Source organism: Pseudomonas sp. GW821-FHT10C09 (assembly GCF_059415465.1).
The window spans coordinates 1-111,792 of sequence record NZ_JBWKNG010000017.1; the positions used below are offsets into that span (position 1 = coordinate 1).

Annotated in this window: 108 protein-coding genes and 3 pseudogenes (1 of these 111 only partly in view); 48 read left to right on the top strand and 63 right to left on the bottom strand. The window is 59.9% G+C overall.

Features of this window, described 5'->3' with window-relative positions:
* Window positions 1–175 precede the first annotated feature (175 nt).
* From AC07N8_RS18510 to AC07N8_RS18530, 5 genes are all read right to left on the bottom strand, one after another.
* Window positions 176–1,120, bottom strand: coding sequence for a phosphatidate cytidylyltransferase (locus tag AC07N8_RS18510; RefSeq protein ID WP_493145647.1), 945 nt, complete (start codon window positions 1,118–1,120; stop codon window positions 176–178).
* Window positions 1,117–1,716, bottom strand: a complete 600-nt coding sequence (locus tag AC07N8_RS18515) for a lysophospholipid acyltransferase family protein (protein WP_483839887.1) — start codon at window positions 1,714–1,716, stop codon at window positions 1,117–1,119. Before AC07N8_RS18515 ends, AC07N8_RS18510 begins: the two co-directional genes overlap by 4 nt.
* Window positions 1,703–2,335 carry a CDP-alcohol phosphatidyltransferase family protein gene (locus tag AC07N8_RS18520; protein ID WP_483839886.1) on the bottom strand — a complete coding sequence of 211 codons (633 nt, stop codon included), beginning with the start codon at window positions 2,333–2,335 and terminating at the stop codon, window positions 1,703–1,705. The genes AC07N8_RS18515 and AC07N8_RS18520 overlap by 14 nt, the downstream gene beginning before the upstream one ends.
* A gap of 94 nt (window positions 2,336–2,429) precedes the next feature.
* Window positions 2,430–3,740, bottom strand: coding sequence for an ATP-binding protein (locus AC07N8_RS18525; RefSeq protein WP_493145646.1), 1,311 nt, complete (start codon window positions 3,738–3,740; stop codon window positions 2,430–2,432).
* Window positions 3,737–4,477 carry a response regulator gene (locus AC07N8_RS18530; protein WP_027925241.1) on the bottom strand — a complete coding sequence of 247 codons (741 nt, stop codon included), beginning with the start codon at window positions 4,475–4,477 and terminating at the stop codon, window positions 3,737–3,739. The genes AC07N8_RS18525 and AC07N8_RS18530 overlap by 4 nt, the downstream gene beginning before the upstream one ends.
* Before the next feature lie 307 nt (window positions 4,478–4,784).
* On the opposite strand from AC07N8_RS18530, the gene AC07N8_RS18535 reads away from it, so the two are divergent.
* From AC07N8_RS18535 to AC07N8_RS18545, 3 genes are all read left to right on the top strand, one after another.
* Complete coding sequence (locus tag AC07N8_RS18535; protein ID WP_483839884.1) at window positions 4,785–5,048, top strand: DUF2790 domain-containing protein; 264 nt, start codon at window positions 4,785–4,787, stop codon at window positions 5,046–5,048.
* 47 nt (window positions 5,049–5,095) lie between these two features.
* Window positions 5,096–5,350 carry a hypothetical protein gene (locus AC07N8_RS18540; protein ID WP_483839883.1) on the top strand — a complete coding sequence of 85 codons (255 nt, stop codon included), beginning with the start codon at window positions 5,096–5,098 and terminating at the stop codon, window positions 5,348–5,350.
* A gap of 188 nt (window positions 5,351–5,538) precedes the next feature.
* Window positions 5,539–6,747, top strand: coding sequence for a cytochrome c biogenesis protein DipZ (locus AC07N8_RS18545; RefSeq protein WP_493145645.1), 1,209 nt, complete (start codon window positions 5,539–5,541; stop codon window positions 6,745–6,747).
* A 9-nt stretch (window positions 6,748–6,756) separates the two neighbouring features.
* Here the strand turns inward: AC07N8_RS18545 and AC07N8_RS18550 are convergent, their stop codons facing one another.
* Window positions 6,757–7,749, bottom strand: a complete 993-nt coding sequence (locus AC07N8_RS18550; protein ID WP_493145644.1) for an AraC family transcriptional regulator — start codon at window positions 7,747–7,749, stop codon at window positions 6,757–6,759.
* A gap of 181 nt (window positions 7,750–7,930) precedes the next feature.
* Between AC07N8_RS18550 and AC07N8_RS18555 the strand changes: the two genes are divergently transcribed.
* The gene (locus AC07N8_RS18555; protein ID WP_123436123.1) at window positions 7,931–8,200 is read left to right on the top strand and encodes a DUF4242 domain-containing protein; all 270 of its coding nucleotides are present in this window, start codon (window positions 7,931–7,933) and stop codon (window positions 8,198–8,200) included.
* Between the two features lie 36 nt (window positions 8,201–8,236).
* The gene (locus tag AC07N8_RS18560) at window positions 8,237–9,049 is read left to right on the top strand and encodes a class I SAM-dependent methyltransferase (RefSeq protein ID WP_493145643.1); all 813 of its coding nucleotides are present in this window, start codon (window positions 8,237–8,239) and stop codon (window positions 9,047–9,049) included.
* Window positions 9,050–9,228: 179 nt separating this feature from the next.
* Here the strand turns inward: AC07N8_RS18560 and AC07N8_RS18565 are convergent.
* Both AC07N8_RS18565 and pcsA read right to left on the bottom strand, forming a co-directional pair.
* Window positions 9,229–9,372 (bottom strand): annotated as a pseudogene (locus tag AC07N8_RS18565) (DUF488 family protein, N3 subclade); the annotation flags it as partial.
* Window positions 9,373–9,378: 6 nt separating this feature from the next.
* A pseudogene (gene pcsA / locus AC07N8_RS18570) lies at window positions 9,379–10,101 on the bottom strand (phosphatidylcholine synthase).
* Between the two features lie 260 nt (window positions 10,102–10,361).
* On the opposite strand from pcsA, the gene AC07N8_RS18575 reads away from it, so the two are divergent.
* Complete coding sequence (locus AC07N8_RS18575; RefSeq protein ID WP_493145642.1) at window positions 10,362–11,087, top strand: tellurite resistance TerB family protein; 726 nt, start codon at window positions 10,362–10,364, stop codon at window positions 11,085–11,087.
* A 114-nt stretch (window positions 11,088–11,201) separates the two neighbouring features.
* Here AC07N8_RS18575 and AC07N8_RS18580 read toward each other — a convergent pair.
* Window positions 11,202–11,291 (bottom strand): annotated as a pseudogene (locus AC07N8_RS18580) (cupin domain-containing protein); the annotation flags it as partial.
* A 140-nt stretch (window positions 11,292–11,431) separates the two neighbouring features.
* Here AC07N8_RS18580 and AC07N8_RS18585 point away from each other — a divergent pair.
* From AC07N8_RS18585 to ligD, 3 genes are read left to right on the top strand one after another with little or no spacing between them, the layout of a single operon-like run.
* Window positions 11,432–12,808: an iron-containing redox enzyme family protein gene (locus AC07N8_RS18585; protein WP_493145641.1), complete on the top strand. Its 1,377-nt coding sequence runs from the start codon at window positions 11,432–11,434 to the stop codon at window positions 12,806–12,808.
* Window positions 12,809–12,818: 10 nt separating this feature from the next.
* On the top strand, window positions 12,819–13,814 hold the full coding sequence (locus AC07N8_RS18590; protein WP_493145640.1) for a methyltransferase: 996 nt from the start codon (window positions 12,819–12,821) through the stop codon (window positions 13,812–13,814).
* Window positions 13,811–16,390, top strand: a complete 2,580-nt coding sequence (gene ligD, locus AC07N8_RS18595; RefSeq protein WP_493145639.1) for a DNA ligase D — start codon at window positions 13,811–13,813, stop codon at window positions 16,388–16,390. Before AC07N8_RS18590 ends, ligD begins: the two co-directional genes overlap by 4 nt.
* Before the next feature lie 155 nt (window positions 16,391–16,545).
* On the opposite strand, the gene AC07N8_RS18600 is transcribed toward ligD, so the two are convergent.
* The 5 genes from AC07N8_RS18600 to AC07N8_RS18620 all read right to left on the bottom strand — a co-directional run bounded on the left by AC07N8_RS18600 (window position 16,546) and on the right by AC07N8_RS18620 (window position 21,628).
* Window positions 16,546–17,226 (bottom strand): DUF3313 domain-containing protein, encoded by a 681-nt coding sequence (locus AC07N8_RS18600; RefSeq protein WP_483839874.1) that lies wholly within the window; start codon window positions 17,224–17,226, stop codon window positions 16,546–16,548.
* Between the two features lie 49 nt (window positions 17,227–17,275).
* On the bottom strand, window positions 17,276–18,544 hold the full coding sequence (locus AC07N8_RS18605) for an OmpP1/FadL family transporter (RefSeq protein ID WP_493145638.1): 1,269 nt from the start codon (window positions 18,542–18,544) through the stop codon (window positions 17,276–17,278).
* Between the two features lie 69 nt (window positions 18,545–18,613).
* On the bottom strand, window positions 18,614–20,227 hold the full coding sequence (locus AC07N8_RS18610) for an arylsulfatase (RefSeq protein ID WP_483839872.1): 1,614 nt from the start codon (window positions 20,225–20,227) through the stop codon (window positions 18,614–18,616).
* 226 nt (window positions 20,228–20,453) lie between these two features.
* Window positions 20,454–20,912 (bottom strand): glycine zipper 2TM domain-containing protein, encoded by a 459-nt coding sequence (locus tag AC07N8_RS18615; RefSeq protein WP_493145637.1) that lies wholly within the window; start codon window positions 20,910–20,912, stop codon window positions 20,454–20,456.
* Window positions 20,913–20,950: 38 nt separating this feature from the next.
* On the bottom strand, window positions 20,951–21,628 hold the full coding sequence (locus tag AC07N8_RS18620) for a DUF3313 domain-containing protein (protein ID WP_483839870.1): 678 nt from the start codon (window positions 21,626–21,628) through the stop codon (window positions 20,951–20,953).
* A gap of 275 nt (window positions 21,629–21,903) precedes the next feature.
* Here AC07N8_RS18620 and AC07N8_RS18625 point away from each other — a divergent pair, with 275 nt between their 5' ends.
* Together AC07N8_RS18625 and AC07N8_RS18630 are read left to right on the top strand one after the other, a co-directional pair.
* Complete coding sequence (locus AC07N8_RS18625; protein WP_493145636.1) at window positions 21,904–22,722, top strand: DUF2092 domain-containing protein; 819 nt, start codon at window positions 21,904–21,906, stop codon at window positions 22,720–22,722.
* A gap of 16 nt (window positions 22,723–22,738) precedes the next feature.
* Window positions 22,739–23,524 carry a hypothetical protein gene (locus AC07N8_RS18630; RefSeq protein ID WP_493145635.1) on the top strand — a complete coding sequence of 262 codons (786 nt, stop codon included), beginning with the start codon at window positions 22,739–22,741 and terminating at the stop codon, window positions 23,522–23,524.
* Window positions 23,525–23,583: 59 nt separating this feature from the next.
* On the opposite strand, the gene AC07N8_RS18635 is transcribed toward AC07N8_RS18630, so the two are convergent.
* From AC07N8_RS18635 to AC07N8_RS18655, 5 genes are all read right to left on the bottom strand, one after another.
* Window positions 23,584–25,170, bottom strand: a complete 1,587-nt coding sequence (locus AC07N8_RS18635; RefSeq protein WP_493145634.1) for a class I adenylate-forming enzyme family protein — start codon at window positions 25,168–25,170, stop codon at window positions 23,584–23,586.
* Window positions 25,171–25,210: 40 nt separating this feature from the next.
* Entirely contained in the window at window positions 25,211–25,987 is a 777-nt protein-coding gene (locus AC07N8_RS18640; RefSeq protein WP_483839866.1) for an SDR family NAD(P)-dependent oxidoreductase, read from the bottom strand.
* 72 nt (window positions 25,988–26,059) lie between these two features.
* Window positions 26,060–27,217, bottom strand: coding sequence for an acyl-CoA dehydrogenase family protein (locus tag AC07N8_RS18645; protein WP_493145633.1), 1,158 nt, complete (start codon window positions 27,215–27,217; stop codon window positions 26,060–26,062).
* Between the two features lie 9 nt (window positions 27,218–27,226).
* A complete protein-coding gene (locus tag AC07N8_RS18650) occupies window positions 27,227–28,474 on the bottom strand; it encodes a thiolase family protein (protein ID WP_493145632.1) in 1,248 nt (415 codons plus the stop codon).
* A gap of 33 nt (window positions 28,475–28,507) precedes the next feature.
* Entirely contained in the window at window positions 28,508–29,293 is a 786-nt protein-coding gene (locus AC07N8_RS18655; protein ID WP_493145631.1) for an enoyl-CoA hydratase/isomerase family protein, read from the bottom strand.
* 393 nt (window positions 29,294–29,686) lie between these two features.
* On the opposite strand from AC07N8_RS18655, the gene AC07N8_RS18660 reads away from it, so the two are divergent.
* The 4 genes from AC07N8_RS18660 to AC07N8_RS18675 all read left to right on the top strand — a co-directional run bounded on the left by AC07N8_RS18660 (window position 29,687) and on the right by AC07N8_RS18675 (window position 35,610).
* Window positions 29,687–31,738, top strand: coding sequence for an alkyl/aryl-sulfatase (locus AC07N8_RS18660; protein WP_493145630.1), 2,052 nt, complete (start codon window positions 29,687–29,689; stop codon window positions 31,736–31,738).
* A gap of 10 nt (window positions 31,739–31,748) precedes the next feature.
* Window positions 31,749–33,203: a coniferyl aldehyde dehydrogenase gene (locus tag AC07N8_RS18665; RefSeq protein ID WP_493145629.1), complete on the top strand. Its 1,455-nt coding sequence runs from the start codon at window positions 31,749–31,751 to the stop codon at window positions 33,201–33,203.
* 77 nt (window positions 33,204–33,280) lie between these two features.
* Window positions 33,281–35,056 carry an arylsulfatase gene (locus AC07N8_RS18670; RefSeq protein ID WP_493145628.1) on the top strand — a complete coding sequence of 592 codons (1,776 nt, stop codon included), beginning with the start codon at window positions 33,281–33,283 and terminating at the stop codon, window positions 35,054–35,056.
* A gap of 2 nt (window positions 35,057–35,058) precedes the next feature.
* Window positions 35,059–35,610, top strand: coding sequence for a DUF2889 domain-containing protein (locus tag AC07N8_RS18675; protein ID WP_493145627.1), 552 nt, complete (start codon window positions 35,059–35,061; stop codon window positions 35,608–35,610).
* 160 nt (window positions 35,611–35,770) lie between these two features.
* On the opposite strand, the gene AC07N8_RS18680 is transcribed toward AC07N8_RS18675, so the two are convergent.
* The 3 genes from AC07N8_RS18680 to AC07N8_RS18690 are packed head-to-tail and all read right to left on the bottom strand — an operon-like array spanning window position 35,771 to window position 38,913.
* Window positions 35,771–36,889, bottom strand: a complete 1,119-nt coding sequence (locus AC07N8_RS18680) for a CaiB/BaiF CoA transferase family protein (protein ID WP_493145626.1) — start codon at window positions 36,887–36,889, stop codon at window positions 35,771–35,773.
* A 37-nt stretch (window positions 36,890–36,926) separates the two neighbouring features.
* Window positions 36,927–37,283: a hypothetical protein gene (locus AC07N8_RS18685; RefSeq protein WP_493145625.1), complete on the bottom strand. Its 357-nt coding sequence runs from the start codon at window positions 37,281–37,283 to the stop codon at window positions 36,927–36,929.
* Window positions 37,252–38,913 carry a GMC family oxidoreductase gene (locus tag AC07N8_RS18690; RefSeq protein ID WP_493145624.1) on the bottom strand — a complete coding sequence of 554 codons (1,662 nt, stop codon included), beginning with the start codon at window positions 38,911–38,913 and terminating at the stop codon, window positions 37,252–37,254. The genes AC07N8_RS18685 and AC07N8_RS18690 overlap by 32 nt, the downstream gene beginning before the upstream one ends.
* A gap of 212 nt (window positions 38,914–39,125) precedes the next feature.
* Here AC07N8_RS18690 and AC07N8_RS18695 point away from each other — a divergent pair, with 212 nt between their 5' ends.
* The 5 genes from AC07N8_RS18695 (at window position 39,126) to AC07N8_RS18715 (ending at window position 47,408) form a co-directional block, all read left to right on the top strand.
* A complete protein-coding gene (locus AC07N8_RS18695; RefSeq protein WP_483839856.1) occupies window positions 39,126–40,175 on the top strand; it encodes an AraC family transcriptional regulator in 1,050 nt (349 codons plus the stop codon).
* A 338-nt stretch (window positions 40,176–40,513) separates the two neighbouring features.
* Window positions 40,514–42,343, top strand: coding sequence for a DUF1302 domain-containing protein (locus tag AC07N8_RS18700; protein WP_483839855.1), 1,830 nt, complete (start codon window positions 40,514–40,516; stop codon window positions 42,341–42,343).
* A gap of 32 nt (window positions 42,344–42,375) precedes the next feature.
* Complete coding sequence (locus tag AC07N8_RS18705; RefSeq protein ID WP_483839854.1) at window positions 42,376–43,740, top strand: DUF1329 domain-containing protein; 1,365 nt, start codon at window positions 42,376–42,378, stop codon at window positions 43,738–43,740.
* 134 nt (window positions 43,741–43,874) lie between these two features.
* Complete coding sequence (locus AC07N8_RS18710) at window positions 43,875–44,951, top strand: WD40/YVTN/BNR-like repeat-containing protein (RefSeq protein ID WP_493145623.1); 1,077 nt, start codon at window positions 43,875–43,877, stop codon at window positions 44,949–44,951.
* Between the two features lie 27 nt (window positions 44,952–44,978).
* Window positions 44,979–47,408, top strand: coding sequence for an efflux RND transporter permease subunit (locus tag AC07N8_RS18715; protein WP_493145650.1), 2,430 nt, complete (start codon window positions 44,979–44,981; stop codon window positions 47,406–47,408).
* Window positions 47,409–47,420: 12 nt separating this feature from the next.
* On the opposite strand, the gene AC07N8_RS18720 is transcribed toward AC07N8_RS18715, so the two are convergent.
* Together AC07N8_RS18720 and AC07N8_RS18725 are read right to left on the bottom strand one after the other, a co-directional pair.
* The gene (locus tag AC07N8_RS18720) at window positions 47,421–47,822 is read right to left on the bottom strand and encodes a hypothetical protein (protein WP_493145622.1); all 402 of its coding nucleotides are present in this window, start codon (window positions 47,820–47,822) and stop codon (window positions 47,421–47,423) included.
* A gap of 49 nt (window positions 47,823–47,871) precedes the next feature.
* On the bottom strand, window positions 47,872–48,441 hold the full coding sequence (locus AC07N8_RS18725; RefSeq protein ID WP_493145621.1) for an RrF2 family transcriptional regulator: 570 nt from the start codon (window positions 48,439–48,441) through the stop codon (window positions 47,872–47,874).
* A gap of 247 nt (window positions 48,442–48,688) precedes the next feature.
* On the opposite strand from AC07N8_RS18725, the gene AC07N8_RS18730 reads away from it, so the two are divergent.
* A complete protein-coding gene (locus tag AC07N8_RS18730; protein WP_493145620.1) occupies window positions 48,689–49,891 on the top strand; it encodes an NAD(P)/FAD-dependent oxidoreductase in 1,203 nt (400 codons plus the stop codon).
* A 65-nt stretch (window positions 49,892–49,956) separates the two neighbouring features.
* On the opposite strand, the gene AC07N8_RS18735 is transcribed toward AC07N8_RS18730, so the two are convergent.
* The 3 genes from AC07N8_RS18735 to AC07N8_RS18745 all read right to left on the bottom strand — a co-directional run bounded on the left by AC07N8_RS18735 (window position 49,957) and on the right by AC07N8_RS18745 (window position 51,304).
* Window positions 49,957–50,388 (bottom strand): nuclear transport factor 2 family protein, encoded by a 432-nt coding sequence (locus AC07N8_RS18735; protein ID WP_493145619.1) that lies wholly within the window; start codon window positions 50,386–50,388, stop codon window positions 49,957–49,959.
* A 115-nt stretch (window positions 50,389–50,503) separates the two neighbouring features.
* The gene (grxC, locus tag AC07N8_RS18740) at window positions 50,504–50,755 is read right to left on the bottom strand and encodes a glutaredoxin 3 (RefSeq protein WP_493145618.1); all 252 of its coding nucleotides are present in this window, start codon (window positions 50,753–50,755) and stop codon (window positions 50,504–50,506) included.
* A 30-nt stretch (window positions 50,756–50,785) separates the two neighbouring features.
* Complete coding sequence (locus tag AC07N8_RS18745; RefSeq protein ID WP_493145617.1) at window positions 50,786–51,304, bottom strand: carboxymuconolactone decarboxylase family protein; 519 nt, start codon at window positions 51,302–51,304, stop codon at window positions 50,786–50,788.
* Window positions 51,305–51,439: 135 nt separating this feature from the next.
* Here AC07N8_RS18745 and AC07N8_RS18750 point away from each other — a divergent pair, with 135 nt between their 5' ends.
* The 3 genes from AC07N8_RS18750 (at window position 51,440) to AC07N8_RS18760 (ending at window position 54,308) form a co-directional block, all read left to right on the top strand.
* Window positions 51,440–52,270 carry an AraC family transcriptional regulator gene (locus AC07N8_RS18750; RefSeq protein WP_493145616.1) on the top strand — a complete coding sequence of 277 codons (831 nt, stop codon included), beginning with the start codon at window positions 51,440–51,442 and terminating at the stop codon, window positions 52,268–52,270.
* A gap of 151 nt (window positions 52,271–52,421) precedes the next feature.
* A complete protein-coding gene (locus AC07N8_RS18755) occupies window positions 52,422–53,633 on the top strand; it encodes a helix-turn-helix domain-containing protein (protein ID WP_493145615.1) in 1,212 nt (403 codons plus the stop codon).
* A gap of 36 nt (window positions 53,634–53,669) precedes the next feature.
* Window positions 53,670–54,308, top strand: a complete 639-nt coding sequence (locus AC07N8_RS18760) for a Vgb family protein (RefSeq protein ID WP_493145614.1) — start codon at window positions 53,670–53,672, stop codon at window positions 54,306–54,308.
* On the opposite strand, the gene AC07N8_RS18765 is transcribed toward AC07N8_RS18760, so the two are convergent.
* Window positions 54,305–54,574: a hypothetical protein gene (locus tag AC07N8_RS18765; RefSeq protein ID WP_140668964.1), complete on the bottom strand. Its 270-nt coding sequence runs from the start codon at window positions 54,572–54,574 to the stop codon at window positions 54,305–54,307. The two genes, AC07N8_RS18760 and AC07N8_RS18765, sit on opposite strands and share 4 nt — an antisense overlap.
* A 422-nt stretch (window positions 54,575–54,996) precedes the next feature.
* Here AC07N8_RS18765 and AC07N8_RS18770 point away from each other — a divergent pair, with 422 nt between their 5' ends.
* A complete protein-coding gene (locus AC07N8_RS18770) occupies window positions 54,997–56,082 on the top strand; it encodes a hypothetical protein (protein ID WP_493145613.1) in 1,086 nt (361 codons plus the stop codon).
* Window positions 56,083–56,084: 2 nt separating this feature from the next.
* Entirely contained in the window at window positions 56,085–56,438 is a 354-nt protein-coding gene (locus tag AC07N8_RS18775; protein ID WP_493145612.1) for a DUF1428 domain-containing protein, read from the top strand.
* 14 nt (window positions 56,439–56,452) lie between these two features.
* Here AC07N8_RS18775 and AC07N8_RS18780 read toward each other — a convergent pair whose 3' ends face one another.
* Window positions 56,453–56,647, bottom strand: a complete 195-nt coding sequence (locus AC07N8_RS18780) for a hypothetical protein (protein WP_007946346.1) — start codon at window positions 56,645–56,647, stop codon at window positions 56,453–56,455.
* Between the two features lie 60 nt (window positions 56,648–56,707).
* On the opposite strand from AC07N8_RS18780, the gene thpR reads away from it, so the two are divergent.
* Window positions 56,708–57,247 (top strand): RNA 2',3'-cyclic phosphodiesterase, encoded by a 540-nt coding sequence (gene thpR / locus AC07N8_RS18785; protein WP_493145611.1) that lies wholly within the window; start codon window positions 56,708–56,710, stop codon window positions 57,245–57,247.
* Between the two features lie 254 nt (window positions 57,248–57,501).
* Here the strand turns inward: thpR and AC07N8_RS18790 are convergent, their stop codons facing one another.
* The 5 genes from AC07N8_RS18790 to AC07N8_RS18810 form a co-directional block, all read right to left on the bottom strand.
* Entirely contained in the window at window positions 57,502–58,599 is a 1,098-nt protein-coding gene (locus AC07N8_RS18790) for a polyamine ABC transporter substrate-binding protein (RefSeq protein WP_493145610.1), read from the bottom strand.
* A 133-nt stretch (window positions 58,600–58,732) separates the two neighbouring features.
* Window positions 58,733–59,617: an ABC transporter permease subunit gene (locus AC07N8_RS18795; protein ID WP_483839839.1), complete on the bottom strand. Its 885-nt coding sequence runs from the start codon at window positions 59,615–59,617 to the stop codon at window positions 58,733–58,735.
* Window positions 59,614–60,495, bottom strand: coding sequence for an ABC transporter permease subunit (locus AC07N8_RS18800; RefSeq protein WP_170219144.1), 882 nt, complete (start codon window positions 60,493–60,495; stop codon window positions 59,614–59,616). Before AC07N8_RS18800 ends, AC07N8_RS18795 begins: the two co-directional genes overlap by 4 nt.
* Before the next feature lie 29 nt (window positions 60,496–60,524).
* The gene (potA, locus tag AC07N8_RS18805; RefSeq protein WP_140668971.1) at window positions 60,525–61,667 is read right to left on the bottom strand and encodes a polyamine ABC transporter ATP-binding protein; all 1,143 of its coding nucleotides are present in this window, start codon (window positions 61,665–61,667) and stop codon (window positions 60,525–60,527) included.
* Window positions 61,668–62,033: 366 nt separating this feature from the next.
* Window positions 62,034–62,795 carry a gamma-glutamyl-gamma-aminobutyrate hydrolase family protein gene (locus AC07N8_RS18810; RefSeq protein ID WP_493145609.1) on the bottom strand — a complete coding sequence of 254 codons (762 nt, stop codon included), beginning with the start codon at window positions 62,793–62,795 and terminating at the stop codon, window positions 62,034–62,036.
* A 284-nt stretch (window positions 62,796–63,079) separates the two neighbouring features.
* On the opposite strand from AC07N8_RS18810, the gene AC07N8_RS18815 reads away from it, so the two are divergent.
* The 7 genes from AC07N8_RS18815 to AC07N8_RS18845 all read left to right on the top strand — a co-directional run bounded on the left by AC07N8_RS18815 (window position 63,080) and on the right by AC07N8_RS18845 (window position 70,236).
* Window positions 63,080–64,456: a glutamine synthetase family protein gene (locus AC07N8_RS18815; RefSeq protein WP_483839836.1), complete on the top strand. Its 1,377-nt coding sequence runs from the start codon at window positions 63,080–63,082 to the stop codon at window positions 64,454–64,456.
* Between the two features lie 173 nt (window positions 64,457–64,629).
* On the top strand, window positions 64,630–66,120 hold the full coding sequence (locus tag AC07N8_RS18820; protein WP_493145608.1) for an aldehyde dehydrogenase: 1,491 nt from the start codon (window positions 64,630–64,632) through the stop codon (window positions 66,118–66,120).
* A 57-nt stretch (window positions 66,121–66,177) separates the two neighbouring features.
* Window positions 66,178–67,476: an NAD(P)/FAD-dependent oxidoreductase gene (locus AC07N8_RS18825; protein WP_493145607.1), complete on the top strand. Its 1,299-nt coding sequence runs from the start codon at window positions 66,178–66,180 to the stop codon at window positions 67,474–67,476.
* Between the two features lie 395 nt (window positions 67,477–67,871).
* The gene (locus AC07N8_RS18830) at window positions 67,872–68,420 is read left to right on the top strand and encodes a cupin domain-containing protein (RefSeq protein WP_007946335.1); all 549 of its coding nucleotides are present in this window, start codon (window positions 67,872–67,874) and stop codon (window positions 68,418–68,420) included.
* A 172-nt stretch (window positions 68,421–68,592) separates the two neighbouring features.
* Window positions 68,593–68,877, top strand: a complete 285-nt coding sequence (locus AC07N8_RS18835) for a hypothetical protein (protein WP_493145606.1) — start codon at window positions 68,593–68,595, stop codon at window positions 68,875–68,877.
* A gap of 77 nt (window positions 68,878–68,954) precedes the next feature.
* Entirely contained in the window at window positions 68,955–69,614 is a 660-nt protein-coding gene (locus AC07N8_RS18840; protein ID WP_493145605.1) for an ATPase, read from the top strand.
* Between the two features lie 175 nt (window positions 69,615–69,789).
* Entirely contained in the window at window positions 69,790–70,236 is a 447-nt protein-coding gene (locus AC07N8_RS18845; RefSeq protein WP_493145604.1) for an NUDIX hydrolase, read from the top strand.
* A 127-nt stretch (window positions 70,237–70,363) separates the two neighbouring features.
* Here the strand turns inward: AC07N8_RS18845 and AC07N8_RS18850 are convergent, their stop codons facing one another.
* From AC07N8_RS18850 to AC07N8_RS18895, 10 genes are all read right to left on the bottom strand, one after another.
* A complete protein-coding gene (locus AC07N8_RS18850; RefSeq protein WP_493145603.1) occupies window positions 70,364–70,738 on the bottom strand; it encodes a hypothetical protein in 375 nt (124 codons plus the stop codon).
* A 270-nt stretch (window positions 70,739–71,008) separates the two neighbouring features.
* Window positions 71,009–71,302: a fructose-bisphosphate aldolase gene (locus AC07N8_RS18855; protein ID WP_493145602.1), complete on the bottom strand. Its 294-nt coding sequence runs from the start codon at window positions 71,300–71,302 to the stop codon at window positions 71,009–71,011.
* Between the two features lie 454 nt (window positions 71,303–71,756).
* Entirely contained in the window at window positions 71,757–71,975 is a 219-nt protein-coding gene (locus AC07N8_RS18860) for a PLD nuclease N-terminal domain-containing protein (RefSeq protein ID WP_027925286.1), read from the bottom strand.
* A gap of 169 nt (window positions 71,976–72,144) precedes the next feature.
* Window positions 72,145–73,560 (bottom strand): purine-cytosine permease family protein, encoded by a 1,416-nt coding sequence (locus AC07N8_RS18865; protein ID WP_483839831.1) that lies wholly within the window; start codon window positions 73,558–73,560, stop codon window positions 72,145–72,147.
* 404 nt (window positions 73,561–73,964) lie between these two features.
* Window positions 73,965–75,113: an acetylornithine deacetylase gene (gene argE / locus AC07N8_RS18870; RefSeq protein ID WP_493145601.1), complete on the bottom strand. Its 1,149-nt coding sequence runs from the start codon at window positions 75,111–75,113 to the stop codon at window positions 73,965–73,967.
* Window positions 75,110–75,787, bottom strand: a complete 678-nt coding sequence (locus AC07N8_RS18875) for a DUF1028 domain-containing protein (protein ID WP_493145600.1) — start codon at window positions 75,785–75,787, stop codon at window positions 75,110–75,112. Before AC07N8_RS18875 ends, argE begins: the two co-directional genes overlap by 4 nt.
* Before the next feature lie 141 nt (window positions 75,788–75,928).
* Entirely contained in the window at window positions 75,929–76,345 is a 417-nt protein-coding gene (locus AC07N8_RS18880) for a RidA family protein (RefSeq protein WP_027925290.1), read from the bottom strand.
* Between the two features lie 21 nt (window positions 76,346–76,366).
* Window positions 76,367–77,713, bottom strand: a complete 1,347-nt coding sequence (locus AC07N8_RS18885; protein WP_493145649.1) for a flavin-containing monooxygenase — start codon at window positions 77,711–77,713, stop codon at window positions 76,367–76,369.
* 178 nt (window positions 77,714–77,891) lie between these two features.
* The gene (locus AC07N8_RS18890) at window positions 77,892–78,365 is read right to left on the bottom strand and encodes a copper chaperone PCu(A)C (RefSeq protein WP_483839828.1); all 474 of its coding nucleotides are present in this window, start codon (window positions 78,363–78,365) and stop codon (window positions 77,892–77,894) included.
* Window positions 78,365–78,970, bottom strand: a complete 606-nt coding sequence (locus tag AC07N8_RS18895; protein WP_027925294.1) for an SCO family protein — start codon at window positions 78,968–78,970, stop codon at window positions 78,365–78,367. The genes AC07N8_RS18890 and AC07N8_RS18895 overlap by 1 nt, the downstream gene beginning before the upstream one ends.
* A gap of 346 nt (window positions 78,971–79,316) precedes the next feature.
* On the opposite strand from AC07N8_RS18895, the gene AC07N8_RS18900 reads away from it, so the two are divergent.
* A complete protein-coding gene (locus tag AC07N8_RS18900) occupies window positions 79,317–80,120 on the top strand; it encodes a hypothetical protein (protein ID WP_493145599.1) in 804 nt (267 codons plus the stop codon).
* Between the two features lie 39 nt (window positions 80,121–80,159).
* On the opposite strand, the gene AC07N8_RS18905 is transcribed toward AC07N8_RS18900, so the two are convergent.
* From AC07N8_RS18905 to AC07N8_RS18920, 4 genes are all read right to left on the bottom strand, one after another.
* On the bottom strand, window positions 80,160–80,900 hold the full coding sequence (locus AC07N8_RS18905) for a hypothetical protein (protein ID WP_493145598.1): 741 nt from the start codon (window positions 80,898–80,900) through the stop codon (window positions 80,160–80,162).
* A 221-nt stretch (window positions 80,901–81,121) separates the two neighbouring features.
* Complete coding sequence (locus AC07N8_RS18910; RefSeq protein WP_123436051.1) at window positions 81,122–81,370, bottom strand: hypothetical protein; 249 nt, start codon at window positions 81,368–81,370, stop codon at window positions 81,122–81,124.
* A 183-nt stretch (window positions 81,371–81,553) separates the two neighbouring features.
* Entirely contained in the window at window positions 81,554–82,462 is a 909-nt protein-coding gene (locus tag AC07N8_RS18915) for an alpha/beta fold hydrolase (protein WP_493145597.1), read from the bottom strand.
* A gap of 58 nt (window positions 82,463–82,520) precedes the next feature.
* Entirely contained in the window at window positions 82,521–82,997 is a 477-nt protein-coding gene (locus tag AC07N8_RS18920) for a DUF2059 domain-containing protein (protein ID WP_493145596.1), read from the bottom strand.
* 172 nt (window positions 82,998–83,169) lie between these two features.
* Here AC07N8_RS18920 and AC07N8_RS18925 point away from each other — a divergent pair, with 172 nt between their 5' ends.
* Entirely contained in the window at window positions 83,170–83,838 is a 669-nt protein-coding gene (locus tag AC07N8_RS18925; protein ID WP_493145595.1) for an ATPase, read from the top strand.
* Window positions 83,839–83,872: 34 nt separating this feature from the next.
* Here AC07N8_RS18925 and AC07N8_RS18930 read toward each other — a convergent pair whose 3' ends face one another.
* On the bottom strand, window positions 83,873–84,754 hold the full coding sequence (locus AC07N8_RS18930) for a serine hydrolase domain-containing protein (protein WP_493145594.1): 882 nt from the start codon (window positions 84,752–84,754) through the stop codon (window positions 83,873–83,875).
* Window positions 84,755–84,880: 126 nt separating this feature from the next.
* Between AC07N8_RS18930 and AC07N8_RS18935 the strand changes: the two genes are divergently transcribed.
* Window positions 84,881–85,669: a DeoR/GlpR family DNA-binding transcription regulator gene (locus AC07N8_RS18935; protein WP_493145593.1), complete on the top strand. Its 789-nt coding sequence runs from the start codon at window positions 84,881–84,883 to the stop codon at window positions 85,667–85,669.
* Window positions 85,670–85,841: 172 nt separating this feature from the next.
* Here AC07N8_RS18935 and yghX read toward each other — a convergent pair whose 3' ends face one another.
* Both yghX and AC07N8_RS18945 read right to left on the bottom strand, forming a co-directional pair.
* Window positions 85,842–86,729, bottom strand: a complete 888-nt coding sequence (yghX, locus tag AC07N8_RS18940) for a YghX family hydrolase (RefSeq protein WP_483839819.1) — start codon at window positions 86,727–86,729, stop codon at window positions 85,842–85,844.
* A 102-nt stretch (window positions 86,730–86,831) separates the two neighbouring features.
* Window positions 86,832–88,595: an L-lactate permease gene (locus AC07N8_RS18945; RefSeq protein WP_483839816.1), complete on the bottom strand. Its 1,764-nt coding sequence runs from the start codon at window positions 88,593–88,595 to the stop codon at window positions 86,832–86,834.
* Between the two features lie 200 nt (window positions 88,596–88,795).
* Here AC07N8_RS18945 and AC07N8_RS18950 point away from each other — a divergent pair, with 200 nt between their 5' ends.
* Entirely contained in the window at window positions 88,796–89,029 is a 234-nt protein-coding gene (locus AC07N8_RS18950; RefSeq protein WP_493145592.1) for a hypothetical protein, read from the top strand.
* Between the two features lie 31 nt (window positions 89,030–89,060).
* Here the strand turns inward: AC07N8_RS18950 and AC07N8_RS18955 are convergent, their stop codons facing one another.
* A complete protein-coding gene (locus tag AC07N8_RS18955) occupies window positions 89,061–89,912 on the bottom strand; it encodes a CAP domain-containing protein (protein ID WP_493145591.1) in 852 nt (283 codons plus the stop codon).
* A gap of 139 nt (window positions 89,913–90,051) precedes the next feature.
* Here AC07N8_RS18955 and AC07N8_RS18960 point away from each other — a divergent pair, with 139 nt between their 5' ends.
* Window positions 90,052–90,672 carry a cell wall hydrolase gene (locus AC07N8_RS18960; RefSeq protein WP_493145589.1) on the top strand — a complete coding sequence of 207 codons (621 nt, stop codon included), beginning with the start codon at window positions 90,052–90,054 and terminating at the stop codon, window positions 90,670–90,672.
* Between the two features lie 27 nt (window positions 90,673–90,699).
* On the opposite strand, the gene AC07N8_RS18965 is transcribed toward AC07N8_RS18960, so the two are convergent.
* Window positions 90,700–91,194, bottom strand: a complete 495-nt coding sequence (locus AC07N8_RS18965; protein ID WP_493145586.1) for a PaaI family thioesterase — start codon at window positions 91,192–91,194, stop codon at window positions 90,700–90,702.
* Window positions 91,195–91,515: 321 nt separating this feature from the next.
* Between AC07N8_RS18965 and AC07N8_RS18970 the strand changes: the two genes are divergently transcribed.
* Genes AC07N8_RS18970 through AC07N8_RS18980 form a run of 3 tightly spaced genes read left to right on the top strand, consistent with a single transcriptional unit; the run spans window position 91,516 to window position 94,624 of the window.
* Complete coding sequence (locus AC07N8_RS18970; RefSeq protein WP_493145648.1) at window positions 91,516–92,556, top strand: isopenicillin N synthase family dioxygenase; 1,041 nt, start codon at window positions 91,516–91,518, stop codon at window positions 92,554–92,556.
* A 1-nt stretch (window position 92,557) separates the two neighbouring features.
* Window positions 92,558–93,505 carry a hypothetical protein gene (locus AC07N8_RS18975; RefSeq protein ID WP_493145584.1) on the top strand — a complete coding sequence of 316 codons (948 nt, stop codon included), beginning with the start codon at window positions 92,558–92,560 and terminating at the stop codon, window positions 93,503–93,505.
* Window positions 93,506–93,544: 39 nt separating this feature from the next.
* Window positions 93,545–94,624, top strand: a complete 1,080-nt coding sequence (locus AC07N8_RS18980) for a putative urea ABC transporter substrate-binding protein (RefSeq protein WP_493145582.1) — start codon at window positions 93,545–93,547, stop codon at window positions 94,622–94,624.
* A 39-nt stretch (window positions 94,625–94,663) separates the two neighbouring features.
* On the opposite strand, the gene AC07N8_RS18985 is transcribed toward AC07N8_RS18980, so the two are convergent.
* Window positions 94,664–98,197, bottom strand: coding sequence for a hypothetical protein (locus tag AC07N8_RS18985; protein ID WP_493145580.1), 3,534 nt, complete (start codon window positions 98,195–98,197; stop codon window positions 94,664–94,666).
* Between the two features lie 523 nt (window positions 98,198–98,720).
* On the opposite strand from AC07N8_RS18985, the gene AC07N8_RS18990 reads away from it, so the two are divergent.
* Window positions 98,721–99,659: a GlxA family transcriptional regulator gene (locus AC07N8_RS18990; protein WP_483839809.1), complete on the top strand. Its 939-nt coding sequence runs from the start codon at window positions 98,721–98,723 to the stop codon at window positions 99,657–99,659.
* An 86-nt stretch (window positions 99,660–99,745) separates the two neighbouring features.
* On the top strand, window positions 99,746–100,714 hold the full coding sequence (locus tag AC07N8_RS18995) for a nitrilase-related carbon-nitrogen hydrolase (protein ID WP_483839808.1): 969 nt from the start codon (window positions 99,746–99,748) through the stop codon (window positions 100,712–100,714).
* A gap of 72 nt (window positions 100,715–100,786) precedes the next feature.
* Here the strand turns inward: AC07N8_RS18995 and AC07N8_RS19000 are convergent, their stop codons facing one another.
* From AC07N8_RS19000 to AC07N8_RS19010, 3 genes are read right to left on the bottom strand one after another with little or no spacing between them, the layout of a single operon-like run.
* On the bottom strand, window positions 100,787–101,485 hold the full coding sequence (locus AC07N8_RS19000) for a dienelactone hydrolase family protein (RefSeq protein WP_483839807.1): 699 nt from the start codon (window positions 101,483–101,485) through the stop codon (window positions 100,787–100,789).
* 55 nt (window positions 101,486–101,540) lie between these two features.
* Entirely contained in the window at window positions 101,541–102,056 is a 516-nt protein-coding gene (locus AC07N8_RS19005) for an HvfX family Cu-binding RiPP maturation protein (RefSeq protein WP_493145577.1), read from the bottom strand.
* Window positions 102,057–102,113: 57 nt separating this feature from the next.
* Complete coding sequence (locus tag AC07N8_RS19010; protein WP_483839805.1) at window positions 102,114–102,317, bottom strand: HvfA family oxazolone/thioamide-modified RiPP metallophore; 204 nt, start codon at window positions 102,315–102,317, stop codon at window positions 102,114–102,116.
* A 273-nt stretch (window positions 102,318–102,590) separates the two neighbouring features.
* On the opposite strand from AC07N8_RS19010, the gene glsB reads away from it, so the two are divergent.
* From glsB to AC07N8_RS19025, 3 genes are all read left to right on the top strand, one after another.
* Window positions 102,591–103,499 (top strand): glutaminase B, encoded by a 909-nt coding sequence (gene glsB, locus AC07N8_RS19015; RefSeq protein WP_493145575.1) that lies wholly within the window; start codon window positions 102,591–102,593, stop codon window positions 103,497–103,499.
* A gap of 74 nt (window positions 103,500–103,573) precedes the next feature.
* Window positions 103,574–105,076 (top strand): aldehyde dehydrogenase family protein, encoded by a 1,503-nt coding sequence (locus AC07N8_RS19020; RefSeq protein WP_493145573.1) that lies wholly within the window; start codon window positions 103,574–103,576, stop codon window positions 105,074–105,076.
* 75 nt (window positions 105,077–105,151) lie between these two features.
* Window positions 105,152–105,493, top strand: coding sequence for a BON domain-containing protein (locus AC07N8_RS19025; RefSeq protein ID WP_493145571.1), 342 nt, complete (start codon window positions 105,152–105,154; stop codon window positions 105,491–105,493).
* A 50-nt stretch (window positions 105,494–105,543) separates the two neighbouring features.
* Here AC07N8_RS19025 and AC07N8_RS19030 read toward each other — a convergent pair whose 3' ends face one another.
* Together AC07N8_RS19030 and cynS are read right to left on the bottom strand one after the other, a co-directional pair.
* Window positions 105,544–106,203 (bottom strand): carbonic anhydrase, encoded by a 660-nt coding sequence (locus AC07N8_RS19030; RefSeq protein ID WP_123435851.1) that lies wholly within the window; start codon window positions 106,201–106,203, stop codon window positions 105,544–105,546.
* Between the two features lie 59 nt (window positions 106,204–106,262).
* A complete protein-coding gene (gene cynS / locus AC07N8_RS19035; RefSeq protein ID WP_027925323.1) occupies window positions 106,263–106,730 on the bottom strand; it encodes a cyanase in 468 nt (155 codons plus the stop codon).
* Between the two features lie 121 nt (window positions 106,731–106,851).
* Here cynS and cynR point away from each other — a divergent pair, with 121 nt between their 5' ends.
* A complete protein-coding gene (cynR, locus tag AC07N8_RS19040; RefSeq protein WP_483839800.1) occupies window positions 106,852–107,724 on the top strand; it encodes a transcriptional regulator CynR in 873 nt (290 codons plus the stop codon).
* 70 nt (window positions 107,725–107,794) lie between these two features.
* Here the strand turns inward: cynR and AC07N8_RS19045 are convergent, their stop codons facing one another.
* The 4 genes from AC07N8_RS19045 to AC07N8_RS19060 form a co-directional block, all read right to left on the bottom strand.
* Window positions 107,795–108,124 (bottom strand): hypothetical protein, encoded by a 330-nt coding sequence (locus AC07N8_RS19045; protein ID WP_007946256.1) that lies wholly within the window; start codon window positions 108,122–108,124, stop codon window positions 107,795–107,797.
* 519 nt (window positions 108,125–108,643) lie between these two features.
* Window positions 108,644–109,147 (bottom strand): GNAT family N-acetyltransferase, encoded by a 504-nt coding sequence (locus tag AC07N8_RS19050; RefSeq protein WP_493145568.1) that lies wholly within the window; start codon window positions 109,145–109,147, stop codon window positions 108,644–108,646.
* 50 nt (window positions 109,148–109,197) lie between these two features.
* A complete protein-coding gene (locus AC07N8_RS19055) occupies window positions 109,198–109,827 on the bottom strand; it encodes a glutathione S-transferase family protein (protein ID WP_493145566.1) in 630 nt (209 codons plus the stop codon).
* 113 nt (window positions 109,828–109,940) lie between these two features.
* Window positions 109,941–111,792 carry the 3' portion of a DNA topoisomerase III gene (locus tag AC07N8_RS19060; RefSeq protein WP_493145564.1) on the bottom strand. It continues 98 nt past the right edge of the window, so the window shows 1,852 of its 1,950 coding nt (coding positions 99–1,950); its start codon lies off the right edge, out of view; the stop codon is at window positions 109,941–109,943.

Below are 111,792 nucleotides of genomic sequence, written 5' to 3' on the forward strand. Positions count from 1 at the left end.
TGCGTCAACAGTCAGAATCGAGCCTAGTCCCTCCTCCTCCCTTCAAGTCCTACCATACAAGCGAGCCTGCTCGCGAAGGCGGTGCGTCAGCCAACATAATTATCGACTGATACTGCGCCTTCGCGAGCAGGCTCGCTCCCACAGTAGTTTGTCCACTCCAGATCAGCTGCGTGGTTCAAACGGAGAAAAAATACCGAGTCAGGTGAAAGAAGATCGGTGCCGCAAAGCAGATTGAATCCATCCGGTCGAGCATGCCGCCATGCCCTTTGATCATGGTGCCCCAATCCTTGGCGCTCAGGCTGCGCTTGATCGCTGACATGACCAGCCCACCGAGAAACCCCATCACCACAATCACCAGCGACATCAGCAACGACTGCCAGAAATTGAACGGCGTCATCCAGAACATGCACCCGCCCATCAGCGTGGCCGACAAGCCGCCACCCACCAAACCTTCAACGGTTTTCGACGGGCTCACCAGCGGCGCGACTTTGTGTTTGCCAAAGAGCTTGCCGAACACGTACTGCAACACGTCACTCAACTGAACGACAAACACCAGATAGAACAGCAACAACGCGTTCTGCCCGGTGAACCCTTGCAGGTCCAGCAACAACAGGGCCGGGGCGTGGCTGATGCAATAGATGCAAATCATCACCCCCCATTGAATCTTGGCCGCGCGCTCCAGAAAGCTGTCGGTGTCCTGGCTCAGCACCGCTATCGCCGGCAGCAGCAGGAAGGCGTACACCGGAATCAGCAGGGTGAACAGCGAATACCAGTGCGTGCCGATCAGCACGTATTGCAGCGGGATCAGGATGAAAAACGCCGAGAACAGCGCGTTATGGTCGCCGGGGCGGGTGGGCGTCAGGGTGATGAATTCCCGGAGGGCGAACAGCGAAATGAAGCCGAACAGAATGACCGTCGCATTCCCGCCCAGCAGGTAGGAGACGAAGAAGATGATCACCATCCCCCACCAGGCATTCACGCGCTGATTGAGGTTTTCGATGGTCGAGATCGAGCCCTCGGTTTTCGCCCGTTTGGCCAGCACGCGGCCAATAATCGAAGCCACCGCCAGCAGGCAGGCGATGGCGCCAAAGAACCACAAAAACTTTTGTTCGAGCGTCATGCCGACAACCTCACGATGGCGTCACGCGCCCGTTGCAGAAACACCTGTTTTTCCTCATCGGCAATCCGTGGCATCGGGTTGCCGATACGGATGGTGCAGATGATGGGCAGCGGCACGTGTTTGCCCTTGGGCATGGAGCGGTGCAGGTTTTCCAGGTAGATGGGCACCAAATCAACTTCTGGGAACGCCTCGGCCAATCGGTACAAGCCGGATTTGAATTCCCCGGGCAAGGCCTGGCTGGAGCGCGTGCCTTCCGGAAAGATGATGATCGAATGGCCGGCGCGCACCACATCGAAAATCGGCTCCAGCACATTGGCACCCGGCGTCGGGTTGCGGTCGATGAGCACGGCATTCAGGCCTTTCTGCGAGATGTAGCGCAGAAAGCGGTTCTTGCCCCAGTAGTCGGCGGCGGCCACCGGTTTCACGTTGACCCGGGCTTCGGGGGGCAGGGCGGCGATGATTGCCAGCGTGTCCATGTGGCTGGTGTGATTGGCAAAGTAGATGCGCTGGCGGGTCAGGTCCGGCGGGCTTTCCCAGCGGGCGGTGACACCGATCAGGAAACGCAGCACTGAAATCAGCGCATTACTGATCCACATGGAGATTCCCCTTGAGCTGACGCGAGATAGCCAGGGTGCGCGTGACGCAGGTCGCGGCGGCCCCGGCGGCGATGATCACCAGCGCGATCAACAGTGCGTAGTGCGTGCCATACATCGTGGCTTCGAACGCGTTCAGCAGCAGCCCGGCGGTCATCACCGCCATTCGGTGCTGCTTGGCCATGGGGCCGATGAAGGTCTGCTTGAGGCCCAGCGAACCGCCAAACACGCGAACATACGCCGTCAGCGCCGCGGCCAATGCGGCAAACCAGCCGAGGTCGATGTGCCCGATGGCATAGCCGAGCCCGATGATCAGCAGGCTGTCGGCAATGCGGTCGGGGAATTCGTTGTAGAGGCTGCCGATGTCGGACTTCTTGCCGCCCTCGATGGCCACCATGCCGTCGAACAGGTTGCACAGCAGGCGCAGCTGAATGCCGATGGCGCAGAGGATCGAGCCGACGAGGCCGTTATCGATATTCAGGGCCGCCGCCCCGGCGAGCGCGAAAGCGATGCTGGCGACGGAGATCTGGTTGGGGGAAATGTCGCGTTTCACCAAGCGGTCGGTGATGCGTTTTGCCCAGCCCGCCGACCGTGTCTTGATGGGCCTTCTGTTGTCATCCATTTACCGATATCCCTATTCATGATGATGCGCCGCAAGGGCAAATCGCCCGGCAGCGCCCCACAATATAGAGGCTTTCCTGCGCCCCTGCGTCTGTTTACTGACTGGCAGGTCGAATCGGCAACTTCAACTCTGCACACAAACCACCGCCTTCACGATTACTCAAGATCAACGACCCGCCGATGGCCAACGCCAGTTGCTGGGCAATCGCCAGCCCAAGTCCGGTGCCGCCGGTACTGCGGTTGCGCGAGTTTTCCACCCGGTAGAACGGCTCCATTACCTGTGCCAGCTCTTCCTCGGCAATGCCCGGCCCGCGGTCCATGACTTTCACCGACAGGCTGCCGTTTTTGCTTTCCACCTTGAGTTCGGCTGCGCCCGCGAACTTCAAGGCATTGTCGGTCAGGTTCACCAACACCCGCCGCAACGCATGGGGTCGAGTGTTGATGACGGCTTCACTTTTGCCGCCCAGTTGCACGTCTTTGCCCATGTCCTGATAGTCGAACACCAGGCTGTCGAGGAATGAGTCCATGTCGGTACGCCGGCTTTCTTCGGTCGAACCGTGAATGCTGCGCGCGTACGCCACGCCTTCGCGTACCAGGTGTTCCATCTCGCCGAGGTCGTTCCACAGTTTGTCTTTTTCGACCGAGTCGTCCATGAATTCCGCACGCAGTTTCATGCGGGTGATCGGGGTTTGCAGGTCGTGGGAAATCGCTGCCAGCAGTTGCATGCGTTCCTTGAGGTACGCGGCAATGCGCGCCTGCATGGCATTGAACGCCTTGGCCGCGTGGGCGACTTCGGTCGGGCCTTTTTCGTCCAGGTGCACCGCGTGGGTATTGGGGTCGAGGGTTTCCACGGCTTGGGCGAGGCGTGTCAGCGGGCGGATGGCAATGCGCACGGCCAGCCAGGTGCAGGCGATCAGCAACGCCAATTGACCGAGCAACACGAACGGCAGCCATGGCGACAACGGCACCATCGATGGACGCACGTCGATGGTCACCGGGCTGCCATCGGCCAGTTTCAGGTGGACCTGGAAGTGTTTGATCGGGCCGGGAATGTCGGTCACGGTCATCGGGTAGTCCTTGCCGATGGCGTCCTTGATCGACGTCACGGCAATCGGCGTGTCGCGCATGGCCGTGCCCGGCGAACCTTCATCCAGCAAGTAGCGGTAATTTCGCCGTTCCAGTTGCTGCAGCCAGCTCGCCCGTTCTGTGGCCGGCAAGCGGTCGAGGATGGCGATGGAGGTCGAGACGTCGGTCTCGAGGTTGCCGAGCATGGTGTTTTTCGCGGTTTCGTAACGCTCGTAATACTGCGCGCCGAAGGACAGCGCCTGGGCCAGGATCAAGCCGACCAGGAAGATCAGCGACAGCCGCGAGGCGAGGGTGCGGGGCCAGCGGATCGCAAGGTTCATGAGGGCGCACCGATAACTTCCACTGCCAGGGAAAACACATAGCCTTCACTGCGCACGGTTTTGATGTAGGCCGGTTCGCGGGCGTCGTCGAGCAAACGCTGACGCAAACGGCTGACCAGCAAGTCGATGGAACGGTCGAACAGGTCGGCGTCGCGGCCCTGGGTCAGGTTCAGCAATTGATCGCGATTGAGCACCCGCTGCGGGTGATCGAGGAAGACCCGCAGCAAACGATATTCGGCGCCGCTGAGCGCCACCATGGTGCCGTCCTCGTCCAGCAGGTGCCGGGCCGAAGTGTCCAGGCGCCAGCGACCGAAGGCCAGCAGCCGGCCGCTTTCGGTCACCACCAGGTTCGGCGGCAACATGCGCGTGCGGCGTAGCACGGCGTTGATGCGGGCGAGCAGCTCGCGGGCGGCGAACGGTTTGACCAGGTAATCATCGGCGCCCATTTCCAGGCCAATGATGCGGTCGGTTTCGTCGTTGCGTGCGGTGAGCATCAACACCGGCGTGGCCTTGTGTTTACCGGCGCGCAATTCGCGGCAGAGCATCAGGCCGTCGTCGCCGGGCATCATGATGTCGAGCACGATCAGGTCCACCGGCGTGGTTTCAAGGAAGGCGCGCATCTGCCGGCCGTCGGCGACGACGGTGGTGCGCAGGCCGTTCTTCTTCAGGTAATTGCCTACCAGTTCCCGGATCTCGCGGTCATCGTCGACGATGAGAATGTGATCGACGTGTTCCATGGGGGCCTTGCCTCTGTAAGTGGGGGATGCCACGCAGTCTATCGAGCCTTGGCCCGCTTGCCCGCCGCCCTTTGTATTGCAGTGTATCTGGCTTGGCGGCGGATACACGCAGACGCAAAAACACGGTTTTTCAGGGGTTTTGTATCGCTGTGTATCAGGGGGCGGCTTTGATACGTACCGATTTATACGCGTCTGTTCTCGACACAGACCAGATACCTCGCGGGCTTCTAATAGGTTCCATCGAGGCAAACCAGACCGCCTCGGCTCAATTGAACGACCTACCCATTGAAGCCTTGAGGAAACCGCCATGAACACCAAAGCCATCTACGCCGCTTGCCTGTTTGCTGCCCTGAACATCTGCACCTTGTCGGCCCGTGCCGAAGCAGACGTTACACCGAAAACCTACACCTACGGCACCCATCTGGACATCAAGAAGGTCGTGTCGCTGAAACAGGACGCAACCCCGGTCTGCGGCGTGGTCGATGCGCAACTGACTTACCTGGATTCGCAGAACAAAACCCAGGTCCTGGACTACCGCAAAGTGGCTGACAACTGCAATTCGGACAACTGATTGCTGCGCTCACCCATTGCCCACCCCTTTGAAACAGGAAGACCCTCATGAACAACGTAAGCCGCTACCTGACCGCCATTGCCTTCTCCGTCGCCGGCGCCGCCGCCCATGCCAATGCCGCTGTTGAACAGAACAGTTGCGGCAGTGCCACCTGCTTCCAGCTGACGCCGGTGGCGCACAAGGATTCCAACGCATTGCTGGCCGAGGATGGTTATAGCCGTACGCCGCAGGGGCAGATGGTTGCAGAGAACGGCGGAAGCCGGACTCCCCAGGGGCAGCAACTGGATAACCAGACTGCCTGATGCCAGACACAACTTATCCAACCACCACCATTCCACTGTGGGAGCGGGCTTGCTCGCGAAGAGGCCAGTACATTCAACATTGATGTCGACTGACACTCCGCCTTCGCGAGCAAGTCGAATCGTCGCACCGCCGCTCCCACATTTGATCTGTGTGATTTGTCGCCCTTCATTTATTTCAAGGTGATCCCATGTTTCTCATCGCTTTCCTGGGCGGCATATTGACCGTCCTCAGTCCCTGCATCCTGCCGGTGGTTCCGTTCCTGTTCGCCGGGGTCAAACGTACCCGTTCCTCCATCCTGCTGACCCTCGGCGGCATGGTCCTGACGTTCGCCCTGATCTCCAGTCTGGCCGTGGTCAGCAGTGAGTGGGTGGTGCAAGCCAACAACACCGGTCGCCATGTCGCGCTGTTCGTGATGGTGCTGTTTGCCCTGTCGCTGATTTCGGCCCGGGTCGGTGACTGGATGGCCCGTCCGTTCGTGGCACTGGGCAATCGCCTTGATCCGGACACCCGCAAAATGTCCGGCCCGTTGAGTTCGGTGATGATCGGTGTCGCCACCGGTCTGCTCTGGGCGCCGTGCGCCGGGCCGATCCTCGGGGTGATCCTCACCGGCGCCATGCTGCAAGGCGCCAATGCGCAGACCAGCCTGTTGCTGCTGGCGTACGGCCTGGGCAGCGCGCTGTCCCTGGGGACTTTGATCTTCGCCGGTCGCGGCTTGGTCAATCGCTTGAAAGCGTCGATTCCGGTCACCGGTTGGCTGCGCAAGGGTGCAGGTGTTGCGGTGCTGGCGGCTGCGGCGGTGATTTCCACCGGTGCTGACAAAACCCTGTTGGCCGGCACCTCGTCTGAAGGCGTAAGCAGCCTCGAAAAAGGCGTGCTGGAAAACGTGCCGAAAGTCGTCGATTACTTCGTCAGCAAAGTGAAGGCCGATACGATGGACAACGCCCAGGGCGTCATGCCGTCGCTGAACGGCGCCGTCGAATGGATCAACTCGCCAGCCCTGACCAACGAATCGCTGAAAGGCAAAGTGGTGCTGGTGGATTTCTGGACCTTTGACTGCATCAACTGCCAGCACACGCTGCCGTATGTGAAGGACTGGGCGAAGAAGTACGAGAAGGACGGTCTGGTAGTGATCGGTGTGCACACCCCGGAATACGGTTTCGAACGCATCATCGACAACGTCAAGGATCAGGTGAAAAAGCTTGGCATCACCTACCCGGTGGCCATCGACAACAACTATGCGATCTGGCGCAACTTCGATAACCAGTACTGGCCCGCTCACTACCTGATCGACGCCAAGGGCCAAGTGCGTTACACCCACTTCGGCGAAGGCAGCTACGAGACGCAGGAGAAGATGATCCAGCAACTGCTGGAAGAGGCGAAAGCCCCGGCAGCGTAAGCGATCAAATCAATGGCCCACAGGCGCCGCGCCGTGGGCCATTGGCTTTTTCACCTGACTGCGCCGCCACGCGGCCGGCGGTGCACCGAACTCGCGACGGAAGGCTCGACTGAATGCGGTATCAGTCTGGTAACCCACCTCTTCGGCGATGCGCATCAATGAGCTGTTACTGCTGCGCAACAGGTTGGCCGCCAACAACATCCGCCATTGCGTCAGGTACTGCATCGGCGAACTTCCCACCAATTGTTGAAAGCGTTCGGCCAACACCGATCGTGAGGCACCGGCCGTACGTGCCAGCTCATCCAGGGTCCAGGCGTGACAGGGTTGGTTGTGCAGTGCGTTCAACGCAGCACCGACAATCCGGTCACCGACCCCGGCCAGCCAGCCGGTCCGCCCTTCGCCCTGTTCGTTCATGTGCAGGCGCAGTACTTCGATGAACAACACCTCGGCCAGTTTCGCCAGCACGCCTTCGCCACCGGGCCTCGGTGAGCGGGCTTCCGCCAGGGCATAACGCACCGAAGATTCCAGCCACATGCCGGCATTCGAGCCGCGCACATTGACACGGACCACCGCTGGCAGCCCGGTCAGCAACATGCCGGCCAAGCGTGTGTCGCACGCCAGATAACCGCACACCAACCGCGTGACCGCACCGCCTCCGCCATAGCTCAATTGCCGGGGACGCCGCGCCAGCACCACGTCCAGCCGCGCACCTTTGGCGGGCGGGAGTCCCGGTCTGGAAGTCATGCGATGGGCATCACCTTGCGGAAACACCACCACATCGCCCGCCGTCAGCAGCAGCGGAGGATCATCCCCGAGTTCGACGTAACACTCGCCCTCGGTGATCAGGTGAAAGATCACCACGCGTTCAGCGCCGGGTTCCAGAAACGGCGCCGCCGTGTCGGCGCTGGGCGACTGGTAGCACCAGGGCGCGGTAAACCGCGCGTTGATGAAAATCGCGCCGACCAGGCGTACGACCCGCAAGGTTTGGGACAGGGCGTCCATGGAGGTTTTCCGGTGTAGGGATCGCATTGATTGTGAGCCTGTCGTCGCCGGGCGGCCAACCTCCGGACGATCGGACAAGGTTGGCCGACGATCGGGCAGGACGCCGGCGTGCGCCGGGGTGATAGTTGGCTCACAGGGCCACCACCGACCCTGTCATCAATAACAAGAATGAGAGGTTGCCATGCCTAAGTTCGTCATAGAACGCGAGATCCCCGGCGCTGGAACACTGTCAGAACGGGATTTGAAAGCTGCCGCGCTGAAGTCCTGCAACGTATTGCGCGAATTGCCAGAGGTGCAGTGGCTTCAGAGTTACGTCACCGGTGACAAACTTTACTGCGTGTACATTTCACCCAGCGAAGCGCTCATCAAAGAACACGCGACCCGTAGTGGTTTCCCGGCCAGTCGTATTTCCCAAGTGGCAAGCATTATCGATCCCACCACGGCGGAATAGGCCGCGGTCGGTTGCTATCCGTACGGAGCAGACTTCATGAGTACACCGATTGATCTCACTGCCCTGAAAAACCGCCAGATGGCCTCTTGGGCCAGCGGCGACTACGCCATTATCGGCACCACGTTGCAGATTGTCGGCGAGCAACTTGCCGAAGCCTGCGACCTGCTCTGTGACGAGCGGGTGCTGGACGTGGCCGCCGGCAACGGCAACGCGACACTCGCCGCCGCACGCCGGGGTTGTAACGTGACCTCGACTGACTACGTGGCCGCCTTGCTGGAACGTGGCGAAGACCGGGCCAGGGCAGAACGACTGGAAGTGACCTTCCAGGTGGCCGACGCTGAGGCGTTGCCGTTCGAGGACGCCAGCTTCGATGCCGTGCTGTCGACCTTCGGCGTGATGTTCACGCCTGACCAGCCCAAAGCGGCCGCCGAACTGGCGCGAGTCTGCCGCCCCGGTGGGCGGATCGGCCTGGCCAACTGGACGCCGGAAGGCTTTGTCGGGCAGGTATTCAAGACCCTGGGCCGGCACATGCCACCACCGGCGGGGGCACAGCCGCCGTCCAATTGGGGCACGGAAGCCTGGTTGCATTCACACTTCGACGAACGCAACTTCCAGGTCCAGGTGACGCGCCGCACCTTCAACTTCCGCTATCGCTCGGCGGCGCACTTCATCGACATCTTCCGCAACTGGTACGGGCCGGTCCACAAAGCCTTCGCCGCGCTGCCGCCCGAGGGTGCCAAAGCGTTCGAACAGGACCTGACCGAACTGCTGAACCGGATGAACCGGGCGGGAGAGAAGTCGCTGGTGGTGCCGAGTGAATACCTTGAGGTAGTCATCACAAGGCGCTGATATGGCGCAGATCCAAATGTGGGAGCGAGCCTGCTCGCGAAGAGGGCGTGTCAGTCAACCATGATGGTGTCTGATACACCGCTTTCGCGAGCAGGCTCGCTCCCACAGGGGATTTGGGTGTTTGTCGGGTCTACACGAGGCTGGCGCCTCGGGCTGTCAGGAGTTCGCGCAATACCGAACAGCAGCGGCTGCCACACATCATAAAAATCACGACTGGCAAACTCGGCCTTCGGTACGCCACGGGGCGGGCGGCGGACCGTGCCCAGGCGCAGGCCTTCATCGGGCGTGCGCGGTGAGCCGAGTCGAACGATATGAATGGCCATGGCGGGTTACGAGTGACGCGAGCCGTCAAACCACTCCAGTGCCGTGCGCCAGATGCAAATCCCCAAAAAATACGCCGACATCAGCAACCACAGCCCCATCACCATCGGGTTGATGACCGGATGATTGATCACCAGCGACAAACTGCACAGCAGCCAGATGGCCGTCACCGCGATGTTGATCGGCATGAACCGGCGCACGCGAAACGGGTGCAGGAACTTCATCCGGGTCACGGTCAACAAGGCCAGGCCGATGACGGTGAGCAAGGTGATCCAGGGTGATGGGGCGATGATGTACAGGCACAGCGCAACCACATTCCACGCGGCCGGGAAGCCCTGGAAGTAATTGTCTTTGCTTTTCATGTTGACGTTGCAGAAGCAAAACAGCGACGACACCAGGATCAGCGACACGGTCAGCAGCAGCGTGTAGTCCGGCAGCGGGATGTAGCGATAGATGAACAGCGCCGGGATAAACACATAGGTCAGTTAGTCGATCACCAGGTCCAGGATCGAGCCATCGAAACTGGGCAGCACCGACTGTACATTGACCTTTCGCGCGAGAGCGCCGTCCAGCCCGTCGACGATCAGCGCGACGCCCAGCCACAGCAGGCAGTGGGTCGGTTGGTTTTCCAGCAGTGCCAGGGTGGCGAGGAAGGCGGTCACCACACCGGTGGCGGTAAAACCATGGGCGCCCCATGCTTTGAGCCTGGCAATGTGTAAGGTCGAAATCACGGGGGCGTTCTCCAAAAAGTGAAGCAAGCCTGTTATCACCCCTTCAAGTGGGGGTGTCGGCAAACCGGGTCGGGTGCAGGTATCGACCGGAAATTCGGGCATAAGGTTCACCATCAGTAAATCTTAGCCAATACCCCGGAAAAAACCGTGGTTTTCATTGGGGCGAGCAGGTTTGACGTCAGCCCAACGGTGGTGGCGCATTTGCGGGCGAGGACTATCGTTGCCTGACTGGGTCACTTTCGTTTGATGAGGACGTCGTCATGAACACCAGCGATTTGCTCGAACAGTTACTGCGGGCCGGCCAGGGCTCGATGACGCAACAGGGCGGCGGTGGTGCGTCGTCGCAAGACCCGCTCGGCGGACTGGGTGGATTGCTGGGCGGTCTGATGGGCGGCGGCGCGGGTTCCAGCAGTGGCGGTGGCGGGTTGGGCGGATTGCTCGGTGGTTTGCTCGGCGGCGGTTCACCGATGGGTGGCTCGACCCAGACGCGCTCCGGTGGCGGCACCAACTATGCTGCCCTGGCGTCGCTGGGGATGATGGCTTTTCAGGCGTATCAGGCCTGGCAGCGCAGTCAGGCCTCGGCCCCGCAACAGGCGCCGCGCACGGTCGATCTGTTGTCCGGTCCGGAAGTCGAGGATCACAGCCATGCGGTGCTGCGCGCATTGATTGCGGCGGCGAAGGCCGATGGCCGGATTGATGAGGCCGAGAAGGGAATGATCAGCGCGGAAATCGGCAAACACACCAATGACCCGGACCTTCAGCAATGGCTGGATGAAGAGGTCGCCCGGCCGCTGGATGCCTACGATGTGGCGGTGTCGGCGACCGATCCGGCGATTGCGGCGGAGATGTATCTGGCGAGTGTGATGCTGGTGAATGATCAGGGGGAGGCTGAGCGTAACTATCTGGATGAATTGGCTGGGGCGTTGAAGATAGATCCTGAGTTGCAGGTGCATCTGGAGCAGCAGGCCAAGAGTGGTGCTGCCTGACACAAAAGCTGTGTAGTTCATTAGATTGCTTTCGCGAGCAGGCTCGCTCCCACAGTTGATCTTCGGTGTACCCAAGATCCAATGTGGGAGCGAGCCTGCTCGCGAATCTGACTCAACCAAAAACCTGACGCCATACGCTTCGGCAATCTCCAGTATCCGCGGCAAATCCTCCGGCACCCGCAACCGATCCACCGCCGCAAAAAACCATCGGAGCTGCGCCACAGGCCCGTCTGTCCGGGCAATTTCAACGCCGATTGAATTTTTCTCCAGCGTCGTCGCTCTGCTGATGTAGAGACGTGTTGCTTGAACGTCCTGCCACTGGCCATAGACCGAGAGATGCGCCCATGACTGCCCTGACACGACTCCACTCCCGGCCTGCCCATGAGCAGGCAATGACTGCCGCTGGCAGCCTGAAACAAACTTACGAGCAGTTGCTGCTGAGCGAAGATGCGCAGCCGCTTGCGCAGACATTTCTGCACGCACAACTCCAGCAGGCGCAGAACCTGCCGCAGGCGATGCCCCAAGACCTCGCGGCCCTGCAAGACTTCGTCGAACAGCACTTTGCCGAAGTGGCCCGCCAGTACGCCGACTACCTCAAGGCCCGCAAGGCAGGCGGCGGGCGGCAGTTCTTCAGCAACAAGGCCCACGCCCTGTTTTTCCTGCAAGCGGTTGCCCCGACCAAACTGGTCGACGGCGCCTGGCTGTCCGGGTTGCTGCAACACTGGCGCGATCCGCGTTTCGACGGGCTGATCTGTACGTATCTGGAAGAACTGGGCGACGGCAACCCGGCGCAGAATCATGTGGTGATTTATCGCCGGCTGTTGGCCGAATTGGGCTTGCAGGACAGCGGCGTCATCGCCGACGAGCATTATCTGCAAGGCGCGATTCAGCTGGCGTTAGGTGAGTGCGCTGACGAATGCCTGCCCGAGGTAATCGGCTACAACCTGGGCTATGAACAACTGCCGCTGCATCTGTTGATCAGCGCCTATGAACTGACCGAACTGGGTATCGATCCGTATTACTTCACGCTGCACGTGACCATCGACAACGCCAGCACCGGCCACGCACACAAAGCCGTGCAGGCGGTAGCGCAACTGATGCCGCTGGAAGCTGATCGCGAGGAGTTTCTGCGGCGGGTTGCGTTGGGCTATCGGCTGAATGATCTGGGGCAGGGCAGTCAGGCGATCATTGAGTCATTCGACCTCTATGGCGAAGTGCTGAACATGCTCGAACGCAAACGACCGTTCGGCCAGCACATGCATTCCGACTACTGCCGGTTTGAAGGCAAGACCGTCAACCAATGGTTATCGGCACCCGAGCAGTTGCCCGGTTTCCTCACTGCCCTGGAAAACAAAGGCTGGATCAAGCGTCACCAGGACCCGCAAGCCAGCCGTTTCTGGCAGTTGATCGAGGGTGACGGCGCGGCCATGTTCGGGGTGTTCAGCCCCTATGAAAAACAGCTGTTGCACGACTGGATTGCCGGCGACTGGACACCCGAGTGCCCGCCGCCGGCCTATCGCCGCAGCCAACACGACGACATCGAACCTGAGTTGCCGGCCAGCGATCCGGATGTCCAGAGCCTGCAATCCGCGCTAGAGGGACTTCCCGCCGGCGAACAAATGCAGGTGCTGATCCCGTGGCTGTCGGCACGGCGGCATGCCGATCCCGCCGGCCTGCTGGCCACACGTCGCTTCATCGAGCTCAAGTCCAGCCTTCGCTAAGGAGCCTTACATGAATCAGGAAGAACACCTGAGCGCTGCCGACCTGGCGTTACTGCAACTGGGGCGCCGCTTGCAGGCCGACGGTTATCGATTCATCACGCCGACACCGCTGACGCACCAGCGCGTCCTCGACCGCGCCTTCGGGCGACAGGCCCAGACCCTGCGCGACGTGTTCGGTTGGTCGCGGCCGTTCGAGCCCGGGCTGTTGTCGGCGGATGAGCAGCTGCAATTGCAACGGGCTGGCGTGCTCGAGGAAGGCAATGGCCACCTGAAAAGCCGGGTGCGCTGGTCGAGCCTGGATGACCTGCTGTTTGTGCATTCCGCGTTTCCCACCGATGCGGCGGACGCGGTGTTCTTCGGGCCGGACACCTACCGCTTTGCGCAATTGATCCATGCCCATCTGCAACAGAATTTCGCCCCGATCCGGCGCGCCGTCGACATTGGTTGTGGTGCCGGGGTCGGCGCGATTGTGATTGCCCGCGCGCGCCGTGAGGCCGACGTGCTGGCCGTGGACATCAACCCGGCGGCGCTGCGCCTGACCACGATCAATGCTGCGCTCGCGGAAGTGGCCAATGTCAGCGTTGAGACCAGCGACGTGCTGCAGGACGTTGACGGACAGTTCGACCTGATCGTCGCCAACCCGCCCTACATGGCCGACCCGGCCGAGCGGGCATACCGACATGGTGGCGGGGCGTTCGGTGAGCAACTGTCGCTGCGTATCGTCGAGCAAGCCTTGAATCGACTGGCACCCGGTGGTTCGCTGGTGCTTTACACCGGGGTGGCGATGATCGATGGCCACGATCCTTTCCTGCAAGCGCTGAAGCCGCACCTTGAGTCGCCGATGTTCAGCTGGACCTACCGCGAACTCGATCCCGACGTCTTTGGCGAAGAGTTGCTGACCGCTGGATATCAACGGGTGGAACGGATTGCGGTGGTGGCGCTCACCGTTACACGAGCCGGCCCCGGTATCGGAGGGATTGTTGAGTCAGCAGCGGGTGCGCCATGAACAAGAACCTCGACGACTACAACCGCATGCGCGATTTTTCGGCGACCTCTGAACCCGCTGCAAACAAGCGCCAAGGTAAAAAAGCCGGGAAAGACCACGCGCTGCAGTTCTGCATTCAGAAGCACGATGCCTCACACCTGCATTACGACTTTCGCCTGGAACTCGATGGCGCCCTGAAAAGCTGGGCGGTGCCCAAAGGCCCGTCGCTCGACCCCAAGGTCAAGCGCCTGGCGGTCCACGTCGAGGACCATCCGCTGGACTACGCCACGTTCGAGGGCAGCATTCCCGAAGGGCATTACGGCGCCGGCGACGTGATTGTCTGGGACCGTGGCGTGTGGATTCCACAAGAGGATCCGGCCAAGGCCTACGCCAAGGGCAAGCTCAAGTTCGAGCTGCAAGGCGAGAAGCTGGGCGGCCTGTGGAACCTGGTGCGCACGCACATGCCAGGCAAGCAGGAGCAATGGTTTCTGATCAAGCACCAGGACAGCGCGGCCAAACCCGAGAGCGATTACGACGTGGTCGCGGCTGAGCCCGACAGTGTGTTGAGTGACCGGACCATCGTCGCCAAAAAACCGAAGTCGACGGCCAAACCCAAACCCGTCAAGCAGCCCGCGCGCAAGGCCGTGCCCAAAGAAAAAGCCACGCCACTCACCGGCGCCCATAAAGCCCCACTGCCAGACCAGCTCAAACCCGAATTGGCAACGCTGGTGGAGAAGGCGCCGGACGGGCAGTGGAGTTATGAGATCAAGTTCGACGGCTACCGGATCATGGCCCGGATCGATCACGACGAAGTCAGACTGTTCACCCGCAACGGCCACGACTGGACCCACAAATTGCCCCGGCAAGCCGAAGCCTTGGCGGCGCTGGGGCTCGAATCGGCCTGGCTCGACGGTGAAATGGTGGTAGCCAACGAGCAGGGCGTGCCGGACTTTCAGGCGCTGCAAAATGCCTTCGACGCCGGTGCCAGCGCCAACATCCTGTACTACCTGTTCGACCTGCCTTACCTCAACGGCGTGGACTTGCGCGAGGTGCCGGTCGAAGAGCGCAGGGTCGCACTGGCGACCGTGCTCAATGCCAATCACGACCCGTTGCTGCGCTTCTCGGATTCGTTTGGCGAAGCGCCGGACGCCTTGCTCACCAGTGCTTGCCAGATGCAGATGGAAGGGCTGATCGGCAAGCGACTGGGTTCGCCTTATGTGTCCCGGCGCAGCAGCGACTGGATCAAGCTCAAGTGCAAACACCGACAGGAATTCGTGGTGGTCGGCTACACCGATCCGAAAGGTTCGCGCAATGCGTTTGGCGCGTTGCTGCTCGGCTTGCATGACCGTGACAGCGGCAAGTTGCGTTACGCCGGCAAGGTCGGCACCGGGTTCAACGAGACGACCCTCAAGCGCATCTACGCGCAGCTGAAACCGTTGCTGGCGAAGAAGCCGTCGGTGGTCAATCCGCCGACCGGTTTCGAGGCCAAGGGTGTGCACTGGCTCAAACCCACGCTATTGGCGGAAGTGGCCTTCGCCGAGATGACCAAGGACGGCTCGGTGCGCCATGCGGTGTTCCATGGCCTGCGCGATGACAAACCCGCCGAGAGCATCACTGAGGAGCGCCCGAACGTGGTGAAAACCCCAGAGAAAAAAACCGCCGCTGCGGCAAAAAAGAAAACCGAGCCACCCGCGCCGTCGCAAATCGGTTTGGGCGAGGGCAAGGTGCGCATCACTCATCCTGACCGGGTGATCGATGCCTCCAGCGGCACCACCAAAGTGCAACTGGCCGAGTATTACGCCCGTGTTGCCGAGTGGATTTTGCCCGAACTCAAGGACCGTCCCGTGGCACTGGTGCGCGCGCCGGATGGGATCGCCGGCGAACTGTTTTTCCAGAAGAACGCCGAGCGCCTGGCCATTCCGGGCATCACCACGCTGGACAAGGAACTGACCGGCCAACCGGTGATGATCATCAACAATGCCGAAGCGCTGATCGGCGCCGTGCAAATGAGCACCGTGGAGCTGCACACCTGGAATGCCACCGCTGACAACCTCGACCGGCCCGACCGCTTTGTGCTCGACCTCGACCCTGATCCGGCGCTGCCTTGGAAAAGCATGGTCGAGGCGACTCAGTTGACGCTGTCGGTGCTCGATGAGTTGGGCTTGAAAGCGTTTCTCAAAACCAGTGGCGGCAAGGGTATCCACCTGGTGGTGCCGTTGACCCGCAAGCTCGGCTGGGACGAAGTGAAGGACTTCAGCCATGCGATTGTCAGCCATATGGCCAAGCTATTGCCGGAGCGTTTTTCCGCGGTGTCAGGACCGAAGAATCGGGTAGGGCGGATCTTCATCGATTACCTGCGCAATGGTCTGGGCGCCACCACCATTTGCGCGTACGCGGTGCGCACCCGTGAGGGGTTGCCGGTGTCAGTGCCGATCTTTCGTGAGGAGGTAGCCGAGCTCAAGGGCGGCAATCAATGGAACGTGCACAACGTGCATGAGCGCCTGGCCGAGGTGGGTGACGAGCCGTGGGCGAATCTGAAGAAAACCCGGCAGACGATTACGGCCGAGATGCGACGGCGGGTGGGGATGAAAAAGTGATAGAGGGCACGCTGATTACCTGTGGCGAGGGAGCTTGCTCCCGCTGGACTGCGTAGCAGGCCCATTTTTGGGGCCACTTCGCGGCCCAGCGGGAGCAAGCTCCCTCGCCACAGGTTCAGTGTTACGGCTACTGACATGTGTTAGCCGGCAAGGACTTATTTTTTATTGATGAACGCCCACAAGTCGGCGTTCAGCTTGTCGATGGCGACTTTGAAATCCTTGGCAGTGACATTCTGGCTTTCGTTTTCCAGGGTGGTGCCAAAGACCTTGCGCACGACTCTGCCCACGGTCTGGTTGGTGTTGGCATCGACGAATTCAGCCTCGATATACAATTCGGTGTCCTGGTCGCGGTGACCGGTGGCTGCTTGTGTCGCGCCGACAACGGCCGCAATAGGCACCACTTCATACCACTTCATGCCTTCGTTCGACGCGCTGACTCCGGTGATTGCTGCGCGCAGGACCAAGGTCCTGGAGCCGGCCGGTGCTGTCGTCGAGTTGGTTATAACCCGGTATTTGCTGCCCAGCGTGGCTTTGGCTTTGCTGGTCATGTAGTTCTGAATATCAGTCAGCGTCTGCTGATTCACCCGCTCATTGGGTTTCGGCGCCGGGTAGAACTCCAGCTTGTTGAACGCCACGGTGTCATACGCACTTGGGTTCCACGACGGGCTCACCCAGCGCATCGCCGTGCCACCGCTTGGCGTTTCGACTTCTTGCAGGTTGTTGTAACTGGTCAGGTAGCCGGAGTACTGCTCCTTCTCTGTGACTTTCGAGGTACAACCGCTCAGCAAGACGCCGGTCAATGCAGCACCGATGAACAGGTTTCGGGACAGATTCATAGTGGTGTTTACTCCATGGTTTGATTCATTTTTTTTCATTAACTACACATCAAAAACGCCAAGTCATGTTCCCGGTCAGCGCTTGTATCCAGGCGTTGTCGAATTGACCGGAAATTCGATCGCCTGACACGGACTTGGTCTGGTCGTCGGGCATATCGCCGAGCCAAACCATGGCCCAACTGACATTCACGTCGGTGTCCTTGTTCAGAGCATAGGTGGCTCCTGTGGCAATGCGCCAGGATTCGTTCATCGGCAAGATAACGGAGCGATTTCCGTCCGATACGGCACTGCTGTCGTAGGCCACGCCGACGTTCCACAGCCATTGCTCGGTGGCCTGGTATTGCGCGCCCAGCGAGAGGTGCCAGGTGTCCTTGAACCCGGCGTCGATCGTTTTCGATTGAGCACCCAACGCGGTGGTATCGACCTCCACGCCGATTTCGCCGAACTCCGACCAGTCCTGCCAGTTCGCCGAGGCCAGCAAGGCCCATTGCCGGTCCAGTTGCTGGAACAGGCTCAAGGTCACGGTCTGCGGCACTGTGGTGTCGATTTTAGTGTTGGTGTTGTTGATGCGATCCAGCAGGCGACCATCGCCTTTCACATCCAGCCGGTCCTCGAAGTCCAGATCGACTTTGCTGGTGTAGGTCAGGCCGATGCGCGTGCCGGGTTGCGGGGCATAGATCACCCCCACGTTGGCGCCGTAGCCCCAGGTGCCGTCCTTGTACTTGAACTGGCCATCCGCGCGGTCGGTGAAGCCAAAGGGCGAGCGGTCGATGGCGGTATCTGCCTGCAACATGCCGTACATGGCCTTCACGCCTACGCCCACGGACCATTGCTCGTTGAAGCGGTAAGCCACGCTCGGCACCAGGGATAAACCGAGCAGGGAGGCGTTCTGTGCGAAGTAGCGCCCGGACCAATCGTTGTCGTAATTGAGCGCCAGCCCGAAGTCGCCGTACTGGCCGAAACCGACGCTCCAGTGATCGTCGAGCTCATGGGTGATGAAGAAGCTGCCGCCAGGGATGGGGTCGAGGGCATTGCCACTGCCACTGCCAGGGGTATTGGTGCCGGAATCGCGATCAAAGGACAGGTCACCGTAAAGCACTTGCAAACCGCCGGTGATTTGCGTGCCCGGCAGGTAACTCATGCCCGCCGGGTTGCTGGCGATGGTCGAGGGGCCTTGAGCGCGGGCAGCAGCACCGGCGTTGGCCAGTCCGGCGTTATCGGTGCCGATTTCGTAGAGCATGATGCCGCCGGCCCAGGCTTGCTGGCAGCACATCGTAAGGAGTGTGAAAGCGGGTAGGGCAACTGTTCTTGTTCGCATGATTTTCCCCCCAGAAAATGTCCCTTCGAACAAGGGTAGCTGGCGCCAGCCACCCTTGGATTCGGCTGCTTACTTGCCCATGGCTGCCCGGGCTGCCTCGATCTTGGCCTTGACCGAGTCGAGGTTGAAACTCGCGCCTTTTTGCATCGGCGGGAACTCAATGGCGGTCTCAGCCAGTTTGGCCACCTGTTGCTGCACGAACACAAAACGCCAGAACTGAAACTTGAACCAGTCAAAGTATTGTGTCGAACCTTCCGCAGCCCCATTGTTCGCCCAGCCCATGCGCTCGAACGGGTCGAGGCGCAGGTTGGTCAGGAACGGCACGTCCACCTGAACTTTTGCGCCCAGCCATGCACTTGGCTGGTCAATGAAACGATATTTGTAGTCATCGATGCGCACTGCACCGAGGGTGCTCTCTCCAAAGTAGAAGATTTCATGCCGGTTGGACGGGCCTTTGCCGGTAATCATCGGCGTCTGGTCGTAACCGTCGAGGTGCACCTTGTAGGTGGTATCGCCCAGTTGTTTGCCCTTCAGCAGCTCGGCAGTGATGTTCGTGTTGCCCGCCGCAGCCACCAGGGTCGGGAACCAGTCCATGCCCGAGATGATGCCGTTGGCGACCTGGTTGGCCGGTACTTTGCCCGGCCAGCGAATAATCGCCGGTGCCCGGAAGCCGCCTTCCATCACGGTGCCTTTACCCATCGCAAACGGGGTCGTGCCACCGTCCGGCCAGGTGAAGTTTTCCGCACCATTGTCGGTGGTGAAAATGACGATTGTGTTGTCATCCAGTCCGTCTTTTTTCAGCTTGGCCATGACATCGCCGACGACGTCATCAAGCTGAGCCATGCCGGCTTCCTGTTCCGACCAGCCGTTTTCTGCATTGCGCATGCCTTCGTACTTGTCGGAAAGGTGGGTAACGATGTGCATGCGGGTCGGGTTCAGCCAGACGAAAAACGGTTTATTGTCCTGCTTGGCCTTGTCGATGAAGCTGAAGGTTTTGTCACGAATCTCGTCGTCGACGGTTTTCATCCGCTCCGGATACAGCGTGCCGGCGTCTTCGATTTTCTGTTTACCGACCTTGCCCCAGCGCGGCATGACGGTGGTGTCATCGGTGGTGGTGGCCCAACTGTGGACCATGTTGCGTGGGCCGACCTTGTCCAGCAGATCCTGCGGATAGTTGGGGTGCGCCGGGTCTTCCATGGCGTCGAGGTGATAGAGGTAACCGAAGAACTCGTCGAAACCATGGACGGTCGGCAGGAATTCGTTCAGGTCGCCCAAGTGGTTCTTGCCGAACTGGCCGGTGGCATACCCCATGGCTTTCAGGGTGGTGGCAATGGTCACGGCTTCGGCGGGAATACCAATCGGCGAACCGGCCTGGCCAACGGTGGTCATGCCGGTACGGATCGGCAATTCGCCGGTGATGAAGTTGGCGCGTCCGGCCGTGCAACTGGCCTCGGCGTAATAGTCGGTAAAACGCATACCCTCATTGGCGAGCTGGTCGAGATGGGGCGTACGACCGGCCATCATCCCTTGGTTGTAGACGCCGATGTTGGACCAACCGATGTCGTCGCCCATGATCACCAGGATGTTGGGAGGCTTATCGGCGGCGTGAGACATGCCGGCCATAGACATCGCAGACAACAGTAGAGGCACGGCGAGTACGGAGGATAATTTTTTCCGGTTCATATCGAGTTCCTGTGCAGAGCGTTAGCACTCGGAGAGAAGCCCCCCGGCCTCACTGAAATATTGGATCCCCCCGCGAACAGCGTAGGTAAATATCGTGGAATATCCAGAAACGGACATGCGAAAAGCGGCCAGGCCGGCTCAAAAATGCGATTTGCCGAGCAATTGAATGTCGTGCGTCATCACACAGCACTTTCGACGCCAGCCTGTTCATGTTCATCCGCGAGCGTTAACCGCCTTGTGGTACCACCCGGGCATCGTTCCCTGAGCCTTCGATGTAAACGTTCATGCCCTTACCCAGGGAGGGATTGATCGGCTGGGTCACCGATACCAGCACGCCACTTTTGACCCGCACGATGATCTGCTGCGCCTCAACCGGTTGGTCGTACTTTTTCTTCTCGGCGTAGTTACCGCCTACCGCACCGGCGAGCGCGCCGGCAACCATGGCGACATCGCGCCCGGTGCCATGCCCGATCAGGCTGCCGATGCCGAGCCCACCCAGGCCACCGAGCACAGCGCCGACACCACTGTCGTGGTTGGTTTGCATCTGTGTGAGGGTTATCTGCTCGATCTTTCCTGAGCGAATCTCCATCTCACCGGCACCACCACCGCTTGAGCCCACGGCGGCACAGGCACTGATCAACACCATCGCTAACGTGACAGTCATCCAGGACAGGACAGTTTTCATACTTTGACCTCTTTATCAGGAGTGGGTTGGAACAGGACTCAACTGCTAATGAACGCCCGCAGATCGGCAATCAGTTTGTCGATCGCGTCTTTAAAGTCCTTGGTGGTGATTTTCTGACTCTCGTTTTCCAGTTGACTGCCGAATACCTTGCGCACCACTTTGACCATCGACTGATGGGTTCTTGCATCAACGAACTCGGCTTCGATGAACAGATTGGTGTCTTGATCCCGGTGGCCGGTGGCTGCCTGTGTCGCGCCGATAACGGCCGCGATCGGCATCACCTCATACCACTTCATGCCTTCGTTCGAAGCGCTGACGCCGGTGATCGCTGCACGCAGGGTCAGCGGATGTGACCCGGCCGGTGCGGCGGCCGCACTGGACGCCCTGCGGTACTTCTGGCCCAGCACGCTTTTGGCTTTGCTGGACATGTAGTTCTGCAAGTCGGCCAGGGTTTTCTGATTGACCTGCTCATTGGGTTTCGGCGCGGGATAAAACTCCAGCGTCCTGAACGCGATGGTGTCGTACGCATCCGGGTTCCACGACGGGCTCACCCAGCGCATCGCCGTTCCACCGCTGGGCGTCTGGACTTCCTGCAGGTTGTTGTAGTTCGACAGGTAGCCGGAGTACTGCGTCGTCTCGGTGACCTTCGAGGTGCAACCGCCGAGCAGGAGCCCGGCCAATGCGGTGCCGAGGAGCAGGTTGCGGGACAGGTTCATGGTGATGCGTGCTCCATCGATCAAGCCCAATGGTTCATTCGTGATACAGCCGGTCAGCGCCCACCGGCTCTCGATATCCAGATACCGCTGCGGAGAGCGTAGGTAGCAATTGCGAAATATCCAGCAATTGCTGTCTTCGCTGATCATTTGCGTTGCGTTGGGCCCGCTATTTTGTCGTTGGAATGGCGGATGCCATAAAACTGGGCTTTGCTGAAGTGCGACGTCACATCCGTCGCCAGGCGTTTAGCGCCTGACCTCTCTGCGGAGAACAGCCGATGCCCACCTTCCAACAACCTGTTCGCTGGCTCTCTCTCAGCGTTGTCATCGCTGTGTTCGCGACCCCGTTGTATGCCGCCCAGGCGCCAGCCGTCGATGCACCGACGACGCAATTGGAGCCCAAGGCGCTGGATGTTCTCAAGGCCATGAGCGCCCGGCTGACCAGCACTCAGGGCCTGAGCTTCAAAGCCGTGACCACCTACGAGAAGCCCAGCCGGCTGGGGCCACCCCTGGCCTATAGCACGGTGGCGCTGGTCAATGAGCAGCGCCCGGATCGTCTGCGTGTCTTGACCTCGGGCGATGGCCCGGCCACCGAATTTTATTACGACGGCAAGCAGGCCTATGCCTATGAGCGAAAAGGCAACTTGCTTGCACAAGCCGATGCGCCGCCCACCATCGATGCGACGCTGGAGGCTGCGTACAAGCGCGCCGCCATTTATTTTCCGTTTACCGACGTGATCGTGGCTGATCCGTATAAAGACTTGTCCAGGGACATGCGTGTGGCGTTTTACGTCGGCCAGTCCACGGTGGTCGGCGATACCACCACCGATGTGGTTGCCTACACCAGCGACACCGTGTTCGTCCAAGCCTGGATCGGTACCGAGGACAAGCTTCCGCGTCGGTTGCGCGCCGTGTTTCTCGATGACCCGAGCCGATCCCGGCATCAAGTCGATTTCAGTGACTGGAAGCTCAGTTCAGCGATGCCTGCGGCGTTCTTCAAACCCGACCAGATCGAATCGTCGCACCGGATTAAATTTGCCCCGCCTCCTGCCCTTCGTGCCCCGCAAGGCGTTAAAGACCCGGTCACAAAACCCTGAACGAGGAGGGTGAATCATGCACAGATCTACCTTGAAGTTCGCGGGCCTGTTAATCGCCGCGCTGATGTGTAACGAGGCGGCAGCCTGGTCGCACGCCGGCGGTTTTGGGCGTTCATACGGCGGTGGCGGTTCATGGAATCGTTCCGGCGAATTCGGCTCGGCGTCGGGCGGCGATGGTAGCTGGAGTGGCGAAACCGATCGCGGCGGCTCGGCCTCCGGCGGCGACGGCAGTTGGAGCGGTTCAGGCTATCGCGGCGGTTCGGCGTCCGGTGGCGATGGGTCTTGGGCAGGCACGGGTGCCGAAGGTGGAACAGCTTCCGGTGGGGAGGGTGCCTGGCATGCACAAGGTGAAAATGGCGCCGCTGCTGCTGGCTACCACGCGGACGGTTATGGCACGACGGCTTACCGGGGACCTGCTTATGGGGGAGGCGCTTACCAGTCCGTCCCCTACGGGACGGCTTACTACCATCCGCCCGCCGCTGTGATTGCCAGCAGCGGCTGTTATTACTGCGGCGGAGTCAATCCGGTTGCCGCCGCTGCGACGGGCGTGGCGGTGGGCTCGGCTGTCGGGTCGATGGTCGACGAGAACGCCGACGCCGACGATTTCAGCGCTGGCTATAACGCCGGGATGGTGGCTTCAGGACCGCCGACATTGCCCTTGGGCCAGACTTACGCCAGCCTGCCTCCCGGATGTAATTTGCAGACTTTCTCCCAGAACACGTACTACCAATGCGGCAATGCCTGGTTGCAACCGGCCTATGGCGCCAACGGGGTGTATTACACCGTGGTGACACCGCCGTGATCGCCCCAATTCCTGTGGGAGCGAGCTCGCTCCCACATTGGAGCTTCGTTGGCTTAGCTTCAGCTGACGTTGCGCAACGATCCCTTCCAGTACTTTTCCCGCACTTGTCGGCGCAGCACCTTGCCGACCACTGAAAGCGGTAGTTCATCGACGAACACCAGCGTTTTTGGCGCCTTGTAGCCGCCCAGTCGCGTGCGGGTCTGTGCGATCAACTCTTCGCAAGTCACGGTTTCACCCTGACGCAGGATGACTTCGGCATGCACGGCCTCACCCCATTCTGCATGCGGGATGCCGACCACGGCCGCCATCAGTACCGACGGATGCGCCGCCAGCGCTGCTTCGACTTCCACGGCGTAGACGTTGAAACCGCCGCTGATGATCATGTCCTTGAGCCGGTCGACGATGTACAGGAAACCGTCGCGGTCGATGTAACCCAGGTCGCCGGACTTCCACGCACCGTCGTCGAACTCGGCGGCCGTTGCTTCCGGGTTCTCGTAGTAACCCTTGATCACCGCTTTGCAGCGAATGCGGATCTCACCGGTTTCGCCAATCGGCAACGGCGTGCCGTCGGTATCGGCGATAAATATTTCGACACCGGGGGTCGGACGACCGGCCGACGACAAGCGTTGCAACGCGGTGGCGTCGCCGGGCTGGTGCGAGGCCTTGTCGAGCGCGGCGATGATCATCGGTGCTTCGGTGGCGGCGTAGCCCTGGACAAAAATCTGCCCGAAGCATTCCACCAGTTCACCCAGCTTGTCCGGGCTCATCGGCGCAGCACCGTAGATCAAGGTACTCAGCGAGGAGAAATCCTTGGGCGCGGCGCGTTGCATTTCCAGCAAGCGATACAGCACGGTCGGTACCAGGAACGAGTGGGTCACGCGCTCCTTTTCCACCTGCTGACGCCAGGCTTCCATGTCCAGCTGGTTCATGGTCAGGTTGGTGCCGCCGCCGTAGAACGTCGGGAAAAACAGCATGATCGTGCCGTGGGACAGCGGCGACACATGTAACAGCCGAGTTGCGCAATTCAAGCCCAGATCGGTGTTGATAAACGCCGCGTCACGGCAGGCCATCCAGTTGTCGATCGAGTACATTGCGCACTTGCCTTTGCCGGTGGTGCCACCGGTGAAGCGCAACATGCAGAGGTGCTGGTCGGTATCGAGGCTCACATCGTTATCGAGGTCGGACGCAGCGTCCACCAGCGACCAGAAGCTGTGAACCCCTGGCAGGCTGGCTTGCTCGGCTGTGGGCGGGTCCATCACCACGATCTCGCAACCACGGTGGCGCAACATGCCGTAGTAGCTGTCCAGCAAGCGGGTTTCGAGAAACACCACCCGGGGTTTGACCAGCTCGACCTGCCGCGCATGCTCTTCAAGCGGATCGCGCAGGTTGGTCATGACCACCGTGCCTTCCTGCTTGAACGTGCTGGGAAACATCATCAGGCTGAGGTTGTCGTTTTCCAGGATCAGCATGAAGCGTTCGCCCGCGCGCACGTTCAGCATCGAGCGCAGGACATCGGCGATACGGTTGGTCAGCAGATGGTACTGCTCGTAGGTGTAGCGCCGATTACGCTCGATGTTGACGATGGCTTCCTGGTCGCGATGACGCAACGCGAGCAAGCGCATGACCCGGCTAAAGTTCATTTTCATGGTGGACCGCTCCAATAGCTCCAGAAGACCGCAGCGCGAGTTATCGGGCACGCATGCGCGAGGCGGCATCCAGGCGGATGGTCTCGCCGTTGACGTAGGCGTTTTCGATCAGGAACGCGCAGCAATGTGCGAACTCACGCATGTCACCCAGGCGTTTCGGCGATTCCATCTGCTCTTTCAGCGAGTTGAGAATCTTCTCGTCGAGACCGGCGACCATGGTGGTCAGGAACAGGCCCGGCGCGATGGCGTTGACGCGCACACCAATCTCGCCCAGTTCACGGGCAGCCGGCATGTTCATGCCGATCACGCCAGCCTTGGTGGCCGCGTAGGCGCACTGACCGACCTGGCCTTCATAGGCCGCGCCGGACGACACGTTGATCACCACACCGCGTTCTTCGCCGGCTTCGGCTTCGTTGTTGGCCATCTGCTCGGCGCATTTGGACATGACGTTGAACACGCCGTTGAGGTTGATCGCGGTGGCCTGGGCGAAGCGGGCCAGCGGGGCAGCCTTGCCTTCGCGGCCCAGTACTTTGAAACCGGTGGGTACGGCGGCGCCGTTGATGCACACATGGAGGGCGCCGAATTTTGCGACCACTGCGTTGACGGCGTTTTGCACCGAGGCTTCGTCGCTGACGTCGGTTTGCACGAACATCGCGCGATCGCCGCCAATGCTGGCCACGGCTTTCTCGCCGGCTTCGATGTTCAGGTCGAAAATTGCCACGCGGGCGCCTTTTTCACCGGCCATGTAGTGCGCAGTGGCCAGGCCCAGGCCCGAAGCGCCGCCGGTGATCACGATCACTTTGTCTTGAATACGCATGAGTGTGTCCTTGTTCGCTGCCCGGCCCAAACGGACCGGGTTGTTATTGTTAGAAGTGGAACGAGCGGTTGATCAGAACGCGTTGACCCCGGTCAGGGCGCGGCCAATGATCAGTTGCTGGATCTGCGTGGTGCCTTCCGGAATCGGCACGATGATGGCTTCGCGGGCGAGTTTCTCGACCAGGAAGTCGGTGGTCACACCGGCACCGCCGTGAATCTGCACGGCTTGGCGGGCGATGGTGACCGCCGCTTCGCACGCGAAGTACTTGGCCATCGCCGCTTCCATTTCGGCCGGGATGCCGGCACCGATCATCTCGGCGGCGCGGTAAGTCAGCAGGCGGGCGGCGTCGACGTTGGTGGCCATTTCCGCGAGCATGGCGCTGATCAACTGGTGGCCAGCGATCACTTTGCCGTGCTGCTTGCGTTCCTTGGCGTAACGCACGGCTTCTTCCAGTGCGCGACGGCCGATGCCCAGGCCTTGAGCCGCCACGAACACGCGGGAGCGTTCGAAGAACGACAGGGTGTTTTTCAGTGCCTGGCCTTCGCCGCCGATGATGTTGCTGGCCGGAACGCGCACGTCGTTGAGGAAGATCTGCGCGGTGGACTGGCTGTTCCAGGCCATCTTGTGGATGTTCTGCACTTCATACGGATGTTCTTTGCGGTCGAGCAGGAAGTGCGTCAGGCCCTTGCGCGGGTCTTCGCCGGTGCGGCAGGTGCAGATCAGGAAGTCCGAGTACGAACCGTTGCTGATCCAGGTTTTTTCGCCGGTGATGATGTAGTCGTCACCGTCGCGACGGGCGCGGGTCTTGATTTCCAGCACATTGGAGCCGACATCCGGCTCCGAGATGCCGACGCTGACGAACGAATCGCCGCTGATCAGGCCCGGCAGGTAACGTTCGCGCAGGTGGTCCGGGGCGAGCTTCTCGAGCATTTGTGCGCCGAAGGAGTTGATGACCACCGGCGTCGACAGGTCGACCGAGCAGGCGGCGACCTCTTCGAACAACATAGTCATGGTCGGCCAGTCCAGACCGAGACCACCATGGGCCTCGCTGACGGCGCCACTGACCATGCCGAACTCGGAGAGCTGGCGCATCATCTCGGCCATTTTCTCTTTCGGCATGAACTTGTCGCGGTATTCCTTGTTGAACACCGGGTCGATCTTGTCGGCCAGGAAACGACGGAAACTCTCGACGGCTTCGAGTTGTTCCGGGGTGCGCATGACGTGTCCCATGGGGGCTCCTTAATTATTCTTGTTGGCGAGGATGTTGACGGCGACCACGGCTTCTTCGATGCCGAACAGGCCACCACCGTTTTCCTGAATGGCAATGCGTGCGCCTTCGACCTGGCGCTTGCCGGCTTCGCCGCGCAGTTGCGTGACCAGCTCATGGATTTGCCCAAGGCCCGTGGCGCCAATCGGGTGGCCCTTGGATTCCAGGCCTCCGGACGGGTTGATCGGCATGCGTCCGCCAACGGTGAAATCACCGCGCTCGGCAGCCGGGCCGCCTTCGCCGAACGGCACCAGCATCAGCGATTCGGCGTTGAGGATTTCGCCGATGGCAGAGGCGTCGTGGACTTCCGCGACGTCGACGTCGGACGGATTCACACCGGCCAGGGCGTAGGCTTTCTTCGCGGCGAGATGGGCGATGATTTTTTCCGGCTCGTCCAGGCCACGGTTGCTGCCGGTCTGCACCACGCTGGCGAGGACACGAACCGCGCGCTCGCCGGCACTTTTCAGGCGCTTGAGGCCGTCGGCGTTGCACAGCAGCACTGCGGCAGCGCCGTCACTGATCGGCGAACACATCAAGGTGGTCAGCGGGTAGCAGATCGCGGGCGACCCCAGCACTTCGTCGATACTGAAGGCTTGCTGGAACTGCGAGAGCGGGTTGTGCACCGAATGCTGGTGGTTCTTGGCGGCGACTGCGGCAATTTGCCGTTGCGTGGTGCCGTAGCGCAGCATGTGATTGCGGGCAATGGAGGCATAGACGTCCATAAATACGCTGTAAGGACGCTCGGAAACGGTGCCCGGCGGCGGCACGATGCCTTCGCCCATGGCCAATAAAGTCTGCTTGTTCTGCTCGACGGTGGACACGTCCCAGCCGCCATCGAACACGGCGAACATCTTGGATTTGTCCGGGACATTCATCTTCTCTGCGCCGACGGCGAGGGCGATGTCGCACTGTCCGGCACGCAAGGCCAGGGTGGCGAGGTTGAACGCCGAAGAGCCGGAGGCGCAGGCGTTCTCGACGGAGAACACGGGTACGCCTTCGATGCCGATGCGGCGCATGGCAATTGGGCCGGGAATCCCGGTCTGACCCTGCAACATGCCGTTGGTCATGGTGCTGTAATACACCGAACCAACGTCGGCGGTGGTGGCGCCGGCATCTTTCAGCGCCAGGCCCACGGCTTCGTCGACCATGTCGTAGACGCTGCGGTCAAGCAATCGGCCAAACGGCGTCATGCCAACGCCCACTACATAAATATCGTTCATTGTCTGTTCCTGCGGGGGTGGGGGCGTGGTGGCCTAGCGGCCCTTGAAGTTCGGTGCGCGTTTTTCGCCGAAGGCTTGCAGGCCTTCCTGGAAATCGGCGGTGCGCAGGTGCTGACGCAGCATCACTTGCTCGTGCAGCAAGGCGTCGTCGCGGGATTTGTCAGCCGAGGCGCGGGCCACTTCTTTCATGCGGCACAGGGCGATCGGGCTCTTTTTGGCGATTTGCGTGGCCAGCTTCACGGCGGCGTCGGCGAGCTCGTCGTCGGCGTGGACTTCGCATACCAGGCCGTAGCCTTGCATTTCAGCAGCCGAGAGGGATTTGCCGGTCATCAGCAAGTACATCGCGATGTTCAGCGGGATCAGGCGCGGCAGCACGGCGGCGCCGCCAGCGCCAGGAAAGACACCGAAATTGGCATGGGCGTCGGCCAGGGTCGCGCTTTGTGCGGCGACCACGATGTCGGCGCACATCGCCAGTTCCAGACCCCCGGCCATGGTCACGCCGTTAAGGGCGGCGATCACTGGTTTAGGGAAATTACGCAGCTGACCGAAGACTTGATTGGCGCGGTCGAGGAAATCGGCTTCGCCAGCGGGCAGGCTGCTGCCGGCCAACACTTCTTTCAGGTCGGCACCGGCGCAGAAGGCCGGACCGTTGCCGGTGAGGATCACCGCCCGCAGATCATCGTTGAGCGCGATGTCGTTGAGGCAGCGTTCCAGCTCGGCGAGCGTCGCCAGGTTCAACGCGTTCATGGCTCGTGGGCGATTGAGCGTCAAACGCGCCACCGGGCCGACGATTTCATACAGCAGCACATCATCACTCATGACAACTCCCCTTATTGTTTGCGCTCTATTGGCGTTGTTGATGGGCCGATAGTAGGAACGCAAGCGGGGCCGTCGCAGGTCATTGCAACGAAAGCGGTTGTCCGCAGGGGAGGGCTATCCGTCAGTTCGGATGCTGACCTGTGGCGAGGGGGCTTGCCCCCGTTGGACTGCGCAGCAGTCCCTATCTTTATTACGGGCGAAGGGGGCCGCTGCGCAGCCCAGCGGGGGCAAGCCCCCTCGCCACAGGTAATCACTCACCACAGGTTATTCATTGCCCGGTCTATCTGTACGGTCTGTGAAGACAGATGAATTGATTGAGAAGACCAGCAACCCGGGCGCCTTGCTTGCACCATCGGAACGGTATTCGAACAACAATTAGAGAGAGACCGTGCGATGAAGAAAGTCCGTGTAGTGCTGACGGTGTCAGTGTTGGCCGCCAGCATTGTCGGTGGGCTGCAATGGTCGCGAGGTCAAAGCGGCCTGCATCTGCAAGCAGTCGACAACAGCGCCGGGCAGGGTGGCCAGAAAGCCGCGACCGAGTCGACTATCGCCGCCAACGCGAACACCGCGCACAGCATGCCGGCCGTTGATCCGCTGGTAGAAGCGGACATCCAGCACGGTTTCATCGCCAGCCTGCCCGACGCCGAAACCATCGCCGCCGACGGTCACGTGGTGTACAGCCTCAAGGGCTATGAATTCCTCGGTGCCGCCGACGCGCCGGCCACGGTCAACCCGAGCCTGTGGCAGCAGGCGCGCAAAAGCATGGCCAACGGGCTGTTCAAGGTCACGGATGGTTTTTATCAGGTGCGCGGTCTCGACCTGACCAACATGACCATCATCGAAGGCAAGACAGGCCTGATCATCATTGACTGCAACCTCGCGACTGAGGTGGCGCACGCCTCGCTGGAACTCTATTACCAGCACCGCCCGCGCAAACCGGTGGTCGCGGTGTTCTACAACCACAGCCACGTCGATCACTTCGCGGGTATTCGCGGCATCGTCGATGAAGCGGACGTGAAATCGGGCAAGGTGCAGATCATTGCGCCGAAAGGCTTCATGGAGACAGCGGTCGCCGAAAACGTGATGGCCGGTAATGCCATGAGCCGTCGCGCCGAGTACCAGTTTGGCACCACGTTGCCGCGCAGCCCCCAGGGCCAGATTGACCTAGGCGGCGCCAAGGCCTTGTCCAACGGCACCATCACCCTGATCCCGCCGACCCTGGAACTCGACCAGCCGGTGCAAACCCTCACAATCGATGGCGTCGAAATCGTCAACATGCTCGCACCCGGCACCGAAGCCCCCGCTGAGTTCATCCACTACTTCCCGCAGTTCAAAGTGCTGGATACCGGTGAACTGGCGCTGCCGACCCAACATCAATTGCTTACGTTGCGCGGGGCAACCATTCGCGATGGTCTGGCCTGGTCCAAATACCTGAACCAAGCGTTGCATCAATTCGCACCTGGCGCCGACATTCTGGTGGGGCAGCACGGCTGGCCGGTGTTTGGTCAGGAGCGCGTGGTCAACTATCTGTCCAAGCAACGGGACATGTACAAGTGGCTGCACGACCAGTCGTTGCGCCTGATCAACAAGGGCTACAAACCAGTCGAGATCGCCGAATACATGCGCAGCCACGTGCCGGCGAGCCTGGCCAGCGAAACCTTTACCCATGGTTTTTACGGTTCGGTACAACGCAACTCCAAAGCGGTGTATCAGCAATACATGGGCTGGTATGACGCCAACCCGGCCAACATGGATGCGTTGTCCGATGGCGATTACGGCAAGAAATTCGTCGAATATGGCGGCGGTGCCGACGCCGTGCTGGCCCACGCGCGCACTGACTTTGCCAACGGTCAGTACCGCTGGGTGGCGCAAGCCATGAGCCATTTGATCTACGCCGAACCGGACAACAAGGCGGCGCGAGAGTTGTCCGCCGATGCTCTCGAGCAACTGGGTTATCAGGCCGAGTCCGCAGTGGAGCGCAACAGCTACCTGGCCGCGGCCATGGAACAACGCAGTGGCGGGAAGAAACTCGCTTCGCCATTGCGCACCGCCAGTCCCGACATGCTGCGTTCGCTGACCATCGACAACATTTTCGATTACCTGGGTGTGCGCCTGAAGGCGCCGGATGTCGAGGGCAAGCACATTGTCCTCAACTGGAACTTCACGGATGTCGGGCCTGACGGCAAGCGCTACATGCTCAATCTGGAAAACTCGGCGTTGACCTACGTCGCCGACTACAACGCCGACAAGGCCGACGCCACGCTGTCCCTGACTCGCGAAACGCTGAATGCCATCCTGGCGGAAAAGCTCTCGCCGATTGAGGCGGTGATCAAGGGTGAGCTGAAAATCGACGGCAGCAAGATCGCGGTCTATGACGTATTGGGATCGCTGGACAAATTCTCGCCGGACTTCGAACTGATCGGCCCTAATGCGCCTGCACAATAGGATGACGACCATGAACTCGCCTCTTGCTGATGATGCGCACAGTCTGTTTGTTCCTGCCTCGACACGGGTCGCGGCGGTGCTCGCCCGTCAACAGGCCGCTTCCTTGGCCGAGGGGCCGCCGTCCGCCGAGCTGCGCATTGAGCGGATCAACCGGGTGATCAAGCTGTTGCTGGACAACCAGCAGGCACTTTGCGACGCCTTGGCCAAGGACTTCACCTGGCGCAGTCATGATCAGTCGCTGCTGGCGGATGTGTTGCTTCCGGTGCAGGGCCTGAAATATGCGCGCGATCGCGTGCGCCAATGGATGCGTCCGCAGCGCCGCAAAGCCGAACTGGGCAGCGGTTGGCTGGGTGCCCGGGCTGAAATCCGTTTTCAGCCGCTGGGAACGATCGGCATCATCTCGCCGTGGAATTTCCCGATTGCCATCGCGCTGGGGCCATTGGCCGAAGCGCTGGCGGCGGGCAATCGGGCGATTCTGCTGTTTTCCGATCAGTCGCCCGCCACGGCCAGCCTGCTGATCGAACTGCTGACCAGGCAGTTCGACGACACCGAAGTGGCAGGCTTCATCGGCGGTGCCGAGTTCGGCGCGGCGTTTTCCGCGTTGCCGCTGGATCACCTGGTGTTTACCGGCAGTCCACGGGTCGGGCGGCTGGTGATGCGCGCCGCCGCAGAAAACCTGACACCGTTGACCCTGGAACTGGGCGGCAAGTCGCCGACCATCATCGGTCGCGGCGCCGATCTGAAAAACGCCGCCAAGCGTATCTGGGGCGGGAAGGGCGTCAGCGCCGGGCAGGCCTGTATCGCCCCGGATTATGTGTTTGTGCACGAGGATGACCTCGAACGCTTGTTGACCTTCATGCAGGTCGAAATGCAGCGCCTGTTCCCGACGCTGCTGAACAATCCGGACTACACGGCCATGGCGACGCCCGGGCAATACCAGCGGATGCAAGCCTGTCTGCAAGACGCCCGTGAGCATTGCGTCAGGGTGATCGAGGTCAATCCGGGTAACGAGGATTTGAGCGCTTCACGCAAGATCGCACCGACCCTGGTAGTTGATCCGCCAGACTCGACGCGGGTGATGCAAGAGGAAGTGTTTGGCCCGTTGCTGCCGATTCGCGGTTATCGCGATATCAACGAAGTGCTTGCTTACATCAATGCGCATCCAAGGCCTCTGGCGCTGTATTACTTCGGTGACAACCGCGCTGAAGCCAAGCACGTGCTGGAACGCACCCATTCGGGGGGCGCGTGTATTAATGAAGTCATGCAGCACCTGTTCCAGACTGACTTGCCCTTTGGCGGCTGTGGACACTCAGGTTTTGGTCGTTACCGGGGCGGATACGGGTTCAAGGCATTCAGCCTGGAACGTTCGGTGTTCACACCGCCGCGTTGGGACGTCATGGGTCTTTTACGCCCGCCCTACGGCCGGCTGTTTCGCCGGGTCGTTGGTGCTCTATTGAAACCCTGACCCGAGCCCAACACCCATCAACTGTGGGAGCCATGTGAAACAGATTTTATGACAGGCAAAAACAAAGGAAACCCTGGATGACTCCGTTGAAGCCACTAGCCCTGGCAATGTGTTGCCTGGCGTTCGCCAGCCAAAGTTTCGCCGCCCCCAAACAGCCGAACATCGTGGTGCTGGTCGCGGACGACTGGGGCTACAGCGATGTCGGTTCTTTCGGCAGTGAAATCGCCACGCCGAACATCGACACCCTGGCTCGCGAAGGTGTGCGCTTTTCCGACTTCCATGTCACCGCCTCCTGCTCGCCGACGCGTTCGATGCTGCTGACCGGCGTCGACAACCATCGCAACGGTGTCGGCAACATGCCGGAAACCATGCCCGAGGAACACTTGGGCAAACCCGGTTACAGCGGTGTACTCAACGACAATGCAATCACCGTCGCCCGCCGCCTCAAGGAGGGCGGTTACCGCACCTACATCACCGGTAAATGGCACTTGGGCAAAACCCCGGACACCTTGCCAAACAACCGTGGCTTCGACCGCTCGTTCATCCAGGCCGACAGCGGCTCGGATAACTGGGAAGAACGCCCTTACGCGCCGCTGTACGACAAGGCCGCCTGGTTCGAGAACGGCCAGCCGGCGCATCTGCCGAAGGACTATTACTCCTCGACCTTCATCGTCGACAAGGCGCTGGAGTACATCGAGAACGACCGGCAGGACGGCAAGCCGTTTTTCGCCTACCTGGGTTTTCAGGCCAACCACGTTCCGGTCCAGGCGCCCAAGGCGAACATCGACAAGTACAAGGGACGCTATGACGCTGGCTGGACCGCGTTGCGCAATGAGCGACGCGACCGGGCGGTGGAACTGGGCCTGATCCCGGCCGGTGTCGGTATGCAGACCATGGCCAGTACCGCCGACTGGAACGCGCTGGATGAGCATGAAAAACGCTACGAAGCGCGGCGCATGGAAGTCTATGCCGGCATGGCGGAAACCATGGACCAGGAAATCGGCCGCTTGATCCAGCACCTGAAAGACACCGGCGAGTACGACAACACCGTGTTCGTGTTCCTGTCCGATAACGGCAGCGAACCCACCGACCCGTATGCCATCCCCGCCGTGCGGCTGTGGCTGGAAATGAACTACACCCGCCAGCTCGATCGCCTGGGCAGCAAGGGTGCCTTCACCAGCATCGGCCCGAGCTGGGCCAGTGCCGCCGCGTCGCCATTGAGCGGCTACAAGTTCTTTGCCGGCGAGGGCGGTTTGCGCACGCCGTTGATCGTTTCAGGCGTGCCAGGCATTCAGGCCAATCACATCGCCAAAGCCTTTACCCACGTCAATGACATCGTCCCAACCTTGCTGGAAGTGGCCGGCGTGCCGGTGCATAACGGCCAGTTTCAAGGTCGAGCCGTGGAGCCAATGATCGGCAACAGCCTGATACCGGTGGTCACTGGCGTGACGGAGCGTGTGCACCCAGAAGATCAAGCCATCGGCTATGAACTGTCCGGCAGCGCCGCGTTGTTCAAAGGCGATTACAAACTGGTGAAAAGCCTCAAACCGGTGGGCAACGAGCAATGGCACCTCTACAACATCGTCACCGACCCAGGTGAGGTCAACGACCTGCAACAGCAGATGCCCGAGCGCTTTGTGGCCATGCAGGCCGACTACGCTGAGTACGCCCGCGTCAACGGCGTGCTGCCGATGCCGGCCGGTTATGACTACATGCACCAGGGGCAAATGTATGCCTTGAAACACGTGGTCATTCCCAAACTCAAGGCTGCCGCGCCACCGGTGGTGGCGGTGCTGGTGCTGCTGGTGGGCGTGCTGATGTGGCGCCGTCGCCGCCGCAAGCAGGGCGTTTGAATATGACTGACGAACTTGATGTATTCGGCCGCCGGTTGATTCACCGGCGCACGGTGGAATGCCAGGGATTTTTGCGTGCCGATGGATTGTGGGACATCGAAGGGCGGCTGAGCGACAGCAAAACCCATCCGGTGACGCTTGCAGAAGGCCGCACCGTCGAAACGGGCCAGACATACCACGGCATGTGGATACGCCTGACCCTGGACGATGACTTCATCGTGCGGGACATTCAGGTGACGATGCCGGACGTGCCCACCAGCCAGTGTCGCGGGGCAATGCCGGGTTATCAGAAGTTGCTGGGTGAGCGCATAGGCGCGGGGTTTTCGCGGCGGATCAAGGAACTGTTCGGCGGGATCGGCGGTTGCGTGCATTTGACCGAGTTGCTGCTGCCGATCGCGACGACGGCGTTCCAGACCATCCCGATGGCGCGATCACTGGTCGCGCCGCGCACGGCGGCAGATGTGGACGCTTATCGCAATGCCAGGGGGGCTTTGCTCAACACCTGTCATGCGTTGCGCGAGGACAGTCCTGTTGCGGTGTTCCTGAAAGTCTGATGCACCAATTGCCTGTCAGCTAAAACGCAAAGCCTGTGGGAGCGAGCTTGCTCGCGATGGCGTCGGGTCAGGAACATCCATGTCGACTGACACTCCGTTATCGCGAGCAGGCTCACTCCTACAGGGGATTGTGGAACTCGGGGCCTTCGGCCCCGATTATTCAGATCAACCGTTGGATCTGCTCTTCACTCAAGCCTGCCTTGCGCAGAATGCCTGTGCTGTGTTCGCCACGGATCGGCACCTTGCCCACCGCCGAAGGCGTCGCGGAAAACCGTGGCGCCGGTGCCGCCTGCAACACGCCATCCTTGCGCGAATACACGCCGCGTTCGGCCATGTGCGGATGTTCAAGGGCTTCGGCCGGCGTCAGTACCGGGGCAAAGCACGCATCGCTGCCTTCCAGTAGATCGATCCAGTGCTGGCGTGGCTGGCTGGCAAACACGGCTTCCAGGCGCGTGCGCAACGGGCCCCACTGGCGCGGATCGTACGGGCTCTTGAAGTCCGGGTCGTCACCCAGTCCCAATTTGCTGAACAGCAAGGCATTGAACTGCGGTTCAAGGGCTTGCACGCTGACGAACAAACCGTCGGCGCAGGCGTACGTGCGGGCCCAATGGGCGCCGTCGAGCAACCCGCGACCGCGTTCCAGCGGCTGCTGACCGGCGGAGTGCGCGGACAGCAACAGGTTCATCAGGTTGGCGCTGCCATCGACAATCGCCGCGTCCACCACCTGCCCGACGCCGTTGGTGCTGGCGTTAATGATCCCCGCCAGAATGCCCATCGCCAGGTACAACGCACCACCCCCCAGATCACCCACCAACGTCGGCGGTGCCATCGGCGGCTGGCGGGCCTCGCCGCTGAACCACAAGGCGCCGGAGAGGGCGATGTAGTTGAGGTCGTGGCCGGCAGCCTGGGCCAACGGCCCGTGCTGGCCCCAACCGGTCATGCGCCCGTAAACCAGTCGCGGATTGCGCGCCAGGCACACGTCGGGACCTAGGCCCAGACGCTCCATGACACCGGGACGCATGCCTTCGATCAGCGCGTCGGCGCCCTCGATCAGACGCAGCACCGCTTCGATGGCGTCGGGGTCCTTGAGGTCGAGGGCAATCGACTGTTTGCCGCGATTGACGATGGCGTGCTTGCCCAGGTCGAGCATGTCGCCGCCCTTGCCGGCGCGTTCCACCAGGATCACCTCAGCGCCCATGTCCGCCAGCAACATGCCGCAAAACGGCCCCGGTCCGATACCGGCAATTTCGACGATACGAACGCCGTCCAATACGCCCATGTGCGTACTCCTTTGGATGTTTGAGAATGAGGGGAGGTTAACGACGCAAAAACAACGCGCTCAGCACGGCATGCAACACCACCGCCGGCCACAGCAATAAACCGCCGCCGACCAGCAAGCCGATGTACGCCAGGTACAACGCAATCGCGCCGTTGTAGAACAGCATCGAACGCAGCGCGCCAGGGTTGGCCGGTCGCGGCCAACAGGCGATGCCGAGGGCAATCAAAGCGATGCCAAAACAACGGGCGATCAGATCGCTCGCGTCCGTCGCGATGCCCAGCAACAGCTGGCTGACCAGGACCGGCGTGAGCAGCAACGCTACGCCGGTCGCCAGTTCGATGACCGCTGAAACCACCAGCAGCTTATGCGGGGTAAGGCTGCGTACTGGATTCATGATCGTCCTTCGAAGAAAGAGAGGCGCTTGCAGCGCGGTCCTGACGAATAAACTCGGCGGCTTTTTCGCCGATCATCACTGTTGCGGCGGTGGTGCTACAGCCAATGATAGTCGGCATGATCGAGGCGTCGGCCACGCGCAAACCTTCCAGGCCATGCACCTTCAATCGGGCATCCACCACCGCCAGCTCATCGGCGCCCATTTTGCAGGTGCCGACCGGGTGATAGAGGGTGTCGGAACGGTTGCGCAACACCTGCTCGACTTCAGCGTCGCTGTTCATCGGCGCGTCAATCACATCCTGCGGGCAGAACGCCTTGAACGCCGGGGTGGCCATGACCTTCTGGATGATCCGGTAGCCTTCGACCAGCGTCTTGATGTCATCAGGATGGGTCAGGAACGCCGGGTCGATCAGCGGCGCGACCATCGGGTCGGCACTCGCCAGGGTCAGTTGCCCGACGCTTTTCGGATGCAATAGGCAGGCATGGACGCTCAGCCCGTGACCTCGATACAGCGTGCGCCCATGGTCGGCGAACATGGCGATGGTCAGCGCCAGTTCGATGTCGGCCTGGGCCAGTTCTGGTGAGGTTTTGACGAAGGCGCAGGCCTCGGCGAAATTGGTGGTCAGCGGCCCGCTGCGGCGGCGCCAGTAACGGATCGCCGCTTTGGCGATGTCCCAGGCACCGGCCAGCGACAGACCGATCAAGTTGCGCGACTTGACGCGATAGGAGTGCACGTAATCGATGTGATCCACCAGGTTCTGACCGACCCCTGGCAGTTCGTGAACCACCGGGATGTCGAATTTCAGCAACTGGCTGGTTGGCCCGATACCGGACAAAAGCAGCAGTTGTGGGGAGTTGAAGGCACCGGAACTCAAAATCAACTCATGCCGGGCGCGCAGGGTGCGTTTGGCGCCGTTCTGCACAAACTCGATGCCCACCGCTCGCTTGCCGTCGAACAGGATTCGCGTGGCGTGGGCGTGGGTTTCGATGTGCAGGTTGCTGCGATGGCGGTTAGGGGTGAGGTAGGCCTTGGCCGCGCTGCAACGCTGTCCGTCCTTTTGCATCACCTGAACGCGACCGAAGCCTTCCATGGTCGCGCCGTTCTGGTCGGGGCAGGGCGGATAACCCGCCTGTACACCGGCCTCGACAAAGGTTTCGCCAAACGGATTGGGCGAGGAATGGAAGCGCACATTCAACGGACCGTTCTGGCCGTGCAGTTCGTCTTTGAAGTGTTCGTTGTGCTCGGCGCGCTTGAAGAACGGCAGCACGTCCTGATAGCTCCAGCCGGGGTTGCCCAAGACAGCCCAGCGGTCGAAATCACGCGGGTGGCCACGGTGATAGGCCATGGCGTTGATCGAAGAACTGCCGCCCAGGGTCTTGCCCCGTGGCTGGTAGCCGATGCGACCATTCAAGCCCGGCTGCGGCACGGTCTGGTACTGCCAGTTGTTGATCGACGTCGGCACCATCGCCGCGACACCTGCCGGCATATGCACCAGCGGATGGCTGTCGGGGCCACCGGCTTCGAGCAGGCAGACGGAAATCGACGGATCTTCCGACAGGCGACTGGCAACCACGCAACCGGCCGCGCCCGCGCCAACTACGATGTAATCGAACTCTGCGTTCTGGCTCATGCTGTTCTTCTCTTTTTATTTGATGCACCACATGAACGCATTGTGGGTATAAGGCCGGCGCGGCACCGGTCAATAGAATCAATTCGCTGGTCAGTGGGGCAGGTGTCTATCGCGCCAAGCACTGGAACATCGTGAATATGCCCATCACCGAGCATTGACCGATGGACGGGGGGGGGCGAGTATCGGATTTCGCATCCCCAACAGGCAGGCCCATGTCAGGTTCGAAAATGGATACGCCCGGCACCGAAAACTCGTTGCGTGAAGAAGCCTTGCAGCCTTCCACCATCAGCAGCTACACCGTGGCCATCGCCCGCGCGCTGGACGCCAGTGGGGTCGACAGCAAGCGGATTTTCCTCGCGATGGGTATTCCGCTGGGCGTGGCGACCGATCCGATGACCCGCCTGCCGGTCGCGACGATGACCAAGCTCTATCGGGCCTGCGTCGATGTGACCAACAATCCGTATTTCGGCCTGACGGTGGCCAAGCATATTCATCTGACGCACCTGCATGCCTTGGGATACTCCCTGGCGGCGAGTGGCACATTGCTGGATTTCTGTCGGCGACTGGAGCGTTATTTTCGCCTGGTGTCCCAGGTCGCCAAGGTGCATGTCACGCAGGTGGATGACCAGGTGCTGTTCCGCTGCGATCACCTGCTGGAGCTGTGCTACGAGACTGAAGATGCGTTTTTCGGCTTTCTGATCCGTACCATGCGCTTGCTCTATAAACAGGAGTTCAAGCCGGTACGAATGGAGTTCTGTCGCCCCATGCCCCACGAAGGCGGGGCGCCTTACGAAACGTTGTACCGGTCGCCGGTATTGTTCGGGCAGGCCAGCAGCCTGATGGTGTTTCACAAGGCGGATATGGTCTATCCGCTCAGCGGATCGTGCCCGGAACTGGCGCAGGTCAACGACAACATCATCATCAGTTACCTGGCGCGCCTGGACAAAAGCGATGTGATCACCGGCGTGACCCAGAAGATCATCGAGTTCCTTCCGGACGGCGATTGCACCCGCGACCGGGTGGCCGGCGCGCTGCACATGAGCCCGACCAAGCTGCAGCTCAAACTGTCCCAGCGTGGCACGCATTTCCAGCAACTGCTCGACGACACCCGCAAGGAACTGGCGTACAGCTACCTGAGCCAGGCATCGCGGCCGGTGACTGAAATCACCTTTCTATTGGGTTTCAGTGACACCAGCAATTTCACCCGCGCGTTCAAGCGCTGGACCGGGCTGTCGCCCACGGATTTCCGCCAGCAACTCTAAAACCCAACCCCCCAGACAAACAACAATTCCTCTGTAGGAGTGGTCCCTGTGGCGAGGGGGCTTGCCCCCGTTTGAGTGCGTAGCACTCACAAGATCCTAGGTGCGATCAGTGATTTTGGGGCTGCTTTGCAGCCCAACGGGGGCAAGCCCCCTCGCCACAGTGAGCGGGAAGTTGCGCTGACCGATGATTTGGCCCAATTGACCGGCGACCCCCCCACCCCTCGCGATACAACAGTCTCGACCGATCCGGTCAGTGCTCCTTAGAGCAGGGCACTCCACCAAAGTCGGCATTTTTTGAATGACTTTTCGTGAAACCACAGAGAAGGCGAGCACGCTAGATGAATAACAACAATAAGATCTGCCATCCAAATCTGCGGCGCGGGCTGCTGGCTTCGGCGGTACTCGCCGGGCTGGGCATGGCGCCAGCGCAGGCGTTCGAATTTGATACGGGGAACGAGGACCTGACGGTTCGTTTCGACAACACCCTGAAATTCAACTACGCCCAGCGCGTAGAAGCACCGAACAGCAAGCTGGCCAACTCGTGGAACAACAACGACGGTGACCGCAACTTTTCTTCCGGCAGTCCGGTCGCCCAGCGTCTCGACGTCATGTCTGAACTGGACGTGGTGTACAAAAAACAGATGGGCTTTCGGGTCAGCGCCAACAGCTGGTACGACCATGCGTATGACGATATCGGCAGCTACAACCCGTCGACCAACCAGCTGAATGATGGCAAAGCTGATTCCAAGCACCAGAGCGGCTATGCCGACCGTTATTACAATGGTCCGTCCTCCGAGATCCTCGACGCCTTTGTGTTCGGCAGCACCGAAATCGGCGACGAGTCGATGCTCAGTGGCAAGGCCGGTAAGCACACGGTCTATTGGGGTGAAAGCGTTCTGGCCTTTGCCCACGGCAACAGCTATGGCCAATCGGGTCTGGACTTGTCCAAGGCCCTCGCAGTGCCGGGCACCGAAGCCAAAGAGCTGTTCATCCCGCGTAATCAGCTGTCCACCAGCTTCACCGTCAATCCGGAACTGACCCTCGCTGCGCAGTATTTTCTCGATTGGGATGCCGCACGCTTGCCGGAGTCCGGCACGTACCTGGGCTTCAACGACGGCATCCAGAGCGGCGGCCATAACCTGTCCTTGATTGGTGCGGCGAACCCGTTCTTCGGCGTCGCCGGGCCATTGGGTGCCAACCAGTTCCTGCGCCTCCAAAACGGTCATACGTTCACGCCTAGCAACAGCGGCGACTTTGGTTTGATGGCCAAGTGGAGTCCGGCGTGGCTGGACGGCACCATGGGCCTCTACTACCGCAAAACCTCGGACATCCTGCCCAATCTGGTGTTGCAACCGGGTGCTGTCACGCCTGCCGCAATCGCCTCGGGCACCATCGGCAGCTACAACCAGTTCTACGTGGATGACATCGATGTCTACGGTTTCAGCCTGGCCAAAAACATTGCGGGCGTGAGTGTCGGTTTCGACCTCAACTATCGCCACAACATGCCGCTGTCCAGCGTTCCGGCCACCGTCAACCCGACATTGGGCGCACGCGAAACCCCAGGGTTCATCAGCAGCTTCGATGGCGAAAACGGCGTGGCGCGCGGCAACACGGTGCACGCGGTGCTGAACGGCCTGACCACCTTCGGCGAAACACCGCTCTGGGACTCCTCCTCGTTGCTGGTTGAACTCGCCTACAGCCGCTGGCTGGACGTGACGGAGAACAAGCAATTGTTCAAGGGTGAGGACTGGTACAACGGCGTCGACAAGGTCACCAAGGACAACTACATCGTCGGCATGAACTTCAACCCGACCTGGTACCAGGTGTTCCCCGGCATCGATATGTTCATGCCGGTCAGCTACAACGTTGGCCTCGCGGGCCAGTCGTCCGTGCAACTGGGCGGCAACAAAGGCACCGGCAGCTACTCGGTCGGCGTCGGCATGGATGTGCACAGCCAGTACCGCTTCGACCTCAAGTACGTCGATAACTTTGGCGATTTCGACACCTGTGGTTCTGCCGGCAACGCTTCCGCCCATGGCGATGGCGCCGCGCCCGGTGCCAACGGTCAATACAACTGCGTGCCCGGCCAGACCACTGCGTTTGCCGGTACCGTGGCCCAGCTCAAGGATCGCGGCATGGTCACTTTCACTTTCAAAACCACCCTCTGATCCGAGTGCTGTGAGTTAACAGGAGACACCCCATGAATTTTGCTAAAACACTATTGGCCACCGCCCTGGCGCTGGCCGTCGTCGGCTCCGCCCATGCGGCGGTCAGTGCCGATCAAGCGGCCAGACTGGGCACCAGCCTGACGGCAGTCGGTGCTGAGAAAGCGGCCAGCGCCGACGGTCTCATTCCGGCGTACACCGGCGGTCTGACCACGATTCCGACTGATTTTAAAACCGGCGACTCGTTCCGTCCGGACCCGTTCGGTGCCGACAAACCACGCCTGGTCATCACTGGCAAAGAATTGGCGGAGCAGAAAGACAAACTCACCGCGACCACGCAGGCGTTGCTCACCCGCTACCCATCGTATCGCCTTGATGTGTACCCGACTCACCGCAGCGTCGCCATGCCTCAGGCCGTCCTGGACAACACCGCGAAAAACGCGGTGACGGCCAAGACCACCGATGGCGGGCTGGGTCTGGAAAACTCCCTGCCGGGCGTACCGTTCCCGATCCCCGCTGACGGCTACGAAGCCATGTGGAACCACTTGCAGCGCTATCAAGGCGTGGCAATGACCAACAAGTACGACTCGTGGAACGTCGACTCCTCCGGTACTGCCTCGTTGAGCTCCACGGGTGTGTTCAACATCGAATACCCGCTCTTTGCTCCGTCGCGTGCAGCCGGTCCGGTAACGTCCGATGAAACATACTACAAGATCAAGCTGACCTACACCGGCCCTGCACGTCGTGCCGGTGAAGCGCTGCTGTTGATGGACTCGGTCAACCCGCTGCAACAACCGCGTCGCGCCTGGCAATACCTGCCAGGGCAACGCCGCGTGAAACTGGCACCGGACCTGGCCTATGACACGCCAAACCCGGGTACTGTCGGCGCAGCGACCTATGACGATGCTTTCGTGTTCAACGGTGCGATGGACCGTTACGACTTCAAGCTGGTCGGCAAGAAAGAAATGTATGTGCCGTACAACACTTACAAGTTGAGCTACCACAAAGACGCGGCCGACGTGATGAAGGCCAACCACGTCAATCCGGATCTGATGCGCTGGGAGCTGCATCGGGTGTGGGTGGTGGAAGCCACGCTCAAACCGGGCAAGCGTCACATCTACAGCAAACGTACGTTCTACCTCGACGAAGACACCTGGATCGCCCTGGCCTCCGACGAGTATGACGCCCGTGGCCAACTCTACCGTGGCGGTTTCGCGCACCTGACCTACAGCTACGACGTGAAGGCTCCGGACACGATCAACCACATGACCTATGACCTGATTTCCGGTGCCTACAACGTCAACGGTTTCTACGGTCCTTACGGCGGCTTGAAGTACATCGATCCGCTGTCGAAGGCGCAGTGGTCTGCTGAATCGCTGGCTGGCGCTGGCATCCGCTAAACCCCCGCAATCCAATGTGGGAGCGGGCTTGCTTGCGAGGCCAGCACATTCAACAGGGATGTCGACTGTGTGGCCGCTATCGCGAGCAAGCTCGCTCCCACAAGGGAACCGTGGTGTGCACCGAGATAATAATAATGACGATGATCAAGTGGTTCCTGCTGGCCGCGTTGTCAGCTGCCCTGGCCGTGCCGTTCACCCGCCCGGTGTTCGCCGGCGAATTTGCCGATGTGCTCGACACGCCGGCACTGCCAAGCGAGCTCGCCGCGCGGTCGACGCTGACCGGACTGACTCACGCCGGTGACCGCCTGGTTGCCGTGGGCCAACGCGGGCACATTCTCTATTCCGATGATGCTGGTCAACACTGGCAACAGGCCCAAGTACCGGTCAGTTCCGACCTGGTTGCCGTGAATTTTCCAACCCCCCAACAAGGCTGGGCGGTCGGTCACGACGGCGTGGTCCTGCACAGCAGCGATGCCGGCCAGACCTGGACCCGACAATTGGACGGCCGTCAGGTCGGTCCGATCCTGCTCGATTACTACCAGCACCAACTTGCCAGTCAACCGGATGATGCCGACCTGCAACACCGGGTCAGCGACGCGCAACGCATGGTCGAGGAGGGCGCCGATAAACCCTTCCTCGATGTCTGGTTCGAAAGCGATCAGGTCGGCTACATCGTCGGCGCGTTCAACCTGATTCTGCGCACCGACGATGGCGGTCGCCACTGGACGCCGTTGCTGGAGCGCACCGAAAACCCGAGCGCGCTGAACCTCTACGCACTGCGCCCGGTGGGTGACGATTTGTTTATCGTCGGCGAGCAGGGCCTGGTGCTGAAACTGGACCGTGCGAGCGGCCGGTTCAACGCGATGCCGACACCGTACAACGGCAGCTTTTTTGGCATCACCGGCAAGCCGGGTGCGGCTCTGGTATTCGGTCTGCGCGGCAACGTTTACCGCAGCACTGACAGTGGCGTGAGCTGGAACAAAATCGAACTCGGCTTGCCCCTGAGCATCACTGCCAGCTCCGTCACGACCGATGGCCGCATCGTGCTGGTCAGTCAGGCCGGCCATGTATTGGTCAGCAGCGACGACGGCGCAAGTTTTCATATTCAACCCACCACCACGATGGCCCCGGTGGCTGCTGCCCAAGTGGCCAATGGCAGTTCGCTGGTGCTTGCAGGCACCCGTGGCCTGCGTCAATTGCCTCTCGAATAAGCCCGGCATCACAAAGAGAACACCATGATGGGTCACTACGAACTCGAAACAATGCCGGTTATCCGCGAGCTCAAGGGCTTCGACGCACGCTCCGGTAACGCCCTGGAACGGCTGATCTTCAACAACCGCTTGTGGGTGGTGCTGGCCTGTCTGCTGGTGACGATTGCATTGAGCTTCTTCGCCACGACCCGGCTGACGCTCAATGCCAGCTTCGAAAAGATGATCCCGCAGAGCCAGCCCTTCATCAAAAACTACCTGGAAAACCGTCAGGCCTTGCGCGGCCTCGGCAATGCGGTGCGAGTCGTGGTGGAGAGCAGCAACGGCGATATTTTCGACCCGCACTACCTCGACGCCCTGAAAGAAATCAACGACGAACTGTTCGTCACGCCGGGCGTCGACCGTGCCTGGATGAAGTCGCTGTGGACCCCGGCGGTGCGCTGGACCGAAGTCACTGAGCAAGGCTTTCAGGGCGGCCCGGTGATGCCCGATTCCTATGACGGCTCGGCGCAAAGCGTGCAGCAGTTGCGGCAGAACATTGCCCGCTCGGGCATCGTCGGCAGCCTCATCGGCAACAACTTCAAGTCGAGCATGATCTTCGTGCCGTTGCTGGAGAAAGACCCGGTCACCGGGCAGGCCATCGATTACCACCAGTTCTCCAAGACCCTGGAAGAGAAACTGCGCGACAAATACGAATTTTCCGGCAGCGTTCGCGTGTCGGGCGAAGAGGGCAAAGGGCCGATCAAGATCCGCGTGATCGGTTTCGCCAAACTGGTCGGCGACCTGCTCGACGGCCTGATGCAGGTGATGATGTATTTCGGCGCCGCGGCGGTGATTGCCACGGCGATCATCTTCTACTTCACCCGTTGTGTACGCAGCACCGCGCTGGTGATTCTCTGCTCGGTCATCGCGGTGGTCTGGCAGCTTGGGTTGGTTGCGCTGTTCGGCTTTGCGCTTGACCCGTTCTCGATTCTGGTGCCGTTCCTGGTGTTCGCCATCGGTGTGTCCCACGGCGCACAGAAGATGAACGGGATCATGCAGGACGTCGGGCGCGGCACCCATCAACTGGTCGCCGCGCGCTATACCTTTCGCCGTCTTTTTCTCGCCGGTCTTACCGCGTTGCTGGCCGATGCGGTCGGTTTTGCGGTGTTGATGCTGATCGATATCCCCGTGATTCAGGACTTGGCAATCACCGCGAGCATCGGTGTGGCGGTGCTGATCTTCACCAACCTGGTATTGCTGCCGGTGTTGCTGTCGTACTGGGGGGTGAGTCGCAAGGCCGCCGAGCGCAGTTTGCGCGCCGAGAACAAGGAGCTGCGCGGTAAAGGCATCGGGGCGCTGTGGAGTTTCCTCGACAAGTTTACCGAGCGCCGCTGGGCCACCATCGCGGTGAGCGTGGCGGCTGTGTTGGCGGTGGGCGGTATTATCGTCAGCCATCATCTGAAGATCGGCGACCTCGATCCAGGTGCTCCGGAACTGCGTTCAGACTCGCGCTACAACCGTGATAACGCTTACATCACCAGCAACTATTCGCTGTCCAGCGACCAGTTCGCAATCATGCTCAAGACGCCGAGCGAGGGCTGCCTGAAGTACCAATCGCTGGTGGAAGCCGATCGCCTCGGCTGGCTGTTGCAGCAGATCCCTGGCGTGCAAACCACGGTGTCGCTGACCAACGCCGTACGCCAGATCACGGCGGGTTCCTATGAAGGCAACCCGAAGATGCTGACCATCGCGCGCAATCAGGACGTGCTCAACTACGGCGCGCAGCAGGCCTCGGTCAGCAGTCCGGACCTGTTCAACAACGATTGCTCGATGATGCCGATCGTGGCGTACCTGTCGGATCACAAGGCCGAAACCCTCGACCGCGTAGTGCAAGTGGCTGAAACCTTCGCCCGAGAGCACAGCAACGGTGATCGTCAGTTCATGTTGGCGGCCGGCAGTGCCGGGATCGAGGCGGCGACCAACATCGTCGTGCGTGACGCTAACCGCACCATGCTGCTGTACGTGTACGGCGCGGTCATTGTGTTGTGCTTCATCACCTTCCGCAGCTGGCGCGCGGTGGTGGTGGCCGTGGTGCCGCTGATGTTGACCTCGATCCTCTGCGAAGCGCTGATGGTCTGGCTGGGCATGGGCGTCAAAGTCGCCACGCTGCCGGTGATTGCGCTCGGTGTGGGGATTGGCGTGGATTACGCGTTGTACCTGTTGAGCGTGCAACTGGCGCAGCAACGTGCCGGGATGTCGCTGACCGAGGCGTATCGCAATGCCGTGGCGTTCACCGGGAAAGTGGTGGCGTTGGTCGGGATTACCCTGGCCGCGGGTGTGATCACCTGGGCCTGGTCGCCGATCAAGTTCCAGGCCGACATGGGCATTCTGCTGACGTTCATGTTCATCTGGAACATGGTAGGGGCGTTGGTGTTGATCCCGGCGCTGTCGCACTTTCTGTTGCGCAAGGTGAAATAGGCCGACGCGCGGTCAGGCATCTCGCAACAAGTCGTTGGCATTGAGAATGTTGTAGGCAATCTCCGGGCGCTTCTCAAGGCCACGGCGAATGGCGGCCGGGATCGACTGGCGGGTTTTGCGACACAGGCCGGGCTGCTCGCCGAGGGTGATGCCGATGCCGCGCATGGTCCGCACTTCGTTGAAGCTGGGGGCGATCTCGACGCGGATGCCCAGTTGCTCGTACATCCGCTGTTGCAGGCGTTCGAGGTCGGCCAGGCTCTGGAGGTTTTCCAGGCGGTCGAGCAGGCGCTTTTCTTCCGGGCGGGTCAGAAACAGGATGCGCACGTCCGCACCCGGTGTTTCCAGCAGCGGGTCACGCCCGCAGGTGCAGGCGCCGGGCGGGCAGGGTGAGCGGATCGGAACAGTGGTCGTCATGGGCCCTAATCATAGAGCGCTCTAATCCGCTTTGCCCATAGCTGAATCGTCAGTCCGAGAGATCGGTCGTCGGGATGATCTGCTCGTCCTCAACCGCGACACTGCTGGCAGTTTTCTTTTCCCGTCGATCACTCATCCAAGTGTGCAATTGCTCACCGAATTCGGCCGGGGCTTTGCGCCCGACTCTTCTGGCGAGGTCGAGAATGGTCTGCTGGGCGAGCGCTTCTTCCATGCGTTTTTGCGCCGTCATCATCACCGCGTGTACCGCGCAAGGACCGTCGAGGGCCCACGCCGGTGGGGCGCCGTCGAACAAGGCGCAACGCCCGCGAATCTCGCGGCAATCGAAGATCAGTTTCTTGCCGTCGATGGCGTTGACGATATCCAGCACGCTGATTTCGTCTGCCGGCAGCGCCAGTTTGAATCCGCCGCGCACGCCTTCGGTGGCGATCACCAGTTTGGCCTTGGCCAGTCGGGTGAAGATCTTGGCCAGGTAATCCAGCGGCACGCCTTGCAGTTCGGCGAGGTCGCGCACGCTCGCCTCACGGCTGTCGCCGTAATCGCCTACCAAAAAAATCAGGCAATGAATGCCGTATTCAACGCCCGCACTGTAAAGAGACATCAGGATCTCCGACTGAATGAGTCGCCAATGTTATCAGTCGATGGATAGGCGGGCAATAATCCATGCTGATCGCTATCTGCCCCGTGTTGCTTATAGATAAAAGCTGTTGACGGGATTGTCGAGGTATCGAAGTGGATGATGGCAGTCATCGTAAAAAGGATATTGCACACTGCAACTCGGATATCTATAGTCGCCGTTGTCCGCTCGGCAACGAGTTCAGTCTTTGGTCATCCTCGGAGTTAAAACCATGAAACAGCACATCCTGGTTATCGGCGCAGGTTTCGGCGGCATGTGGACGGCGTTGAGCGCCACACGCCTGTTCGACCTGCATGATCACAACGGCGTCGAGGTCACGGTACTGGCGCCCCAGGCCGAGCTGCGCGTGCGTCCGCGCTTCTACGAACCGAATGCTCATCAGCTGGCTGCACCCCTCGGCGAGCTGTTCGATGCGGTCGGTGTGAAGTTCATCAAGGGCGCCGCAGAGACCATCGACGTGCAGCACAAAAGTGTCGGTTACACCGATGCTTCAGGCACCCGCCAGACCCTCAGCTACGACAAACTCGTTCTGGCGACCGGCAGCCGTCTGGCCCAGTCGAACACCCCGGGCGTGTCCGAGCATGCCTTTGATGTGGATCAGATCGAACAAGCCGTGCGTCTGGAAAACCACCTGAAATCCCTGGCCAACCAGCCAGAAAGCAAAGCCCGAAATACCGTGGTCGTCGCCGGCGGCGGTTTCACCGGGATTGAAACGGCGACTGAAATGCCCGCACGTCTGCGGGAAATCCTCGGTGAGGGTGCCGACATCGAAGTGATCATCATCGACCGTGGCGAGAAGGTCGGGGCTTCGATGGGCGCCGAAATCAGCCAGTCGATTGCCGAGGCGAGCACTGAGCTGGGAGTGAAATGGCGCGTGAAGTCGTCGGTGGCGGCGGTCGACGCCAAAGGTGTGACCCTGGCCGACGGCCAGCGCATCGAGGCCAAAACCGTGATCTGGACCACCGGTGTGCGCGCCAGCTCACTGACCGAGCAAATCCCTGCCGAGCGTGATTCCCAAGGCCGTCTGCACGTGGACAGTCATCTGAAAGTCATTGGTCAGGACGACATCTTTGCCACGGGCGATGTGGCTTACGCGGCCTGCGACGACATCGGCAACTTCGCGATGATGACCTGCCAGCACGCCATCTCGCTGGGGCGTCACGCCGGAAACAACGTGGCGGCGCAGATTCTGGGCGTGGACCCGACGCCGTATAGCCAGCCCAAGTACGTAACGTGCCTGGACCTGGGTGCCTGGGGCGCGGTCTACACCGAGGGTTGGGATCGTCAGGTCAAACTGGTCAAGCAGGAAGGCAAAGACTTGAAGACGCAGATCAACACCGTGTGGATCTACCCACCGGCCGCTGACCGTGCCGCCGCATTGGCCGCCGCGGATCCGATGATTCCAGTGGCTTGATAGCGTTGTCGTGAAAAAATCCCGCTCAAGTGACCTTGGGCGGGATTTTTTTTAAATATGGAAAGCTAGATGTGGAAAGCCTGGCGGCCGACCAGCAGCCATTTGCCATCCTTTTTCTGCCAGATCTGGAAGTTCTCGATTTCGGTCGGGATCACTTCGGTGCCCTTGAGTGCCTGGGCCGAGAAATGATTGCGCACCAACGCTACATCGCCGGAGACGTTGATGGTCTGGTTTTGCATTTCCAGGGTTTTGAACGCGCTTCTGCCGGTTTCGATGTCGGCGATGAATTCGCTCTTGTCCTGAACCTTGCCGCTGGAATGCCCGTAGGTCAGGTTCTCGGCGGTCAGGGTTTTAAGTTCGGAAATGTTCTTGTGCAGCATGGCTTGGGTCAGATGGTCGACGGCGCTGGCGACCTCTTTCTCGCCCGGCGCCGGCGCAGCGACGACGTAGCCACTGAAGAGGCAGAGAAAACCGACCAGCAGTTTGACGTTTTTCATAGGTGTTTCCTTGTTGTTATGGGAAGGGTGACTCATCGGTCATCGTACAACCTATAAAGAATTTAGAGAATACCCGGCACGCCCCGTCTTCAAGGTCGTGCACGGGCAGAGGGTTTCAGGCCAGCATCGACAACAAACCACCCTGACGGTCCAGCTTGGCCAGGTCATCGAAGCCACCGACATGGGTGTCGCCGATGAAAATCTGCGGCACGCTGCGTCGACCGCTGCGGCTGAGCATCTCCTCGAACTTGCCGGGGCTGGACTGGACGTTTATTTCCTGCGCCGCGATGCCTTTACTGGCCAACAGCGCCTTGGCGTTGCGGCAATAGGGGCAGGTGTCGGTGGTGTAGATCGTCACGCTGTTCATTGTCGATACTCCTGAATTTAGTGTCCGCGCTTACGCATCGATGGCGGGGAAGTCGATCTCGGTGAGGGCGAGGTTGTTGAGGTAGTTGGTCAGGGTTTGTGCCGCGATGTGGCCCACCACTTCAATGATCTTGGCGTCGGTGATACCGGCCGCCCGTGCAGCGTCGAGTTGTTCGAGGCTGAGATGGCCACGGCTTTCGGTAATTTGTTGGGCGAGGGTGGCGTAGGCATTCAGTTCGCCGTGTCGGGCGCTGAGGATGTCTTGCGCGGACAGCCCGGCTTTACCGGCAAACAGCGTGTGCGCGGCCAGGCAGTAATCGCAGCCGTTGACTTGCGAGGTGGCCAGGAAGACCACTTCTTTTTCCGTCGCGCTCAGGGACGTTTTGCCCAGCGTCGCGCTTTGTTGCAGGTAGGCCGCGAGAACCGCAGGGGCATGCGCCAGGGTTTTGAAGACATTCGGCAAAAAGCCGATTTTTTTCTGCACGCCTTCCAGCAGCGGGCGGGTGGTGTCAGTGGCGTGTTCGAGGCTCAGGGCGGTAATGCGGCTCATGGGTATAGCTCCGTAGATTCAAGCGCGGTGTGCGCTGGGTACGGGGTCTATGCTATGGGGCGACGCTGGCCTTTAGGGTGCAAATCGTCGAGGATGTGCGACAGATCGTCCAGATATTTGCCCGGGAGCCGTGCCATGGATCGCTTGTCCACTTTACTCACCCACTTCGGTGTCAGTGCCGGGAGCTTCTACAGCGGGCATTTTTGCGGCTCGGTGGTGTTTGACGGCGAGCAGTCAACCGGCCACTTGCACCTGCTGCAAGCGGGCGAAGTGACGCTGAAACTGGCCGATGAACCCGACCAGGTGCTCAGCGAGCCGACGCTGATATTTTTCCCGCGACCTTTCCGTCACCGTTTGTTCGCCAGCGAAGCCTCGGACGCGCAACTGGTGTGCGCAACACTGGATTTCGACGGCGGTGCCGGCAACGCCCTGGCCGCCGCGCTGCCGGATTTCCTGCTACTCAAACTCGACAGCATTCCGACGATGGCCGGCACCCTGGACTGGCTGTTCAGTGAAGCCTTCGGCGGCATCTGTGGTCGTGAAGCGATGATGGATCGACTGTTCGAATTGCTGGTGATCCAGCTGCTGCGGCATATCCTCACCGACCGTGCTCAGAGCCCCGGCATGATGGCCGGCCTCGCCGATTTGCGTCTGGCGCGGGCCATGAGCCTGATGCACGACGCACCTGAAAAATCCTGGACCGTGGCCGAGCTGTCGGCGGCGGCGAACATGTCCCGCGCCAGTTTTGCCGAGCATTTTCGCCAAGTGGTGGGGCAGACCCCGGTCGACTATCTGGTGAGCTGGCGCATCAGCCTGGCGCAGAAACGGCTGCGCGAAGGCAAGTCGATTGCGCTGATCGCCGATGAAGTTGGCTACGAAAGCCCCTCGGCGCTGGCCCGTGCCTTTCGCCGAAAAACCGGGGTCAGCCCGCGAGAATGGACGCAGGCGGGCAAACGCCCGCGGTGATGGGGGCCTTTTGTGGTGGTGGGGGCTTTTGTGGTGATGAGGCACAAGCCTCATCACCACAAAAGCCCGCTTACCACAGGGTTTCAGCATCGTGAGATAGACTAACCAGCGGACATCCAACGAAGGGAGTGACCACCGTGGCGCGATTCACATGGACTCGCTGATCACCGCCGCCGCCCGTGCACTGGCGGCGGGTGACCCCCTCGGGGCGTTGAACCGGGTGGCCTTGCGCGAAGATGCGCCGGCGCTGGCATTGCGCGGTATCGCCATGGCGCAGCTCGGCGATCTGGAGCGCGCCAAGGCATTGGTCAAACGGGCCGCCCGTGCATTTGGTCCAAAAGAGCCGATGGCCCGAGCCCGCTGCGTGGTGGCCGAGGCCGAAATTGCCCTGGCTTCTCGCGATTTGAGCTGGCCCGAAAAAGCCCTCGACGCCGCGCGAGCAACGCTGGAGGCCCACGGCGATTGGGTGAACGCGGCTCATGCGCGCTATCTGGAAATCCGGCGTTTATTGCTGATCGGTCATATCGAACAGGTCGAGGAACGGCTCGCCCAACTGGACCCTGCGCCCTTGCCGCCGGCCTTGCGCGCCGCCCATGAATTGGTGGTGGCCGGCATCGCCATGCGACGGCTGGAGATCAGAAAGGCGCGGTCTGCACTGCAAAGGGCTGAACGCTTCGCAAGCGACGCGGGGATCCCGGCGCTGAGCGCGGAAGTCGAGAACGTCGCTCACGTCCTCAACGTCCCCGCCGCCCGGTTAATCCACCGGGGCGAGGTGCGACCGTTGCTGTTGGATGAGGTTGAAACGCTGCTGACCTCAACATCGCTGGTGGTCGACGCGTGTCGATACACGGTGCGCGGCGCCGGAATGTCGGTGTCGCTGGCCAGGCGCCCGGTGTTGTTCTCCCTCGCGCGGGCATTGGCCGAAGCCTGGCCGGCCGATGTCCCCCGCGAAACACTCATCGCCTATGCTTTTCGCTTGAAACTCAGTGACGAATCTCACCGTGCGCGGTTGCGCGTCGAAGTCGGACGGCTGCGTGCGGCGCTTCGACCGCTGGCCGGGATCACGGCGACGAAGCGCGGCTTTGCCCTGCTGTCGCCGGACGTCGTGGTACTGGCGCGGCCGGTCGAAGAGCAGCACGCGGCGCTGTTGGCGTTTCTGGCGGACGGCGAGTCATGGTCGAGTTCGGCGCTGGCGATGGCGCTGGGCACCGGTCAGCGCAGCGTGCAACGGGCGCTTGATTCGCTGGCGGTCGCCGGCAAAGTGCAGGCGTTTGGTCGTGGCCGCGCGCGTCGCTGGATGACGCCACCGATGCCGGGATTCGCGACGACTTTGTTACTCACGGCTTTGTTACCGGGTGATTAGGCTCCACTCCACACACCCAGTGAAGAGGATGCAACGATGAAACGTTCAACCGCTGAAATCATCCGTGAATACGGCCCGTTTCCTGGCGTCGACAGCGTGCACGGCGTCTCGTTTGACGGCCAGCACGTCTGGTTCGCTTCAGGAGAAAAGCTCAACGCCCTTGACCCGGACAGTGGCAAGCCGCTGCGTTCGCTCGATATAACCGCAGACGCAGGAACTGCCTTTGACGGCGAGCATTTGTTTCAGATTGCCGGGGAACACATCAACAAGATCGACCCCCAAAGCGGCCGCGTGCTCGCCACGATTCCGGCGCCCGGCGGTGGCACCGATTCGGGGCTGACGTGGGCGGAAGGCATGCTGTGGGTGGGTCAATATCGGGCGCGCAAGATCCACCAGATCAATCCCGACACCGGGGCCATTCTGCGCACCATCGAGTCCAACCGTTTTGTCACCGGTGTGACTTGGGTAGACGGCGATTTATGGCACGGCACGTGGGAAGAAGATCAGAGTGAGTTGCGGCGGATTGACCCGACCACCGGCAAGGTCCTGGAGGCTGTCGAAATGCCGCCAGGGGTGGGAGTGTCAGGGCTTGAGTCGGATGGTGGCGAGCGGTTTTTCTGTGGCGGCGGCAACAGCGGCAAAGTCAGGGCCGTGCGCCGGCCCGTGGCTTCCTAGAACGTAAACTGACGCGACGAGCGGGGCGCACTTTGGGCCAGTTCGATCTCCAGCAAGTGCTCAACCAACACGTCATTGAGAAAGCGGAACTGATCATTGAGGCCGACCACTTCGTTGTTGAAGTGGTTGGCAGCTGCCGGCATCAGCAACGCTTCAAAGTTTTCGTCGAACACCAGCGACAACTCTTTGCGCGACACGAATTCCTGCGCGTAGTAGTTGGTGCCAAACACCGGGAAGCTCACGGAAAGGCTGACGGAGTGGATCATGATGGTTGCTCCTCGGTCTGACCGATGTCCAGGAAGAAACGCGAAAACAGGGTCAGCGAAACGGCCGTCAGGGCCAGGCAGGTCAGGAGATGGATCAACATGATGTGGCCCTCCGATAGGGTCGTTGCGTTGTGATGGGATGATGGTGCTCCAGGCGGTTTTATTGCGGAAGGCATTCGTCGCGATGGTGAATATCAACATTAATGATGGTGTTCTTCAGGGCCTCTTCGCGAGCAGGCTCGCTCCCACAGTGGTCCGTGGTGGAACGAAAATTTGTGCACGACGCCAATCCCCTGTGGGAGCGAGCTTGCTCGCGATGAGGCCCTCAAGCACACCGAACAAACCCCAACTCCTATACTCAAACCAATAGGCCTGTGAGTTCCGGGCATTCGGCCCAAGGGCGACTGTAGGAAACCGCGATCTTGAACCTGCGTTCGCTGATCGTCGCCGTGTTGGTGGTATTGGCGGGTTGCGCCACGCCTGTGCGCGCGCCGGTGGTGGAGGCGGTCGTGGTGGTGTCCGACAGCACGTGGCACCAGGTTGATCGCGAAATCGTCGAAGCCTCGCAATCAGCCACCGAACAGACCCGAATCTATTCCCGTGGCGCCATGGATTACTGGCGGACACGGGTCTACCAACTGACCGAAGAAAACTTCATCCCCTGGTTCAGCAGCTATTGGACCCAGGAATGGCTGTCGATGAAGGTCAGCTGGTACACCATCAGCGCCAAGGGCGAGCAGGATGCCTCGGCCAAGCGCCTGGCGGAGTATTTGCTCGAGCAATACCAGCAACGGGTGTTGGCGCCAGTCGCGGTCGAGATTGATCCCGACGCGATTCTCGGTCAGGCCATGGCGTTCTACGTGGACATTCTTCAGGAAGAGCTGCAGAAGATTTCTAAACGTCACGGCATACCGATGGCCCAGCTCAACGGGCGCATCCAGAAAATCCCCGCCATCGCCCTCGGGCCACCGCCCGCGCGTAATGCCTCGCTCTACCAGATCGTCCACACGGACCCGTTGAACTCGCTGCCGGCCTACGCGGCGTTGATCGACAAGATCCACAAGGCCGGCGGTGACAAAGGCGTCGGCTCGACCGACACCGCCATGGCGCCTGTGGCCAAACGCGCCAGCCAGCGCATGGAAGCCGAAATGGCCCCGCGCGGGGCCGCCAGTGCCGTCGCTGCAGCGGCTGGGAAATTGGCTGGGGGCTTGATCACCGTCGGTGTGGCCGGGATTCGCGCATTGATCCAAGCCGCCGACCGGCCTGACAGTGAGGCGCTGATTCGCAGCAGCCTGGGCAACACGTTCGACAAGGCCTGGCTGAAACTGGTGCAGAATCCGACGACCGGCGTGATGGCGGGGACGTTGTACCTGGCGGGTCAAATCGAGGGCAACCTGGCGGCGAGCGCCGCACCCCCGTCGGTCGGTTCGCCAAGGGGTGAAGTCGATTGGAGCCCGACACAATCGACTAACCAGCAGATCGACCCTCAACCCCCCGCAGGAGAATAACCATGTCTTATGTCGATGGCTGTGTGATTGCTGTACCGACCGCCAAGCGCGAGCAATTCAAGAAACACGCCGAAATCACCAGCGCGATTTTCAAGGAGAACGGCGCCTTGAGCATTGTTGAATGCTGGGGCGATGATGTGCCGGACGGCAAAGTGACTTCGTTTCCGATGGCGGTGAAACTCAAGGAAGACGAAACCGTAGTGTTTTCCTGGATCATCTGGCCAGACAAGGCGACCCGCAATGCCGGCATGCAGAAAATGATGGCCGACCCGCGCATGCAACCGGACGTCAATTCAATGCCGTTCGACGGTCAGCGCATGATCTTCGGCGGCTTCAACATCATCTACCAGTCCTGACACAAACTCCCGGATCACTCCGCGCTCGGGGTGATCCGGCAACTCTTGCGATTACGGATCTCGTTATCTGTCGGCCGCTCCCTGACGAACTCGAAACGTGGCTCACCTTCGCTATAGTGAACCAGCCAGCCCCATTCCAGCTCGGACTCATCCTGCCCCGGTTGCGGTGGCATCGCCCACCATGGCTCTTTGCTGATGATCTGCCGCATGGCCCCCTCCCGTTGTTTCGGTTGGTTCAACTATAACGTGCATGTCAGGAGGTGCCAGGCATGAGCGACGAATCCCATGAACCGCTCAAACGGCTGTTCTTTGCGTTGAACTGTCCGCCCGAGCAGCGCAAGGCGATTGCCCAGTGGCGCAGCGCGCTTGAACTGCGCAGCGGGCGGCCGGTGCCGGCGGATAACTTTCACCTGACGTTGTTGTTTCTGGGGGCGGTCGGCGTGGCGCAGATCGGCGAGATCTGCACGGCCGCCGCCAAGGTCCGCGTGCCGGGTGTGGCGTTGAGGGTGGCGCTTGATCGACTGGATGTGTGGCGCAGGGCCGGGGTGTTGGTGCTCGCGCCGGAGCAGGCGCCGCCGGAGTTGTTGCGGCTGGTGTATGCGTTGGAACAGGCGATGTTGCCGTTTGGGCTGGAGGAAACGGCGAAGGAGTTTCGGCCGCATTTGACCTTGATGCGGGACTATCGGGTGCCGGTGCCTGAGTCCGCGACGCCGCCGGGATTTTTTCTGCGGGCGGATCGTTTTGTGTTGTTTGAATCGCATAAGGGGCGGTATCGGGCGTTGGCCGAATGGCCGCTGGTGCCAGTCTAAAAAAAGGCGCCCGAGGAGGGCGCCCAAATTCACCTTAACCGAGGAAGCCAGGTGAGGCCGTTCTGCTGCAGGGAGCGAGCAGCGGTGGTAAGACGCTGCGGGAACGGAAAACGGTTGAGTCTTGTGTTGCCAGTGCTGGCCTCTTCGCGAGCAGGCTCGCTCCCACAGGGATTGGCGTCGTGCACAAATCTGTGTCTCACCACAAACCACTGTGGGAGCGAGCCTGCTCGCGAAAGCGATTTCACATTCAGCGATTATTTCCCGAGCTTGACCCGCGTCCAACCCCGGGTCATCACCCGCTGAATCCCGATCGGCATATCCGGAATCGCATACAACGTCGCCATCACGTCCTGCGGCGGATACGACCCCGGATCATCGCGAATCGCTTCGTCCACCAACGGCGTCGCCGCCGCGTTGGCGTTGCTGTAGCCGATGTTGTTGGTGATCTCGGCAATGATGTCCGGGCGCATCAGGAAGTTCATGAACAGGTAGGCGTTCTCGACGTTCGCCGCGTCGCGAGGAATGGCGACCATGTCATAGAAACTGCCGGCGCCTTCTTTCGGGATGCTGTAGTCGATCTTCACCGCGTTGCCCGATTCCTGCGCGCGGGCCTTGGCTTGCAAGACGTCGCCGGAGTAACCGACGGCCACACAGATGTTGCCGTTGGCGAGGTCGGAGATGTATTTCGACGAATGGAAGTACGCCACCGAAGGGCGGATCTTCATGAACAGCGCTTCAGCTTCGGCGATCTGGCCCTTGTCCTGCGAGTTCACCGGGTAGCCCAGGTAGTGCAGGGCGGCCGGGAGCATTTCCGTTGGCGAATCGAGGAAGCTGATACCGCAGGCTTTCAGCTTTTCGGCGTTTTCCGGTTTGAACAGCAAGTCCCAGGAGTTGGTCGGTGCATGGGCGCCGAGCACTTCCTTGACCTTGGCCGGGTTGAAACCGATGCCGATCGAGCCCCACATGTATGGGAAGGCGTGAGCGTTATCCGGGTCGCTGGCGGACGCGTTTTTCAGCAGGACCGGGTTGAGGTTTTTCCAGTTCGGCAGCTTCGATTTGTCCAGCGTCTGATAGACGCCAGCCTTGATCTGCTTGGCCAGGAAACTGTTGGACGGCACGACGATGTCGTAGCCGGATTTACCTGCGAGCAGGCGTGCCTCAAGGGTTTCATTGCTGTCGAACACATCGTAGGTCACGCGGATACCGGTCTCGTCTTCGAACTTCTTGACCGTGTCCGGGGCGATGTAATCCGACCAGTTGTAGACGCGCAGAACCTTGTCATTGGCCTGGGCGCCGGTAACCATCGCGCCCAATAAGGACAGTGTCAGCAGAGTCCTGCCAAACATTTTCATCGGTACAACTCCATTCTTTTTTATTCAAATACGCAAAACAAAATTCAGTGAACAAATACCTGTGGCAGTTAACACAGAACCTGTGGCGAGCAAGCTCGCTCGCCACAGTTTTGTGTTCACTACAGCTGTAAAACTAAGCCGTTGCTCCAGCCATTTGCTTGTTCGGTTGCTGCCACGATTCACTGGCGGTCTGGTCCATCGCTTCCTGGATCGCACGTTTACGAGTGGCTTCAGCGCGGCGGCTGAAGTACCAGACCATGAAGGTCACGATCGAAACGGCGAGCAGAATCAGGCTGGCCACGGCGTTGATCTCAGGCTTCACGCCCAGGCGCACAGCCGAGAACACTTCCATCGGCAAGGTCGTCGAGCCCGGTCCGGACACGAAGCTCGCCAATACCAGGTCATCCAGCGACAGGGCAAACGACATCATGCCGCCGGCCGCCAGAGAGGGCGCGATCATCGGAATGGTGATCAGGAAAAACACCTTGAAGGGTTTCGCCCCGAGGTCCATGGCCGCTTCTTCGATGGACAGGTCCAGCTCACGCAAGCGCGCCGATACCACCACCGCCACATACGCCGCACAGAACGTGGTGTGGGCGATCCAGATCGTGATGATGCCACGCTCCTGCGGCCAGCCGATCAACTGCGCCATCGCCACGAACAGCAGCAACAGCGACAGACCGGTGATCACTTCTGGCATCACCAGCGGCGCCGTCACCAGGCCGCCAAACAGCGTGCGACCCTTGAAACGCGTAACGCGAGTCAGTACAAACGCCGCCAACGTCCCCAGCGCCACTGCTGCAATCGCCGTGTAGCAGGCGATTTCCAGCGAGCGCACCACAGAGCCCATCAGTTGCGTGTTGTCGAGCAGGCCGGCGTACCACTTGAACGACCAGCCGCCCCACACCGTTACCAGCTTCGAGGCGTTGAACGAGTAAATCACCAGGATCAGCATCGGCAAGTAGATAAACGACAGGCCGAACACCAGCATCATTTTTGAAAAACCGAAACGTTTCATCCCCGTGCCTCCATCTCTTTGGCCTGGCTGCGGTTGAACAGCAGAATCGGCACAATCAGGATCAACAGCATCACCACCGCCAGGGCAGACGCCACCGGCCAGTCGCGGTTGTTGAAGAACTCTTGCCACAGCACGCGACCAATCATCAGGGTCTCGGGGCCGCCCAGCAGTTCCGGAATCACGAACTCACCGACCACTGGAATGAACACCAGCATGCAGCCGGCGATGATGCCGTTCTTGGCCAGCGGCACGGTGATTTTCCAGAAGTTGTTGAAGTTGCTCGAGCCCAGGTCTGAACCCGCTTCCAGCAGGCTTTGATCGTGCTTGACCAGGTTGGCGTACAGCGGCAACACCATGAACGGCAGGTAGGCGTAAACCACACCGATGTACACAGCGGTGTTGGTGTTGAGGATCTCGATCGGGTGATCGGTCAGCCCGGTCCACATCAAAAACGCATTGAGCAGACCGTTGTTGCTGAGGATGCCCATCCACGCGTAAACGCGGATCAGGATCGCGGTCCAGGTCGGCATCATGATCAACAGCATCAGGACGTTTTGTGTTTCCTTGTTGGCCTTGGTAATGGCGTAGGCCATCGGGAAACCGATCACCAGGCACATCAGCGTGCTGAAAAACGCGACCTTCAACGAGCCGAGGTAGGCCGAGAGGTACAGCTCATCGTCGGTCAGCAACAGGTAGTTGCCGACGTTGAGGAACAGCTGAAACTTCTGTTCGGCGTAAGTGTAGATCTCCGAATAAGGAGGAATGGCCAGCGCCGCTTCCGAGAAGCTGATCTTCATCACCAAGAAGAACGGCAACAGGAAAAACAGGCACAGCCACAGGAAAGGAACCCCGATGACGAGCTTTCGACCACTCGGCATCAGCCGCATGAACTGCTGATTGAGTGTTTTCATGAGCGCAGTACCACGCCGCTGTCGTCTTCCCACCACACGTAGACGGTGTCGTCCCAGGTCGGACGCGCGCCACGGCGTTCGGCGTTGGCCATGAACGATTGCACGACTTTTCCGCTTGGCAATTCGACGTAAAACACCGAGTGACCGCCGAGGTAGGCGATGTCATGCACTTTGCCTTTGGACCAGTTGTAGCGGTTCTCGGGCTTGACCGTGCTGACCAGCATTTTTTCCGGGCGGATCGCGTAGGTGATCGACTTGTCCTGCACCGAGGTGCTGACGCCGTGACCGACGTAAATCTTCTGCTCGAGGTCCGGGCTGTGGATGATCGCGTGACCTTCAAGGTCTTCCACCACGGTGCCGTCGAAGGCGTTCACGTTGCCGATGAACTCGCAGACCATGCGGCTGACCGGTGCTTCATAGATGTCGACCGGGCTGCCGATTTGCGCAATCCAGCCCAGGTGCATGATCGCGATGCGCTGGGCCATGGTCATGGCCTCTTCCTGGTCGTGGGTCACCATCACGCACGTCACGCCGACGCGCTCGATGATTTCCACCAGCTCCAGTTGCATCTGCGAACGCAGCTTTTTATCCAGTGCGCCCATCGGTTCGTCGAGCAGCAACAGCTTCGGACGCTTGGCCAACGAGCGGGCGAGGGCCACACGCTGACGCTGACCGCCGGACAGTTGATGCGGCTTGCGCTTGGCGTATTGGGTCATGTGCACCAGGCGCAGCATTTCTTCAACGCGGGCGTCGATTTCGCTGGCGGGCAAACGGTCCTGCTTGAGGCCGAAGGCAATGTTCTGCGCCACGGTCATGTGCGGGAACAAAGCATACGACTGGAACATCATGTTGATCGGCCGCTCGTACGGCGGCATGTCGGTGATGTCCACGCCGTCGAGGAAAATTCGGCCATCGGTCGGGCGCTCGAAGCCTGCGAGCATGCGCAGCAGGGTCGATTTGCCGGAACCGGAACCGCCGAGCAGGGCGAAGATCTCGCCTTGATGAATCTCGAGCGAGACATCGTCTACTGCGCAGGTTTCGTCGAACTTCTTGGTGACGCGGTCGACCTTCAACAACACCTTTTTCGATGTCTGGTGACCTTCAAGAGCCTTCCTGTAAGTGCTGGAGGCGTTTGCCATGTGAAACTCCCAACAGGTTTCAGTCGTCGGGCCAACGCGGCCTGACTTAATAGTTGATTGCAAGCCCTGTGGAGTGATCCCAGAAGGTTCAGCGCTGGTCCCCTGTGGGAGCGAGCCTGCTCGCGAAAGCGGTAGATCAGTCAACATTGATGTTGCATGACACATTGCATTCGCGAGCAGGCTCGCTCCCACAAGGGTATTTCGCTGGCTTCACTGGTCTCACCCTAACCGGGCTTATTCGGCGCCGCCGTCCTGGCTGCCTGGTAGTACTTGTTGTTATCGCAGTGTTGCTGTCGCGAGGGGCGGGCGCGCAAAGGCACGCCCGTCTGACTCGCGGGGGCAGTAATCGGTTGTTTGTGTCTTAAGTCAGCGGCTTTTACGCAGCGCGACCCGTCGCCGGCACGCATCGCCGAACGCCTGGAAAATACTCAAGTAAGGCGGATTGGTGAGCACCTGCCATTCCGGGTGCCATTGCACGCCGACAGCAAACGTCGGGCTGTGCTCCACCGAGATCGCCTCGATCAAACCGTCCGGCGCAATCGCTTCGGCACGCAGGCCGGGGGCGAGTCTGTCGATGCCCTGGCTGTGAATCGAATTGACCATGAACTCGACTGGCAACTCCAGCGCTTCGAACACGCCGCCCGGCTGCACAGTCACCGCATGCGCCGGTGCGTATTGCACCGCCAGCTCAGGACTGTCCGCCTCGCGGTGGTCGAGCATGCCCGGCAGTTCGTGGACCTTCTGGTGCAGGCTGCCACCAAACGCCACGTTCATTTCCTGGAAGCCCCGGCAGATGCCGAGCACCGGCACGCCGGCCGCAATCGCCGCACGTAATAAAGGAAGGGTCGTGGCATCCCGCGCCGGATCGTGATCCGTGCCGGGAGCACTGGCCGGGCCTTGATAGTGGAAAGGTTCCACATTCGAAGGGGAGCCGGTCAGCAGCAGACCGTCGAGATGCGCAAGCACATCCTCGATTTCAGTCAATTCGCCTAAGGAGGGTATGACCACAGGCAGCCCCAAAGCCGCGACGCTGACAGCACGCAAATACTTGTCGCCGCTGATGTGGTAGGGGTGCAGGCCAATCTGTTTGACGCATGCAGTAACGCCGATCAATGGCTTGAATGCCATTTTTATCACCTCGAAGTTTCACACTTGAACGAGCTTTTCCGGAGCTTAGCCTTGTTGATTTTAATTAACAACTCTCATGTAAAAAATTCTAAACGCCACACGTCCGATCTTCAGCATTTACACGGTGCGCACGACTGATCTGGCACTCTCGTGCCCATAAAAGGCCCGAAAATAAAGGTTGAAGGGGCAAGTGTTCGCTATTGACTTCACTTTGCCGTTCGGGTTGACTGGGCTCGTGAAAGGGTAGTGAACATAATAATTAACAGCTAAAAAATAGGTGCATCATGTCGGTCCCTCTGCGTGCCGTTCAACTCAACGAAGCAAACGCATTCCTTAAGAAATATCCTGAGGTTTTGTACGTCGACCTTCTGATTGCGGATATGAACGGTGTGGTGCGCGGCAAGCGCATCGAGCGCACCAGTCTTCATAAGGTCTACGAAAAAGGCATTAACCTGCCGGCGTCCCTGTTTGCTCTGGACATCAATGGTTCTACGGTGGAAAGCACCGGCCTGGGTCTGGACATCGGCGACTCTGACCGAATCTGTTTCCCCATTCCCGGCACCCTCAGCATCGAGCCGTGGCAGAAGCGCCCAACCGCTCAGTTGCTGATGACCATGCACGAACTCGAAGGCCAGCCGTTCTTTGCCGACCCGCGAGAAGTGTTGGCCAATATCGTGCGCAAGTTCGATGACCTGGGCCTGACCATCTGCGCAGCCTTCGAACTCGAGTTCTATTTGATCGACCAGGACAACGTGAACGGTCGTCCGCAATCGCCACGTTCGCCGGTATCGGGCAAGCGTCCGGTGTCGACCCAGGTCTACCTGATCGACGACCTCGACGAATACGTCGACTGCCTGCAAGACATCCTCGAAGGCGCGAAAGAGCAGGGCATTCCTGCCGACGCCATCGTCAAGGAAAGCGCCCCGGCGCAGTTCGAAGTCAACCTGCATCACGTCAACGACCCGATCAAGGCCTGCGACTACGCGGTGTTGCTCAAGCGTCTGGTGAAGAACATCGCCTATGACCACGAGATGGACACCACGTTTATGGCCAAGCCGTATCCGGGTCAGGCGGGTAACGGTTTGCACGTACACATTTCGATTCTCGACAAAGAAGGCAACAACATCTTTGCCAGCGAGGATCCCGAGCAGAACGCCGCGCTGCGACACGCGATCGGCGGTGTGCTCGAGACCCTGCCGGCGCAGATGGCGTTCCTGTGCCCGAACGTCAACTCGTACCGTCGCTTCGGCGCGCAGTTCTACGTGCCGAACTCGCCGAGCTGGGGCATCGACAACCGTACCGTGGCGGTGCGTGTGCCAACCGGTTCGCCGGACTCGGTGCGCATCGAACACCGCGTTGCGGGTGCCGACGCCAACCCGTACCTGTTGATGGCTTCGGTACTGGCCGGTATTCACCACGGCCTGACCAACCAGATCGAACCGGGCGCCCCGGTGGAAGGCAACAGCTACGAGCAAAACGAGCAGAGCCTGCCGAACAACCTGCGCGACGCACTGCGCGAGCTGGACGACAGCGAAGTCATGGCCAAGTACATCGACCCGCTGTACATCGACGTGTTCGTGGCGTGCAAGGAAAGCGAGCTGGCCGAGTTCGAGAACTCCATCTCCGACCTTGAGTACAACTGGTATCTGCACACCGTTTAACGGGGCTGACGCTAAACCTGTGGCGAGGGCGCTTGCTCCCGCTGGAGGCCGAAGGACTGCCTTTTTGGGGCCGCTTCGCGCCCCAGCGGGAGCAAGCTCCCTCGCCACAGGTTACTCATCGTTCATGCCATCGGTTAACACGATCAACTATTCCTCTGCGTCGAGTCACAACCATGACAAACACTCGCAGCGACTGGGAACAACGCTTCCAGTCCCTCTCTATCGAAGCCCGTGCATTCATCGACGGCCAATACTGCCCTGCAATCAGCGGCGACACCTTTGAATGCATGAGCCCTGTCGACGGCCGTTTCCTGGCCAACGTCGCCAGCACCGACGAAGCCGACGCCAATGCGGCCGTCGCCGTCGCGCGCCGCACGTTTGAATCCGGCATCTGGGCCAACCTCGCCCCGGCCGAGCGCAAGCGCATCCTGATCCGCTTCGCCGACCTGATCCTGGCCAACCAGGAAGAGCTCGCCCTGCTCGAAACCCTCGACATGGGCAAACCGATCAACGACTCGATGAACATCGACATTCCAGCGACCGCCAACGCGATCCGCTGGAGCGCCGAAGCCATCGACAAGATCTACGACGAAGTCGCCGCCACCCCGCACGACCAACTCGGCCTCATCACCCGCGAACCTGCGGGCGTGGTCGCGGCCATCGTGCCGTGGAACTTCCCGTTGATCATGGCCAGCTGGAAGTTTGCCCCGGCACTGGCTGCCGGTAACTCGTTCATCCTCAAGCCTTCGGAAAAGTCGCCGCTCACTGCCATTCGCATTGCGCAATTGGCGCTGGACGCCGGCATCCCGAAAGGCGTGTTCAACGTCCTGCCGGGCTACGGCCACACCGTCGGCAAGGCGCTGGCGTTGCACATGGACGTCGACGTGCTGGCCTTCACTGGCTCGACCGCGATTGCCAAGCAACTGATGATCTACGCCGGGCAAAGCAACATGAAACGCGTCTGGCTCGAAGCCGGCGGCAAGAGCCCGAACGTGGTTTTCGCCGACGCGCCGGACCTGCGCGCCGCCGCACAAGCGGCGGCCGGTGCGATTGCCTTCAACCAGGGCGAAGTCTGCACCGCAGGCTCGCGTTTGCTGGTGGAACGTTCGATCCGCGAGCAGTTCATTCCACTGCTGGTGGAAGCGCTGCAAGCCTGGAAACCGGGACATGCATTGGACCCGGAAACCACCGTCGGCGCGGTCGTCGACCAGCGTCAACTGGACAATGTGTTGCGCTACATCCAGGTCGGCAAAGACCAGGGCGCGCAACTGATTGCGGGCGGCAGCCGCACCCTCGAAAGCACCGGCGGCCTGTACGTGGAACCGGCGATTTTCGACGGCGTGACCAACGCCATGACCATCGCCCGCGAAGAAATCTTCGGCCCGGTGCTGTCGCTGATCACTTTCGACAGCGCTGAAGAGGCTTTGGCGATCGCCAACGACAGCATCTTCGGCCTGGCCGCCGGCGTCTGGACCAGCAACCTGAGCAAGGCCCACACCTTCGCTCGTGGCCTGCGTGCCGGCAGCGTGTGGGTCAACCAGTACGACGGCGGCGACATGACCGCGCCGTTCGGCGGGTACAAGCAGTCGGGTAACGGTCGGGACAAATCGCTGCATGCGTTCGACAAATACACCGAGCTCAAAGCGACCTGGATCAAGCTCTAATACCTATAAAAAAAGCGACGGTCGCCGGCACGCTGCCGGTGGCCATCGGAGAAACTTATGAAACAAAGCTCTGATAAACAAAATCATGTAAACAGCTACTACGCCGCCACTCGCAACTTCACCGGCGACTTCCCAGTGTTGGAAGGGGCGGTGGACTGCGACGTCTGCATCATCGGCGCCGGCTACACCGGTTTGTCCTCGGCGCTGTTCCTCGCCGAAGCCGGCTACAGCGTCACCGTACTGGAAGCCGCCAAAGTCGGTTTCGGCGCGAGTGGTCGCAACGGCGGCCAACTGGTCAACTCCTACAGCCGCGACGTCGATGTCATCGAAGAACGCTACGGCGACAAGACTGCAGAAATCCTCGGCAGCATGATTTTTGAAGGCGCCGACATCATTCGTCAGCGCATACAACACTATGACATCCAGTGCGATTACCGCCCGGGCGGCATCTTTGCCGCGATGAACAAGAAGCAACTCAATGGCCTGGCCGAGCAGAAGAAGAGCTGGGAGCGCTACGGCAACAAGAACCTGAAAATGCTCGACAAGGCCGACATCAAGCGCGAAGTCGGTTCCGACGCCTACGTCGGCGGCCTGCTGGACATGCAGGGCGGCCACATTCATCCGCTGAACCTGGCCCTCGGTGAAGCCTCGGCCATCATCGGCCTGGGCGGCAAAATCTACGAACAATCGGCCGCAGTGGAAATCACCTACGGCGAACCAATCACCGTGCGCACCGCTAAAGGCGTGGTGAAGGCCAAGTACCTGCTGATCGCCGGTAACGCCTACCTGCCGCAAGGCCTCGACAACCGCGTGACCAGCAAAAGCATGCCGTGCGGCTCGCAAATCGTCGTCACCGAACCGTTGTCGGAAAAGGTTGCGCGCAGCCTGATCAAAAACAACTACTGCGTCGAAGACTGCAACTACCTGCTCGACTACTACCGCCTCACCGCCGACAACCGTTTGCTGTACGGCGGCGGCGTGGTCTACGGCGCGCGCGAACCGGATGACATCGAACAGCTGATCAAGCCGAAAATCCTCAAGACCTTCCCACAATTGAAGGACGTGAAGATCGACTACCGCTGGACCGGCAACTTCCTGCTGACCATGTCGCGCATGCCGCAATTCGGCCGCATCGAGAAAAACGCCTACTACATGCAAGGCTACAGCGGCCACGGCGTCACCTGCTCGCACCTGGCCGGCAAACTGATCTCGGAAATGATCCGCGGCGACGCCGAACGCTTCGACGCGTTCGCCTCCCTGCCACACATGCCAATGATCGGCGGCCGCACCTTCTCTGCGCCATTGACCGCCCTCGGCGCCGTGTACTACTCGCTACGCGACCGGTTCGGCATCTAAGCTCAAACCACCGATCAAACTGTGGGAGCGAGCTTTTGTGGCGAGGGAGCTTGCTCCCGCTGGGTCGCGAAGCGGCCCCAAAACAAGAACCGCCGGCGCAATACCTGTAGGAGCGAGCCTGCTCGCGAAGAGGCCATATCAGCCACCCATAATGTAGCTGACACACCGCCTTCGCGAGCAGGCTCACTCCCACAGTCTGTATCGCCGAACTCACAGAAATCGGGGACTTCGGCCCTTTTTCACTAACCAGTTATCGAACCTGCTGAGCAACACCCCCAAACGTGATTTAATACCCGCCTTTCAAATTTCCGGGACAGGGAAGCGGTACTCTCGCGGCCAAAAGTCGCCCGCCATCCACCCCCATAACCCTTAAGTATTCTTCGCATAAGGCTGTCATGGACACGGGCTCACGACTCAAATTAGTACGCGAAAGCTACAAACTGTCCCAGCGCGAGCTGGCCCGGCGTAGCGGCGTCACCAATGCCACCATCTCGCTGATCGAACAGAATCGCGTCAGTCCTTCCGTCAGCTCCCTGAAAAAACTGCTTGAAGGCATTCCCATGTCGTTGGCGGACTTCTTTACCTTCGACCAACCGCCACGTGAGCATCAGTACGTGTTCCGCGCCAATGAACAGCCGGATCTTGGGCGTCATGGGTTGCGGTTATTGCTGATTGGGGCTTCGGTGCCGAGTCGGCAGATGCGCTTGTTGCGCGAGCAGTACGCGCCTGGTGCGAGTTCGGGGGAAGAGCCGATTGTGCATTCGGAAGGCGAGGAGTGTGGGCTTGTCACGCGTGGCACGGTTGAGTTGACCGTGGATGGGCAGATCAGCGTGCTCAACGCGGGCGATGGGTATTACTTTCCGACGACGTTGCCGCACAAGTTTCGCAACATCGGCCAGGATGAAGCGGAAATCATCAGCGCCAACACCCCGGCCAACTTCTAATCATGAAACGGGGCATTGATTGTTCGGCTCCGAGCAGGCAAGAGTGAAGCAAGAAACATCCTCTCACGAATGACCAGATCACCTGTCGGCCACTGGCAGCACTGCGCTCGACGATCTCGGGGATGTATGATAATTGTTGGTTGTACGTACCAGACGCGACCCGGAGTCAGATATGTCTCGTAAGAAAGAGAAGCTACCCAAGACTGAAGCGCAAATCGTCGCCCAGGAGTCCTCAATACCCTCGATTGCGGCCAAGGCATTTAGAGATGCCTACAACGTTGCGCTTTCGAAAGGTGAATCCGTTCTGGTGGTTCGCGAAGGTAATTTGGTGGAAGTCTCCAGCAGCGGGACTGTGATCCTTCGTTCAGTCGAGACCTACGGCACGATCAAGGCTGGTACTCGACTGAAGGTCAAAAAGCGTGGGCAGGGAGAATTCATCCCTCAGCTACGAGCTTGAGTACACCCAGGGTCAGGATATTCGCCGGACCGAATGGCAGTGGAAAGAGTACGTTCAATTCAAAAGTACCCGCTCACTTGCTCGTCAATTACGTCAATCCTGATGCGATCGAGCTAGGCATTCGTGAGACAGGTGCGTTCGATTTTGCGCAGTTTAAACTCCAAGGGTACGTGGGGCAGGTAATCCCTTTTCTGCGCGCTAGCGCGTTTTTAACCAAATATCCTGAATCCTTCGCCAAGCTCGATGATTTGATCACTGAGGATGAACGGCTTTTATTTCCGTCAAGGCAGATCGACTCGTATATTGCTTCAGTGCTTTCTGACTTCATCCGTGTATCGCTAATTCAAGAGCGAGCTAGCTTCACCTTTGAAACCGTAATGTCAGATGTCAGCAAAATTCAGTTGCTGCGGCAAGCGCGGTTGGCTGGCTACCGTGTATATGTGTACTACGTAGCTACTGCTGACTCTGAAATCAACGTCGCTCGTGTTGCTTATCGTGCTTCGATAGGTGGGCACGACGTACCACCCGACAAAATCAGATCGCGCTACGAGCGATCTCTCGAGAATTTGTCTGATGCTATTTTGATGTCTAATCGGGCGTACATTTTTGATAACTCTCAAGATGGTGACTTCAGCTTTGCCCAGATAGCCGAAATTACTGAGGGGGAAGACATAGATGTCGTGTCAGATACCCAACCCGCTTGGTTCAAGGAGTATGTACTAGACAAGCTCACGTAGTTTTGGAGCTGGACTTGAAGGGGAGCAAAGGTGACAGTTCTATTTTGTTCAAATAGATCTGTCACCTTTTTCCTCAATCCTGTAGCAGCTGCCGAAGGCTGCGTCCGCAGACGACACCCATGCTGAATGGAAGCAGCTGTTTCAGCGTTTATCCAAAGTAAATGGACTTCAACTCATGACCTCACCCCGCATCCGCCCGCTCGCACTTTGCATCTTCCATCACGATGGCAAGATCCTGCTCAGCGAAGCCCACGACCCCATCAAAAACCGCCCATTCTTCCGCCCGATTGGCGGCGGTATCGAGTTTGGCGAAACCAGTGTCCAGGCCATTGAACGTGAAGTTCAGGAAGAACTTGGATTGGCCATCACCGATGTCCGCTTGCTCGGTACGCTTGAAAACATCTTTACGTACGCCGGCAGGCCAGGACACGAAATTGTGCAGGTTTACGATGCGAAGTTTGTGGATGTTAGCGTCTACAAGTTGCCACACTTGGATGGTCAGGAAAGCGATGGCGCAACCTTTACTGCGAAGTGGCTTGCGTGGGAAGGTTTTACTGATGAGGCACCATTGGTTCCTGATGGACTTTATGGACTGCTGACGAAATCCGCATTACTGGACTGAGATAAAAATTACAAAGGTACAAAGGTGACAGGTACAAAGGTGACAGATCTATTTAAATTAATAGATCTGTCACCTTTGTTTTTTTGTTTTCCTGTCACCTTTTTCTAGTAGTCACCTTTTTCTCCATTTACAGCAAAGCAAACACTGGCTTTTTACTGGCAAGGAAGCCCTTGTACTGAACACCTGCATTTACATTGAGATTTACGCCCAGCGCCCAGCTGCCGCTAGACGTTTTAAAATATTCCTTTACCTCTCCTGTAAATGTTTCGCCATCATAAAGTACACGTACCTGTGTTCCAGGTGCGATCGGGTGGGATATTGGAGATGAACTGCCCTCATCGCTGTTGAAAATGGCGTTTAAATCTACTTGACGGCTGGTGTTTGTTTGGTCTTCGCTAGCCTTGTCACTAAGTTTTGCTTCAGTTCCTTTTTTAAAATCATTAAGGTCTATGGATGATATTTCAGTTAATGCAGCTTGAATGTCATCTTTGCTTATGGCCATGTTTTAGTGCTCCTTTATATGGTGGTCGGTATCGAATGCGGGGCGGTGATAATAGGGTGTGCAGTTTTATCGTGGTAGTCACCTGTCATTGTTGACAGTTTTTAATGTTAAATCGCGATAATGCATATATTGCTTTTAATAAGTAAATTGGGTCTTGGTGTGGGGAGAATAGGTAGTAATGGAAGAAGGTGAGAGATCTATTTGAATATGTAGCTCTGTCATAAGTTAAAAAACCGCAGTGATGCGGTTTTTTTACGAATGAAAATTGGGTCACTGGTGCTTAGGTAAATCAAACCCACGCTGCTCAATCACCCGAAACACATCACTCACATCCTGGATCAGGATTCGGGCGATGTTGGCGACGGTGTTGATGTCGTTTTCGGCGTAGTCGGGGAGGCTGGTGCAGGCCATGAGGTTGAGGTATTTGAGGACGGCGCTGAGGCGTTCGCTGACGCAGTTGTGGAGTTCGCGCAGTGGGGCGTCACTGTCGATGAGCAGGACGGGGTAGTCGGTGGCGAGTTGGGACATTGGGGTGAAGCGGCGGGGCGGGTTTTGATTGGTCATAAATGTCAGTCCTTAAAAGAAAATCACAGCCGCCATACACATGGCGGCGCTTGGTGTTCTTCCTTTAGGGCTGCGAAACCCTATCGCTGACTGCGGTCAACGACGGGTCGAATATAGGCGTCGATTTTGGTGGCTGCAAACGGGGTTGTAGGACGTAAATGCGGGTTTTGAGGTAGTGGTGGAGACTGCGTTTGGTTGAGTCGCTGTCGTGATCTCGGAGGTTGTTTAGTGTCAGGTGGATGTTGCTTGCAGGGATTGCGGCTGCTGCGCAGCCGGACGCAGGCTTCGCCAGCTGCTACAGGATGTAAGCGTGTTTAAAAATGTGGTGAGGAATGGGGCCGCTTCGCTGCCCAGCGGGAGCAAGCTCCCTCGCCACGGAGGGTGGTTTCCTACATGATTTTCAGATGGCCAGAAACGACAAAGCCCCGAATCATCGGGGCTTTTTCGTTTGATGTTATTGCCTGGCCTGCGGCGAGTGCGGGTTGTGTTCGGTGTGCTTTGGTCCGGTCAGTGCCCATGCCACGACGCCGATCAGTGGCACGAAGACGATCACCACGATCCACAAGAGTTTGTTGCTGGATTTGCCTTGGGCTTTTCGGACTCGGTTGATGGCCCATAGTTCGATCAGCAGAAGCACTGCCACGAGTACGATCCAGATTGTTTCGGTTTGCATTGGTCACCCTCCTGATAGTCATTCAGTTAGGTGGGTTGGGGTGGGCGGGGTTCATTAAATTTTGGGTTTTGTGGGGAGTACTTGCAGAGGCCCTGACAGTCAGCATTGATGTTGACTGTCAGGGCCTCTTCGCGAGCAGGCTCGCTCCCACAGGGGGATTGGGTTTCAGTTAGAGACTGGTGGCCAGTTTGCCGGTGGAGAGGCGGCGTTTGTAGGCGGTGTCGCGGTTGGCCAGCCAGTAGTAGAGCGGCGAGGTGATTAGTAGGCCGACCAGCCAGGACAGGTCCGCGCCATTGATGTGTTCGGAGATCGGGCCGACGTACAGCGGCGTGTTCATGAACGGTATCTGCACGATGATGCCAATCGCGTAGGCCAACAGTGCCTGCGGGTTGTATCGGCCGTAGATCCCGCCGTCGACTTTAAAGATCGAATTGATGTCGTACTGACCTTTGTGAATCGCATAGAAGTCGATCAGGTTGATCGCGGTCCACGGCACGAGCACCACGAGCAGCACCAGCACCATATCGACGAAGTGGCCGATGAAGTTGGCGGAGGCGCCAACGGCGGCGAAGCAGCAGGCGGCGAGGACGATGACCGAGAGGACGGCGCGGCTTTTGGCGGTGGGGATCCAGCGGTAGGCGAAGGTTTGGATCAGGGTGATCAGCGACAGCACGGCGCCGTAGAGGTTGAGGGCGTTGTGGCTGATGACGCTGAGCAGGAACAGCACGAGCATCAACGGGCCGATGGAGCCTGTGGCGAGTTTGACGGCGTCCATGGTGTCCATGCCGACCGGCGTGGCGAGGACGGCGACGGCGCCGAAGATGAACGAGAGGCTGGAGCCGAGCACGGTACCGAGGTAAGTGGTCCAGAATGTGGCGGCGACGGGTACGTTGGCCGGCAGGTAGCGCGAGTAGTCGGAGACGTACGGCGCGAAGGCGATTTGCCAGAGCGCGGCGAGGGACACGGTGGCGAGCCAGCCGGAGAGGTTGAAGCTGCCACGAGTGAGGAAGTCGGCGGTTTGTACGTGGGTGAAGATGTAGCCGAAGCCGAGCACGATGCCGGCGCCGAGCACCCAAGTGCCGATGCGGTTGAGCACGTGAATGAAGCGGTAGCCGATGATGCCGATGATGCCGGAACCGAGGGCGCCGATGACGATGCCGACCGGCACTGGCACGCTGTCGACCACGCCGTGCAGGGACTTGCCGGCGAGGACGATGTTGGAGGCGAAGAAGCCGATGTACATGACGCCGGCGATCAGCACCACCAGCAGGGCGCCGAGGGAGCCGAACTGGGCGCGGCTCTGGATCATTTGCGGAATGCCCATCTGCGGGCCTTGCGCCGAGTGCAGCGCCATCAGCACGCCGCCGACCAGGTGGCCGACGAGAATGGCGACGATGCCCCACACCAGGTTCAGGTGGAACATTTGCACGCCGAGGGCGCCGGTGACGATCGGCAGCGGGGCGATGTTGCCGCCGAACCAGAGGGTGAACAGGTCGCGGGTTTTGCCGTGACGATCTTCGGGCGGCACGTAGCCGATGGTGTGTTTCTCGATGAGCGGGGCGGAGGTTGTTGCAGCGGTAACCATGACGAACTCCAAGGCAATGTGAGTACGTGGACGTACTTCGGTGAGCGCCGCACGAGGGCTGCGCTTTTCTTGTTGGAGTTGATGATGGGCGGTGGGCGGGGAGAGATAAATTAGTAAGATTGTGGGTATAGACGTTAAAAAATGTATGTCGGTTGGTCGCTGGAAAACTGTGGGCATGAGGTTGCTTGCGAGGTGGGATTGGCAGGCAATAGAGGTGTTGAATGTGAGTCCGCAATCGCGAGCAGGCTCACTCCTACAGGAGCTCACCACACAATCGTGCGTGGACGCGGTTTTGTGGGAGCGAGCCTGCTCGCGAAAGCGGTGGGTCAGCTGCATTGATGTTGGCTGACACGGCCTCTTCGCGAGCAGGCTCGCTCCCACAGGGGAGATGTGTGTGTGGGGAACTAGCTGATCGACAACAGCATCCGTTGCAGCATCGCATCGCATTCGGTGAGTTGTTGGAGGCTGACGAATTCGTCGGGTTTGTGGCCTTGGTCCATGCTGCCGGGGCCGCAGACGACGGTGGGGATTCCTGCGGCGTCGAACAGGCCGCCCTCGGTGCCGAACGCCACGGTGCCGAAGGCTCGGGAATCGGAGAAAGCGGCAATCAACTCAGCGGCTTCACAGTGCGCATCCGTCGCCAGACCGGGGTACGCCGACAGCTCACTGAAGCGGATCTCACTCTGTTCACTCACGGCACGCATGCGCGGCAACACCTGTTGCTCGGCGTAGGCCTTCAGTTCCTGCGCCACATCATTGGGATCAAACGAGGGCAGGGCGCGGATTTCGAAGTCGAAACGGCAATCGGCAGGGACGATGTTCAATGCCTTGCCCCCCGAAATCACCCCGGTTTGCACGGTGCTGAACGGCGGATCGAACCGTGCATCGTGAAGCTCCGGCGCCTGCAGTCGATGACCAATGCGCCCCAACTCACCGATCAGTTCAGCCGCGTATTCAATCGCGTTGACCCCCAGCGGCGCGTACGCCGAATGGCACGCTTCCCCGTGAACATCGCAACGCATCGCCAGTTTGCCTTTATGCCCGAGCACCGGTTTCAGTTCGGTTGGCTCGCCAATGATGCACAGCATCGGTTTGACCGGACGCTGTTCCAGTTCCGCCAGCAACGAACGCACGCCCAGGCAGCCGACTTCTTCATCATAAGACAGCGCGATGTGCACCGGCACGCGCAGCGTGGCCTGTACCAGCGACGGCACCAAGGCCAGCACGCAGGCGATGTAGCCTTTCATGTCCGCCGTGCCGCGCCCGTAGAGTTTGCCGTCGCGCTCGGTGAGTTCGAACGGCGCAACGGTCCACGGCTGACCGTCGACGGGGACCACATCGGTGTGCCCCGACAGCACGATGCCCGGCACGTCCGCCGGGCCAATCGTGGCGAACAGATTGGCCTTGCTGCGTTGTTCGTTGTAGACCAGCTCGCACGGCACATCGAAGCCCGCGAGGTAATCGCGGACGAACTCGATCAGGTGCAGGTTGGACTCTCGGCTGGTGGTGTCGAACGCCACCAGCGCCTGCAACAACTCGCGGCTGTGGCTCATCGGTCGTCTCCGGCGACGCCGTAGCCAGGGGATTTGTCCGGGGCGAGGGCGCGGTCGATGTAGTCCTGAACTTGTGGGCGGTAGGCGTCCCACAATTTCTCGAGCTCACCGATAGGGTTTTCGTCGGCCCAGTCGACCCGCAGGTTGATGATCGGCCAGGTCAATTCACCCACGACGATCATCGCCGCCGAATGCACCGGCCCGGCTTCACCGCCGGCAGCAATCGCGGCTTTCATCGCGGCGAGCAAGCGGTCGGCCAGTTGGCCTTCGCCATGTTCGAAGGCTTCGACCATCGCCTCAATCACCGAGCGGTCCGCGAGCATGTTGCCGGCCGCCACGCATTGCTCGCCTGACACGGCGTTGTGGTTGCCCAGGGTTTGCGCGCCGCTGAAATGCGCGGTGCGGCCGAGGTGGTCGATGGCGGTGATTTGCCGGTATTGGCTGTAGCCGTTGCGGGTCAGGACTTTGTCCAGCGCCTCGGCCGGTGCGAGGCCTTGTTCCATCAGGGCGAGGGTTTCGGGGCCGAGTGAGGGCAGGGTGATGTTTTGCGTCGAGACCGCGCCGACACCTGGCAGCAGCCACGGGCAACGTGCGCCGACGGCGATGCTGGAGGAACTGATCGCGATGCCGAACTGACCGGTTTCGGGGCAACGGGCGGCGATGGAGAAGGTCATGGTTTTGCTCCTTGGTTAACCCTTGGCTGTTGGGGTGTCTGGGCGGGACTCTTCGCGAGCAGGCTCGCTCCCACATTTGATCTGCGTGGAATACAAATCCCCTGTGGGAGCGAGCCTGCTCGCGAAGGCCGCAATACGGTCTTACTCAGGAATCACCGCAATCACATCAATCTCCATCAACCACTGCGGCTGCCCCAGCGCCGACACCACCAACCCGGTCGAAATCGGAAACACGCCCTTCAGCCACTTGCCCACTTCCTGATAAACCGGCTCGCGATACCGCGGATCAATCAGGTAAGTGGTGGTTTTAACGATGTGGCTCAGGTCACTGCCAGCCTCTTCCAGCAATTGTTTAACGTTACGCATCGCCTGCTCGGCCTGCGCTCGTGGGTCGCCCAGACCGACCAGTTTGCCTTCGAAATCAGTGCCGACCTGGCCCCGAACATAAACGGTATTCCCGGCCCGCACGGCTTGGCACAAATCGTTGTCCAGGCTTTGGTTCGGGTAGGTTTCCTTGGTGTTGAACATGCGAATACGGGTATGGGTTGGCGTGGCCATGTGAAGCTCCTGAAAAAAGTCTTATGCGCTGACAGTGGTTTTGTGGACGACCGGCACGGCTTCAGCCTGACGCTGCGCCGCATCGTGGTAGTCGAGGTACGAACGCTGGATGGCGATGTGATCGGCCACGTATTTCGCGTCGTGCCAAACCCCCCAGATGAACGAAGACCCACGACGCGACTGCCACGGCAGACCAAGGAAATAAACCCCAGGCTCACTCGACACTCCGCGCTGATGCTGCGGCTTGCCGTTGTCGTCGAAGGCACTCACCTTGAGCCAGCTGTAATCGGTGGCAAAACCGGTGGCCCAGATGATCGAAGTCACGCCGGCCTTGACCAGGTCGAGTTCAAGAATCGGATGGGTTACGCACGCCGGATCAGGGAAGGTAATGCGTGCTTCAGGTTCCTCAGGCAGATCGAGGCCATTGCGCTCGATGTAAGCGTCGGCGGCATTGAGCAGCGCCAGGTAGTTCTCGTCACCGCGCGCCAGGTTCTCGGCCAGGTTCGGCTGGAAGGTCGCCACGGCGCCATTGAACGATTGGGTCAGGCCGACCAGGGTCATGCCGCGATGGGCGAGGCCACGGAAGTCGACGGTCTTGCCGCCATGGGCACCGCTGACCGCGATGGTCACGTGTTCCCGACCGGGTTTCATCGCCGCCTGATCCCACTCGCCGAGCACGCCCAGCCACCAGCAGAAATCGCGGTTGCGATAAGCGCGAGGCGGGCGGTCGTGGGCGCCGACCGACAGGTACACCTGCTTGCCCGAACGCTGCAATTCATCGGCGATCTGCACGCCCGACGAACCAGCGCCGACCACCAGCACAGCGCCTTCCGGCAGTTGCTCGGGGTTGCGGTAATCCGCCGAGTGGATCTGAATGAACGGCTGATCTTTGGGCGCGATAGGCGGGATAACCGGTTTCTGGAACGGCCCGGTGGCTGCTACCACACGGTTGGCCTCGATCACGCCGTCGGAGGTTTCAATGGTGAAGCCTGGGCGGCCGACATTGCGCTTGACGCTCAGCACGTCCACGCCGGTGCGCACCGGGGCGTTGAATTTCTTGGCGTAGGCTTCGAAGTAATCGGCGACACGTTCTTTCGGGGCAAAGCCGTCGGGGCTCAGGTCATCGAATTCCATGCCCGGAAAGCGGTCGTGCCACGCCGGACCATTGGCCACCAGCGAATCCCAACGGCCGGTGCGCCAGCGCTCGGCAATCCGGTTGCGCTCCAACACCAGGTGCGGCACACCGAGTTTGCTCAGGTGTTCACTCATGGCCACGCCAGCCTGACCGGCGCCAACGATCAGCGTGTCTGTTTTTGTTTTTTCTGTGGTCATCTCTTTACCCTTCGAAGTGGGATTCAGGTCGCTAATGGCCTGCCATCTCTTGGGGTCAAGACTAGGGATCACCCTGGTATCGGTAAAATATTATTAAGCTGGCATTTGAGTATAAATAACTGAGGCAGAGCGTCCGAACCCGCCTGGGCAGCGGGTTTGGAGGGGGGTTGTCGGACGCCTGTTTTGAAACGGTTACAGCATTAAGGCCAACGCCTTAATGCATCTTGCTGTGATCCATCGTGCCGAGTGCTCGTGCTTCGGCCTCCACTTCGATGGTTTCCTGCTCGCCCTTGGCGTTTTTCACCGTCAGGGTCAGCGGGACTTTATCGCCTTCCTTCACCTGAGCAGTCAGGTCAATCAGCATCACGTGGTAGCCGTGGGGATCGAAAGTCACAGGCTTGCCGGCCGGCAGCGCGACGGACTCGACCATGCCCATTTTCATCACATCGTCTTTCATGCTCATTTGGTGAATCTGTACCGTTTTAGCCACCGGGGACTGGACGCTCAGCAGGGTGCTGTCGCTGTCGGCTTGCACGGTCATGAAGGCGCCGGTGGACGGTTGGCCGGCAACGCTCGCGCGGACCCAGGCGTCGTGGACTTCGGTCTGCGCCGCGGCCTGGAACGCCAGGCCAATCAGCGACAGGCCCAGGACCAGTTGTTTGATGCGTTTGAACGATGTTGCAGTCATTAGCAGACCTCCATGACGGTGAGCAGGTCTTCTGCGCACTCTTGGGCGGTAAGGGACGCGGACAGGCCCAGGCGCAAGTTGCCCCGGGAGTCAAAGACGTAACTGGTCGCGGTGTGGGAGAGGGTGTAGCTGTCACCGTTCGGGACTTTTTCGAAGAACACGCCAAATTCCTTGGCGGTGGCGGCGGTTTCTTCCAGCGTGCCGTGCAGCGCTTCGAACGTCGGGTCGAAGGATTTGACGTATTTGTCGAGCATCTGCGGCGTGTCGCGTTCAGGGTCGAGGGTGATGAAGATCACCTGGAGCTTTTCGCCATCGCGGCCCATCAGTTTTTTCGCCTGGGCGGCGCGGGCCAGGGTGGTCGGGCACACGGCCGGGCATTGAGTGAAGCCGAAGAAAATCATCGGCATCATCCCGCGATAGCTGGTCAGCATCCGGGTTTCGCCGTCGACGTCCTTGAGCTTGAAGGTACGGCCCATGATCTTGTCGCTGAGGTCCTTGCCGTACTTGAACGACAGCTTGCTGCTGTCATCACAACCGGCCAGCAGGCCGAGGCTCAACAGGCTCATGCCGCGCAGGACAGTGCGACGGGTATACAACGTACTCATGGGGGAAAATCCTGTGTAGCGACGTGAAATCTTGGGCGGCTGATGAATCAGACGAAAAAAGCGCGTGGATATTAACAAACTGTAGCGGTCTGCTGGTCATTGTCGGACCGGCGCGGGTGGCAGTACAGAGACAGAACCGGCAAAAAACTACGGATCAGACGAACAGGACCCCCTGCCAGCGGCAATTATCCAACCCATTTCCTGCCGGCTGCTAAGCTTCGACCTTGCAGCGTCCGAGCCTTCCCCGGCGGGGGCGTTGTAGAGGGTCAAGGAGTACGACTTCAGTATCAATTCCACCTCCAAAGAGGTGGCGAGCGATTGTCGATAACCTGCACGGAGGCAGGCAATGGTGATCAAGCACGTTGGCAATTCAAGTGCCGAGGGTGTTCCCGAGCCACTTGATCGTGAAGAAATGGAGCGGGTGCTGGCGCAACTGTTGGCCAGCCCGGTGTTTGCCAAGTCCAGGCGGATGGGCGACCTGTTGCGCTTCCTGGTCGATCATGACCTTCAAAGTCCGAACATTGCACTGACCGAGCACGCCATCGGCCTGGCGGTGTTTCGCCGTGATCCGGCGATTTACTGCACCGGCGACGATCCGGTGGTGCGCGTGCAGGTGGGGCGATTGCGCCGCAAACTCGCGGCGCATTACGCCACCAGCGGTCAGCAAGATCCGGTACACCTGAGTATTCCGGCCGGGTGTTATCGCCTCGCCTATCAACGGCTTCGGCCCAAGGCAATCGCGACACGCCACCCGGTGTTGCAGATTCAGCCGTTCACCTGCATCACCCGCGACGGCGACGACTTTGCCCGGGGCTTGTGTGAAGAGCTGAGCTGCAGGCTGTTCGAATCGTTCGAGCAGACGCAAAACCGTGGCAACCATGTATTGATGAAGGTGCCGCGCAGCAGCGTCAAAGCCTCGGACCTGGTGCGGGCCGGGCGCGGCAATTATTCGCTGGAGGGCAGTGTGCGGGTTGAGTCGACCCGGGTTCGGGCTTCGGTGCGCCTGATTGATGTCGCACAGGGGCGGATTCGCTGGTCAGAACAGTTTGATCGCAATCGCCCTTACGGCATCGCCACTCAGGAGGATCTCGCGGAGTCGATCTGCCAGTCATTGACCGGGTATTTCGCCCGTGGTGGCAGTGACGCTTGAGTAGACGGGGCAACCGCAAGGTTGCCCCGGTTGCAGGTGTTACACGACGGTCCAGCTGCCTCCGGAGTAGAGGCGGGTGGCATCGTTGGCGTTAGTCAGGTCGATTTCGACGGATTGAGAGCGTGAGGTGCTGAACATGGTGCTGGTCTGCACGTTCTGTTCGAACCACACCAATATGGTTTCGACCGGGGTCAACGCCGTGGAGCCGAGGACCACTGGATTGGAGGCCACGTAGATCGGGGTGCTGACCTGCTTGCCATCGATGCCGGTGGACAATTGGCTGACGCCAGGGTGGATGTTGCCGTAATTGTTGACCAGGGTGATCGCCGTGTCAGGGCCGCCGGTCGTCGCCGGGCCCATCAACCCCGAATTGTCGAGTACTGACTGTTGACCCAGTCCAATCGTGACGATGTTGGTCGAGACTTCCACTTGCACGTTGGCCTGGAACGAGTTGGAGCCGAACAGCTGATACTGCGGGGTCCAGCTGAAGGTGTTGTTGCTGAGGTATTGAACATAGGACTGCCAGACCACGTTGAAGGCTTCGTTACCGACCTTCTTGGCGAAACACAACTTGTAGCCTGATTGTTTAAGCGTGGTCAGGTCGCCCGCGGCGATCTGGATTTTGACCGATTTTTGAGTCGCCTCCAGGGTCGACGTCAGGACCTTGCTGTAGTCAGTGGTTTTCAAGGCCGTTGGCGCGGCCAGCAGCGATTTGACGGCGGCCTGCACGTTGTCATGAAGTTTTTGTTGATGCTCGCTTACTGCAATGGATTTGCTCATGGTTTCCCTATTCCTTGGTGTGGTGTGTCGGGCAATCAATGGCTCATTGAGCACATCGACGGCTTCACTGTAGGCGGGCGGAGCGGGGCGGCGAAGTGTCTTGGCGTTACAGTCAGAGGGCGCATCAACACGGTTCCAGCCCGGCAGGTAACAGCGTGTGTAACGGCGGAGTATCAAGCGATGAGACAGCGGGGCGGCCCTTCGACCGCCCCGCCGTGGCCTCAGTGCGCCGCCGCACTCACCGGTGCATCAGCAAAGGTGAAGTTCCAGCTGGTGCGTTTGCCCTTGGCGACCTCGATCAGCTTGTTCTCGAACACCGTCTGACTGACCTCGCCGATATAGGTCATTTTTCGGCGGGCATTGTCGCCGGTCACTTCACCCGGCTTGCCGCCAGATTCGACCATGGCCTTTTTCAGATCGGCTTCCGACGGGACGCTGCTCTGGTTCTTTTCAACAATGACGAAATACATGGTGTCACCTCTTCCGTGATGGGGGGATCGATGGGCAGCCGGGCCGAACGTCCGTGCCTGCACACCGAAGGCACTACTTTATTGGCCGGCCAGGCCGCGCAGAAGTGACAACACGGTCGCTGAGGTAACAGCGTGGAGTTCGTCGGAATCAGCCACGTAACAAGGGCGTATCAAGCGACGCCGTCACGGTGCAATGAAGGCGCGTATCGCCTGAATGGTCGCCGTCGGCGCTTCCTCCATCAGCCAGTGCCCGGCGCCCGGGATCACCACTTCGGTGACGTTGTCCGCCGCGTTGCGCATCACGATGGCTTCATTGGCCCCAAAGGATTTTTCACCGCCGATGGCCAGCACCGGCATGGTCAGCCGTGTCTTCATCGAGGCTTCGTTGTCCACGGCGTCCTGGCGAATGCTGCGGAACTGGGCGAAGGCCGCGTGCATCACACCGGGGCGGGCATAGAGCTTGGCGTAATGCTGGCGGGTGGCTTCATCGACTTTGCTGCGGTCGCCCGCAAACTCGTTCCAGAAGCGGTCCAGGTAAATGCGTTCACGACCCGCCACCAGGCGCTCGGCGTCCGGCCCGCCGAAGTCGAAATGCCAGAGCATCGGCGAGCGGACGATGTCGTTCCAGGGCGGAATGCCGGGCACCGGCGCATCCATCACCACCAGGCGATCGGTCAGTTGCGGATAACGCGAGGCGTAGGCGAAGGCGACCATGGTGCCGATGTCGTGCCCGATGACCACTGAATGCTCGATCCCCAGCGCGGCCAACACTCCTCGGACGTCACCGGCCTGGGTCTTCTTGTCATAGCCGCTCTCCGGGATCGCCGACAGCCCGAGCCCGCGCAAGTCCGGCACCACCACGGTGTGGTCCTTGGCCAGGTCCGCCGCCAGTGGCGCCCACATGTCACCGGTGTCGCCGAAACCATGCAGCATCACCACGGCCGGTCCCTTGCCGCCGACGCGCACATGGATCTTGACGCCTTCGACGCTGATGTCCTGCGTATGAAAAGAGGCGGGGAACGGCGTAACCCCGGCCAGCGCCGGGAGACTGAGTGCAAGCAGCAATGAAGCGGTCAGCAAGGTGCGCAGCATGGCGGTCTCTCCCAAGGTACGCGTGGGAAGTGGCGTACCTGAAGCAGCGTAGACCGCTTTACGGCACGCGCTTTTCCATGGTCGCTTTCAGCGCTTCCGTCACCAGCGCCAGCACAATCGGCTCTGATGTCGAACGCATATCCCCAGCGACGGTGGCTTGCTGAGCTTTGACCTTTTCCACGTATTGCGACGCGGGTCCATCGGCGACCAGCGATGACAGCTCTTCCTCGGAGAACGACTTCTCATAGGCCCGCGCCAGGTTCTCGTCCCATTCCGGCTGGTACTTGGGCAGCAACGCGGCGATTTCTTCGGAGACGATGCGGTTGGTGTCATCAGCCCCCAGCTTCTCGGCAATCACCGACCAGGACACCGTGCCCTGCGCCGCCGACAGGGCGATGACCGGGAGATTGCTGCCCATGTGCGCTTTGGCGACTAATGTGCGCGCTTCATTCAGGGCCGGTGCATCGGCAGAGGCTGGATTTGACAGGGCAAATAACACGGTCAGCAAGAGGGCGGCGGAAGGCATCCGGTTCACAGTTGGGCTCCATGGGCGACGGGGAAAAGGGGCATCAGGAGAGCGTAGACCGAGGTTCATTGCCCAACCATTGGTTTAATCAATAATCACCATCAAGCAATGCAAGTTCTGTTTTTTCGTCATGGGAGGAGGATAGCCACATACCGAATTCGCCTTTGAAGGAACCTGTGCGATGAGAATGTCTACCTTGCTGGCTTTTATCGCCGTATTCACCGGCAGCGTCGCCGCCACCGTGCCGGCCTACGCGGCTGATCCTGCTTGCCATTTCCCCCCTGTCGCCGACAGCACAGCCAGCCTGCAACACGCCCAATCGGTGGGTGTGCTTTACAGCGAAAACACCGCCAACACCCTTCAATACCTCGAGCAATACCATGCGGTGGCAGTGAACGGCGCGAAAAACCCGCAGCTGGATTCGCGCATCAGCAGCGCGTTCGTCAACAGCTCCGATCCGAAACTTGCGATCAACTGGCTGATGGGCTCGCTGCAAAAACAGTTCGGCTCGGTGACGGTCTACGACAACCTCGACGCACTGGTGCAAGCCCACCCCGACGTGGTGGTGATGCTGGACACCTACAGTCGCCTGGTGTCCAAGCGCAATAACCAGGTCGAAGCGCGTTTCATGGCCAAGTTCTACGATGCGAGCCTGCAGTACATCGGCCAGGCCGAAGGCTCACGCGCACAGCAAATGCCTTCGGTTTGGGTGCATGGCAAAGCGGCGCCGGAAATTGCCGCGCAAATCGACCGGCAAACCGAATTGCAGGTGACTGCGCTGAAGCAGTTTGATGCTTCGCTGAAGGCGCTGGTGACCTCGGGCAATGTGGCGCAGGTGGCGAGTAACTGATGTCGGCGTTCGCCGTGCAAAGTGGAAACGGGGATTATTGAATCACCGCGTTCATCAAGCGCCTCACCGCTTCTGCCTCGACAGCCCCTTCGGCGCCACCCTCAGCAAACACCGCGCAACTCGCGGTGTTTGCACCTTCGCCGCAACGATAGACCGCGATCACGCTGCCCGGTCCGCCGCCGGTGTGTCCGCTCAAAACCAGTCCACCCTCGACCGCGCCTTGCATCAGGCCAAGCGCATAACCCGGCGCCACCCACGGTCGCCCGGTGATCGGCCCGCCAAGCGTACGAACCGATTGCATCTCGCGCAGTAACGCCGGCGGCAGGGTCTGACCGGCCAGTAGACGATCCAGACAAACAGCGGCTTGATCCAGCGAGCCAACCAGCAAGCCGTGATAAACCCAGCGTGGGTCGTACGATTGCGCGGTGCCCATGTTCACGCCCTGCAGATCGGCGGGCGTTTTGGCGAGACGGACGCCTGACAAACCGAGAGGTGAAAAAACCAGTTCAGTCAGTGCTTCTTCCAGTGCAAGACCGGTCAGGCGCTCGATGAGTTTCGCTACATACAGGTAGCCAACGTTGGAATATCGCCAGCCGTCACCGGGTGTGTAGCGCAACCGGGTAGCGTCCAGCCGTAGCAGCATTTCATCGACGGGCCACGGTGTTTCGTTGCTCGCCACGGCAGCGTGGTATTGCGCCAACTCTGCGTAATCCGCCAGTCCGGCTTCATGCCGCAGCACTTGGCGCAAGGTGAACGGTCCTTCCAGCATTGTTTCGCCCAGGTCGAACAGGCCATCACGCACCAGTGATAACGCGGTGGCGCTGAGCACGGTCTTGGTGAAACTCCACCAGGGAACGGTCACCTGAGGGTGTGCAGGCGTCAGTGTTGAACCGTTGGAGACAAGGGCAAAAAGCATGGGTGATGGCTGCTCTGGACGAAGGCACCGGGGGAGTTTGCCAGAAACCTGATCAATCACCGCCTCGATTGTGTTTTTCCGGTGGCTTGGCTAATCTCGCACAAACACGCAAAAACAGGCATAAACATGCAAGATCAGCACGCTGCATCCGAGCTACCTTCCGTGCGCCGGCAAAAAATCCTCCTGATCCTTGAGCGCGACGGCAAGGTCATGGCTTCTGAGTTGAGCCAGCATTTTGCGGTGTCTGAAGACACCATCCGCCGTGATTTGTCAGAGCTCGCCAGCGCAGGACTGGTGCAACGGGTGCATGGCGGGGCGTTGCCGCGACCTAAAGACACGGGCAAGGATTTCTTCACCCGGGTCGGTGAAACCGATGAAGTGAAAACGCGCCTGGCGCAACTCGCCGCGCGACGGGTGCAGGATGGCCAGATTGTGCTGTTCGATTCCGGCAGCACCACGCTGCAGATTGCGCGGTCGCTGCCGGCGGACATTGCCATCACGGCGATTACTGCGTCGCCGATGATCGCCATTGCCTTGGCCGACTACAAAGGCATCAAAGTGATCCTCGCTGGCGGGCAACTCAATCCCGCGACGATGTCGGCCAGCGGACAGGATACGTTGCGACTGATTGAGGGGATCAAGGCCGATTTGCTGTTCACCGGGGTCTGCGCGATTCACCCCGATGTCGGCATCAGCTCGTTGCATTTCGATGAGGTGCCGGTGAAGCAGGCGATGCTCAACAGCGCGTCACACGTGGTGGCGGTGACCATGGCGGACAAACTGGGGGCGGTGGAGCCGTTTGTGGTCGCGCCGTGCAATCGCATCAACACGCTGATCACCGAGCAGCAGGTGGCATCGGGCAACGTTGAGGATTATCAGCGGTTGGGCATTGAAGTGGTTCAGGTCGACGCTTGAGCTCAAGCGTGACCCAGCGCAATCGCGAACGACACGACGATGAAGCAGGCAAAGGCAAAATTCAGGTTCATGAGGGCGTCGTCCGACTTATCCGAGATGGCGCCATCTTGAATAAGCCGGGGACAAATAAAAAATTCGGCTTCGTGATGTAAAAGATCGAAGGTATTGATACCTAAGCCAGGTACTTGTGAAACCACGCCAGCGTACGGTCCCACGCCAGCTTCGCGGCAGCCTCGTCGTATCGGGGCGTCGAGTCGTTATGAAAGCCGTGATTACAGCCCGGATAAATGTAGGCTTCATAGGTTTTGCCTGAGGCTTTCAACGCCGCTTCATACGCCGGCCATCCTTCGTTGATGCCCTTGTCCAGCTCGCCGTAATGCAGCAGCAAGGGCGCCTTGATCCTGGGCACATCCTCAGCCTTTGGCTGACGACCATAAAAAGGCACGGCCGCCGCCAGTTCCGGATACGCCACGGCCGCGGCGTTGGCGACACCGCCGCCATAGCAGAAGCCGGTAATGCCGACTTTGCCAGTGGTGGTGTCGTTCTTCATCAGCCATTCGATGGCAGCGAAAAAATCATTCATGAGCTTTTCCGGATCGACCTTGGCCTGGAGCTCGCGGCCCTTGTCATCGTTGCCGGGATAGCCGCCCACAGAACTCAAACCGTCAGGGGCGAGGGCGATGAAACCGGCCTTGGCAACGCGGCGGGCGACGTCTTCGATGTAAGGATTGAGCCCACGGTTTTCATGCACGACCACCACCGCCGGGACTTTGCCGCTGGCCTTGGCCGGGCGCACCAGATAGGCCCGCACATTGCCGTGGCCCTTGGGCGAGGGGTAGGTGATGTACTCGGGCAGGATGTCCGGGTCGGTGAATTCCACCTGTTCGGCGAGCGCGTAGTTGGGGCTCAAGGACGCGAGCAGTGCGCTGGCGGTCAAACCGCCCAAGGCAAACAACGCCGCACGATCGAGAAACTCTCGGCGGTTGATCTTGCCATGGACGTAGTAGTCGTAGAGTTCGAGCAGTTCGGGGGCGAAATCTTTGGCGGTAAGGCGTTCCATCGAGGCGCTTTCGGTGTATTCAGGATTTGAACCAGTAAAGCAGCGTTTGGCCCACAACCCGGGCCATTCGTCCGGGTTGTGGCAAATGGTGTGCCGTGGGGACTAATGCCCACCCACCACCATGTGACTGAACGGCGCCACATACGCCTGCAACGTCACCAGCCCGCCGACCAGAATCGCCAGCACAATCGAGTGGAAGAACACATACCGCAGAATCTCCCCCTCGTGGCCGTACCAGCGCGTGGCCGTGGACGCGACCACAATCGACTGTGCGTCGACCATCTTGCCCATGACCCCGCCAGAACTGTTCGCCGCCGCCATCAGCACCGGGCTGATCCCGAGCTGTTCGGACGTCACCCGTTGCAAGCCGCCGAACAGCACGTTGGAAGCGGTGTCCGAGCCGGTCAACGCCACGCCGAGCCAGCCGAGGAGGGTGCCGAACATCGGGTAGAAAATACCGGTCGCGGCGAAGGCCAAGCCCATGGTCGCGTCCAGTCCCGAGTAGCGCGTGAGGTAACCCAGGGCCAACATCGCCGCGATGGTGATAAGCGAGTAGCGCACCACCCACAGCGTTCGCAGGTATTGGCGAGCCAGTTGCGGGATCGAGTAGCCCATCAGCAGACCGCCGAGGATGGCGGACAGCAAGATGCCGCTGCCGGTGGCGGTGAACCAGGTGAACTTGTAGATCGCCTCTTCGGTTTTCGGTGCCGGCACCACCGGCGGCACCTTCTCGATTTGCTGGTGCAAGGTGGTGAAGGTCAGGGCTGGCGCGAAAACCGGGTTGGCTTCGCGCAGTGGTTTACCCTGCGGGTCGAGTTTGACCGACTGGGTTTGCGGATCAATTGCCGGGCGGGTATCGAACATGTTTTTGAAACCCTGGGTGCCCCAGGCGAACACGAAGATCGTCAGGATGATCCACGGCATCCAGGCGCGCATCACCGCCGGTTTTGCATCAGCGGAAAAGGTCGCACTGGCCGCCGGTGCCTGCTCATGTTCAGCATCGATTTTCGAGTTGTCGACGCGCCCGGTCAGGGCGGCCGAGGTGTGCACCGTGGCCGGCTTCCAGACCTTGAGGAAACCGGTCAGGCAGGCCATGGAAATCAGCGCGGCGATCACGTCCACCAGCATCGGGCCGTGGTAGTTGGATACGAGGAATTGCGGGACTGCGAAGCTGACGCCGGCCACGAGGATCGCCGGCCAGATCTCGAGCATTTTGCGCCAACCGGCGAACGCCCAGATCAACCAGAACGGTACCAGTACCGAGAAAAACGGTAGCTGTCGACCGACCATCATCGACAGTTCCATTTCATCCAGCCCGGTCACCTTGGCCAGGGTAATGATCGGTGTGCCCAGCGCGCCGAACGCCACCGGCGCCGTGTTCGCGATCAGGGCCAGGCCGGACGCGGCCAGCGGCGAGAAGCCCAACCCGATCAGAATCGCACCGGTCACCGCCACAGGCGTGCCGAACCCGGCCGCACCTTCAAAAAACGCGCCGAAGCAGAAGGCGATCAGCAGCAGTTGCAGGCGTCGATCGTCGGTGATGCGCGCCAGGGAATCCTGCAGCACCTTGAACGAGCCGTTCTCGGTGGTCAGTCGGTGCAGGAAGATGATGTTGAGCACGATCCAGCCAATCGGCAGCAAGCCGTTGGCCGCGCCGAATAACGCCGCCGAGCCCGCCATGTTGGCCGGCATGCCGAAGGCAAAGATCGCGATGAGCAACGCGGACGCCAATGCGAGCAGCGCCGCCATGTGCGCCTTGATGTGGAAAAACGCCAGTGAGGCCAGCATCACCACCACCGGCACGGCGGCCATGAGGGTTGAAATGACCGGGTTACCGAAGGGATCGTAGATTTGCTGCCAGACCATGTTCCACCTCTGCTTGTTATTGTGGGTAGCGCAGGCCCCGGGCGGGGTTGGTGAAATGCAGTATAGGTGGCATTACGCCGCTGTCTCGGCAGGTTCGTCGCCATTGAAACGTGCCGTGGCCGGCCATGATCCCGGGCGAACTTCTACTACGCTCAGAAGGATGCCTGACTCGATCCATCCACCACGCGGGGGAGACAGCGATGACTGAACGCCATGAGGAACACAAGGAGACGCTTTCCAACGGATGCTCGATCAAAGTCACAGCCGAGATACAGCAAGACGGTTCCCTGAAAATGCTCATCAAGGTGTACCGGCCGGACGGCTCGGAGATTGCTGAGGACCATCCGTCCCCGCATTTGCTGGACTTCGAGGCAGCGATGGACTGGGCCATCGAAAAAGCCAAGACCATCGGCAACAGTCAGCAAACGTTGTAAGAGCGGCTCTTCACCGCTCGGGTCATCGTCCTTATTGCGTACCGAACATGGCCGTCCAGTAGATGCCGGCATCGCTTTTCGGATCGTTCGCGTAAGCCGCGCCGAGCTCACGGAACTGTGGATTCATCAAGTTGGCGCAATGACCGGGGCTGGCCAGCCAGCCGTCGACCACCTTGCGCACGGTGTCTTGCCCGGCGGCAATGTTCTCGCCGATCTGCTGAAAGTTGTAACCCGCCAGTTCCGCGCGATCCCCCGGTGTGCGGCCGTCGCGGTCCTTGTGATCAAAATAGTTGCCGTTGGCCATGGCCCGCGAGTTGGTTTCGGCGGCGGACGCAAGAGTGGCGTTCCAGGCCAGCGGGGTGGTTGCGGCAAATGCCTGGGCGCCGCACTGACGGGGTTTACTGCGCGCGACGTTGAGCTCGACCAACAGCTTCTGGCCTTCGGCGGCGGCATCACCCAGACGCGCGGTCAACAGCGGGCGGGCCAGCACGATGCGCCAGTCGTTGCCTTGGCGGCTGACGCCGATGTCGACGAATTTCAGGTTCAGCACCACCTGGCAGAAGCTTTCCTGTACCGCCATCATCGCCGCTTGCGCATCACGCGGGCCGGTCAGGGATATCGCTTGCACATGCAGCATCGGATACGACGCGCGCACCATGGCCTGCTGCAAGTCAACCTGTCCGCTGGCCGGCAAAATCAGGCGCGGATCGCTGTTCAACGGTGGCAACTCCGGCGAGATCTGGCCGGCGCAATTCTGCGGCAGGCTGCGAAAGGCGTTGATCGAATCGGCCAGTTGCGTTTCCTCGGACGCCATCGCCGTTGTGGCCAGCACCAGACCCAACGACAACCCCGACAAGCGCATAGCGGATGAAAAGACGTGCATGGAAACCCCCTTGGACGGACTGCGCCCATGATGCGCGAACTCCCCCCGTACAAGGCAATGGGTTTTTGCAGTTTGTTGCTTAGTAGTTGACATGATTTGGCTACTACACTGAACCGACACCTTCCTGAGTGCTTGCACCATGTCCTTGAATTGGATTGCCGCGTTTCTCGCCCTTTCTCTACTGGCCGGTCAGTCCATGGCGGACGATCAACAACAAAAAAAGGAAGTAGCGGAAGACAAGGCGCAGGTACTTGAGCAGAAGGCCGCCGAGAAGAGCAGCAATGTGCCGGTGCCCAAGTCCGAGGCCATCACCCAGTCCGAAGTCCAGGCCGTCGACCCGGCAGGCAAGTCGCCGCTGGACGACGCCATTACCTGCATGGCGCGCTCCATCTACTGGGAAGCCAAAGGCAAGGACACGGACGACATGGAAGCGGTGGCCAACGTGGTGATGAACCGCCTCGGCCACGAAGGCTTTCCCGACACGGTGTGCAAAGTGGTCAAGCAAGGTTCCGAAACCAAGAGCTGCCAGTTTTCCTGGTGGTGCGACGGGAAGTCGGACTCGGTCCAGGAAGAAACCCAATATGCGCTGGCCAAGGAAATCGCGCGCAAGGCGCTGAACAAGCAGCTGCCGGATCGCACCGGCGGCGCGATGTATTTCCATGACAAGACGGTGAAACCGGTCTGGGCCAAGAAGTACATCAAAACGGCGAGCATCGGTTTGTTCGTGTTCTACAAACCCCATGACGGGTCGGCGAAGTAGCTCGGCCGACCCTGAGGCTCACAACACCTAAACCTCACGACCATGCGCAGCGGCGGCCAGTTGCCCGGTATCGACCCGGACAAACACTGAGTCGCCCACCGCCGTGAGCACCCCGTCGGCATAGACCTCGCAGATGACACGGGTCTTGCGCCCGACCTCGCCCTCAACCTTGGCGCGCAAGGTCAACGCAACGCCCATCGGCGTCGGTTTGATGAACTTGATACCCAGGTTCCCGGTGACGCAGTCGATGCGCGGCAGGGAGCCAGGCTCGCGGTTTTCGGCCCGGTAGTGATACGCCATGGCCGTCCAGTTCGAATGGCAATCCACCAACATCGCAATCAAGCCGCCGTACACCAGATCCGGCCAGCCACAGTATTTGGCCTCGGGCAGGTGCTCGGCGACGACGTGGACGCCGTCCTCGTGCCAGTGGCTCTTGACGTGCAACCCGTGGGGATTGCGGCTGCCGCAGCCGTAACACACGCCATCCGGTGCGGCGCGGTCCTGCATGGAGATATCGAGCATGGTGATCCCTTGTTGTGCCTTGAAGTCCGCCTGCGATTAAAACGCCAGAATGAGGGGAAGTCCATTGCGCCATCCTGGTGCTTTTTTAACATCGCACGCCGAGCGCCATCAGCTCATCCGCATGGGAACCGGTGCTTGCAAATCAACGAGATAGCGCTGTGATGCAAGCCGGGAGCAAACGTGGCATGCACATTGCTCCTGTCCTGGCGCACCTTTTTCGGTGCGATTGATCCGGGACGACCCGGAGGCCTCACGGCTCTGCGATATCTGGACGACCAGGTGACATTTTGACTAATCATCAGGAGGTTACTTATGGCGCCCATGCCTCGAACTACCCCTCATTCAGCTTTCGAAACCTTGCCCCTCGTGGACATCGGCGGGTTGTTTTCGAGCCTCGAATCCGAACGCATAAACGCCGCGACTGCCTTGGGCGACGCCGCCTCGCAGGCCGGGTTTCTCTATGTGACCGGGCACGGCATCGACCCGCAGATCATCCATCGGCTCAAGCAACGGGCCGCGGAATATTTCGCCCAGTCGACCGAGCAAAAAATGCAGGACTACATCGGCCTTTCGAGCAACCACAGCGGCTATGTGCCCGAAGGCGAGGAACAATTTGTCGAAGGGTCTATCGACCACAAGGAAGCCTTCGACGTCGGCTTCGATTATGCGCCAGCGCTGGGGCGGCGACCGATGCTTGGGCCGAATCGCTGGCCGGTCTTGCCGGGTTTCAAGGACGACATCAAGGCCTACTACGACGCGGTGTTCAACCTCAGCCTCACGTTGTTTCGCGGCTTCGCCCTGGCGCTGGGGTTGCCGGAAAACGCCATCAGCCAACGGGTGAATATTCCGCCGAGTCAATTGCGCCTGATCCACTATCCCTTCTCGCCGAATGCCCCGGTGGATCGCCCCGGCATCGGTGCGCACACCGATTACGAATGCTTCACCATCCTGCTGCCGACCGCACCGGGCCTTGAAGTATTGAACGGGGCAGGGCAGTGGATCGACGTGCCATTGGTGGACGGTGCGTTTGTGATCAACATCGGCGACATGATGGAAGTGCTGAGCAATGGCCGCTACGTCGCCACTGCCCACCGGGTGCGCAAAGTCGCCCAGGAACGCTACGCCTTCCCGATGTTTTGCGCCTGTGACTACGACACGCTGATCGAGCCCATCGCGCAGTTACTCGACGCGCAGACCCCCAGCCGTTATGGACCGCTTGTCTGTGGCGATCACCTCTACGCGCAAACCCTGCAAACCTTCCGCTACCTCAAGCAGCGACTGGCCGCCGGCGAGTTGAGCTTGCCCGACGGCGCAAAGGGCTTGTCTTCGTTTGGTCGCGCCGCCATGGCGGGGGAGGTTTGAGATGAATCTGCAAGATCTCGTTATTCAACATCCGCAACCCGCCGCTGATGGCGTACCGGACTGGATGCTCGGCTTCTACAAACGCCGCTCGATCAGCTTCGCTGACGGCCTGACCGACGTGCACACCCACGTCTGCTGGTTCCAGAGCCGCAATTTCACTATTGATCTGCGCCTGCCGCTGGAAGGCCAACAACTGTCGGCCAAACCGCTGCTGGAATACAGCGCCGAAGAACTGCAGGTCCTGGCCAATTACGAAGGCTGGGAAGCGTTGTGTTCATGGGAAAGCGACGTGTTGAGTTGGCACACCGACACCTCGTTTCAGTTGCATAACCGGTGGCCAGAGCCGGGTGTGCTCAAGCGCATCGGTAACTGCATGATCGAGTTTTCCCCCAGCGGTGCCTATGTCGAAGACTGGCGACTTCAGTTATCAAAGCCGGGTGCGTTGATCGGCTTGCGCTTGCTTGAGGAACGAGAAGTGCAGAGCGGATTTGTGCATCACCGTGGCGGTGGCTTGATCGTCTGCGGTGGGCATGCGGCGTTGGTGCTGGGACGTGCCGAACCGCTGGAGTCCAGCGCGGGTGGCGAGCCACTGCGCGATCTGGTCGCCCGTCACGCCAAGGACCCGGACTGGCTCAAGTGCGCGTTCAACTTCGAGACATCGGTGGCCGAAGGTTCACTCGAAACAGGCTACAGCGTGACGCTTTCCACCTGCGCCAGGCGTGTCGGTCAGCCACTGATTTCACTGGAGGGTTTCGAGCGGCTGGCCGACGGCAAGCACGTCTCGCAATTACTCACCGTCGATGGCGTTGCCCGGGAACGGCTGTTCGTCATCGACACCCTGGAACCCGACATCAGCTACGCACAAACCACCGGATTCACCGCCAGTGCCGCGCAATGGTACGAGCGTGAATCCCCGACCTTGAGCCGCTACACCCAGCCGCTCGTTTGACATTAACGCGTCACCCATTTCATAACCCGTGAGGTTTCCATGAAGGCATTCTCGTGCGTGTTTTACCGTTTCGCAGCGGTGTTGCTGGCCGTCTCCTGTCTCGCCTTCGGCGCTTCGGCAGCGGAGAAAAAGCAGGAGTTCAAGGTGGCGTGGTCGATCTATTCCGGCTGGATGCCCTGGGGTTACGCCAGTGAACACGGGATCATCGACAAGTGGGCGAAGAAGTACGGAATCAAGATCGAACTCGTGCAGCTCAACGACTACATCGAGTCGATCAATCAATACGCGGCCGGCGCGTTCGACGCCTGCGGCATGACCAACATGGACGCACTGACCATTCCGAGTGCCAACGGCGTGGACACCACCGGCCTGATCCTCGGCGACTATTCCAACGGCAACGATGCCATCGTGCTCAAACACGGCAAGACCTTTGCCGACATCAAGGGCCAGCAGGTCAATCTGGTGGAGTTGTCGGTCTCGGACTACCTGATGTCCCGCGCCCTGGACATCCATGGCCTGTCGCAACGGGACATCAAGATCATGAACACCTCGGACGCCGATGCCGTGGCATCGTTCACCACCCCCGGCGTGACCGCAGCGGCGCTGTGGAACCCGCAACTGAGCATGGTGATGAAACAGTCACCGACGGCGGTCGAAGTGTTCACCTCCAAGGAAATCCCGGGCGAGATCATCGACATGATGGCGGTCAACACCGAGACCCTGAAGGCCAACCCGGAACTGGGCAAGGCGCTGGTCGGTGCCTGGTTCGAAACGCTGCAACTGATGTCCGGCGACAACGGTCAGGCCATTGCCGCACGTACTTCGATGGCTGAACGTTCGGGCACCGACCTCAAAGGCTACGAGGATCAATTGACGCAAACCATGCTGTTCTACACGCCGGGCACGGCGTTCGAATTCGCCAGTTCCGACGCGATCCGCCACACCATGGACAAGGTCCGCACGTTTTCCTTTGCCAAGGGCTTGCTGGGTCAGGCGGCGACCAGCGCTGATGCGGTCGGCATGCAATTCGCCGATGGCTCGACGTTAGGCGACAAGAACAACATCAAGCTGCGGTTTGATACGCAGTTTGTGAACATGGCGGTGGCCAATCAACTGTGACCAGGCGGGGGCGTTCGAGGAACGCCCCCTTATTGGCGGTCAGAACTTGGCGTAGTTCAAGGCATCGACAATGGCTGAGCCGCCGATGCCGGTCAGCGACAGCAATAGCGCCCGGATCAGTGGGTCTTCGGAATAGCGGGAGAATGAACCCGTATTGAGCGTGGCGATGCGGTCGCGGATCATTTGAAACTTGTCGTAGTACGGCGCCGTTTCCGGCGTTTCCAGCAGATAGGCATCAACCCGCCACAAAGCTACAGTGCGTGCTTTTTCGGCCGCACGACGTAGCGACAATGCGGACGCCAGCAGGATCAGTGCAGTCAGCAGAAAAGTAATCACAATACTGGGTGGTGTCGGCCAGTTATCGAATGCGGTGCTGCGCGACGCCAACAGAATCAACATAACCACCGTCGGCGCGTAAATCAGTCGGTTGACAGCCGAAGTGCGTTTGGCGATGAGTTGCAAGTCCATCCACTCGTCAATACAAGGGTGCTTGAGTACACCGAAGATCTGCTTGTGTTCGAGCTGTAACGTTCCGGGCCAGACGGCATGATGGTCGCTGAGGTGGCGAATGAATCGTGTCAGCAGCAAGTTGGCATCCACTACCCAGAACACCAGTAACTGGAACAGCACGGTTGGAACCAGCCAAGTCAGCATCCACATGATCGAATCGCCTCGAACGGGGATCCGTTCCATTGGCCACACCACAAACAGCACGCTGGTAACCACGAGGAAGATCCAGGTCACCAGTACGGCTCGCAGCATTCGGGCGCCGAATGAACCGCACACACAGTGCTCACCCCAGAAGCGGGCAATGGAAATCATTTTGCGTCCGTCTGCGCAGGTGGCCTGGGTGCTGGAAGCGTTTTTTGACCACTCGTCATTGGCGCTCAACAATGGGAAAAAAATCTGTAGCAGGCAGTGCCCCAGTTCGTTGCTCCAGCGACGCAGGCTCATGTTTTTGCTTCTGCGAAAGAAGCGTAAAACCTGTCCCCACAGAGTCATCTGATACTTACGCATATGAAGGCGTAGATGGTACGCGGCTTCGATCTCCGTTCTGCTGACCCGCAAATTGCGCCAACCCCACGCCAATGCAGAGAGTGATATCAGCGCTGCCAGCAGGCGGAGTGCTACGGTTGGCCAGGCACTGATGCCTTCAAACAGGAACATCGGTTCTCCCAGACCGTTCTCTGTCAGCGTGCTTCGCATCTGATAAGCCAACATTAGAGCGAGGATAAATACGACGAGGGGGACCACGATGTACCAGGCCGAGGCGGTCGGCAGGCCTTTGACATCGGTGCCAATCGGGTTTTTAACCGACGCTAATTGCCGGTCGGAGCGGCGGGTAAGGTTCGACGAGATAATCCCCAGCAGGATCAAAACGAACGTGATCCAAAGGAACTCCACATGCCAGGAACGGGTGGCGATAAAGGCACTAAGCGCCGCCACCATATACAGCGTCATGGGGATGCCTCGCACCCAGTCCAGCGCCGTTTCGCGCTTGTTGTCTTGCGGGTTTTCCAAAATTTGCGGGTTCTCGGGTGCGGGCTGCGGTACTTCTATCCACCACCAGACGATGAGTGCCGTGATTAAAAGCAGGGTGAACGTCAAGGGGCCGGCCCAGAAGAATGATTGAGAATTCTTGAATTGATCCCGGGCTGACTGGGAGGCTTCAGGGTAGGGTGGTGGCGACGGGTCCTGAAGGCACCGCAACGCCATAAGATCGTGCGGGCGGACACCTCGATCCGACCGGGAGAGTAACGTCGGCGCCTCACAACTGGCAGGGCGCAAAGCGGTGAGCTGGCTGGCCAAGGGGATGAAGCCGCCGATACCCACTTCGTAGATGCCGGGCGAGAGCATTTCCGATTTTGAGTAGTCGAACTTTGCTCGTTTGGCGTCGAAAGATTGCGGCGCCAATGCGGCTAAAACAGAGACAAACACGGAGCTTTGCAAGCTATCGCGAAACGGCGGTACATCTTGTTGTAAGGCGCGTGTGAGGGTCAGCCCATAGGGCGCCGCCAGTATCAGGTTACGGGTCGTTTCAGCCTGACCTCGTTGCAACATGCGCGCGTCGAGGTCGGTGGAAAAATACAGCTTGTAAGGCATTCGACTTTTGAGCGCCTGCAAAACCAACAGTTTGTCGTAAGCATCGACGCCCAATATACCGATGGCGCCAATACCACTTTCCCCGTTACGTCGGTAGGTCGCGTCCTCGTCGGCAATGTGATCGGCCAGGCGCCGCAAGTAATCGAGTTGAGAATTGCCGTCGGCTTTTTCCAAAGGGCTGAGGTCAATTTTGTTCGCGTCCTTGCTGTTTTTGTTGCTGTCGTTATTTGCCGTTTTATCATTGCTGGCGGCTTCCTCCGGGAGACGTCCGTCCAGTCCGCGCAAATAGCTGAAACGCAATATCCACTGATTGACTACTGCCTTTTCTTTGTCGTCGCGCAGGTTGGCATCATCGGCCACCTGAGCTTTGAAACTCTCAATGAGTGCTCGGCTATAGAAACTGTCCCACTCAGAGATCAGGGCAACTCGGTCGGCACGCGGCCAGTTGGTCTCAGCGCAAGTCGACCCGACTCGCTGCAAGCTGCCTTTGTTGCAACGCAAGGCGGTGGCTGGATCGACATGACGCAGTTTTAGTTCTTCCAGCATCAATTGCGTCATGGTGCCGTCGTCGCTGACGGTACGCAGCAACTTCATTTGATGTTTGTTCGGGATGGGGGGCGAGACTTTATCGTACCCACGCTCCAGCGTTTCATTATCAGCAGTGGCCAAAGGGGAGTAAATTTCGACATCAACAGTCGCCTTGCCACGATCCTGGTCCTTGAACATATCGCGTAAAACGGTCGAAGTGGCCGGTCCGATGACTTTGAGGACACTGTCGTCTTCACGGTTTTTACACTCCGTCGAAGTACACGCCAGATCGATTTTTGATTTCAGTGTTTGATGTAATGTCTTGATGTTTTGTAACGGAATTTCGCCAAGCGCATCCTGCTTCAACCAAAATACGATTGTTCGTCTGTAAGGAAGTGCTTTGCCTTCAGCGTCTGTCGGCTGATCGAAAGGATTTGGAACAAACATTTCATAGGGGATATCAATAAAATTCGTCTTTGTTGGTTCGCTATCCGAAAGATCAGCTGAGAGTTTAAGGCATTGGATGTATTGCTCCTGATCGGGAACACGACGGGAGTTTTTGAAGCCCGCCAACAGGGCATAGCGGATACGTCGACGCCGTTCTACCTCGTCCGCATAGGGACCACCTTCGACCAATGCCACCATGATGTCCGGAGCTGTTTCGTTCGCTGCGAACTTTGTAATCGGGGTGTTGCAGAAGTTTTCCAGCTGATCACTCTTACTGTCTGTCAGCTTCTTGCGATACCGTTCAAGCGCATCAAACGGGTCCTGCCACAGCCGCGCGTCAATTGGCAGTTGCGCTTGAAAATGTGCACCAATTGGCCGCGGTTCAAGAAACGGATCGCGAGTCAGTGCGAATGTCGATATCACCAGACTCAGGATAACCGCACTGCCAGGCACCCAGAATGCCAGGTTAGTACCTGAATTATTATTGTTGTCCATGGCCCTGCGCCTCTTGATGTAGGCCGAATGTGCAATGTTATGTATAGCCCTAAAAAATATCGGGTTTGCCACCACCTGAGTTGCATCGCTGCTAAGGTTTTATTAGTCATGCCGGCCACCTAGGCACCTAATTGTTAAGCGCAGCTGTACCGGTTGATAGGCCGATGCGCCTGGTACGTGGGGTTGGGCGCGATGAAAGTTTGAATTGTACGAAATAAAGACCTACGATCGAGTCGATTAAGGAGAGTGGTGTGTTTCTGTTTAATGCCAAACAGCGCTATGGATCCAACATTAAATTTCGAAATAATCCATCTGTCAGTTGAGCATTTCATATTGAGTTGTCCGTAACTAAGACGATGGGTTTATATTCGTCGATTAAGTTGTAATGCTGGTAATACACTAAGCCCGAAGTTGGACAATGATTTTCGAGTTGACCCGAAGCGGCCTCGACAGGAGTACATTGCCCATGAACCGACCTAAACTTACTCATGCCACCATTAAGGTCAAAAGGGATCAGCCGCCCATGCACCACATCGGACTCATCGTCTACCCCGGCTTCCAGGTCCTCGGCCTCGCCATGTGCGCCACCTTCGAACTGGCCAACAACACCGCCGACGAGCCGGTGTACAGCCTTTCCCTGCTGTCCGAGCACGGCGGCACGGTGCAGACCTCCGCCGGATTCGGCGTCGAAACCCAGGCATTCGATCAGCGCGCGTTCGATACGCTGCTGGTGATGGGCGACAACCTGATCCGGCCCACTTCGCCAGGCATGGTGGCGTTTTTGCGTCGTGCCAGCGCGACCACCCGGCGGCTGGGGTCGATCTGCACCGGTGCCATTGCGCTGGCCGAGGCGGGGTTGCTCGATGGTCGACGGGCGACCACTCACTGGTGTCATGCACCGGCCTTGCAACGGGCGTATCCGAAGGTGCTGGTCGAAGAGGACCGCATCTTCATCAACGATGGCAACCTCTGGACCGCCGCCGGCATGAGTGCCTGTGTCGACCTGGCGTTGGCGCTGGTGGAAAAGGACCTCGGTGCCCAGGTGGCGCGCACGGTGGCCCGGCAATTGGTGGTGTATCACCGTCGCGCGGGTGGCCAGTCGCAGTTTTCGGTGATGCTGGAACTTGAGCCAAAGACCGATCGCATTCAGGCGGCGTTGACCTACGCCAAACAGCACCTGAAGTCCGCGTTGTCGGTGGAAGAGTTGGCCGGCGCGGCCCATTTGAGCCCTCGGCAATTCAGTCGGGTGTTCCATGCGGAAACCGGTCAATCGCCAGCCAAAGCCATTGAAAACCTGCGCGTGGAAGCCGCACGGTTGATGATGGAAACTGGCCGTCATGCCATCGATGTGGTCGCCACCGAAACCGGATTTGGCGACCGGGAGCGTATGCGCCGGGCCTTTATCCGCGCTTTCGGTCAACCGCCGCAGGTGATCCAGCGGGCGAATCGCGCCGCGTCCTAAAAAGTGGTGTATTCGACGTTTAAGACAAAATATGATTGCCGTAATCTGGATCTCGTTGAAGCCCATTCCTCAGTGAGATCACCGCCATGACCATCGTCAAAGCCGCTGCCGTCCAAATCGCACCCGTGCTCTACAGCCGTGAAGGCACTGTAGAGAAGGTCGTTAACAAAATTCGCGAACTCGGCGAGAAGGGTGTGCAGTTCGCCGTCTTCCCGGAAACCATCGTGCCGTACTACCCGTACTTTTCCTTTGTGCAGTCGCCTTTCGAAATGGGCGCCGAGCACTACAAGTTGCTGGATCAGGCGGTTGTCGTGCCGTCGGCAACCACCGATGCGATCGGCAAGGCCGCCAAAGACGCCAACATGGTGGTGTCCATCGGCGTCAACGAACGCGATGGCAGCACGCTGTACAACACGCAGTTGCTGTTTGATGCCGACGGCACGCTGATTCAGGCGCGTCGCAAGATTTCGCCGACCTATCACGAACGCATGATCTGGGGCATGGGCGATGGCTCCGGCCTGCGTGCCATCGACAGCGCCGTCGGCCGCATCGGTCAACTGGCCTGCTGGGAACATTACAACCCGCTGGCCCGGTATGCACTGATCGAAGACGGCGAACAGATCCACGCCTCGATGTACCCCGGCTCGTTCGCCGGTGAGCGGTTCACCCGGCAGATGGAAGTCAGCATCCGCATGCATGCCCTGGAATCGGCGTGCTTCGTGGTCAACTCGACCGCCTGGTTGTACCCGGAACAGCAAGCACAAATCATGGCCGACACCGGTTGCGATATCGGCCCGATCTCCGGCGGTTGCTACACCGCGATCATCGACCCGCAAGGTGAAGTCGTCGGCGCGCTGACCGAAGGAGAAGGCGAAGTGATTGCCGACATCGACCTGTTCCAGATCGAGATCCGCAAGCGCCAAATGGATGGCCGCGGTCACTACAGCCGTCCGGAAATCCTCAGCCTGAACATCGACCGCACACCGCATCGCCATGTGCATGAGCGTAATGTTCAGCCGGCACTGGCCGTCGCTGCGCTAGCGGAAGAGGTGTGATCGGGTAAACGCAGCAAATAAAAAAGGCCCCTTCATCCATCGATGAAGGGGCCTTTTTCGTGGAGGGCGGTTTTACAGTTCCTGACCGAGGAAGATCAACGTATTGCCATGCGCCTCAGCCGCAGCGCGCTGGTTGTAGCTGTCGCGGTGCGAGCAGTTGAAGCCGTGTTCAGCTTCCGGGTACACGACAATTTCCACGTTGTCGTTGGTGTCGAAACGTTCGGCGATTTTCTCCACGGCTTCCAGGGAAATGTGGCTGTCCTGTTCACCGAAATGCATCAGCAACGGCACCTGGATGTCATCGGCGCGGTCCAGGTGATTCTGGATGCCGCCGCCGTAGTAGGCGACTGCCACATCCACCAGCCCGTTGGTGGCGGTGAGGTACGACAGCAGGCCGCCAAAGCAGTAACCGATGGAAGCGATGCCGCCATCCAGCCCCGGCTGGGCATCGAGGGTGTCGATGGCCAGTTTGATGTCGGCCTGCGCCTTGGTGATGTCGGTGGCGTTCATCAATTCGACGGCGCGTTTCCAGCCGGCTTCGTCGTAGGTCAGTTCAATGCGGTGGCCGCTACGCCAGAACAGGTCCGGCACGATCACCAGATAACCATCAGCGGCGTATTGCTCGGCGACGGAGCGGATGTGCTCGTTGACGCCGAAGATCTCCTGGATCAAGACGATCCCCGGGCCGCGCTGGGTATGCGGAATGGCCAGGTAAGCGCCAAATTTACCGTCGTCGCTGTCGATCTCGATCCATTGGGTGGTCACGCTCATGGTGGCTCCTGTCTACGCAAGTGAGGTGGAAGGTGAAGCGTGTCACGGTAGCATTTCAGCGATTGTGACGGCGCCAGAAAATTCGCGCCAGCAGCGTATCGAGGCTCAGCTTGCCGGCACCCGAGAGCAGCAAGGGCAGCAGGGCGGCGAGGTAGATCACCGGCAGTTTGAAGTTGCCGTGGCCTTTATTGCTGATGGCGTAACCCTGGGCAAGCTCACTTAATGTAGACCAATCGGCCGGCCAGTGAACGGCGGCGGTGGCGACAACCGTGACCACGATCAGGATGATCGCCGATACCCGTGTGCCCAGACCCACCAGAATCGCGAGGGCGCAAATCAGCTCGGCCCACATCGACAGTTCCCAGTTCAGTGTGGCCGGCACGTGGTCGAACGGAAACGGAAAACGGTCCTGAATGTCGGCAAACCAGTTGTCACCGTTCCATTTTTCCAGGCCCGACTCAAAAAATTCCCAGGCGATGATCAACCGCAAGGTCAGGGGCGCGAGCCAGCTACCAGCACGGTCGAGGTTCAGGTGCAGGCCTTTCACGGCCGAAGAGATTGAAGTGTTCACGGGCTTGATCTCCGTCAGGTCAGGAATGCGGGGCATCGAGTGCCCCGCGCAAGGGAATTACTCGGCGGCGCCGCACTTGCCTTCGCCACATTTGCCTTCGGCGGGTTTTTGCGCGGTGTCGGCCTGGACCTGGCTGTAGCCGTGGGCCAGTTGTTTCATGCTGAACGCTTCGGATTCGGAGGCCGAAGCGACGTTCGACAAGGCCAGGCCACCCGCGATGAGCAGGCCGAGGGTCAGGGAAGAAGTCGAGAGCTTGAACATGGTGATACTCCGTACATTGAGTGAGTTGAGCGCTTTGATCGGCTTGGCCAATCGACAGGTGTAGTTGACCAGGCAGGTGTATCTGCGATGTGTCGTTTGGGCGGGGTTTTATGGGCGGGGTGTGTCAGGGGCGGGTTTGTACACATACAGATACAAGCCCAATGCAAAACCCTGTGGTGGGTTTTGGATTGGGGGGCTGTGATTCGTTGTCGTCCCGCAGCGTCTAGCCTCAGTGTCCCCGCAATCCCATGGGGCGTGACTTTGGAACCTCGCATGCAAGCGCTGTTGAACGAGATCCTCGATGCCGTCCGGCCGCTGATCGGGCAGGGCAAGGTGGCGGACTACATTCCTGCCCTCGGCACCGTGCCGGCCAATCAATTGGGCATTGCCGTGTACAGCAACGACGGTGAACTGTACTGCGCGGGCGATGCCGAGACGCCGTTCTCGGTGCAGAGTATTTCCAAGGTCTTCAGCCTGGTGCAGGCCATCGAACACTCCGGTGAAGCGATCTGGGAGCGTCTGGGCCACGAGCCTTCCGGCCAGCCGTTCAACTCGCTGGTGCAGCTGGAATTCGAACGCGGCCGTCCGCGTAATCCCTTCATCAATGCCGGCGCGCTGGTGATCTGCGATATCAACCAGTCGCGCTTTGCGGCACCAGCGTTGTCGATGCGTGATTTTGTCCGGCGGCTGTCCGGCAATCCGCAGGTCATGGTCGATGGCAAAGTCGCCGAGTCCGAATACCAGCACCGCGCGCGCAACGCCGCCATGGCCTACCTGATGCAGTCGTTCGGCAACTTTCACAACGACGTCGAATCGGTGTTGCGCAGCTACTTCAGCCACTGCGCGTTGCGCATGAATTGCGTGGACCTGGCCCGGGCGTTCTGCTTTTTGGCCAACGACGGATTCTGCAAGCACAGCGGCGAACAGATCCTCACCGCGCGCCAGACGCAACAGGTCAACTCGATCATGGCCACCAGCGGGCTGTACGACGAGGCGGGCAACTTTGCCTATCGCGTGGGTTTGCCGGGCAAGAGTGGCGTTGGCGGCGGGATTGTCGCGGTGGTGCCGGGGCAGTTCACGGTATGCGTGTGGTCGCCGGAACTGAACGCTGCCGGCAATTCCCTGGCCGGGATGGCCGCGCTGGAATTGCTGAGCCAGCGGATCGGTTGGTCGGTGTTTTAACGGGCGGGTTTAATGACGCTCCGGAAAATTTCCTATACATTTTCCGGCCTCCCCCTGCATGGTGAAACCGCTTCATGTCTCTTGCGCTCGAACGTCTAGTCGCTGGTACGCCGATTCCTTTTGCCGGTAATCGTGTCTCGCTCGTTAGTCCCGAACTGGCCGCGCGCTTCCAGCCCGGCGACCACCTGCTGGTGGAACAGGTCAGCGGCGAATTGTTGCTGATCCCGGTGGCGGACCAGCAAGCGGCCAGCGTTGCGATAGAACGCGCAGAAGCAGCCTTCACCGCGATGTCGGCGGTGTCGGATCAAGCGATCAGCAGCTTCTTCGACCTGTTTGCCCAGCGTCTGGAAACCGCGCAATGCTGGGACTTGATCGCCGCCGCCAACCTCGCCGACATCGAGCGCGCCAAGGCCCGTGGACGTTCCACAACACGCTTGCTGGCCGATGAACGCATGCGCCGCGACATGATCGCCGGCCTGCGGGCCTGGCGCGATGCGTCGGCCTCGCGTGGCAAAGTGATCAGCTGCGTCGAGCATGACGGCTGGAAAGTCGAGCAAGTGGTGTCGCCGCTGGGCATCGTCGCGTTTGTCTTCGAAGGTCGGCCGAACGTGTTCGCCGACGCCGCCGGTGTCTTGCGCACGGGCAACACCGCGGTGCTGCGTATTGGCAGCGATGCGTTGGGCACCGCCCAGGCAATCGTCACCCATGCGCTGAACCCGGCGCTGAGCGATGCCGGATTGCCGGTCGGCGCGGTGTCGCTGGTCGAAAGCGTCAATCACGCGGCCGGTTGGGCGATGTTCGCCGACCGGCGTCTGTCCCTGGCCGTGGCCCGGGGTTCGGGACGTGCGGTCAGCCAATTGGGCAGCATCGCCCAACAGGCGGGCACCGCCGTCAGCCTGCACGGCACCGGTGGCGCCTGGCTGATCGCCGACCAGCACGCTGACGCGACGCGTTTCGCCGCCGTGGTGCGCAATTCCCTGGACCGCAAAGTCTGCAACACCCTCAACGTCTGCCTGATCCAGCGTGACCGCGCCGCCGATCTGGTGCCGCTGTTTCTCGGTGCGTTGCAACAGGCCGGCATTGCACGGGGCCAGGGCTGTAAGCTGCACATCGTCGAAGGCAGCGAGGCTTGTTTGCCGAGTGAATGGTCGAGCGCGAGCGTCGAGGTGTATCGCGCCGAAGGTTATCGGACTGAAGCGTTGGCCGAACCACTGCCGGAGGAGCAATTAGGCCGCGAGTGGGAATGGGAAGAAACCCCGGAAGTCAGCCTGATGATCGTCGATGACCTCGACCGTGCGATTGCCTTGTTCAACCGCTACAGCCCGCAGTTCACCGTGTCGTTGATCAGCGAGGATGACGCGGCGCATGAGCGCTTCTACAACGCAGTTAACGCGCCGTTTGTCGGCAACGGCATCACGCGCTGGGTCGATGGACAGTACGCGCTGAACAAGCCGGAACTGGGTCTTTCGAACTGGGAGAGCGGTCGTCTGTTTGCGCGCAGCGCGATTCTTTCGGGAGACGGTGTGTTCACCATTCGCAGTCGCATGACGCAGACCGATCTGTCGGTCAAACGCTAAGGCATTCCGACCGCAGGCGAGGGGGCGCACTATAATTAAGGTGTTTGCTCCTTCGTTCTGAAAGAGGGATCCATCATGAAACTTCGTTCCTTCGAGCAATATTCCCATCACCTGGAATCGGTTGCTCACGATACCTGGCTGACGACCCGGGTGAAGTCAGCCCTGGCCATGGCCGAGCCCACCCTTGCCATGCACATTCACGTCAAAACCCATGCGGGCACCGTGGCATTGAGTGGCCGGGTCAACACCCACCGGGAGTGTGAGCAGGCGGTTGCGCTGACTCGCTCCGTTCAGGGTGTGGTCGACGTCGATGCCCGGGAATTGCTGACCCACGTGTTCAAGCCAGGCAGTTTTCCCGAAGCGCCCAACGCTGAGGAGAGCGCTGAGCAACGGCCACGTTCGACAGACGAAAAATGACCCTGTCAGCAGCGCTTCCGGGATCGGGAGCGCTGCGCAAGGGCTGTTCATCACGCGGCTTCGACGGCTTTGCCGTACACCGCGCAGGTAGTCGGGTGTTCGGCCAGCGAGACGAAGGTGCGGCTGCTGGCCTCCAGGGCGTCAATCGAACCGGTTTCGATGTCGTAGACCCAGCCATGCAAATTCAACAGACCTTTTTCCTGCGCCAGGCGCACGCTCGGGTGCGTCTGGATATTGGCCAGTTGCGCGATGACGTTTTCCCGGACCATTGAACTGACCTTCGCCGCATCATTGGCGTGAGGACGGGATTCGTTGATGACTTTTGCCGATTCGGCATGTTGCAACCAGCCGCTGACTGCCGGCAGGTGATCCATGCATTTGCACTTGGCGATGGCGGTCATGGCGCCGCAATCGGAGTGTCCGCAGATCACAATGTCGGTCACGCCGAGGACTGCGACCGCGTATTCCACAGTCGCCGACACACCGCCCGGATGAGGGCTGTAGGAAGGCACGATGTTGCCGGCGTTGCGGATCACGAACAATTCACCGGGTTCTTGTTGGGTCAGTAATTCGGGCACTACACGGCTGTCGGAACAGGTAATGAACAACGTGCCGGGATGCTGGGTGGTGGCCAGGTGTTTGAACAGGTCGGTGCGTTGTGGAAAAGCTTCGTTCTGGAACTTCAAAAAACCGTCGATGAGCGCTTTCATGCGGGTGTCCTCATGCGTGATGTGGGGTGGCCCGCGCGGTAGCGCGGGCCAGTCTCAACTTAAAACGGGCGCAGTGGCAGGAACTTGCCGTCGAGGGTGATTACCGCGCGGGAGCCGCCTTCCGGGTCTTCGACTTTCTTCATGTCGAGCTTGAAGTTGATCGCGCTGATAATGCCGTCGCCAAATTGCTCATGAACCAGGGCTTTGAGCGTGGTGCCGTAGATCTGGATCATTTCGTAGAAGCGGTAAATGGTCGGGTCGGTCGGGACACCGGAGAGGCTGCCGCGCAGGGGGATGATCTGCAGGCGGGCCACCGCGTCGGCGTCCAGCTCCAATTTGTCGCCAATCACTTCGGCAGCGGCTTTGGGCAGTGGATGCTGGCCGAGGAGGGCGGCAGTGACGTAGGCCAGACCCAGGCCGGTGCCGTCGGTCAGGTCCTGCCAGGACAGATTCTTGCGGGCCTTGGCATCGAGGATCGAGGTGGTCAGGGCCAGGCTTGGGTCGTTGTAGGCGTGAGACTGTTGCATGGTGATTCTCCTGTCGGCGTGGTGTTGCTTGGGTGTGAAGCAATCTTCTGCCGATTGATCCATAGCGTCCAAGATCGATATACAATGCTGCGCATAAGCCCTACCTATAGATGGAATTCCCATGCTGCTCCGACATCTGCGCTACTTGCTGGCGGTCGCCGACCACGGCGGCTTCACCCGGGCCGCCGAGGCGTTGCATGTGTCGCAGCCGACCTTGTCCCAGCAAATCCGCCAGCTGGAAGAAACCCTGGGCGTAAGCCTGTTCGACCGAACCTCACGCACGGTCAAGCCGACCGATGCCGGTGCGGCCTACATCGAGTGCGCCCGTCGCGTATTGGTGGAACTGGAGGCCGGCAAGCGTGCGTTGCATGACGTGAAGGACTTGTCCCGCGGCACCTTGCGCCTGGCGATGACGCCGACGTTCATGGCGTATCTGGTGGGGCCGTTGGTGCGCGATTACGTGGCGCGGTTTCCGAATATCCATCTGGAGATTTTCGAGCTGTCGATGGATGACATTGAAGCGGGGTTGGCGGATGACTCACTGGACATCGCCATTGCGTTCAATGAAGTCAGAAACGCCGACATCGAATCGATTCCGGCGTTTACCGAAACGCTGGGGGTGATGGTGGGGCGCGCTCACCCGTTGTATGACAGTCAGCTCGCATTGCCTGCTGAAGAACTCGCGCAACTGGAGTTCGCGCTGTTGACCCCCGATTTCATTACCCGTACCCGCATCAATGAGTATTTTGCCCAGGAGCAGATAACACCGAAGGTGGTGATCGAGGTCAATTCGGTCAGCACCTTGCTGGAAGTCATTCGGCACACGGCGATTGCCACCATCCTGCCGGAAGCCATCGCCAGCCAGGAACGCGCCCTGCGCAAGATTCCGTTGTTGGGGGAGGCGCCAACTCGCGGGGCGGCGTTGTTGCGTCGTAAAAACAACTATCACAGCGCGGCGTCGGTGGCGTTTATGAATCTGCTGTTGGCGCTGTAAAACACTCAGGCACAAAAAAGGGCCTGCTCTTTAATGGGAGCAGGCCCTTTTTTATCAGTGAGTCAGTTTATTAGTAGAACCGATCAATCACCCGAACTTCGTTTTGGTTCTGTAGCGAAGCCCATGCCTGTTTCAGCGTTTGCAGAACATTACCGATGAAGTCCTTGTCGGCTGCGGCTTTCTTGCCGACATAGCCCTGGCCGCGACGGTACATCTTCAGTCGGGCAAGCAGGTTCTGGTTGTTCTGGTCGAACTCCGCTTCATGAGCGTGAGGCGACAGGCAGTCGATATGAACCTGGCCCGATTTGCTGATCCACAGAATGTGGCTGTCGAGGCTGTCTTTTTGCGCCGCGAACATACGAGCCAGTTCATCGATAGTTGGTTGATTGTTCAGATTCATAATATGCCCCTTGACCATTTGGTGATTTTTCAAAGTTGAGTCGCTAATACAAGTAGCCCATCGGTTAGTTGATCCCTGGCACCGAAACCAGGACGTCAGCGGTCGGCCGTCGAATTCGACGGGGTCCTGCGTCTGTTGCATGTAGTCGTGTTGAATAACTGCTACGCGTTAGCGTCACAACGAAGAGAAGCGGCGAATACCTGGAGGCCACTGCCGACTTTTCAGGGTCGGCCACAAGCTTCATGAGGATTGATCGCCAGCGCTTCTCGTCCTTGTACTGGACGTTCGGGCCAGGTCAGCTTCTTCAATCTGCCTTGTGGGCAGCGTGTATCCGGGAAAAACAGCTCGGCGGTCAGACGAGCTTGCTCAAACATGTTGCTGTACTCCCGATCGGGGAGATGTCTGCATCATGCAAGGGCAAAACGGAGGCGTCAACCGTTATGTAGTGATTTTTTTCAGTCACTACATATTGTCGGACAAAACGGATTGGAATGAAAAAGCGAGGCCGGAACACGCCCGTCAGGCCGATGGCTGCGGGCTTTGGAAGCGGTAGAAGGTGCAGGGATAACCGTCTGCTGGCTGCCGATGCAGGGTGAATTGATTGCCCGTAAGATCAGGCATCACTTTGGCCCAGAACCGCCGTGCAGGCGGGTTCGCATCGATGTGGAAAATTTGCCATTGACCGGGGATTTGGCTCAAGAGGGCGGAAACGACAAACTTCGCGACACCTTGGCCACGGAAGCGCCGGCTGACAAAAAAGTAGCCGATGTTGTACTCGGCGCCTTCGAGGTGGGTGTCGTCATCCACAGTCACAAAACCGGCCAGCTCACCGTCGACCCTGATCAAAAACGCTCGGGTCGCGGGGTTGCGCCAGTAATCGAGTTTGGGTTGGATATTGAAAAAACCATGCTCACCCAGTTCCAGCGGCAGCCATTCGCTGAAGTCGTAGACGTAGAACTGCATCAGGTTTTCGAGGGTGTCGAAGTCGTCACGCTGGGCGGCGTGCAGTTCTATCGAAGGCATTCGAGGCGCTCCAGGTTACGCAGGGCCATCCGTGGCCCTGTCAGGATCACTCAGTGCGGCGCGAAGTCGTACTTGCCGCCTTTCTTCAACGCGGCGAGGTAAGCCGGGCGCGCCTGGAAACGTTGGACCCAGGCCGCTACATGAGGATAGTTGGCCAACTTGCCCTGGGCCCGGGCGATCTCGCCGATGAAGCTCATCTGGATATCGGCGGCGCTGAACTCGTCACCGAGCAGGTAATCGGACTGGCTCAGTGCGGTGTCGAGGTAGCCCAGGTAATTGGCCACTTCCGAGTTGATGCGCGGATGCAGCGGCGCACCGGCTTCACCCAGGCGCCCGACATACAGGTTCAACATCAGCGGCAACATCGCCGAGCCTTCGGCGAAGTGCAGCCACTGGACGTATTCGTCGTAGGCGGGGGTGGAGGGATCGGGTTGCAGAGGACCCTGGCCATGACGGCGGATCAGGTAGTCGATGATCGCCGCGGACTCGATCAGCTTCTGCGTACCGTCTTCGATGACCGGGGATTTGCCCAGCGCATTGATCACTTTCAGTTCCGGCGGTGCGAGGTTGGTTTTTGGATCGCGCTGATACAGTTTCAGCTCGTAAGGAATCGTCAATTCTTCCAGCAGCCAGAGAATGCGCTGGGAGCGGGAGTTGTTCAGGTGGTGCACGATAATCATAAATATGATTCCTGTAGCAGCTGTCGAGTGGAACGAGGCTGCGATGCCTTTTCAGAACAGGCAGTCGCCGGACTTGAAGAACACTAGACCATCCCGGTCCGTTCGAAGTGCCATCAAGCCTTGCTGGTCGGTTTCGCGGTGCGTTTGCTGCCCGTCGAGGGTTTGCGAGTCGCCGGTTTGCGTTTTTTCTTCCACGGTGCGGCACCACGCCCGGCCGGGCTGGCTGGCCCGCTGATGGTCAGGCTCAAACCGGCGCAACGGGCGACTTGCTTGCTCATCCACGCCGCTTGTTTGGTGACGAATTCTTCCAGGCTCATTTCGCCGCTTTGCACCATGTCCAGCGCCTGTTCCCAGATCGCGGTGGTGCCGGGGTCGGCAATCGCGCGTGGCACTGCATCGATCAGGCTGAAGGCGGCCGGGGTGGCGGCCAGCGCTTTACCGTTCTTGATCAGGTAACCGCGGTCGAGCAGGCCCTGAATGATCGAGGCGCGTGTCGCTTCGGTGCCGATGCCGGTGGTGTCCTTGAGCTTTTGTTTGAGCAGCGGGTCTTCCACCAGTTTGGCCACGTTCTTCATGGCCTTGATCAGGTCGCCTTCGGTGAATGGCTTGGGTGGCTGCGTCCACAGGTCCTTGAGCTTCACATCGGCCACGGCGCAATCCAGCCCCTCGGCCAGTGCCGGCAAGGTTTGTGGCGCTGGCGCCTCGCGGCCCTTCGCGGGGGCGAGGGCTTCCGGCAGGGCACGTTTCCAGCCGGGTTCGACGATCTGCTTGCCGACGGCACGCAGGGCTTCACCGGCGCAGTTGAAGTCGGCCTGGGTGCGGTCGTATTCATGATTGGGCAGGAACTGCGCCAGATAACGGGCGCGGATCAGCGTGTAGACCGCACGCTGTTTGCCCACCAGACGATCCAGATTCTTCGCTGCCGCCGTGGGAATGATGCCGTGGTGCGCCGTGACTTTGGCATCGTTCCACGCTCGCGAGCGCCGTTGCGGTTCCAGGTAATCGTTCAACGCGTTCAGGGACGGATCGGCTTGGCGCAGTGCGGCGAGAATGCCGGGGGCTTCGCTGTGCTGACTCAACGGCAGAAAACCGCAATCACTGCGCGGGTAGGTGATGACTTTGTGGGTTTCGTAGAGCGCCTGGGCGATATCCAGGGTTTCCTGGGCGCCAAGCCCGAGCTTCTTCGAACAGACTTCCTGCAAGGTGCCCAGATCAAACGGTAACGGGGCGATTTCACGCATGCGCTCGGTACGCAGTTTGATCACCCTCGCAGTCGCTGCGTTAGCGAGCGCTTGAGCCGCATTTTGCGCGAGGCCCTGGTTCAGGCAGCGATCCTGATCATCACAAGCGTCGGAGGCCGCACGCCACTGAGCCGTGAACGCCGTACCCTCATGCAACAACTGCACGTCGATGGCCCAGTAAGCCACGGGGACGAAATCGGCAATGCTGCGATCGCGATCCACCACCAGCCGCAACGTCGGCGTCTGCACTCGACCCACCGGCAACACACCCTGATAACCGGACTGACGGCCGAGCAACGTAAACAACCGGCTCATGTTCATCCCGATCAGCCAGTCGGCCCGGGAGCGACCCAGCGCCGAATGATAAAGGCTGAACGTTTCGGCCCCCGGCTTGAGCGCGGCCAGTGCCTTGCGGATCGATGCGTCGTCCAGCGCCGACAGCCACAGCCTGCGGATCGGCCCACGATAACGGCAGTGCTCGACCAGTTCGCGGGCGATCATCTCGCCTTCGCGGTCGGCGTCGGTGGCGATCACCAGCTCGTCGGCCTCGCCGAGCAAGCGTTTGACGGCTTTGTACTGGCTGGCCGTTCGCGGTTTGACGGTCATCTTCCACTTTTCGGGAATGATCGGCAGGTCGGCCAGTACCCAGCGTTTGTAGCGCGCGTCATAGGCGTCCGGCGGTGCCGTTTCCAGCAAGTGGCCGATGCACCAGGTCACCGTGACG

Excerpts from the sequence above, each read along its gene's own strand:
- AC07N8_RS18510 (WP_493145647.1), bottom strand. The coding sequence starts at position 1,120 with ATGACGCTCGAACAAAAGTTTTTGTGGTTCTTTGGCGCCATCGCCTGC.
- AC07N8_RS18515 (WP_483839887.1), bottom strand. The coding sequence starts at position 1,716 with ATGTGGATCAGTAATGCGCTGATTTCAGTGCTGCGTTTCCTGATCGGT.
- AC07N8_RS18520 (WP_483839886.1), bottom strand. The coding sequence starts at position 2,335 with ATGGATGACAACAGAAGGCCCATCAAGACACGGTCGGCGGGCTGGGCA.
- AC07N8_RS18525 (WP_493145646.1), bottom strand. The coding sequence starts at position 3,740 with ATGAACCTTGCGATCCGCTGGCCCCGCACCCTCGCCTCGCGGCTGTCG.
- AC07N8_RS18530 (WP_027925241.1), bottom strand. The coding sequence starts at position 4,477 with ATGGAACACGTCGATCACATTCTCATCGTCGACGATGACCGCGAGATC.
- AC07N8_RS18535 (WP_483839884.1), top strand. The coding sequence starts at position 4,785 with ATGAACACCAAAGCCATCTACGCCGCTTGCCTGTTTGCTGCCCTGAAC.
- AC07N8_RS18540 (WP_483839883.1), top strand. The coding sequence starts at position 5,096 with ATGAACAACGTAAGCCGCTACCTGACCGCCATTGCCTTCTCCGTCGCC.
- AC07N8_RS18545 (WP_493145645.1), top strand. The coding sequence starts at position 5,539 with ATGTTTCTCATCGCTTTCCTGGGCGGCATATTGACCGTCCTCAGTCCC.
- AC07N8_RS18550 (WP_493145644.1), bottom strand. The coding sequence starts at position 7,749 with ATGGACGCCCTGTCCCAAACCTTGCGGGTCGTACGCCTGGTCGGCGCG.
- AC07N8_RS18555 (WP_123436123.1), top strand. The coding sequence starts at position 7,931 with ATGCCTAAGTTCGTCATAGAACGCGAGATCCCCGGCGCTGGAACACTG.
- AC07N8_RS18560 (WP_493145643.1), top strand. The coding sequence starts at position 8,237 with ATGAGTACACCGATTGATCTCACTGCCCTGAAAAACCGCCAGATGGCC.
- AC07N8_RS18575 (WP_493145642.1), top strand. The coding sequence starts at position 10,362 with ATGAACACCAGCGATTTGCTCGAACAGTTACTGCGGGCCGGCCAGGGC.
- AC07N8_RS18585 (WP_493145641.1), top strand. The coding sequence starts at position 11,432 with ATGACTGCCCTGACACGACTCCACTCCCGGCCTGCCCATGAGCAGGCA.
- AC07N8_RS18590 (WP_493145640.1), top strand. The coding sequence starts at position 12,819 with ATGAATCAGGAAGAACACCTGAGCGCTGCCGACCTGGCGTTACTGCAA.
- ligD (WP_493145639.1), top strand. The coding sequence starts at position 13,811 with ATGAACAAGAACCTCGACGACTACAACCGCATGCGCGATTTTTCGGCG.
- AC07N8_RS18600 (WP_483839874.1), bottom strand. The coding sequence starts at position 17,226 with ATGAATCTGTCCCGAAACCTGTTCATCGGTGCTGCATTGACCGGCGTC.
- AC07N8_RS18605 (WP_493145638.1), bottom strand. The coding sequence starts at position 18,544 with ATGCGAACAAGAACAGTTGCCCTACCCGCTTTCACACTCCTTACGATG.
- AC07N8_RS18610 (WP_483839872.1), bottom strand. The coding sequence starts at position 20,227 with ATGAACCGGAAAAAATTATCCTCCGTACTCGCCGTGCCTCTACTGTTG.
- AC07N8_RS18615 (WP_493145637.1), bottom strand. The coding sequence starts at position 20,912 with ATGAAAACTGTCCTGTCCTGGATGACTGTCACGTTAGCGATGGTGTTG.
- AC07N8_RS18620 (WP_483839870.1), bottom strand. The coding sequence starts at position 21,628 with ATGAACCTGTCCCGCAACCTGCTCCTCGGCACCGCATTGGCCGGGCTC.
- AC07N8_RS18625 (WP_493145636.1), top strand. The coding sequence starts at position 21,904 with ATGCCCACCTTCCAACAACCTGTTCGCTGGCTCTCTCTCAGCGTTGTC.
- AC07N8_RS18630 (WP_493145635.1), top strand. The coding sequence starts at position 22,739 with ATGCACAGATCTACCTTGAAGTTCGCGGGCCTGTTAATCGCCGCGCTG.
- AC07N8_RS18635 (WP_493145634.1), bottom strand. The coding sequence starts at position 25,170 with ATGAAAATGAACTTTAGCCGGGTCATGCGCTTGCTCGCGTTGCGTCAT.
- AC07N8_RS18640 (WP_483839866.1), bottom strand. The coding sequence starts at position 25,987 with ATGCGTATTCAAGACAAAGTGATCGTGATCACCGGCGGCGCTTCGGGC.
- AC07N8_RS18645 (WP_493145633.1), bottom strand. The coding sequence starts at position 27,217 with ATGGGACACGTCATGCGCACCCCGGAACAACTCGAAGCCGTCGAGAGT.
- AC07N8_RS18650 (WP_493145632.1), bottom strand. The coding sequence starts at position 28,474 with ATGAACGATATTTATGTAGTGGGCGTTGGCATGACGCCGTTTGGCCGA.
- AC07N8_RS18655 (WP_493145631.1), bottom strand. The coding sequence starts at position 29,293 with ATGAGTGATGATGTGCTGCTGTATGAAATCGTCGGCCCGGTGGCGCGT.
- AC07N8_RS18660 (WP_493145630.1), top strand. The coding sequence starts at position 29,687 with ATGAAGAAAGTCCGTGTAGTGCTGACGGTGTCAGTGTTGGCCGCCAGC.
- AC07N8_RS18665 (WP_493145629.1), top strand. The coding sequence starts at position 31,749 with ATGAACTCGCCTCTTGCTGATGATGCGCACAGTCTGTTTGTTCCTGCC.
- AC07N8_RS18670 (WP_493145628.1), top strand. The coding sequence starts at position 33,281 with ATGACTCCGTTGAAGCCACTAGCCCTGGCAATGTGTTGCCTGGCGTTC.
- AC07N8_RS18675 (WP_493145627.1), top strand. The coding sequence starts at position 35,059 with ATGACTGACGAACTTGATGTATTCGGCCGCCGGTTGATTCACCGGCGC.
- AC07N8_RS18680 (WP_493145626.1), bottom strand. The coding sequence starts at position 36,889 with ATGGGCGTATTGGACGGCGTTCGTATCGTCGAAATTGCCGGTATCGGA.
- AC07N8_RS18685 (WP_493145625.1), bottom strand. The coding sequence starts at position 37,283 with ATGAATCCAGTACGCAGCCTTACCCCGCATAAGCTGCTGGTGGTTTCA.
- AC07N8_RS18690 (WP_493145624.1), bottom strand. The coding sequence starts at position 38,913 with ATGAGCCAGAACGCAGAGTTCGATTACATCGTAGTTGGCGCGGGCGCG.
- AC07N8_RS18695 (WP_483839856.1), top strand. The coding sequence starts at position 39,126 with ATGTCAGGTTCGAAAATGGATACGCCCGGCACCGAAAACTCGTTGCGT.
- AC07N8_RS18700 (WP_483839855.1), top strand. The coding sequence starts at position 40,514 with ATGAATAACAACAATAAGATCTGCCATCCAAATCTGCGGCGCGGGCTG.
- AC07N8_RS18705 (WP_483839854.1), top strand. The coding sequence starts at position 42,376 with ATGAATTTTGCTAAAACACTATTGGCCACCGCCCTGGCGCTGGCCGTC.
- AC07N8_RS18710 (WP_493145623.1), top strand. The coding sequence starts at position 43,875 with ATGACGATGATCAAGTGGTTCCTGCTGGCCGCGTTGTCAGCTGCCCTG.
- AC07N8_RS18715 (WP_493145650.1), top strand. The coding sequence starts at position 44,979 with ATGGGTCACTACGAACTCGAAACAATGCCGGTTATCCGCGAGCTCAAG.
- AC07N8_RS18720 (WP_493145622.1), bottom strand. The coding sequence starts at position 47,822 with ATGACGACCACTGTTCCGATCCGCTCACCCTGCCCGCCCGGCGCCTGC.
- AC07N8_RS18725 (WP_493145621.1), bottom strand. The coding sequence starts at position 48,441 with ATGTCTCTTTACAGTGCGGGCGTTGAATACGGCATTCATTGCCTGATT.
- AC07N8_RS18730 (WP_493145620.1), top strand. The coding sequence starts at position 48,689 with ATGAAACAGCACATCCTGGTTATCGGCGCAGGTTTCGGCGGCATGTGG.
- AC07N8_RS18735 (WP_493145619.1), bottom strand. The coding sequence starts at position 50,388 with ATGAAAAACGTCAAACTGCTGGTCGGTTTTCTCTGCCTCTTCAGTGGC.
- grxC (WP_493145618.1), bottom strand. The coding sequence starts at position 50,755 with ATGAACAGCGTGACGATCTACACCACCGACACCTGCCCCTATTGCCGC.
- AC07N8_RS18745 (WP_493145617.1), bottom strand. The coding sequence starts at position 51,304 with ATGAGCCGCATTACCGCCCTGAGCCTCGAACACGCCACTGACACCACC.
- AC07N8_RS18750 (WP_493145616.1), top strand. The coding sequence starts at position 51,440 with ATGGATCGCTTGTCCACTTTACTCACCCACTTCGGTGTCAGTGCCGGG.
- AC07N8_RS18755 (WP_493145615.1), top strand. The coding sequence starts at position 52,422 with ATGGACTCGCTGATCACCGCCGCCGCCCGTGCACTGGCGGCGGGTGAC.
- AC07N8_RS18760 (WP_493145614.1), top strand. The coding sequence starts at position 53,670 with ATGAAACGTTCAACCGCTGAAATCATCCGTGAATACGGCCCGTTTCCT.
- AC07N8_RS18765 (WP_140668964.1), bottom strand. The coding sequence starts at position 54,574 with ATGATCCACTCCGTCAGCCTTTCCGTGAGCTTCCCGGTGTTTGGCACC.
- AC07N8_RS18775 (WP_493145612.1), top strand. The coding sequence starts at position 56,085 with ATGTCTTATGTCGATGGCTGTGTGATTGCTGTACCGACCGCCAAGCGC.
- AC07N8_RS18780 (WP_007946346.1), bottom strand. The coding sequence starts at position 56,647 with ATGCGGCAGATCATCAGCAAAGAGCCATGGTGGGCGATGCCACCGCAA.
- thpR (WP_493145611.1), top strand. The coding sequence starts at position 56,708 with ATGAGCGACGAATCCCATGAACCGCTCAAACGGCTGTTCTTTGCGTTG.
- AC07N8_RS18790 (WP_493145610.1), bottom strand. The coding sequence starts at position 58,599 with ATGAAAATGTTTGGCAGGACTCTGCTGACACTGTCCTTATTGGGCGCG.
- AC07N8_RS18795 (WP_483839839.1), bottom strand. The coding sequence starts at position 59,617 with ATGAAACGTTTCGGTTTTTCAAAAATGATGCTGGTGTTCGGCCTGTCG.
- AC07N8_RS18800 (WP_170219144.1), bottom strand. The coding sequence starts at position 60,495 with ATGCCGAGTGGTCGAAAGCTCGTCATCGGGGTTCCTTTCCTGTGGCTG.
- potA (WP_140668971.1), bottom strand. The coding sequence starts at position 61,667 with ATGGCAAACGCCTCCAGCACTTACAGGAAGGCTCTTGAAGGTCACCAG.
- AC07N8_RS18810 (WP_493145609.1), bottom strand. The coding sequence starts at position 62,795 with ATGGCATTCAAGCCATTGATCGGCGTTACTGCATGCGTCAAACAGATT.
- AC07N8_RS18815 (WP_483839836.1), top strand. The coding sequence starts at position 63,080 with ATGTCGGTCCCTCTGCGTGCCGTTCAACTCAACGAAGCAAACGCATTC.
- AC07N8_RS18820 (WP_493145608.1), top strand. The coding sequence starts at position 64,630 with ATGACAAACACTCGCAGCGACTGGGAACAACGCTTCCAGTCCCTCTCT.
- AC07N8_RS18825 (WP_493145607.1), top strand. The coding sequence starts at position 66,178 with ATGAAACAAAGCTCTGATAAACAAAATCATGTAAACAGCTACTACGCC.
- AC07N8_RS18830 (WP_007946335.1), top strand. The coding sequence starts at position 67,872 with ATGGACACGGGCTCACGACTCAAATTAGTACGCGAAAGCTACAAACTG.
- AC07N8_RS18835 (WP_493145606.1), top strand. The coding sequence starts at position 68,593 with ATGTCTCGTAAGAAAGAGAAGCTACCCAAGACTGAAGCGCAAATCGTC.
- AC07N8_RS18845 (WP_493145604.1), top strand. The coding sequence starts at position 69,790 with ATGACCTCACCCCGCATCCGCCCGCTCGCACTTTGCATCTTCCATCAC.
- AC07N8_RS18850 (WP_493145603.1), bottom strand. The coding sequence starts at position 70,738 with ATGGCCATAAGCAAAGATGACATTCAAGCTGCATTAACTGAAATATCA.
- AC07N8_RS18855 (WP_493145602.1), bottom strand. The coding sequence starts at position 71,302 with ATGACCAATCAAAACCCGCCCCGCCGCTTCACCCCAATGTCCCAACTC.
- AC07N8_RS18860 (WP_027925286.1), bottom strand. The coding sequence starts at position 71,975 with ATGCAAACCGAAACAATCTGGATCGTACTCGTGGCAGTGCTTCTGCTG.
- AC07N8_RS18865 (WP_483839831.1), bottom strand. The coding sequence starts at position 73,560 with ATGGTTACCGCTGCAACAACCTCCGCCCCGCTCATCGAGAAACACACC.
- argE (WP_493145601.1), bottom strand. The coding sequence starts at position 75,113 with ATGAGCCACAGCCGCGAGTTGTTGCAGGCGCTGGTGGCGTTCGACACC.
- AC07N8_RS18875 (WP_493145600.1), bottom strand. The coding sequence starts at position 75,787 with ATGACCTTCTCCATCGCCGCCCGTTGCCCCGAAACCGGTCAGTTCGGC.
- AC07N8_RS18880 (WP_027925290.1), bottom strand. The coding sequence starts at position 76,345 with ATGGCCACGCCAACCCATACCCGTATTCGCATGTTCAACACCAAGGAA.
- AC07N8_RS18890 (WP_483839828.1), bottom strand. The coding sequence starts at position 78,365 with ATGACTGCAACATCGTTCAAACGCATCAAACAACTGGTCCTGGGCCTG.
- AC07N8_RS18895 (WP_027925294.1), bottom strand. The coding sequence starts at position 78,970 with ATGAGTACGTTGTATACCCGTCGCACTGTCCTGCGCGGCATGAGCCTG.
- AC07N8_RS18900 (WP_493145599.1), top strand. The coding sequence starts at position 79,317 with ATGGTGATCAAGCACGTTGGCAATTCAAGTGCCGAGGGTGTTCCCGAG.
- AC07N8_RS18905 (WP_493145598.1), bottom strand. The coding sequence starts at position 80,900 with ATGAGCAAATCCATTGCAGTAAGCGAGCATCAACAAAAACTTCATGAC.
- AC07N8_RS18910 (WP_123436051.1), bottom strand. The coding sequence starts at position 81,370 with ATGTATTTCGTCATTGTTGAAAAGAACCAGAGCAGCGTCCCGTCGGAA.
- AC07N8_RS18915 (WP_493145597.1), bottom strand. The coding sequence starts at position 82,462 with ATGCTGCGCACCTTGCTGACCGCTTCATTGCTGCTTGCACTCAGTCTC.
- AC07N8_RS18925 (WP_493145595.1), top strand. The coding sequence starts at position 83,170 with ATGAGAATGTCTACCTTGCTGGCTTTTATCGCCGTATTCACCGGCAGC.
- AC07N8_RS18930 (WP_493145594.1), bottom strand. The coding sequence starts at position 84,754 with ATGCTTTTTGCCCTTGTCTCCAACGGTTCAACACTGACGCCTGCACAC.
- AC07N8_RS18935 (WP_493145593.1), top strand. The coding sequence starts at position 84,881 with ATGCAAGATCAGCACGCTGCATCCGAGCTACCTTCCGTGCGCCGGCAA.
- yghX (WP_483839819.1), bottom strand. The coding sequence starts at position 86,729 with ATGGAACGCCTTACCGCCAAAGATTTCGCCCCCGAACTGCTCGAACTC.
- AC07N8_RS18945 (WP_483839816.1), bottom strand. The coding sequence starts at position 88,595 with ATGGTCTGGCAGCAAATCTACGATCCCTTCGGTAACCCGGTCATTTCA.
- AC07N8_RS18950 (WP_493145592.1), top strand. The coding sequence starts at position 88,796 with ATGACTGAACGCCATGAGGAACACAAGGAGACGCTTTCCAACGGATGC.
- AC07N8_RS18955 (WP_493145591.1), bottom strand. The coding sequence starts at position 89,912 with ATGCACGTCTTTTCATCCGCTATGCGCTTGTCGGGGTTGTCGTTGGGT.
- AC07N8_RS18960 (WP_493145589.1), top strand. The coding sequence starts at position 90,052 with ATGTCCTTGAATTGGATTGCCGCGTTTCTCGCCCTTTCTCTACTGGCC.
- AC07N8_RS18965 (WP_493145586.1), bottom strand. The coding sequence starts at position 91,194 with ATGCTCGATATCTCCATGCAGGACCGCGCCGCACCGGATGGCGTGTGT.
- AC07N8_RS18970 (WP_493145648.1), top strand. The coding sequence starts at position 91,516 with ATGCCTCGAACTACCCCTCATTCAGCTTTCGAAACCTTGCCCCTCGTG.
- AC07N8_RS18975 (WP_493145584.1), top strand. The coding sequence starts at position 92,558 with ATGAATCTGCAAGATCTCGTTATTCAACATCCGCAACCCGCCGCTGAT.
- AC07N8_RS18980 (WP_493145582.1), top strand. The coding sequence starts at position 93,545 with ATGAAGGCATTCTCGTGCGTGTTTTACCGTTTCGCAGCGGTGTTGCTG.
- AC07N8_RS18985 (WP_493145580.1), bottom strand. The coding sequence starts at position 98,197 with ATGGACAACAATAATAATTCAGGTACTAACCTGGCATTCTGGGTGCCT.
- AC07N8_RS18990 (WP_483839809.1), top strand. The coding sequence starts at position 98,721 with ATGCACCACATCGGACTCATCGTCTACCCCGGCTTCCAGGTCCTCGGC.
- AC07N8_RS18995 (WP_483839808.1), top strand. The coding sequence starts at position 99,746 with ATGACCATCGTCAAAGCCGCTGCCGTCCAAATCGCACCCGTGCTCTAC.
- AC07N8_RS19000 (WP_483839807.1), bottom strand. The coding sequence starts at position 101,485 with ATGAGCGTGACCACCCAATGGATCGAGATCGACAGCGACGACGGTAAA.
- AC07N8_RS19010 (WP_483839805.1), bottom strand. The coding sequence starts at position 102,317 with ATGTTCAAGCTCTCGACTTCTTCCCTGACCCTCGGCCTGCTCATCGCG.
- glsB (WP_493145575.1), top strand. The coding sequence starts at position 102,591 with ATGCAAGCGCTGTTGAACGAGATCCTCGATGCCGTCCGGCCGCTGATC.
- AC07N8_RS19020 (WP_493145573.1), top strand. The coding sequence starts at position 103,574 with ATGTCTCTTGCGCTCGAACGTCTAGTCGCTGGTACGCCGATTCCTTTT.
- AC07N8_RS19025 (WP_493145571.1), top strand. The coding sequence starts at position 105,152 with ATGAAACTTCGTTCCTTCGAGCAATATTCCCATCACCTGGAATCGGTT.
- AC07N8_RS19030 (WP_123435851.1), bottom strand. The coding sequence starts at position 106,203 with ATGAAAGCGCTCATCGACGGTTTTTTGAAGTTCCAGAACGAAGCTTTT.
- cynS (WP_027925323.1), bottom strand. The coding sequence starts at position 106,730 with ATGCAACAGTCTCACGCCTACAACGACCCAAGCCTGGCCCTGACCACC.
- cynR (WP_483839800.1), top strand. The coding sequence starts at position 106,852 with ATGCTGCTCCGACATCTGCGCTACTTGCTGGCGGTCGCCGACCACGGC.
- AC07N8_RS19045 (WP_007946256.1), bottom strand. The coding sequence starts at position 108,124 with ATGAATCTGAACAATCAACCAACTATCGATGAACTGGCTCGTATGTTC.
- AC07N8_RS19050 (WP_493145568.1), bottom strand. The coding sequence starts at position 109,147 with ATGCCTTCGATAGAACTGCACGCCGCCCAGCGTGACGACTTCGACACC.
- AC07N8_RS19055 (WP_493145566.1), bottom strand. The coding sequence starts at position 109,827 with ATGATTATCGTGCACCACCTGAACAACTCCCGCTCCCAGCGCATTCTC.